The sequence below is a fragment of the Bacteroidales bacterium genome, from assembly GCA_014860585.1.
Lineage (GTDB): Bacteria > Bacteroidota > Bacteroidia > Bacteroidales > 4484-276 > RZYY01.
This window is the reverse complement of record JACZJL010000033.1, coordinates 1-113277: the sequence shown is the minus strand read 5'-3', so window position 1 is coordinate 113277 and position 113277 is coordinate 1. Positions and strand designations below refer to the sequence as shown.

Genomic DNA, 113277 nt, shown 5'->3' with positions numbered 1-113277 from the left:
AAACACCTTCTCTCTTTTCAACCTATTGTTATGAGGTAGTTTTTCAAAAAAAAGTAATTTTGCAACGATAAAAATAAAAGTAATGACTACGATAATTTTGGATACACGTTCTTCAGAGGCAAGAAAAATACTTGAACTTCTCAAAAAAAAGCGATATGCACGAGTGTTAGATAATAAAAGTCCGAATGAAGAAACACTAAAGGCTATTCAAGAAGTAGAAGAAGGCAAGGTGAAATCCTACGCATCCGTTGATGAATTGATGGCCATACTCAAAACATCTTCTGGTGTATAAGATCCTTACCTCGAAAAAATTTGAGAAAGATTTTGCCAGATGCACTAAAAGAAATTACGATCTGCAACTTTTAGGTAATGTTCTTAAGTTACTCGAATTATCCGGGAAACTGCCTGTTAAATTCAAAACTCATCCATTATCAGGCAATCTGAAAGGTTATCATGAATGTCATATCAAACCTGACTGGTTACTGATTTGGAAACAGGACGATACGAATAAAATAATAGTCCTTGTCCGTACAGGTACCCATGCTGATTTGTTTTAAATTCAGATTTTTTGATCGGGAAGTAATTATAAATCAATCCCATATACTATACGCCACATGGTTTGAACGGTTCATTAAAAATAAATAGTCAGTAATTGCAGTGAACTGCTTGCTTTGCTAAGCCTCCACAAATTGTATTTCTTAAATGCTTTTGCATGTTGCAGCAGTTGTTGCTTGAGCCAGACCTCAGGAAAAAAGCTGTTTACTTTGGCACTGCGCACCGGTCAGAGTTATAGGCATCTCTCATCGTATCAGCGTCCTCTTACCCCATGCCCTTTAATCCGAAGCTATAATACTATTCTTCAACCACAACGCCACACACCTTAAAGCCCAATCGAAGCTTGGGTCTGCGAGGGGGGAGCCATGCCTGCGTCACGCATTCAGGGAAGCAGCCCCACAAATCCTACCAGAGCACTGTTCACCTATCATGGCAAAAAAAAACATTATTTTTGTGCCGATTTAATACCTTTTAATTTTATGGAAGCAATTTTCAGATTAAACGTCAATCAGATTGATCGCAGTTTTATTGATTCGTTAAAAAAAATGTTCAGGGAAAAGGAGGTGATTATCAGGATAAGTAGTTCGGAAGATGAAACCGATTACCTAAGTTCAAATATTGCGAACGAAAAACACATACTCGAAAATATGGTTGCCGAACCCTCAATTCAATTTTCTGCTGATGAGTTTAAAAAATATGTCGCTCAAAATTATTAGTTTTAAATGAGAGACATTGTATTCAAGGGCACTGCCTTCGAAGATTTTAATGATTGGTCCAAGACTGACAAACAGACTTTCATAAAGCTGGTAAAGCTAATTGAAGAAACAAGGCGCAGTCCATTTACCGGAACCGGTAAACCAGAATCCCTGAAACATCAATTCAAAAGTTGCTGGTCGAGAAGAATCAACGATCAACACCGGCTTGTTTATAGGGTCACCAATGAATCCATTGAGATTGTTGCATGCAAATTTCATTACAAATAATAAAGTTGTTAAATCCTTCCTCATTGCTATTTGCCTGAAACCTACTTGCAGCCTCAAATACACCCGGGAGCAGGAAGTAAACTACGGCCTCGCCTTCAACTACACCGTGAGCGAACAAGACCAAAAGCGCGCTATCGCCAAAGGGTTGGAACCTATCACCACCCCCGGCTTCAAAGAACAATGGCAGCAGAAAAAGGAGAAGATGCTGAAGGAGAAGATAGATGTCACTGTGTGGCTGGTGGATTTTGTGGAAAAGTTTTACAATTAAGGCCGCCCGCGATAAAAGAGCCCTATAGCCACCCTGATTAACCTATTTAAGCTTCTTCAACGCCAGGCTCCGCGAGGGAGGCGCCATGCCTGCCCTGCCTGCGTGACACAGTCAGACAAGGAAACACAGTCATGCAGGGTGACGCAGTCAGGAACCAAAGTAGCCTAAAGACCAAAATTAAAATTTGCTGCCGATTTGAAAAAAATAGTTGCTTTGCAACATGTATATCAAAGACTTTTTAATCGAAAATGGAGATTATTTCAAACAATTGTGTATTGACCACGATTTGAAATACATGTATGCTTTTGGTTCTGCTACAAAAGATAGGTTCGATAGGCTAAGCAGTGATATTGATCTGGTTGTTGAATTAAATGAGTCCGATCCGGTTGCCAGAGGCGAAAAACTACTTTCATTATGGGATAAACTCGAGTTGATTTTTACAAGAAAAGTTGACCTCTTAACGGAATCATCCATAAAGAATCCGTATTTAAAAAAAATATCGAAAGAAATTAAATTCTGATCTATGACGGAGCAAGGGTTGAAATACTTATCTGATATCAGGCATGCAATCTTTTTGATTGAAAGTTTTACTTCATCTGTTTCAGCATATAAGGACTATGTTCATGATTTATAAACCCAAAGTGCAGTCGAACGGCAGCTTGGAATAATTGGTGAAGCTGTTAATAAATTCGATTCCTTAAATTTGGGCGTAGAACTAAACCAGTCGAGGCAAATTGCAGGTATGCGTAATCGTATAATACATGCATATGATGCTGTTGACACTTCTATTTTCTGGGCTATTTTAAATAATCATCTGCCACTATTGAATGTCGAAGTTGAGGGGCTGTTATCTTAAAATACTTTTTTCCTTTTCCGAAGATCATCTTTTAAACCCGGATAATAATTTCAGTAAAAAGGCGCATATGCTTTAGCAACAAAGCCACAACGTGAAGCGTAGCAGAAAAGAACGACCTCATAAAAACCCTGAACATCGTCTGGCACGATCTTTCTGTCGACATGGTAGAATAGGCCGCTGCTTCTTTTGCATCAACCTTAACCCAGCTCAATCAGCGCCCGACTCTGCAAGGGACGAAGACCCGAAGCAGTTGCGTCGGCGCCATTTGCTATGGATGAAATGGTTCTGCAGTGTAAGTGTCTACGCTGCCTCTACATTTCCTGCGCACCTCCCTGCCTGACCCCGATCCTTCGGGGGCAGGGCAAGCCCTTGCTCCGCAAAGACTTCAATATACTTTCTTCTATTAAACGCCCTCATAAACCATACTCATTAAAACGAAGCTATAATATTACACTTTACCGCAACGCAGGGGTCTGCGAGCGAAGCCCTGCCTGACTGCGTCACGCAGGCAGGGAAGCAGCCTGTCCTAATTTATCAAAGCGCTCTCTCCATCGCCACTCTCTCTGCAGCCCCTCCACAGCCTGGCTTTGCGAGCAAAGCCCTGCCTGACTGCGTCACCCTGCCTGACTGGGTCACGCAGGCAGGGCAGGCAGGGAAGCAGCCTGACGCCACACTATCATATCCCAATCGAAGCTTGAGTCTGCGAGGGAGGAACCCTGCCTGCCCTGCCTGAATGCGTCATGCAGGCAGTCAGGAACGCATTGCCGAAGCAGCCGTTCCAAATCCCTCAAAAGTATGGTGGCTTTGACTCTACCCCATTAATATTATGAAAGCACTCGCTTCTTCTTTAAATTTGCTATTTTTGTAAATAATTTTTGAAAATGGTAATGACAATTAAAAGAGGTACAGAAAGGGAGCAGATTAAGGCCGTACTTGAAAAGCTCCGGAAACAGAGATTAATCAGGAAGCTTGAATTAAGTAAATATTGCGGTGTATTATCTTTGAAAGAAGATCCGCTGGAATTGCAAAAAAGGTGGAGAGATGAATGGTGATCAGCTATTTATTGATTCAAACATCATTCTGTATTACCTGAATGGTGATAAAACCCTTTTGCCTGTATTGGAAGATAAACAATTGTTTGTTTCGTTTATTACTCAGCTCGAATTATTAAGTTTTAAAAGAATCACAGCGCTTGAGATTAAAATGATTGAGGCTTTCTGCAACATTGTACGATTATTGAAATTTCATCAGTGATTAAAGAAAATACAATTCTACTCCGCAGGAAGTATGGATTAAAATTGCCTGATGCTATAATTGCAGGATCAGCATTATATCTGAACACACCGCTTTTCACTGCTGATAAGGGGATGGCCAACATCACAGAAATTGATCTAATTTATTACCAGTTCACTGATATTTAAGAGGGATACAAAATTAAATTGGATAAATCGTAATAGACCTACATCATCATGTCGATGGTGATATGGGAGAGGTGTTAATGTGTTGCGCCAGATGGCTTCGGCACTGCGCACCGGTAGATTACCAGTTCATTATCAGCACGTTTCCCCTACGCTCAGTGCCTCCCTGCCTGACCCCGATCCTTCGGGGGCAGGGCAAGCTCTCGCTCCGCAAAGTCTTCAATATACTTTCTTCGATTAAACGCCCTGTAAACCATACTCTTTAATCCGAAACTATAATATTACTCTTCACCACAACGTCAGGGTCTGCGATCCCGCACATGCGGGAGACGCAGCCTGTTCCAACCTAAAACCGCGCCTATCTCAACGCCATGCCCAAAAAAGGATACACATATATAACCACTAATGCCGAAAAACAATCCCGTACCGAAGGTCGGGAGTAGCTATTTCGAGCATCCCGCACCGAAGGTCGGGACAAAAACCACACGGTCCTCTACACCGGCGCCACCAGCACCCTCAAAGACCGTATTGACCGTCACCGCAACAAAAAGTACCAGCACTCCTTTTCAGCCCGCTACAACACCGACAAGCTTGTCTGGTATCAAAAATTCGACTGGATTGGTGACGCACTGACAAGGGAGAAGCAGATTAAGGCCGGCTCACGTAAAAAGAAACTCGACCTCATCAACGCCATGAATCCCGATTGGCGAGATTTATATGACGATCTGACCGAATAGGCCGCTGCTTTGAACAAACACCCAGATCAATCTTCGGCAGAAAGCACAATTGCGGGGCAACAGGTTGTGTTGACACTTCTTAACAACAGAATATCAGAACATTTGTAGTCTTCCCCGGCGCACCACACCTTCTTGCCTGCCTTCCCCATCCAAAAACAACAAAACACTGAACACCATAAAATTCATTTACTGGTGATTGATTTCCTGAACAATCTGCAAAGCAATGTACGGAAAGGGCACTGCTTCAACATTTGAATCAGACCTCCCTACACCAAATTCGCGAACCCCATGAACGCCAGTGAGAGGATGCCTGCAACGACGAGGGCGATGGGCATACCACGCATTCCTTTAGGTACGTCCATCAGTTCGAGGTGCTCGCGGATGCCGGCAAAAATTAAAAGCGCCAATGCAAAACCGAGGGCATTACCGATGGCGTAAACCGTTGCCTGGATCAGGTTGAATTCCTTCTGGGTTATAAGCAATGCTACGCCAAGGATAGCACAGTTGGTGGTGATCAATGGAAGGAAGACCCCAAGTGCCTGGTAAAGCGGCGGACTGACTTTTTTCAGGATGATCTCCACAACCTGCACCAGGAAGGCTATGATGAGGATAAATGCTACGGTTTGCAGAAATCCGAGGTTGAAAGGTGTAAGTACATATTGCTGAACCATCCAGGTTACGATGGAGGCGATGGTCATAACAAAAAGTACGGCGCCTGCCATGCCTGAAGCGGTGGATAGTTTGCCGGAAACGCCAAGAAAAGGGCAGATGCCGAGGAAGTTGGCCAGTACAATATTGCTTACCAATACCGCACTGATGATCATGATGATGTATTCCATATTCCTTAGTTTTTTGGATTAGACTTTTTTAGTGACTTTGTTGATAAGGGCAATAAGAAATCCCAGGGCGATGAAGGCGCCGGGTGAAAGGATAAAGACCAGTATGCCGTCGGTCTGAATGAATTTATGTCCAAACAGGGAGTAGTTACCCAGCATTTCACGCACCGAACCAAGAACGGTGAGCGCCATGGCAAAGCCAATACCCATGCCCAGCCCGTCGATCATTGATGAAAATACGTTCTGCCGCGAAGCGAAAGCCTCAGCACGCCCAAGTACGATGCAGTTAACCACGATCAGCGGGATAAAGATGCCTAACTGGGCGTGTAATGCAGGAGCATATCCGGCCATAACAAGGTCAACAATAGTTACAAAAGAAGCGATAACGACGATGAAAATGGGAATCCTCACCTTGTTCGGGACAAGATTTTTAATCAGTGAAATCACAATATTGGACATCACCAGTACGAAAGTTGTGGCCAGTCCCATCCCCAGCCCGTTAATGGCAGAATTTGAAACAGCCAATGTCGGACACATGCCAAGCAGCATCACAAATACCGGGTTTTCTTTGAAAAAGCCTTTGGTAAAATTTTTCATTTGATCCATAGCATGTTCCTCCTAATCGTTTTGTTGTTTTTTCACTTCCTCGTAAGCAGCAGAGGCCCGCTGCAATGCATCACACACTGCACGCGAACTGATTGTGGCTGCGGTGATGGCATCAATTTCTCCACCGTCTTTTTTTACTTTGAGGGTAGTTTGCGACGGGTTTGTCCCGTTAAACTGAGTTTTGAAACCTTCAGCGATTTTACTTCCCAGTCCGGGGGTCTCTTTATGGTCGAGCACTTCGTAGTTTACAATAGTGCCATCGGGTTTGAACCCCACCATCAGTTTGATCAGTCCGCTGTAGCCCAGGTTGGTGTAAGTATTCACCGCCACGCCAACGACCTCGCCATCATTGGTTCCTTCAAAGAAAACCAGCGAATCCTGCCCATTGGCCGGCATCACCGAAAATCTCTTCAGGTCGGTAAAGCCGGGCAGCACCTGTTCGATGGCCTTTTGTTGTTTCTGGCGGGCCACTTCGGCAATGGGCCCTTTGGTCATGTTGTAAACGACGCTGGCTGCAAGTGAAGAAAGTGCCGTGACGATGAACAGCGTCAAAAACATATTTAAAAATGTTGATTCTAACTTTGCCATATCAAGCTATTGTTTCGATGTCGTTTAAAATTCAACTCTTTGGCTTACACCCCAAACCGTTGTGGTTTGAAAGCCTTATTAATAATTGGTGCAAATGCATTCATAATCAGGATGGCGAAAGAAACGCCTTCCGGGTAAGCACCCCAGAGCCTTATCATCATGGTAAGCAGGCCGCACCCAATGCCAAACACGATCTGTCCTTTGGGCGCCATGGGCGAACTTACCATGTCGGTGGCCATATAGAAAATACCAAGCATCAATCCCCCCGTGATCAGGTGAAAGAAGGGATCGGCATAATGCGTCGGGTCGATCATCCAGAATATTCCTGCAAAAATGAACGAGGATAAAAGGTAAGAGATTGGAATATGCCAGGTGATCACTTTGCGGAAAAACATGAAAAGCGCACCAATAAGCAGCGCGATCGCAGACATCTCACCGAGCGAGCCGGTCTGAAATCCGATCATGCGCTGGATGTAATCGGGCATATTGGGATCTGACATGATCTGCTCGATGGTTTTGCCCGCCATTTGCCCTTCTTTCAACAAACCGAGGGGTGTGGCGCCGGTGATCGAATCGGTGATGGTTTTTGCAAACAGTGGTTTAGGCAGCGGCCACGAGGTCATCTGTGCAGGGAACGAGATCAGCAGAAACACACGACCAACCAGTGCCGGGTTAAACGGGTTTTTCCCTATTCCGCCAAAAGCCATTTTAGCAATCCCGATGGATACGATTGCACCAACGATGATAATCCATGTGGGCAGGCTGGCAGGAACATTAAATGCAAGCAACACCCCGGTCACGATGGCTGATCCGTCATTTACGGTCAGGTCGCCCTTGATCAGGTACTTTTGAATCAAATATTCAACCACAACGCAGGCAATCACGGATATCGCAATCACTCTCAGGGCATCAAATCCGAAAAAGTAAAGCGAAACGAGCATCGCCGGTACCATGGCAAATACCACGCTGAACATGATTTTTTTGATGGATTCATCGGTATGCACATGCGGTGAACCCGAAATGGTAAGTAAATTATTCATAGCTTATTGTTTTCCTCTGGTTCTGATGATTTTACCTACTCTGGCTTTTCCAAGCCTGATGTAATCGAGCAATGGGCGCCCCGAAGGACAGGTGTAATGACAGGAACCGCACTCTATGCAGTCCATGATGCGGTCACTTTCGGCATTGTCCCACATTTCATGAACAGTTTGCTGGGCAAGGAGGTAAGGCTCCAACCCCATCGGGCAGGCTGAGATGCACCTGGCGCAACGGATACAATTTTTCACTGGAACGCGCTTCGCCTCTTCGGCGGGCATCAGCAAGATACCTGACGAACCTTTTACAATTGGTGCTTCCGGCGAAACCAGCGCTTTTCCCATCATGGGTCCTCCACCAACCAATTTACCGGTATTTTCTGGTAATCCACCGGCGTGGTCAATCAGGTGCTGTATGGGAGTCCCAACCCGCACCAGAAAGTTGGATGGCTGTTTTACAGCTTTCCCGGTCAATGTCACCACCCGCTCGATTAACGGTTTATTCTTTTGCACGGCTTCATAAACAGCAAAGGCAGTTCCTACATTATCCACCACGCAACCGGTCTCGATCGGAAGCTTTCCTGAGGGAACTTCCCGTCCGGTCAGTGCCTTGATCAACTGCTTTTCACCACCTTGCGGGTACTTCACTTTGAGCGCATGAACTGTGATTCCCTGGAATTTTTCGGCCAGCCGGGTCATGTGCTCAATGGCGTCGGGTTTATTGTTTTCGATGCCTACGATGGCTTTCTTCACCCCAAGCGCCTTCATCAGGATGGAAGTGCCGATGAGCATCTCTTCCCCTTTTTCAAGCATCAGCCGGTGGTCGGAAGTAAGGTAAGGCTCGCACTCCACGCCGTTGATGATCAGGTACTCTGCATATTTTCCGTCCGGAACCATCATTTTGATGTGTGTCGGGAAAGTTGCCCCGCCCAGTCCTACCACACCCCTATCATTGATCCGCCCGATAATCTCTTCTTTTGTCAGTAATATTTCCCTGCTGATATCCGGGGAAATGTCGATACCTTCGTCCCATATATCTGCTGCAGTATCGATGATGATGGCCATTCTTTTGTATCCCGACTGATCAATCACTTCATCAATCCTGAACACTTTACCCGTAGCCGGTGAATGGATGTTGGCAGAAATAAAACCGGAGCTTTTGGCTAACAATTGCCCTGTTTTAACTTCATCACCGCGATTTACAACCGCTTTTGCCGGCGCCCCCAGGTGTTGGGTAACGGGTACGAAAACTCTTCCCGGCATAGGCAGCGGCTGGATGGCAGCACCGGATGAGATTTTGTTTTCCGGTGGATGTACGCCTCCAAGTTTAAATGTTTTTACTATCATTTTCGTCTGTGTTGAGATCGTGACAATATTTCAGATTATGATTTAGTTTCAGCCGGAGCAGGTTCTTTTGGAGCTTCTGCTGTCACTTCCGCTTTTGGTTTTCGTGGAGGAAAATTCAACTCGTGAATGGCATTGGTAGGACACTCAGGGGCGCACTTACGGCAGAGTTTACATTTTTCGTCATCAATGTAAGCGAGGTTATTCTCAAGCGTGATGGCATCAAATGCGCATACTTTCACACATTTCCCACAGCCAATACAGGCCACTTCACAGTTTTTCTTTGCCGGCGCCCCTTTTTCCTCATTGATACAGCACACATAGATACGCCGGTCTTTTTTCCCTTTCAGCCGAAGTTCAAAGATTCCTCTCGGGCAGGCTTTTACGCAGGCGCCGCAGGCCACACATTTATCTTCAACCACCACCGGAAGCCCTGTTTTTTCGTCCATGTAAAGTGCATCGAACTTGCATGAAACCACACAATCGCCCAATCCAAGACAGCCAAACGGGCAGCCACTTTCCCCTGAATACAGGTTGTGGGCAAATGCGCAGGTAGCAGGTCCATCGTACTTCATCTTTTGTGGGGCATTTTCGCAGGAGCCGTTGCACCTGAGCACGGCAATCAACGGATCTTTTTCCTCTGCTTCAATACCCAGAACCTTTGCAATTTCAGCCATCGTTGTGTTTCCTCCAACAGGGCAGTTGAGCCCTTCCAGAGTTCCGGCTTTGACAATTCCTTCGGCAAAAGCCCGGCAACCGGCAAAACCACATCCACCACAATTGGCGCCGGGTAAAGCAGCTTCAACGTCATCAATCCGGGGATCTTCGATTACCTTAAACTTCTGAGCCACAAAGTAAAGTACTACCGCTGCAGTCACCCCGATCGCACTCAATGAGATCACTGCATAAACAATTACATTATCCATGAAAGCGCAGTTTATTATTTTGTAAATAGATGATATTCAACATCCTGATTTTTTTATGAAAATTGTAAATTCCTGTGCATTCAACCATGCCATCAAAATTTTCATTTCAAAACAAAGAGCAAAAATATAACATATGTTACAAATTTTGCTTTTTGGCCTCAATTTAAAATGAATTTAAACTAATGTTTTTCAATCAATTAAGTATCAATCAGATCGTTTAATCGCTGATATGGCAAAAATGCAGCAACTGGGATAAAGTTAATGAAAGAAGAGGTATGCAATAAATATGGCAGCTGTAATCCCCGCAAAATCTGCAATCAGCCCGCAGGTAACAGCATAGCGGGTTTTTCGGATGGACACTGAGCCGAAGTAAACGGCAAGGATATAAAAAGTAGTGTCAGTAGAACCCTGGAAGGTTGCTGCCAGCCGTCCTACAAAAGAGTCAGCGCCGAAAGTATTCATGGCATCCACCATCATTCCCCTTGCGCCGGCGCCGCTCAGCGGTTTCATAAGTGCGGTGGGTAAAGCAGGCACAAAATCGCTGTTTATACCTAACCGTGTAACTGTCCATCCAATGCCGTCAATCATAAAATCCATTGCGCCTGAAGCCCTGAAAACACCGATGGCCACAAGGATGGCAATGAGGTAGGGAATAATTTTTATGGCAATTGTAAATCCTTCCCTGGCTCCGTCAATAAAGGATTCATACACATTCACCCTGCGCACCAGCGCCAGGCCGATAAATGAGATGATGATCGAGAACAGAATCACATTGCTGGCCACCGACGATACCACGCTGATCTTTTCATGCGGGATAATGGTGAAATACCAGATAATCAGGGAAACAAGTATAGTAAAGCCACCAAGGTACGCCAGTACAATTTTGTTGAGCAGGTTAATTCGCTGCATAATTGCAACTGAAATGATGCCCGCCATGGTGGAGAAAAATGTAGCTAAAAGAATAGGCAGAAAGATGTCGGACGGGTCGGCGGCTCCCAGTTGCGCACGGTAAACCATGATGCTGATGGGGATGAGGGTTAATCCGGAAGTATTCAGCACCAGGAACATGATCATCGGGTTGCTGGCGGTATCTTTCTGCTTATTTAGTTCCTGCAACTGTGTCATGGCTTTGAGGCCAAGCGGAGTGGCGGCATTATCAAGTCCGAGCATATTGGCAGCCAGGTTCATCATAATAGAACCGGTCACTGTGTGGTCTTTCGGTATTTCAGGAAACAGCTTCCTGAACAGCGGTCCCACCACTTTTGCCATCACCCTGATCACTCCACCGTTTTCTCCGACCTTCATCAACCCAAGCCACAAGGTCATTACACCCGTTAATCCCAGCGAAATCTCAAATCCCAGTTTGGCCATCTCGAAAGTGCTTCCCATAATCTCGGGAAAAACATTCACATCGCCAAACAAAATCAATTTCACCAGCGCCACCACAAAGGCAATCAGGAAAAAGGCTATCCAGATATAGTTGAGGATCATAGGTAGTTTTGTATAGATATTTTTATTGCTCAGGATTAAAGAATGTATCCTCGTGCCATTTTGATGGATTGTTGAGAATATATTTATGTATTGTAAGAAATGCATCGTGATCACGGATAATCCGGTCATGAAAACGAGGTTGCCAAACCGTTTTCCCCGGTGAATTGCGCAATTGATTGATGCGCGATGTGGCCACCGATTTAAACCCCGCCACAAATGATGAAATTGATTTTGGTACACGGTAGGCGACGCCGTATTGCCGTAGAGACGCACGGCCGTGCGTCTCTACGCGGCCGTGTGTCTCTACCGTCCGTTGCGTTTCATCATTTTCAATACGTAAAATGGCATGAATGTGATTCGGCATGATCACGTAAATTTCACAAAACAATTCGTTACGGATTTTGAATGATTTCTCAAATTCTTCATTAACGATTTCACCAATATCGGATAAAAACACCTGCCCGTTATTGACATTTCCTAAAATATTTTCCCGATTCTTTATGCAAATCGTAATGAAATACAAACCAATGGCGGAATAATCCCACCATTGGGCACGTGCGGAAGGAACCCGATATTTATTTTGGAATTTATCAGCCACAGGAAAATATTATGAAAACCATGATCGAATATTTTTTTAGGATTTAATTAGGTGCCTCAAACACCTCCACTCCCCCAACAAAGGTCTTCAACACTTTTGCTGATGGGATCTGATCACCGGGAATTTGCATGATATCTCTGTCCAGAAATATAAAATCGGCAAATTTTCCGGGTTCGAGGCTCCCTTTCTCATTTTCTTCAAATGCAGCTTTTGCAGCCCAGATGGTCATGCCCTTCAGGGCATCCTCCCTTTTTAAGGCATTTTCCATTTGGAAACCGCTCTCCGGCCATCCTTTCAAATCTTTGCGGATAACGGCAGCATAGAAGGTGTGAATGGGGTTGATCCCTTCAATCGGAAAATCGGTGCCCAGCGGCAGCCATCCGTTTTGCCGCAGCAGGTCGTTGTAGGCATAGGCGCCTTTCATCCGCTCTGCTCCTACCCTGTCGCCGGCCCAATACATATCGGATGTGGCGTGTGTGGGCTGAACAGAAGGAACAACACTGAATTTTCCAAACAAATCAAAATCTTCCATCGTAACGATCTGGGAATGCTCGATCCGCCAGCGCAGGTCATTTTCACCTTGAAGTACTTCACCATATACCTGCAACATCAGCCGGTTGGCCGAATCTCCGATGGCGTGTGTACACACCTGGAAACCATTATCATAAGCTTTGCGGCAAAGCTCTAAAAGCGATTCCGGTGAGCGCAACAGCAATCCGGAATTTCCCGGATCGTCGCTGTAATCGGTGATAAGTTTTGCCCCCCGCGAACCCAGGGCGCCATCAGCATACAATTTTATCGCCCTGATATTCAGCAGGTCGTTTTTCGTTTTTCCTTTTGCAAAAAAAGCTTCCAGCGTCTCTTCTACCGGAGTTAGCACCACATACATCCTCATTTTCAGTTCACCGGATTGATGCAGAGAATCTATCACCTCAATTTCACGATTGTTCAGCCCCATGTCATGCACTCCGGTGAGGCCGGCAGCAAAGCAGTTCTGCTGTGCTGCCGTCAGCGCTTCTGCCATCTGGCCTGCATCAGGCGACGGAATTGATTTTGTCACCAGTTCAATGGCATTGTCAATCAATACACCGGTGGGTTTGCCGTTATTCAGGATCACTTCGCCGCCGTCAATTTTTGTATTGCCGTCGATCCCGGACAGTTCTAAGGCTTTTTGGTTAACAATGGCGGCATGGCCATCAACACGGATGAGGATCACCGGATTTTCGGGAAATAATTCATTGAGTTTGTCATTCACAGGAAAAGTCTTCTCCGGCCAGTCGTTCTGATCCCAGCCCCGCCCTTCAATCCAGTAGGCCGATGGAAATTTCTCATGATGTGCCTTCATGATCTCAAGGATTTCATCAAAGGATTGTGTCTCCATCAGGTCAGCACGTTTAAGCAAACCCAATCCATAGCCGTAAAAGTGACAGTGTGCATCAATAAAACCGGGATAAACCGCTTTCCCTCCCAAATCCAATACCTGGTCCGCAACATACTTCTTAAGCATATCATTCTCTGAGCCAACGGCAACTATTTTTCCATGATTTACGGCCATGGCTTCGGCCATGCTGAAGTTTTCATCCACTGTGTAAATGGTTGCGTTGGTGACAATCAGATCAACCTTCTCTTTAGGATTGCAGGCTATAACATTCATAATACTTAGAATTACAATTAGATTCGTTAGTTTTCTCATGTTCAATTATTGATTTTATTTATCTCGGAGATTACCTCTCCGATTGAATTAAACTTTAGTATTTTACCAGAGATATTAAGTGCAAATGAATGACGTTCAACGGTAATTCCTGCAATGCAATCTTCGGTATGAATTTCATTCACCATCTGAAAACCTTTGCGTTTCAATGCTTTAGAGAGCCACTCAAAACCCAATCCTTCTCCCATTAACTCTACTTTTCCTTTAAACCCGGTTTCAAAGATAAAGTTTCCGGTGGCAGGCTCGAATTTTATTTTTTCTTTGTCGAAAAAATCAGCGATTGCTCCGCTCAGTGCCAAATCCTCCGGCACGCCGGTCATGATCGGTTTGTCGCGTCCCATCAGCCACATCCTGTCCGCAAACTGGATAGCCAAATTGATGTCGTGAGTGGAAAGTAAAATAGCCTTATCCTGCTTCCAGGCTGCATTTCGCAGCAGTTGCATGATTTCGACCTTACCCGGAAAATCGAGAAATGCCGTGGGTTCATCCAGCAGAATGATCGGCGTTTCCTGCGCCAGCGATTTGGCAATCAACACCTTTTGCTTCTCTCCGTCGCTCAGCGTTTCGAATTTTCGGTCGCGAAGATGCTCAATACCTGTACTTTGCAGCGCCTTTTCAACAACTTCCCAATCATTTCCATCCAATGCTCCGAAAAACCCGGTGTAAGGCGACCGGCCATAGGCAACCACCGAAAACACACTCGTGTTGCTGATCTCGGGTTGCCCGGTCAAAACAATACTTACCAATCGCGACAGCTCTGCCGGTGGTGTTTTCTCAACATGTTTATCATGAATTGTTACAAAACCTGCCAAAGGTTTTTGCAACCCGCACAGTGTCCTGATCAGCGTGGATTTGCCTGAACCGTTTGGTCCCAGCAAACAAGTGATCTCCCCGGCATACAATTCAATGTTTATCCCTTTGTGTAGGATAATATCCCTGCTTTTACCGGCTTGATAGCCAATAGATAGATTTTCTGCTTTGAGTGGAGACTGCATGATTCCTTCCTCTATCTATGTTATTGATTTAAAATCATTTCGTTTAATAATCAGCCAAATAACCACCGGGGCGCCAATGAGCGATGTGATGGCGTTGATCGGTAAAGCGCTGTCGAAACCCGGCAACCTGGCGATGATGTTGCAGACCAGTGCCAGCAAAGCGCCGGTGAGAATTGTACCCGGCAAGATTATACGGTGGTCGGAGGATTGATAAAGGTTTCGGGTCAGATGTGGAACAGCCAGCCCAAGAAAAGCAATTGGCCCGCAATAGGCTGTCACTGTTGCTGTAAGCAGGCCGGTAAAAACTATGATTCCGGTACGTGAAGAGCGTGTTTTTAAACCAAGATTTTTAGCATAAGATTCGCCCAACAGCAACAGGTTGAGGGGTTTGATCATAGCTGATGAAAGCGCCAAACCTACAAGAATCAATGGAATAAAGTAACTCATTTGTTGTATGGAAACATTTCCAAAACTTCCCAAACCCCAGATTACGAATGCCTGCAAATCTTCTTTCAGACTATAAAATTGCAAAATCCCAACCACAGAGCTGACTGCATAGGCAATCATGATTCCCATGATGAGGATTACTGTATTGCTCCGAAACCTGGCTGCGAGGACGCCGATGAACAGCAAAACGCTAAAAGCGCCGGCAAATGCTGCAATTACTACCGGGAAATTTCCCGTAATCTGGCTCACCGCGACCAGCGATCCCCCGGGAATAGCAATGAACATCATGACGACGGCTACGCCAAGACTGGCGCCGGCACTTACTCCAAGCACTGATGGTCCGGCCAAAGGATTGCGAAACAACGTTTGCATCATCAAACCGCTTACACCCAGAGCAGATCCGGCAAATAAGGCTGTCAGTGCCATCGGAAGGCGGGTTTGAAGTATGATGGCCATCCAGGACGGGCTTTCGGTAATGCTTCCTGTTAAAATACCGATGATTGCTGAAACAGGAATATAGACCGAACCCATCAGCAAATTCAGGATGAAGAATACCAGAACAAGGACAATCAGCATGATCGTGATCATACTGATGCTTTTCGCCGTGTGATATGTTGGTGGTGAAGGAATCACTTTAACAATTCATAGTAAACAGGTTGATGATCAGGTAGAAGTTCAGGATGAAAAATGGAAATATAATCGGCCAGGATAACGTGCGGTTCTAACAACCCCCTTTGAAAATAGGGCTTCTCAAATGTGTTGCAGGTTAGTATTTTCTTCTCCTTAAAAGCTTTCAAACCGGCATAACGGGCATCCTCATCAATCAAACGCTCAATCGAAAAACCATCGCGTGACCAGACCAGAAACCGCCAGAAATCAGCATCCATACCCCGATCGTAAACCACTTCAAAGTCGAGCATCAGGCTGCCTGAGTCATTATTATCGGCCCAAATGTAGGTAGCTCCAGCATCATCAATCATCTGTGCAAAATAGCTTTTCCCTCCGGGAAGATTCCAAAAACCGCCATATTGCTTACCCGAAAGCACAACAGGACGATTTACCACATCCAGAGTCAACATTTTCAACCTGTTGTACTCCCTGCTGATCGAATCGAAAATGAGCATGGCTTCTTTTTCCTTCCCGAACAACACCCCAAGGCATTTAATCCATTCCGCCCTTCCAAGCGGGTGGTTTTCGAGATGCTCGGCCAACGGAACCATTGTCAGGCCGGCATTTTTCAGATTTTCGTAGCCCTGCCCCTGCTGAGCAGTTGCCAAAATAATTTCGGGTGAAAGTTGAATAAGCTGTTCCACTTTAAAATGATCAGCGATCCCGATCTCCCTGATTTTCCCCTCTTTCAGCAACTCGTTAAACTTCGCGGAAACTACATAATCGGCGCTGGCAACACCGGAAATTTTGTCCATTAAACCAAGTGCATCAGCATAAGCAATGTGCGTCGCCGAAAGACAAACCATGCTTTCAACCGGGATTGAAATTACAAGACCATCTTCAGGGAAATCATGGGTAAGCGGTTCATTCCGGTCAACCAGAATGAACTTTTCCAAAACAACGTCAGCACTTGTTATGTCCATTACCCTGAACCCTTCTGCCTCATAAATGCGAAAGCCGGTGGCTGTCTGGGGACTGTAAGCAGATAACCCATACCGGGCTTCCTTCTGATCTGTATTCCTCAGTTGACAGGAAAGGAAAACCAGCAGGAAAATCAATATGGTGGGAAAAAAGCAGCAATTAACAAGGAAATCCTTTCGCATGGTGAAGTAGTTAGTTTGTCGAATTTATGGGATCTGGCGGTTGAATGAAATAAACTTTCCCTAATCATACAAATCCTCGTCGCGCTCAAGGAGCAGAATGGAATGCTGTGGGACAATAAAATATTTTTCTCCATGAAACATGATCTCAACAGCCCCCTTCTGCATAAAAATAGCCAGGTCGCCTTCTCTGGCCTGCAAAGGGATGTAGCGGGTTTTGTCAACCGGAGGTTTCCAGGGCTCATCCGGATCGTCCGAAGCAGAAGGTATGGGATAACCGGGGCCGGATTTAACGATATAACCCGTTTGCACTTCCTCTTTTTCTTTATAGCCAGGTGGCAGGTACAACCCGCTGTTGGTCTTGTTTGTCTGCACTTTTGGTTTAATCAGCACACGGTCTCCCACTACAATTAATTTGCTGATATCGGGTTCTGATGTCATAGCTTTTCCTTTCAATTTTCGAGGGCAAAGATACAATTATAGTACTTTTGCAAACCTAATCAAACATTGCACTATGCAAATCGGATTTTTTAAAACAGGCACCCCAAAACAGTTTAACTACAAGCCGCGCTATTACAATGAAGAGAAAGAGCGTCAGGAGGAACGGCGAAAAAGGATACAGGAAGGCGGAAGCGATGGCGGCGAAAGTATCCGCAGGGAGATTGACCGCCGCTGGCGCCGGGCCGACCGTGCAAACCGGAGCAAATCGAGAGGGATTAATCTGCTTGTTTTCCTTGCCATTGCTGCATTGCTGGCTTATTTTGTGTTTTTTACCTGATCATCAAACCGCCGTAAAGTCTTCTAACCATGTCGGACATTATCCATCTTTTACCCGATTCTGTAGCCAACCAGATTGCTGCCGGCGAGGTGATCCAGCGGCCGGCATCGGCTGTGAAAGAAATCCTCGAAAACGCCATCGACAGCGGCGCCGACAAGATTGAACTGGTGATTAAAGATGCCGGTAAGACGCTTATCCAGATCACCGACAACGGATGTGGCATGTCCGAAACCGATGCCAGGCTTTCGTTCGAGCGTCATGCCACCTCCAAGATCAGCTCGGTCAACGACCTTTTTTCGATCCGTACGATGGGCTTTCGTGGTGAAGCGCTGGCCTCCATCGCCGCCATTGCTCAGGTTGAGATGAGAACGCGAAAGGTGGAACAGGAACTCGGGTCACACGTCATCATCGAAGCATCGGAGGTGAAATCGCAGGAGTTTTGCCAATGTCCTGCAGGTACCACCCTCATGATCAAAAATCTCTTTTTCAATGTTCCGGCACGCAGGAAGTTCCTCAAATCGGATGCGGTGGAAATGAGGAACATCATCGAGGAGTTCCAGCGCGTAGCGCTTGCACACCCGGAATTGAGTTTCAACCTTTACAATGATCGCAAGCCGGTTTTTCAACTCAAATCCTCTACGCTCAAACAGCGGGTTGTGAACATTTTTAGTCCGGGTTACAATCAACGGCTGGTTCCGGTTGAGCAGCAACTGAGTTTTATATCTGTTGCGGGATTTGTCGGGAAACCTGAATTTGCAAGAAAGCAGCGCGGCGAACAGTATTTCTTTGTAAATAAAAGATTTATCCGCCATGCTTACCTGAATCATGCTGTCGAAAGTGCTTTTGATGAACTCCTTCCTGAGAAATCGTATCCTTCATATTTTTTATTTATCGAGATTGACCCATCAAATATCGACATCAACATCCACCCGACTAAGACTGAAATCAAGTTTGAGGATGAGAAGATGGTGTATTCGGTCATCCGCTCAGCAGTGAAGGCCGCTTTGGGGAAATTCAGCATTACCCCCGCCATCGACTTTGACGTTGAATCCTTATTCGATTTTAAAACGCCATCACAGGATGCCCTCGCAAAGCCACCCACGATAAAGATCAACCCGGATTATAACCCCTTTGAGTCAAATAAAACAGCGGTAACCCCACGCCAGCAAAGCAACCAGGATAACTGGCAGAAACTTTACCCGGAAAAAAGTTACAGACCCGCAACCGCACCCGGTAAGGAGGCACAATTCGCCGGAAAGTTGATCGATGATGAATTGCATCAGACGACAGAAACAATTTCCGAAGGGGTTTTCCTGCAGCTACACCGCAGGTTTATCATCACCCAGGTCAAATCAGGGTTGATGGTGATGGACCAGCAAAGAGCCCACGAGCGCATTCTTTTTGAGCGCTACCTTGAACTGCTGTCGAAACGCGTAGCGCTTACCCAGCAGGAACTTTTTGGTATTCGTCTTCCGCTTTCTCCCGCCGATGCCGAGTTGATGAATGAGATAATGGATGACCTCAACCTGCTTGGTTTTAACATCAAACCAGACACAAAAAAACCTTTCCAGTTTATCATCGAGGGTACCCCTGCAGGGGAAAAAATCATTAACGTTGCCGAAACCATCGACAGCATCATCGAACACTATAAAAATAACCTCATCGAGTTGGGTTCGGACAAAAGGGTTAATTTAGCCCGCTCGATGGCCAAAAACCTCTCACTCAAAACCGGTAAAAGTCTGCAGCAGGCTGAGATGAAAATGTTGACCGAGGAGTTGTTTGCCTGCAAAGTTCCTGAAGTATCCATTGATGGTGGTCCCATCGTAAAGATGATCAACATAGGCGAGGTTTTCGACCGCAACAGCACCCGGCAAAATGAACAAAACTGACATTATTAAGTTTGAACAACAAATTAAATATTAATGAGTTACCAGCAATATAGCCCTCAGGGATTTACCTATCTTCCACCCGTAGTCAAGAACCTGTTGATACTTAACGGGTTGTTCTTCCTTGCGACCATTGCTTTTCAGCAGGCCTTCGGAATTGACATTACCGCACAACTGGGATTGCGCTACCCCGGCTCACCGGCTTTCGCTCCTTACCAGTTTATTACGTACATGTTCCTTCATGGCGGGGTCTCACACATCCTTTTCAACATGTTCGCACTATGGATGTTTGGATATATGCTCGAGAACATCTGGGGCTCGAAGCGCTTCCTGATTTATTATCTCATCACGGGAATAGGGGCGGCACTTGTCCATTACGCGATCTTTTACTTTGAATTCAACCCGCTGATTACCTATCTTGACGGATTGATCAACGATCCTTCCACGATCGGACTCATGGAGTTCAGGGCAACAATCCAGGGGCAGATTTCACCCTATGCCGGGGAGATGTACATAAAGTACAACGAATTTATTAAAGTAACCCGGCAACTTGCTTCCAACCCCGAAAGCCAGGCCTTAATTGAAAGTGCGCGTGGTTTTGTGATTGATTACAAACAGTATATGCTCAACCGTCCAAACGTGATTGGCGCATCAGGGGCTGTATTCGGTATTCTGCTCGCTTTCGGGATGCTATTCCCCAATGTCCGGCTCTATATCTACTTCCTTTTTCCCATCAAAGCCAAATATTTCGTGATCTTCTACGGACTGCTCGAATTGTACCTGGGTTTCACCCAATCACAGAGCAACGTTGCCCATTTTGCCCACCTTGGCGGGATGATTTTCGGTTTTTTACTGATCAAATACTGGAAACATAAACGCGTGTACTGATCATGTATCCCTATCAAAACCCACTCGACGACATCAAAGCCTTTTTCGGGCGTAAGTCACTGCTTGCCAGCCTGATAAAAATTAATGTAATTATTTTCGTGCTGGTCAACCTGTTCAGGGTGATTTTTTGGCTTTTCAAGGTCAATAATCCTGAAATAGCCGGCGGCGAAGTCTCATGGATCTCTTACTATCTATCGGTTCCGGCAGGCATTGAACAATTGATCCGGCGCCCATGGACACTTATCACCTACATGTTCCTCCACGAAAGTTTTTTCCATGTTCTTTTTAATATGATGGTACTTTATTTTGGAGGCAGAATTTTCCTGGAGTATCTTGACAAACGTAAATTACTGAGTGTTTATATTCTCGGTGGACTCACCGGTGCTTTCTTCTATATTGCAGCATTCAACCTGTTTCCGGTATTTAGTCAAAGCGTGAATTATTCCATTGCACTGGGCGCCTCAGCCTCGGTGCTGGCTATCCTCATTGCCGTAGCCACCTACGTTCCGGAATATTCCATCATGCTCTTCCTGTTTGGCAGGGTAAAACTGAAATACCTTGCATTGATTATCATCCTTGTCGATGTTCTGAGTATTCCAAAAGGCAATGCAGGCGGGCATATCGCACACCTGGGAGGTGCATTCTGGGGTTTCTTGTATATTTTTATACTGAAAAATGGCAGCGACCTCACAATCAACTTCCCTGTTCTCAATGGTAAATGGCTGAAAAATATGTTTGTTAAGCAAAAAACCTCTGAGCAACCTTTCAGGGGGCGACCGCTTACAGATGACGAGTTCAACGCCCGCAAAAAAGAGCAACAGGAGCGGATAGATAAAATCCTTGAAAAGATATCACGCTCGGGTTACAGCAGCCTGACAAAAGAAGAAAAAGCCCTGCTCTTCCAATCGAGTAACAAAAACAACAACTGATGACCAAATCAGGGTTCTGGATATTCAGGCTGGGTGTAAAAATGCTGATCCTTCTGGTCAACCTCCTCTTCATTTTCCTGCTTTTATTAACCTACCTGGCGCCCAGCATCAGCCCCGACAGGTTTTTTGCGCCGGCAATGCTTGGACTCGTTTACCCCCTGCTTTTTGTAATAAACCTCCTATTCATGACCTTCTGGCTTGTCCGGTTAAAATACTATTTCCTGTTTTCGCTGATTTCGCTGGCGCTGGGTTGGAACGTAATGAAAGTCAATGTTGGACTAAACACTAAGGCTCCTGATGAAAACCAGGCGGGTAACATCAAATTCCTTTCCTATAACGTTCGCCTTTTTGACCAGTTCAAATGGATGCCGGGACAAGATTACTTTACCCGTAATAATATTTTCAATTTCATTACTACCGAAAGTCCTGATATTGTTAACTTCCAGGAATTTTTCCATGGCAGTGAAACCTATTTTCCGACCATAGGCCCTTTTCTGGAATCGCAGAAGACCAGTCATTATCACACAGATTACATAAAAGTTGTGGGGACAAACAAGCATTACGGCCTGGCTACCTTCAGCCGGTTTCCCATAGTGAACCGTGGTTCGATCCGTTTTGGAAACTCTACCTCCAACTCAGGAATGTTTACCGATATCGTCGTAAACCGCGACACGGTCAGGGTCTTTAATTTCCATTTTGAGTCCATCCGTCTTTCCAATGCAGATTATAAGTTCGTCACAGAGTTCATCGACCCCGGGATGCACCCCACCTCTTCCAACTCGCGCATCATACTCGGGAAATTTCATAATGCCTTTGTCAAACGTGCTGAGCAGGCCCGCATTGCAAAAGAGCATATCGCCCAATCCCCATATCCGGTCATTGTTTCAGGCGACTTTAACGACACCCCGGTCTCATACGTTTACCACCAGATATCGTCAGGTTTAAACGATGCCTTTATTGAGTCAGGTACAGGATTTGGCTCCACCTATGCAGGAAATATCCCCTTCATCCGAATCGATTACATCCTGCACAGCGACCAACTCCGTGCACAAGGTTACCAGACCCACAAAGTCAGTTTTTCCGACCATTACCCCATTTCGTGTGATTTTTTGTTGCCCCTGCAATAAATTCATAGTCAACCGGTGAATCAAAATAGCTCTGCGCCAGTCACCCGGTGAATCATAACACCGTGCCACGGAAATTGCAATCCTGGTGGATATCTGAGCGAATTCACCGGGTGACTTCAACTTCTCGGGTTGCTATAAGTATCAGGCCTGCTGACGCTCTGCGAATGCTGATTCTTTTTGAGAGGGATTGTAATCGTGGAGGAATTCCGGTGCAAAGTCTGCTCCATTCTCCCATTCTATTGTAAATGGGTTTAGCCTGAACTTTTTAAAGTAAGCCAAATCCTTTACTGGTTCAAAAATTTCTCCTTCTAACAAAGGTTCAAAATTGATCCGCTTTGATACCCCATCATTAAACCACAATTCAAGAATGAAATGTTCAACGTATTTCGCATGGGTTACCTTTATAGTTAACATGGTAATATTATTTTAATGGTTCTATTTTGAATAACGGTTTATTTTGCTCAAGTAGTTTCCAGTTCAACAGCAATTCTTCATGATGCAAATCAAGCCATTCATAAATTAATCTTAATGCTCTCCTTGGTAACTCTCCTTTTACAATGCCATCATGGATGTTAATCGTGGCCTCATAATCCTGATATTTAACATGAAAATGAGGTGGTTGATGGTCATAATAAAACATGTAAACCATGATTCCGTAGAATCTCGAAATCTCCGGCATTCGTTTTTAATTTTTAATTAATACTGCGAAAATAATAAATTTAGAAAACCCCGGCAAAATCTACTTAAAATCCCATTGCTCCAGTCACCCGGTGAATCAAAGCAAGATGCCGCTGAAGTTGCAAGCTTGGTGGGTGATTCAAACAATTCACCGGGTGACTTTCCGGGTTTCCCAGTCACCCGGTAAATCAAAGCAAGATGCCGCTGAAGTTGCAAGCTTGGTGGGTGATTCAAACAATTCACCGGGTGACTTCTCGGGTTTGCCAGTCACCCGGTGAATCAAACCAACGTGCCACGGAAATTGAAAGGTTGGTGGGTGCTTGAAACAATTCACCGGGTGACTTCTCGGGTTTGCCAGTCACCCGGTGAATCAAAGCAAGATACCGCTGAAGTTGCAAGCTTGGTGAATGATTCAAACAATTCACCGGGTGACTTCTCGGGTTCGCCAGTCACCCGGTGAATCAAACCAAAGTGCCACTAAAATTGCAAGCTTAGTGGATGGTTGAAACAATTCACCGGGTGACTTCTCGGGTTTTCCAGTCACCCGGTGAATCAAACCAACGTGCCACGGAAATTGAAAGGTTGGTGGGTTTTTGAGCGAATTCACCGGGTGACTTTCAGGAATAATCCAGGTAACCCGCGCATATTGTAAATTTACAAGTCTACTTCTACGTATTGCTTAGCCAACGAAATATTTACCAGCTTACCTTTCCTCAGGCCGGCAAAATCTCTTGCTGACGAGAATTCCCAGTCAATAGGTTGCTTTACAAGGCGAGCCCCAACAGGATTTTGATGGATGTAATTGAAACAAACTTGTGGATATTGCAGTTCAGAATTCTTGGTGTTTATCAATGTAACTCCTTGATTTACAAAAAATGTCGGCGCTACTCCATCCGGACAATTAACACATTCGCATTTAGTTCCCTCCCGAAACAACTTACCGGTAAATCCATGCATATTGTTGAAAGCACGGGTATAAGACCTTAGCATAATTGCGAACGAATCATTAAGAGAACGACTTTTCATTAAAGTCTTAGTTTGGATGGTCTCAATCCTTTTTGTTTTGATGTCTCCATCATTGATCTCTATCTCAACTTCATTCACCAGTACCATCAGGTGAAAATGGTTTGGCATGAGACACCAGGCTAAGATGTCGGCAAAAGGTAAAACATAATTGTTGATTTTGGTGAGGAAGAAGAGATAATTTTCCCTGTCAAGAAAGACTTTCCTGTGATTATTTCCTTGATTGTAAATATGATAGATATACCCTTTTTGAAAATACATGGAGTTGGTTTTTAATTTGGATGCAATATTACAAATCTTTTGCTGTCACTCCGGGAATTGGTCCAGTCACCCGGTGAATCATAACAAAGTGTCACTAAAATTGATCGCTCGGTGGAAGTTTGAGCGAATTCACCGGGTGACTTCTCGTGTTTGCCAGTCACCCGGTGAATCATGCCAAAATACCACTGAAATTGAAAGTTTAGTGAGTGCCTGAAACAATTCACCGGGTGACTTTCCGGGTATGCCAGTCACCCGGCGACTTTCCTGGAAAAGGCTTAATGCGCACCACCGACGCCGGTGGCTTTTACTGAACTTTCTTTCGGCTCTTTCACCAGCGACCATGCTATGGCTGAGAAGGCAACGGTAGCAGCACAAATGATAAAAGTGACACTTTTGTCATCAACATGACTGATCAGTTCGCCGATACCAAGACTTGCCACGAGTTGAGGAAGCACTACCGAAAGGTTGAACAATCCCATATACAGCCCCATCCGCGTTTGGGGCACCTTTTGCGACATGATGGCAAAAGGGAGACTGATAGTAGCTGCCCATCCAATACCCACAATGGCCATGATCAGATAAAGCAGCAATGATGAATTGCCGAAAAGCATGATCCCGACATAGCCAAACGCCATAATCCCAAGGCTGGAAGCGTGTACCCTTACCCTGCCGAACCTGGCTGCGAGAGGTTCAAGGAGCGTTACCGGAATGATGGCGCCAACCAGGTTGAGTGAAAAGAAACTCCACGAAACGATCCGCCCCATCTCGATATCTTCAAGTCCCGGGATACGAAAGCCAACGAAGGCATAGAGATAAATGAACATCGTCTGAATGCCTATCCAGGTAAATGAATGGGCTGCAAGGACCTTGCGAAACCCGATCAGGCCGGCTTCCTCCTTCGATTTTCCGGTTTCTGACTTGAGCAGTGATTCAGCAATCAGCCCAACCGTCAGGATCAAACTAAAAATCTCGAACAGGTTATGCGGTACTTTTGGCATCCCGAAGAGCCGCACCGCCATGGCGTAAATGGCATAAACCAGGAAACCCCAAAGCGGCCGGATGGTCTTGAGCATTTCGATCAGTGAGGCTTCATTTGCCTTATTTACCGATGGAATCCCCCTGGAGGGATCAGATGTCAAATCTATTGGTGAATCATCATCTTCGCCGTATCTGCCAAGTCGTTTAGGCTCTTTGATAAAAAATGGCGGGACGACTGAGAAAAGCACTACCAGCACCACCCCAAGATAGATCAATACGTAATTATTGAGCAGGGCGCCAATGAGATAGGCAAGTACGCCGAAAGTGCCGGATACAGTCTGCATCCATGTGTACCCCTTGGTTCGGGCTCTCCCTTCGGGTGTCACATCAGCAATGATCGAACGGGTCGGGTTAAAGCTGATGTTAATGGCCAGGTCAAGCGTCAGCGCCACTACAATGGCAATGCCGAGAATCCCGCCAATCCCAAGTCCTTCATGAATGACACCAATATTGGGTAATGCAAGCAGCATCAATGCAGCCAGCACCCCCCCAATCAGGATAAACGGGCGGCGGCGTCCATTCCAGAACCATACATTATCACTGATCACTCCAATAAGTACCTGCCCAATAATCCCGGCAATCGGGCCTGCAGCCCAAACAAGCCCTACGTCATGAATATCGAGTCCATACTGTGTGCTGAGTATCCAGCTTAATGCAGAAATCTGGACTGAAAGTGCAAATCCCATGGCGGTGGCCGGAAGGCTCAGTACCGCATAAAACGAGTTGGTTAACTTTTTTTGAAATGGTAACATTTGCTGTAATTTTTAGTTTGCGACTCCTATGATTTCACCTGCTCAGAGAACAATGATTTTAACGGTTTCGTTATGATTGGTTTTTAATAAATAAACTCCTTTCGGTATCCGGCTGATATCGATTTTTAATACCTGGTCGGCTTCAAGCACCTTTTCACCGGATACACGGAAGATTGTAAAACTTACTTTCCTTGAAAAAAACAGATCATTATCCGTCACCGGATTGGGATAAACTTTCAACCCGGAGGAGGGATTGAGGCTGTCCACTACCACGCTAAATTCGTTTGTTGCACCGGGCGTAGGTTCAGTAAAGTAAACCCAGTTGGAACTTCCATCCGGACTGCGGCCTAAGGAAATATCGTCCTGCTGTGCCCCGAAGGTATAGGTATCAATCGGAGCCTGACCGGCGGCTGTACTGTTAAATATTCCGATGGATTCCCCTTCAGCCGAAAGCTTGTAAGTGGTATGGAAAGGACCTTGTTCAGCATCGTCATCCGCCCAGATGATCAGGTATTCGCCGGGGAAAATTACATGATCCGGAAATTGCCATTTAGCCGGGTTGTTCAGGTTATCCGAAAGGTATTTGTCGCCAAGCCAGACAGGGTCTGAGCCACCGTTATAAATTTCAATCCAGTCGTCAAAATCACCGTTTGCATCGTAGATGGTTGTCAGGTTTGAAGCCATAAACTCGTTGATAAACAGCCCTGAGGAATATATGGGTGGAAAATAAAGCTCCACAGTTTCGCAGGGGTAAAAAAGCGTATTGTTCGAAGCGTCCTGCACCTGGAGATGATACCTGAGTGTCGTTTCACCGATGACACCGTTTAAGGTAGCCTGGTACCACCCATCCTGACCAGGTTCCATCGGCATTGTTACAAACCCCGAATCATTAAACCTGTAACGCAGAAATACGGATAATCCCGGCTGATCGTCCCAGATGTTTACTTTGAAATTTACAGGGTTACCAACTCCGGTATGATTCACTGACAGGTAATTGATCACGGGATAAATGCTGTTAAGTTCGAGCTGCTGCTGTATGGAGTTCAGCCTTGTGGTGATGTAAGGCTTGATCCCGTATTTCACATGGGCGCCCCAGTCTGATTCAAACGACTGAAGAAACGCACCGGCGTTAAAGCCGTAATCGAGGGGATAATAAGGATCGTCGATAATATAGGGGTAAATTTTATCCCTGATCGATTCAATATAAGCAAAATAGCCCGGCTGTACAATCAGTTCCTGGATGATTTGATTGAGATAGTAAGAATAGAGGTCACGGTACCGCGGCACCTCCATCAGCCGGTTATAAAGCGGCCGGGGTTCATTCTGCTGGTTGGAAGGCGCCCACTGGTAAATGTTCCGGGTTCCCCAGTCCACGCCAAACCAGTCGATTCCAAAGGTATTATCCACATCATATGGGATGTATTCAAATTTGCCCGACACTGGATTTTGGTAAAGGTAAAAGTTGTTTTTATTGAAAATATACCCGTCCCAATCGCCGGTAAACACATCTATCGCCATGATCCTGAGATAGTCCTGCACATTGAAAACGTTTTCAAGTTCGCAGGCAAGACTGGCAATCGGAGTATTATTGAGCACGTGAATGAAATGGGCGATATCACTGTAATCGTCGTAAGCCGTGTTGGTTTTCAAATCATATACCCTGCGGTCGCCCATCTGCAGTTTGTATGCATTCGGATTGCTTCCAAGATATTTCAAATCAGCAGGGTAAAGACATTTATAAAGATTTCCATACTGATTACCGAACCTTGATCCGGCAAATTCTTCGTCGATGTGCTCAACGTTGAGATAAAGGCCGTAATAATTGTTGTTGATATAAACCCTGACATGATTTGAGCGTGGCGCAGGTATTCCGAATTCCCGGCAAAGATCCCAGAACAACTTGGCGCGGGTAACCGAAGGATCGTTGTGCTCTCCGTTGAGGTTTATTTTTTCCAGGCCGTAATACTTTCTCCCTTTTTGGTAGGTATTGAAAGAAACTTTAAAAGACTTTTTAGCCGATTGTCTTGAAGTATTTCCCCTGAGTCTGAATCCAACTTCTTCGATGGTGTCGGTTATTGTGCCGTTATTGAAGATAAAATTTGCCCTCCACTCGATATTGCTGCTCACATTGTTGTAAATCCATTGCAGGGTGTCGGGGTGAATAAAAATATCCACGCGGGGTACCACATCATCTCTATACACTTCTCCATCCTCAGGGAAATTGGGTTGGGCAGTTGCAGTGAAAGAGTAAAAAAACGAAATCAGACCTGCGATCAGCAGGCTATACACCAAAGGATTCCGAGCCGTTGAAAAAGTTAAAAAAAGCAAATTGAGTTTTCTGTGTAAATCGTTCATCAGCAGTTAATTTTGACCGATGGTTTCAATCTCAGTGCAATTCGAGAACCAGCCCGGTCCTGGCAGGTACTCTGAGGTTGTTGAGTAAAAATTCTTTGTTATCCAAAATATTTTTTCCGGCGTTAAATGGTCCGGTCATTTCTTTAAAACGTGCATTATCAAGCAGTTGTTCATGGTCGTTGTTGTTCAATATCACCATGACTGTTTCATTGTCGTTGTATCTGAAATAAACATAAACATTGTTTTCCGGAATGAAATGTATCAGCTTACCATCGTGGATTAACGGTTTGTTTTTGCGCCAGTTGAGCAAGGTACGCAAATGATCAAATGCTTCATTTTCCTGGTCAGTCCGGCCGCTGGCCGTGAACGCGGATCTTTCATCCTCATTCCAGCCACCGGGGAAATCCCCCCGCATTAATCCATGCCCCTGTTCTTCTTTCCCTGTCATAAGGATTTCAGTGCCATAATACACTTGCGGGATACCGCGTGTAGTGAGCAGGAACGTCATAGCCAGCTTGAAACTATTCAGGTTTTCGTTGACTTTGCTGAAAATGCGCGAGCCATCATGATTATCAGCAAAAATGACGATATCCTGCGGGTTCTGGTAAACAAAATCCTGTGAAAACAGGTCGTAAAACCGCATTAAACCGGTGTGCCAACCCGGCGTTTCATTAAATGCAAACCGAAAAGCTTCGTACATCGGGAAGTCGAATACGTGTGTCAGTGCCGATTCATAGCCGGTTTTCAGTTTATCCCCCTGCTGCCACACCGCTACCTGTGCCGGCGTGGTCAGCCATGCTTCGCCTACAATCGAAAAGTTTGGGTATTCATCCATGACTTTTTGCGCCCATTGAGCCATTCCTGCTTTCCCTGACGGATAGGGGTAGGTATCCATCCTGATTCCCTGCAGGCCGGCATATTCGATCCACCAGATGCTGTTCTGGATGAGATAGTTCAACAGATAGGGATTATCAAGGTTGAGGTCGGGCATATTACTGTCGAACCACCCCCGCTGAAACAAATTGCGGTCATACTCCGAAGCATAAGGATCGAAGACCGTCCCCCCCCTGAAATTCGACCTGGTGAACTTGTCGAATTGGTTAATCCAGTCGTGTGATGGAAGGTCGCTCATCCACCAGTGCCCGCTCCCGCAATGATTAAACACCATGTCTTTAATCAACTTCAACCCTCTTTCATGCATCAGGCGGGACAGTTCAAGATATTCCTCATTGGTTCCAAATCGCGGATCAACGCGGTAAAAGTCGCTGATGGCATATCCGTGGTAAGTAAATTTTTCCTGGTTGTTTTCGAGTACCGGGTTTATCCAAACCGATGTATAGCCCAGGTCGATGATGTAATCCAGTTTATCTTTGATTCCCTGAAGGTCGCCACCGTGCCTTCCATTCGGGTTTTTCCGGTCGGCTTTTTCGAGCATAGCGGGGTGGCTGTCATTTTCGGGATTTCCGTTAACAAAACGATCAGGGAAAATGAGGCACATCACATCAGCATGATTGAAACCCTCTCTTTGTGACGAACCAGTTTCTCGCAATTTCAACTCGAAATCGTATTCAGCCACTTTTGTATTCCCGTTTTTGAAAACAATCGGGTAAGATCCGGCTAAGGCATTGTCGGAAATTTTGAGGTCGAGAAACAGGTAATTCAGACTTTCAAGCGTTTTGAACTGACTGATTGTGATCCCGCTTTTCGTGATTTCAGGTTTTGTTTGGGAAATATTTTTACCCCAAACGAGCAATTGCAGATCATTGCTTTTCATCCCGGTCCACCAGAATGGAGGCTCAACCCGCTGAATGACAAAGTCCTGAGCCGAAATGGCGAACCCTGAAAAAAGGGCTAAAACAAGTAAAAGATTAAACCTGCTGATCGTTTTAATTTTTGGTAAAGTAATCATCTTTTTTCAACATTTATATTCAACTTACTGATTATGATCAAATAGCGTTAGTTGACCAAAGTATTTGAAAATGAAAAAACTTTAATCAAATCAACTTCCTTATTTCTTCCACCAGCTCACTTAATGCAACATTTCCAATTGCTGATGGCCTCAGTTGTCCCATAATCCAGTCTGCAGCATCCTGCTTTTCATGAGACAACCTTATTTTCTGAAATTTTTCGGCCAGAAAAGGAATCTTGTTCAAAATATCTGACTTTGTGTGGCGCTTGAACTTAATTGTAGTAAGCACCGACTCAAACTCCATCATCGGGTGTTCATAAATAACCGGTATCATTTTATGGATGATCTCCGGGTCAAGGTTTTCTTCTTTGATAAATTTAAAGATGGCATAAATCACTTTATAGTCAAAAGTTCCGGAAGGGGTATGATGTCCTTCGACGAATTTGAGTTTATGGCCAAAAAAAGTTCCGACAAATCCCGGCTTAAACTGTAATTCATTCACAATACGCTCGATAAGCGGGAAGAGGTTTTTCTTGAAGATGTATGTGTAAGTATCTTCCGGAATTCCCCATTGCTGCATTTTGTGGTACCGGTCAATCACCTCTTCGGGGAGTCTTTTCCTGAGTGTTTCGATGTACTCATCTTCGAGTGGGATGGGTGCAGAGTCGGTGTCGGGATACATACGATCGGCGCCTGGGAGCACGCGTTCAAAGATTGTTGTTCCATCCTTAAAGGATTTACGGGTTTCGTTGGGCACGCCCGTAAAAGCCATCCTGCATCGCTCATCAACGGTTTCAAGTGCCGTTTTCATATCTTCTTCCGGGCCCCAGGTGATGACCAATGCATCTTCCGGACCGGAACCAAGCATGATTTTTACTTTTTCCCAATCCTCTTTTGAAATGACCGGATCGGGTTCCTCTGAATGACACATGTTTGGCTTATCCAGGCAGGCAATCACTTTAAGTCGTTCGCTCAACTCGTCTGCAAACATCTTCCCCGGTTGGGTAAAGTGGGACAGGATACCCTTAAAACCCGGCAGGTTGATGGCCATGATCCTGTGCTGTGTCCTCTTTGCAGCCACCAATGGTGGATAATTAAAATTGAAAGAATGGAAACGGATAAAGTCGTGACTGATTTGCCAGGCGCCGGGATTGATGGCTCTTTTTTTCAATTCTTCCCTGATGGCCAGCAGCGCCCATTGCCTGAAAGATTCGTTGTGGGTGAGTTCGGGAATCCATTTGGTATGCGAAACACCCTTAATTTCCACCCGCGATCCTCCGCGGCAACTGACGTTGACATCCTCCCTGCCTGCTCCTATGCCGGTGCGCACTTTCCCGGTACTGCGGTTCAGAAAGCGGATATAATCACAGGCCTCTTTCACTTCGTCCGGATTCACACAGTCAGGGTAAGTCACCGTTTCGATAAGCGGCATCCCAAGCCGGTCGGTTTTGTAGGTACGCACATGACCAACATCGGAAATCTCGCGGCAGGCATCCTCTTCAATGCTCAGTTGGATAAGCCTTACTTTCTTGTGCTTTAATGGAATTTCTCCTTCGACACCAATGATGGCTGTCCGCTGAAACCCTGTTGGAATGCTCCCATCAAGGTATTGTTTGCGTGTTATGTGCACTTCACCTACGATATTCAGTTTGGATAAAAGGGAAATCTCAATGGCAATTTCCAATGCTTCCCGGTTCAGCGGGAATGGTGGGGTGTCATCCACTTCATAGGTGCAGGTGGTTTCGTTTTTTACCCGGTAGATAATCTCTTTTTTCGTCCTGAACTCCATCAGCGCCGTGCCGTCATATTCACCCAGTTCGCTCAGGGTTGGACGCATGTGACGAATCAGTTCGGCGTCAAAATCATCACTTTCGTGGTAAACACCTGCGGGACAGTTACAAAACAACTTCCTCCTGGTGAGCAGTTGCTGGTGCACTTCAAGGCCTGACATGAAACCAATGCGGTCATAATCTTTCTGGGTGGCTTCCCTGCGCGTTACGTAACCAATCTTCTTTTTAGTGGATTCGTAGTTTTTACGAGGATCAAATTTCTTCGTCATAATGTAAGATTACTCGTTTTTTCGGGCTTCAAATGTAGCTATTATTCACAAAACGATGGAAAAACAGGATTTGCAATCAAATACCCTGCTCTTCGCCATTATTTTGATACTTTTATCGAAATTTTGGTGAAATTAAAATCAATATGTCCATTAAACAAAATAAGCCATTCATCTTCGTTTTAGCGTTCCTGGTTTTTATTTCTGTGCTTGTTTTAGTCTATTTCCAGGTTTTTAGTCCTGCTGCAAGATTTGAAAGATTGGTCGGAAAAGCGGATGCCTGCTTTGCTTCCGGACAGTTTGAAGAGGCTGGTGAGCTTTACCATGAAGCATTAAAACTAAGACCCGGTGCAGATTATCCCGTCAGCCAGGCGCTCAAAACGGACAGCATATCGACGGCCAATCATAAAGCAAGGCTCTATAAACTGACGTTGTCGAAGGCCGACAGCCTTTTTGTTTTTAAAGATTACGTAAATGCACGCGCCAGCTACCTCGAATCACTTCAATTCAATCCTGGCGATGATTATCCCGTTCACCAGTTAAAACTGATTGAGTCAATTCTTGCTGAAGAATCGCCGAAAGATGTGCTGGTAAGTGGGAGCTATCATATCGTAGCAGGGGTGTTCGATAACATCGAAAATGCTGAAAAGATGGTACAGCAATTAAAGGAAAAAGGCCTTAATCCGTTGATTATACACCGCCCTGAATCCGGAATGAAGGCGGTTGCCTTTGGTTTTTTTACAGACATTCACCAGGCATACAACAACCTGGCGCAGGCCAGGAGAGAAATCAATACCGAAGCATGGGTGATTTACCACCGGGAAAAATAATTTTAGAATTGAGGACTGATAAACCGGTTTTTGACGTTATCCATCACTTAGTCGCTGCCTGAAAACAATTGATGTTGAAAATCATTATTTGCCCCAACCTTTAATGGAGCACTGATTTTTAACGGTTTACTCCCGGAATTTATCACGACAAAGGCGGGAGAGTGGGGGCAATAAATCGTTGAAAATAAAATTCTGGATGTTTTCTGGCAGTGACGACTGATCAAAAATATTGACATCAATGGGCTTAAAAAGTAAATTCACAATCCTTGTATTTCTGATTCTTTTTGCGAACATCCCTCAAGCTTTGATGGCACAAAAGAAAACAACCATCAAGTTAGTCGAGGCTGACAAGATGATTGGAAGTCAGTCGGTTGGTGAAGACCTGAATATTTTTACCGGGAATGTTATCTTTGAGCACGACAGCGTCCTTCTTTACTGCGACAGTGCTGTTTTACGCAGCAAATCAAACCAATTGAATGCTTTTAAAAATGTGCACATTCATGTAAATGATACACTCAATCTTTATGGCGATAAACTGGATTACAACGGTAACACACGCGTTGCAAACATTACCGACAATGTAAAATTGGTGGACAACAAAGCCATCCTGACAACAAGTTGGCTGATTTATAACCGTAATACTGAAATTGCCTACTACACCACTCATGGTAAAATAGTCAGCGACACCAATGAACTGACCAGCCGCATGGGCTATTATCACACGCAGACGAAAATGCTCTATTTTAACAAGGATGTTGTGTTGATCAATCCAAGCTACCGGCTGGAATCTGATACATTGGTTTACGACACTTTTTCGGATATTGCCTATATATCGGGACCAACTACTATTGTTGGAGACGAAGAGTTTATCTATGCCGAAGATGGATGGTACGAGACAAAAACAGGCAAATCCAGGCTAATGATCAACCCTTATGTGAAGAGAAAAGAACAATTTCTTTCCGGAGACACGATCTACTATGATAAAGAAAATAGTGCAGGAACAGTTCATGGAAACGCCTTTCTGAAAGATACTGCGCAAAATGTGATCATCCAGGGAAATTATGTGAACTACCGCCGCAACGACGGTTATGCCTGGGCAACCCAAAAACCCTGGGCTACTTTTGTGGATAAAAGCGACAGCTTGTTTTTGCATGCTGATACTCTCTATATGGCCTTCGACAGTACCAACAAGGCCAGCGATCTGTTTGCCTATCATCAATGTAAGTTTTACAGAACTGATCTGCAGGGCATGTGCGACTCGCTCAACTATAAGTTTGCCGATTCCACCATCACCATGTTCTTTAATCCTGTAGTCTGGACACAGGAAAACCAGATCACGGCTGAGTTGATAAAGCTTTTTTCTTCAAACAGGGCCATCGACTCGATGTGGATGCTCAACTCGGCCTTCATCATTTCATCCGACAAATTTAAACCCAATGATTATAACCAGATCAAAGGGAAAAATATGACGGCCTATTTTGATGCTAATGAACTTCATAAAATAATCGTTGTGGGGAATGCGGAAACCATTTATTTTGTCAGGGAGGAGAATGGTGGTTTGATCGGAATCAATAAAGCTTTCGCATCGAATATGGAAATCAGAGTTGCTGACAGACAGGTGACCGACATTTACTATTTTGATCAACCCGATGCCACCCTTTATCCCGAAAATGAGATTCCGCCAAACGAAATCAAACTCCGCGACTTTAAATGGAGGATCAACGATCGGCCACGGCAAAAAGAGGATATTTTTATCTGGTCGGAAGAGTCGCCGGCATTAAGGCAGGATGGGTTTTAGTTCCATTGAATCTGAATTGAAGACTGAAATTATTTCCGCCATTTGTCGTTTTAATATTGACAAATTGCATATTTTTGCGCTAAATCAATTTAACTATGGCAAATTCAACAGGTTTTATGCATGGAGATACTTCATTCCAGCTATTGGAAGACAATGATACTTCAAAACTGATCAACATTGTGCGGCAGGGTGTTGATATGGAATTTTTTGACGCAATTGCCAGCGTTAGTCCCTTTAGCCTTTCAGAATGGTCAGTTCTTCTGCACCTTTCGGAAAGGACGATGCTGCGCATACGAAAGGAAAACCGTTCCTTCGATCCGGTTCAGTCAGAAAAAATTCTTCAAATTGCACTGCTATACAAAAAAGGAATTGACGTATTTGGCAACAAGGTGAAATTTGATAATTGGCTCGAAACAGAAAACCTTGCGCTTGGTCAGGCAAAACCAAAAGATTTACTGGACAATGTCTTTGGGATCAGTTTACTGAATGATGAATTGCTAAGAATAGAACATGGCATACTCGCATGATAGTCTATCGCCTATCTAAATCAAAACACGCCGGCGACCTGTCGGGTAAAGGTGCTGAAATGGCGGGAGGCAGATGGAACAGAAAAGGGACTGCAATGCTTTATACCAGCCAAACCCGCGCTTTATGCACTGCTGAAATGGCAGTTCATACTCCTTTGGGAATCATGCCGGAGGATTATGCCTTGATTATTATCGAAATTCCTGAAGATTCGATGATGATTATTTCCTATCCTGATTTACCAGATGAATGGAAATCATTTCCTCACAGCGGGTTAACCCGGCAAATTGGAGACCACTTTGTAAAAAAGAATGAATTCCTGGTTTTAAAAGTTCCATCTGCGGTGGTGCAGGGCGAGTATAATTTTCTAATCAACACAAAACACCCTGGAATTAGTCGTGTTAAGATACTTCAGGTTGAACCATTTGAATTTGACAGGCGGTTATTCAGGTCATAAATTCGGGTGTGAGGTTCACCGTCATCCCCGTTAAATGAACATCTGCCATTAACTATTCCATGAATGCATGTATTTTTACACCAAAATTGAAAACGTATGATGAACATCCTAGTTACCGGAAGTAACGGACAGTTGGGCAGTGAACTGAATGAACTGGCGCAGGATTATCCTGATTTCGGGTTTTTCTTTACCGATGTGGATGAACTGGACATCACCGATAAAGTTGCGGTTGAAAAGTTTGTCGTAAACCACAACATTCACTGCATAGTGAATACAGCCGGCTACACTGCAGTGGATAAGGCAGAATCTGAGCCTGACAAAGCCATGCTGCTCAATGCTACATCCGTGGGATACCTGGCTCAAATCGCAAAAAAATATGATGCATCATTGGTGCATATTTCAACCGATTATGTGTTTGGTGGTCATTATCACAAGCCTTTGAACGAAGACCAGCAACCTGAACCCAATTCGGTTTATTCCCGGTCAAAATATAACGGTGAGCAGGAGATTCTTAAAAATGGAGGGAAGGCAGTTGTTGTTCGAACGTCTTGGCTTTATTCACAATTCGGAAATAATTTTGTTAAAACAATGATCCGGCTTGGCAAAGAGCGGGATTCGCTAAATGTAGTTTTCGACCAGGTGGGAACCCCAACTTATGCAGGGGACCTGGCAAAAACCATCCTTGAACTCATCCCTCGCTGGGTTAATCTTAAGAAAACTGAAATCTTTCACTATTCCAACGAAGGGGTGGCCAGCTGGTACGATTTTGCATTGGCCGTTCACCGGATTGCAGGTATTCACTGCAAAGTGAACCCAATCGAGACAAAAAACTATCCGTTACCTGCTGCCCGTCCCTATTACAGTGTGATGAACAAGGAGAAGATTAAAAAGCAGTTTGGAATCACCATTCCCCACTGGAGGGACAGTTTAGCTATCTGCATTGCCAAAATTTTACAATGACCAAACAACTGGCTAAGGTGAAAAAAATCCTGCACGACAGACCCGTTGTCATCATCTTTTTACTCCTGTCAATCGCTGGATTGCCTTTCGTTTACGTAACCAGGGCACTTGACCCGGTGCTGGCGCCAGGAACATTGTTAATCTCCATAATCTTGTTTCTGTTCCTGACAGTTCTGATGTTTAAAAGCTGGAAAAGACCTTTCCAATTTGACTTTGCAATACATCCATTTTTCCTTATTTATCTTGGGTATGTAGCATTTTCGGGAGTTTCGCTCCTCGTATCCGTAAATTTGGGTGAAGGCCTCTGGGATTGGCTGCGCACGGCTCAGTATTTCATTTTTTTCATCATCGCTGTTCTGATATTTAAGGAAAGCAGCATTATCCACCTGACGATTCCCAAAATGGTATTGATTTACTCAACAACTATCCTGATAACCGGCATTTATCAACTGGTTGTTTTATTACAAAATTCTCCACTCGATCATCAATCCTCTTACCTTATCACCAGCGTCTTAGCCCATCGAAACCTCTTTGCTGAAATGCTGTTTCTGACCATTCCTTTTTTGCTGATGGGTGTTTACTTTCACCGTACCTGGTGGCGGTATGGTTTTCTGGCACTCACGTTCCTTTCACTCCTGATGATTACCCTTTTACTCGTTCGTTCAGTTTGGCTTGCAACTGTCGCAGCAACTGTCGTTTCGGGTTTGATGTTGATTTTTTTCAGGAAATCACTTGAGATTACCTTCTCAAAGATCACTTCATTAATTATTTACCTTGCTGTTGCACTGATGATTGTGGTGGCTGCGACCGGGCTTTATTCACGCCTGAGCACCTTTGAAACCTTCCGTAAACAGGCTGATGTAATCGGGAGTTACAAATTTGGTTCGGCGCTCGAACGGGTGGTTCTATGGGAAAAATCGCTGGAGATGTTCAGTGAAAGACCATTGACAGGCGTGGGCGCCGGCAGTTGGAAGATACTCCTCCCAAAATATGGAACTGAAGGATTGCGCTCGGCTGAAGGGGTGATCATTTTTCAAAGGCCGCACAATGATTTTGTTTGGGTACTGGCCGAAAACGGAATTTTTGCCTTCCTGTTTTATTTTGCCCTGTTGGTCCTTGCGTTCATGTTTTCGATAAGAATCATCAGAAAATCAACACAGTTAAACGAGAAATATGTTGGTCTTTTCTTGCTGTTCTTTGTAACCGGATATGTCATCATTGCTTCCCTGAGTTTTCCAAAAGAGCGTCCCGATCAGTCAGTTTTTCTACATCTCACTTTTGCTTTTCTTTTCGTTAAAAATGAATTGATTCTCAAGACTTCGAAACAATTTTCCAAATCCATAATTACCTTTTCTTTTCTGATTTTCATTGGATTGCTCCTGTTCACGTTTTATGTCGGACTGATCAGACTCAAAAGTGAAATCCATACTAAAAAAGCCTTTGAACACCGCGCTAACAGCAACTGGCAAATGATGATTGATGAGATTGAAGTGGCCGATACTTACTTTTCAAAACTCGATCCGACGGCAACGCCATTGCGCTGGTACAGCGGGCTTGGCTGGTACAACCTGGGGGAAAAAGATAAAGCGCTGGCTGATTTTCAGGATGCCTACCAGTCAAATCCCTTTCACATGCATGTGCTGAACAATCTTGCCACCTTCTATGGGATAAAAAATGAAAACGAGCTAGCAATACATTTCTACAAAAAGGCTGTTCAGATTTCTCCCACATTTGCGGAGGCAGCAATGAACCTCGCTGTCATCTATTTATTAACTGGCCAGCCAGATTCAGCTTATCTTGTGCTAAGGGTAACTGAAAATGCTCAAACACATCCGAACTACCGTACCCTCGTCACACAAATTACCAATCAACGCATTGAAGCCCTGAAAGAAACCGTTGACGATCGTGTAATGAGCCTCGCCCTTACCCGGATCAGAAATTCTGATGACTGGATGGTTAAAGTATTTGAACAGGCCATCCACGATCATAATGAGCTGGACCGTCAGCTGATCATCGAAGTCGTTTATTTGTTGGAGAAAGTGGATAAAAGCATCAATCAGTATGAGGCTGAACTTTACCGACAAAAATACCTCTGAAAGCAAAACGGCATTTTTTGATCACTGATCATAATTTTTCTACTTTTGTCAGCAATAATCAACGATATTACGTTCAACCTTTACATTGTTTAATTTCAAATGAAAACAAGGATAACGCTATTTTCAGTTTTACTATACATTTTTTTGACCTCAGCTGTTATTTGCCCCTCCAAATTAATCGGACAATCGATTGTCAATATTACCCCTTCCTCCGGAACCCAGGGTCAGGTGCTGACTTTAACCCTTACTGGGCAAAACACAAACTTTATGCAGGGAACAAGCACAGCATTCTGGCTCAACCAGGCGACTTCTACGATAATTTTTCCTGAAAGCATTACAATTACTTCAAACACTGAGATGTCAGGGATATTCCTGCTTTCGAACAGCTACCCATACGGTACTTACGATGCAACTGCAAACACCACGGTGAACGGCATGATGACCCTGCCTGAAGCATTCCAGCTGCAACCCAACCCCAATCCTCCATATCTTGCGGCAATAGACCCTAACCACGCTGAAAAAGGTGAAACCATCGATTTATACATATCAGGCCAAAACACCAACTTTGAAACTGGAACAGGCACATTTGTCTGGTTCAGCCAGGGGTCCAACATTATCACCCCAAATTATTCCAACACCCTTAGCAATACCCTGATCAAAGCCAACTTTTCGTTTAGCTTCTGGCATCAACCGGGATTCTATGATGTACAAACAAATAACCAATTGGATGGAACACTAACCCTTGATCAAGGATTTGAGTTAATGGAAGGACTAACCCCTTCAATCACATCGATAGTCCCTGATAACGGCATTACAGGCACCTTGATTGAGTTAGACATTTATAGTGAAAACACTGAATTCCTTCAAACAGGAGTTGAATCTGCCGCCTTGGAAGGAAATGGCTTTTACCATTTCTTTAACGTTGAAGCCTTAAGCAACACACTATTACATGCTGAATTTGTTATACCTTACACCTTGCCCGCCGGAGTTTACAGTGTTCATGTTTTTGATCAGCAGGAACTGATTTTACCCGAAGCTTTTTTTATGACAACAAACCCTGTTGCTCCGGGAATCTTAACATTAAACCCAAACTCCGCTCAAGTAAATACCACACCTGAAGTTATAATCGAAACGGAATATACATGGTTTGAACACGTCAGCATGATCAATGTGTGGTTAACCAGCAGCAGCACGTTAAATGAAATCTATGCAGTTGAAGTTCAACTAATAAATAACCAGATGATTTCGGCATTATTTGCTATCGCGCCTTTTGAAATCCCGGGATTATATGATTTAAAAATCCTTGATAATATCCATGGTACAATGATCAAGCCTGCCAGTTTCGAACTCATTGACACCCTTGTTGGCATCCACCCTCAACTGCATTTTAAGGAATTCCGGCTAGTTCCGAATCCAACTGATGGTTTATTTCAACTGATTACTGATGAGGATTTCGGCGAGTGTCATGTGGAAGTGCTTGATATCGCCGGCCGTCGGATTCTGGAATCAACTGTAGAACTGATTAACAAAAAGCCAATTGAAATGAATATCAGGGAAAGCAAACCGGGATTTTATATTGTAAAAATCATTACTGGTGAAAAGGAATTCAATTACAAAATTATAAAGCATTGATATCTATGGAAAAAAAGAAGATGGACCCGAAAGTGCTGGAAGCAGCCAATCGCTGGCTTGAAGGCAATTATGATGAAACCACCAAAGAAACAATAAGGGATTTAATGGCAAATAACCCCGACGAACTGGCGGATTCCTTTTACCGGAATCTTGAGTTCGGAACAGGTGGATTACGCGGAATTATTGGCGTTGGCACCAACCGGATGAATAAATACACGGTGGGTATGGCCACCCAGGGTTTAGCCAATTATATCAAAAAAGCCTTCCCCGGCGAAAAAGAATACCGGGCTGCCATTGCTTTTGATAATCGCAACAAAAGCGACTTATTTGCTAAAATTACGGCTGAAGTACTTTCGGCAAATGGGTTCAAGGTTTTCTTGTTTGATGAGTTGAAGCCAACACCCGAGCTTTCTTATGCCATAAGATATTTCAAATGCCATACCGGCGTAATGATCACCGCCTCGCACAATCCCAGGGAATACAATGGCTATAAAGCCTACTGGAACGATGGGGCGCAGTTGATCCCTCCACATGATAAAAATGTGATTGTGGAGGTGGAAAAGATCAAAGTTGAAGAGGTGAAATTTAAAGGAGTAAAGAAAAACATTCAGCTCGTTGGCGAAGAAGTCGACCAGGCATACCTTGCCGAAGTAGATAAGTTATCGCTGTCGGCCGGATCAAACAAAAGGCAGTCGGAACTAAAAATCGTTTACACTCCGCTACATGGTTGTGGGGTGAAGATGGTTCCTGCAGCCCTTGAACGTTATGGGTTTGAAAATGTTTTCAGGGTTTACAGGCAGGATATCAATGATGGAAATTTCCCCACCGTTCATTCTCCAAACCCTGAAGAACCGGAAGCACTTGAAATGGCGCTCGAAAAAGCCCGTAAAGTGGATGCCGATCTGGTGATGGCTACCGATCCCGACTGCGACAGGGTTGGCGTTGCAGTGAAAGACCTGAATGATAATTATATACTGCTCAATGGCAATCAGACAGCCGCTATCCTGACCTATTACCTGCTTCATCTCTGGCAAAAAAGAGGAAGGTTGCTGGGAAAAGAGTTCATTGTAAAAACTATTGTAACGTCTGAATTGATCAAGGATATAGCTGATAAATACGGTGTTGAATGTTATGATGTACTTACCGGCTTTAAATGGATTGCCGAAATCATCCGCGAGAATGAGGGTAAAAAAACATTTATCGGGGGTGGAGAAGAAAGTTATGGCTTTATGATCGGAGACTTTGTTCGCGACAAGGATGCTGTGGCCACCTGCGCCATGATTGCTGAAATCTCTGCATGGGCTGCCAACCTGCGCAAAACTATTTACGAACTGCTGATTGATATTTACGTTGAGTTCGGTTTTTATAAAGAAAGCCTGATTTCGATCACTAAAAAAGGGAAAACCGGCGCTGAGGAAATCCAGAAAATGATGGAAAACTTCAGAACCAAACCACCCAGGAAGATCAATAATTCTGATGTTGTGCTGATTAAAGATTACCTGACCGGCAAAGCCATTGATTTACGCGCAAAAACAGAATCAAAAATTGAACTGCCATCATCCAATGTGCTGCAGTTTATCACTGCCGACGGCACCAAGATCAGCATGAGGCCGTCAGGCACCGAACCAAAAATAAAATTTTATTTCGGTGTGAAAGACCAGTTGCGCGATATAAAGGATTTCGATCAGGTAAACATGCAGCTGGATGAAAAAATAGAGAATGTAATCAAAGATTTAAAGCTCAGAGGTTAGGTCATTTAGGGCATGTTGAAAAACTTCTGATTCTATCGTAAATCAATGGTTTCGGCAAAGTTATTTCAACTATACAGCAAGTTTTACGGGTAGCGTTCTTTAAAGACAATGCATCTTAGATTATTACCTTCGTGTGCCTTACGTAAGGTGTTGTATCTTCGTGCCTTCGTGGCTAAATAAAAAACTTTACCATGATACCAGGGTGCCAGGCTTCCACGAAGTGTTCCAGAAACATTAACAGAAAAAGTGATGGTGAGGGCAAACCGGAAAGCTCTATTTAGCCTGAATATTATTCACCACAATAGTGTCGTTAACCGACTCCGTTGCCCCGGTCCCAAACGCTTTCAGAGTGACTATGTAGCTGCCATTCTGCTGATAGGTTTTGGTAGGATTTGTCTGGGTAGAAAAGGTTCCGTCATCAAAATTCCACTCGTACGAAATTGCATTTGAGCTTTTATTGGTAAAAATTACCTTACCGGGTTCCTGTTGCAGGGTCCAGTCAAAATCGGCTTTCAGGTCTTTGCTGTCTTCATCTTTTTTACAACCTGCCCAAATAACCAGCAGTAGGAATAAACCAAACAGTATCTTGCTTCTCATTGTCGGAATAGTTTTATTTATCAGGCGGCAAAAATAGGATAAAAACCTAATCTGCTACAATAAATCAGCCAGGCAAACGTAAAAGAATCTTCAAATAATGTTTGAAACATCCATTACTTGACGGATGTTTCTTTTTTTTATCAATCAAGCATATTACACAACATGAAAATCGGAAAAAACAAAGTTGTAGGATTTCACTACACACTGACAGACGGCGAAAACAATATCATTGACTCTTCATCCAGTCGCGAGCCACTGACTTATTTGCACGGTCATCACGGGATCATTCCCGGGCTTGAAGCTGAGTTGGAAGGCAAAGCGGTGAACGACGAGTTTAAGGTGAGCATTCAACCCGAGAAAGCATACGGCGCTTACAATAACGACCTGGTTTTCGAAGTCAACCGTTCAAATTTTTCTGACCCTGAAAGTATTGAGGTCGGTATCCAGGTGCAGGGGCAGATGGCTGAAGGCGAACCACCCACTCTACTCACTGTCATTGAAGTTCACGACGATGTGATTGTTCTCGATGGCAATCATCCCATGGCAGGGCAAACGCTCAACTTCGACGTTAAGGTAGTTGAAATCAGAGACGCATCAGCCGAAGAGATCGATCATGGACATGTACATGGCGCTCACGGACATCATCACTAAGAACATTTTTTTGGAAAAATTTTGAGTCCTGCAAAAGAATAATGTTACTTTTGCCGCCTCAAAAATGCCCAGGTGGCGGAACTGGTAGACGCGCTAGTTTCAGGGACTAGTACTCGCAAGGGTGTGCAGGTTCGATTCCTGTTCTGGGCACTGTAAAATATGAAAAGCCTTGTAAACAATTTGTTTGCAAGGTTTTTTTTTGCTTTTAAGATTTCCCGCGCCGTAAAACATTAATCTATCGTTTTTGCCTGAACAAAAACAATCCTCTCCTTTCCTTTGTTTCTTCCACATTAACTTAAAACTGCACTGAATGAAAACAAAGACACAAATCAAACCAGAACGGATTAAAAATGCCCTTTGGGGATTGTTTATCGGCGATGCACTGGCGATGCCGGCACATTGGTTTTACAATACATTGAACATTCCAAAGTACCTTGATGGTCCAGTTGAAGGCTATAAAACACCACCTGAAAAACACATTGAAGCCTCGCTGGTGGGTGCAAAATACAGACCTGATGTTGAAGCTGCGAATAAGACTGGTCGTAACTATGATATTCTTCATCAGCACCTGAAATTTTATGATACAACCTATAATGATTTCAGCACGAGTGGATTTAATATTGACCAAAAGGGTGTTATCAGGGTGGATGACCGATACCATTATCATTACGGACTCAAAGCTGGTGAGAATACGCTCAATGCGCAACTTGTCAGGGTTCTGATGCGGCATGTTGTTGAAAATGGCTGTTACAATCCCGAAAAGTTCCTTGATGCTTTCATCGAATTTATGACCACGCCAAACAATTTCAACGATCCATATACAGAAGGATTTCTCAGACTATGGTTCGAAAATTATTCGAAAGGACTTCCGCCTGCAGCTTGTGCCGATAACCAGTACAGGTATCCTGGAATTAATGCGATGGGGGGTATGATACGACCTTTGGTGTTATCATTATTGCAGAAAGATAGCTTTAACGCCCTGGGTTTTGCATTGGGGCATCAATATCTGACCCATCATAGCGAGAATGTTTCAGCTTCATTGGCTGTGGTGGTTCCATTGCTCAATGCGCTGGTTAATGGTAATAATCCTATGGATTCAATGAAAAGAACGGTTTATCATCTTGGCTTACCCAAATATACCGGAATGGAATTATTTGCCCAATACCAGCATCATGGCGGAATGGGTAACGTGCCTGCAGAAATCATGTGGAAACTGCATTCAGAGTTTAATGACGCCCCATGGGATATCGAGGCTTTTGCAAATAGTCATACCGAAGCAGATGTGCTGAAAAAGATATTTTCCACGGCTTGTTTTGCTGAGCATGGAACCCCTATGTTGTTGTATCTTGCGTGGAAGTATCAGTTTGATTTACGCAGTGCTCTTCTTACCAATGTGAATGCAGGCGGGGATAATGTCCATAGAGGTATGATACTGGGCCTTTTGCTTGGTGCAACATCTCCCTCAATTCCTGATGACATGATAAATGGTTTGATTGCAGCGAAGGAATTGGAGAATGAGATCGATGCATTTGCTGAAATTGCAGCAAGTTGATTCTTTCTTAGTGTTGGCAAAGGTTTGTGGTATATCAATCCCGAACTATCATTCAAGAGGCTAATACCCTGCTGCCTGCCCATCTTTCCTGCTTTCAGAAGCGCCGTGAAAAACATTATTTTCTTTGTCCCAGAGGATAGCCTGGTAACCGCCATATACACCCCGCTGTAATCCAACCTTGTGACCTTTGTCCAGAAGGCCTCTGATCGTTTCATAAGAGATTCCTGATTCAACATTTACCTGGCCAGTTCCTGATGTTGATGTTCCTGTGGGTGTCGATCCACCGGTATGTTCCCACCTTGGTGCATCACCGGCTTCCTGGAGGTTCATGCCGAAATCCACCATGTTCATCACGATTTGAACATGCCCTTGCGGCTGGAAATCACCTCCCATCACGCCAAAACTGATCCATGGTTCGCCATCCTTGGTAATGAAAGCCGGAATGATCGTATGGAACGGGCGCTTGCCGGGTTCGTAAGTATTGGCCTGTCCGCGCACAAGGCTGAATAATTCACCACGATCCTGAAGCATGAAACCAAGTTTTGGCGGAACCATTCCGGAGCCCATGCCACGGTAATTGCTCTGAATGAGCGAAATCATATTGCCATCCTTATCAGCCACAGTCAGATAGATGGTTTCATTCACGCTAATTTCGCCTGCTGTATAAACCCCGGCATGCCTGCCGATCAGCTTCCTTCTTTCATCAGCATAAGTATCGGAAATCAACTCATCAACCGGCACTCCAACAAAATCCATATCGGCAAAATACTTTGCTCTGTCTTCAAAAGCCAGTTTTTTGGCTTCAGTGAAAAGGTGAAGATGCTCAGCACTGCCGAATTCGATGGTTGAAAAATCAAATCCTTCGAGAATTTTAAGCATTTGTAAGGCAGTAACTCCCTGCCCGTTTGGTGGAAGTTCCCAAACATCAAACCCTCTGTAATTCACCGAAACGGGTTCTACCCATACTGAGCGGTGCGCTGCCAAATCTTCAAGTGAAAGAAATCCCCCCTGGTCCTGAACGAAATCAGCCATTGTTTTAGCCATATCGCCTTTGTAAAACACATCCCTGCCACCAATGGCAAGTTTACGGTAGGTCTCAGCGAGGTAAGGGTTTTTGTAAATTTCACCTTCACCGGGTAAGCGCCCCCTATTTTGGGTGATATAAGTTTCTTCAATATTTGGAAAAACCTGCTGTTGATATCTGTTTACTGCTTTCATGTACCAGGCGATCAATTGCGGCATCGGAAAACCATTTTCTGCATAATGGATAGAAGGAGCTAAAATATCACTCATCGACAATTTTCCGAACTTCTGGTGTAATTCAAACCATCCGTCCACACAACCGGGGACGGTTACGGGAAGTGGACCAAGTGCGGGTATCTGCTCCATTTTAAGTTCTTCAAAATATTCCAGTGTCAGGCTTTTTGGCGACCTGCCGCTGGCATTCAATCCATAAAGTTTTTTGGTTTTGGCATCCCACACTATGGCAAAAAGGTCGCCGCCGATGCCGCAGCCGGTGGGTTCCATCAGCCCAAGCGCTGCATTGGCAGCAATGGCTGCATCAATGGCATTCCCTCCGCTTTTCAGGAGGTCTAGTCCGATCTGCGTGGCGAGTGGATGACTTGTAGCCACCATTCCATTTTGCCCCATCACCACCGATCGTGTAGCGAAGGGAGCGCCCGTAACCCTGTCTTGTGCATTCACCACAAGGCAGCTAAAGCAAGCTAAAACAGGGATAATGTAGAATCTTTTTCTCATAAAAAAGCTATTGATTAATGACTTGAATGCCGGGTAAAAGTAGCAAAAACCATTGATTTAGTTGGTGATATCGGGCAATCACCTGCTATCTCACCACGATCTCGCTCACAAACAGCCATGCCGGTTTCCCTTCGCCGGAATGACCCGGAGGGCAAACTCCAAAATTTTTGGCCGTGATGCGCAAATAACGAACATCAGTAGCAGCCTCGCTTGTGCCATAATCCTGGATGTATTTTCCATTGCTCTCCGAATCGTATGGTGTCTGAACTGTTTCGAGCAAGCGGAAATTTTGTCCGTTGGCCGACACCTCAAAGCTGACCCATAGCGGAAGAAAAATCCAGGAAGCAATGGACTGAAGTGCATCGAGTCCGATCGTGTTTATGGTCATTGATTCACCCAAATCAATTACTGCAATCAGGTCGTCACCGGAAAATCCCTTCCATTTGCCATCAGCGAAACTGATCGTCCCACTGATCCCGTCCACAAGTCCATACTGCCCACCCCCGTTATAACGCGGACTGTTTGGATGTTGGATCTGGATTTGAGAAGCAAAAGCCTTATGGATTTCATAATGCGCCGACATGACCTGCCCAGATGCTTTTTCATCTTTAAAAACAGCAGCTTTCAGTCTGGCAGTGCCGGCTATCGAAACCGGCGACCGGTAAAGTGTTGAATGAATGTCCGGCGCGCTGCCATCTGTTGTAAAGCGAATTTCCGGCTGAAAGACTTCGGAGTCCAATTCTACCAGCAATCTCCTGTTTTCAGGATCAAGCCGGGGTGAAGCCTTAACCTGAAAAGCACTCAGGGAGTAGTTCAGGTCGGCATCGGCATATCTTTTATACTGGATTTCCATTCTTTCAGAGAAATCTTCCCAGTCTCTGGTTGCTTTTGGCGACCACAGCACTTCCGATAAAGCTGAAAGCCGCGGGAAGATCATGTACTCTGCGTGTTGAGGGGTTGAAATAAACTCAGACCACACATTGGCCTGAGCACCCAAAACCAGTTCTCCTTCTTCGGTTGTAAGTTCTGCCCGAACAGGCTCGTACAGATAAACCTTTTTGAGTGTGGTATAGCCGCCGTGAGCAACAGGCTCAAGCGACGGATCGCCCTGGTAATGATCGAAATAACAATGGCTTCCCGGAGTCATTACCACCTGGTGACCCATTCCGGCTGCTTCAATCCCTCCTGCCTCGCCCCGCCACGACATCACCGTAGCATTGGGCGCCAGGCCACCTTCAAGTATTTCGTCCCAGCCAATAATCCTGCGTCCGTGAGCATTCAAAAAACGTTCGATGCGATGAATGAAATAGCTCTGCAATTCTTCTTCATTCTCAAGGCCTTCAACTTTCATTCGTTCCTGACATGTTGGACACGATTTCCAGTTGGTTTTATCAGCCTCATCTCCGCCAATATGAATATAAGTTGATGGGAAAAGTTCCATCACCTCAGTGAGCACATTTTCCAAAAATTCAAATGTCTCTTCCTTACCGGCACAGTATATATGGGTGATAGGCCAAACGCCACCGGGCGGAACGCCAAGATTTTCTCCCGTGCATGAAAACTCCGGATAAGCTGCCAGTGCCGACATCACATGGGCGGGCATCTCAATTTCGGGAATGATTGTGATATTTCTGGCTTCTGCGTATGCCACCACCTGCTTCACGTCATCCTGTGTATAAAATCCGCCATAAGTGGCATGCGTGCGATCAGTGGTCAGCGGCCTGTCGTCCCAATGTTTTTCAGGCATTGGAACCCTCCAGGCGCCCACTCCGGTCAGTTTTGGATATTTATTAATTTCCAGCCGCCATCCCTGGTCATCCACCAAATGCCAATGAAAGATATTCATCTTATGCATGACCAGGAAGTCGATTACTTTGTAGATGAATTCGATGGGCATAAAGTGCCTTGACACATCGAGGTGCATCCCGCGATAAGAAAACCTTGGATAATCGATAATCACACCACAGGGTAGTCTTTTTTCTTTATCAGCATCAAGCAATTGCCCAATGGTTTCAAGCCCATAAAGAATGCCTGCCGTTGTATTTGCCGAAAGTTCTGCCCGTTCGGGATTTATTATCAACTGGTAACCTTCGCTGCCAATCCCCTCATTAATGGTTTTGTTAATCACAAGTACCACACTGCTGTTGGGCATTTCTGAAAGTTTTGTTCCAATTTTTAATCTGAATCCCAATTTGGTTTCCCACTGCTTTGCTCTTTCATCAGCCATGGATAATACTTCCTCCTGTTCAGCAACCAGGATTGTTTCTTTGCCAAGCAGAAAATGGCCTTCAGACATCTCTATTTCTGCAGGGTAAGGTATGATTGGCAACTGACCGTAAATAAAACAAAAACAAACGGACAGAAAAAAGGCGAAAAAGAATTTCGTGTGATGTTTCATTTGGAATTTTTGAAAATTAAAAAAATGATGCTCAATGGATGATGGTCAACCAATGAAAACAAAAACAATTCCCTGACAAAAATAGATTGTTTTTGCAATCAATATCATCACGCATCCCATTAAACAGATTATTTTTGCTGCCAAATCACAAAATTCTGTGCAACCGACTGTGAAGGGATATGGATATGCTTTGCTGGCAACGGTGGCGGTGTCAACGGTTTACATTTTCAGTAAAGCAGCGCTGAATGAAGTGAGCCTGGCACAGTTCGGCGTTTACTGGTTTGCGATGGCACTGGTATGGAACGGACTGTTTACTTTACGATCGGAGGAACACCGTCATTTTCGACCCATTTCCCGCAATTCATTTAAGATTCTTTTGTTCCTTGGTTTGCTCGAAATCATTGCCACCGGGGCATTTTATGGCGCCATATCCATCACTCCAAACCCGGCCATTCCATCGTTTTTGCGAAACATGGAGTACATCTTTCTGACACTTTTTGGGGTATTCCTGCTGAAAGAGCGATTTTCAACCGGTGAATTGGTGGGTGTGGTGCTCACTTTCACCGGTGCTTTTGTGATCAGTTTTCAGAAAGGGGCATCCATACAGGATTACCTGTCAGGCACCTCTGGCCTGATGCTGATTTCAACGATATTTTATGGGGTCAGAACTACCATTGCCAAAAAGAATATTTTCACCATAACCCCAACCATGCTGGCGGTGAATCGTGCGGTATTTCTGCTGATTACTTCATTTTTTCTATTGAAAATTCTGGGGCAAAGTATCCGGATTCCCAGCAGTGCCCTCATCAACATTGCCATTGGTTCATTTCTTGGACCTTTTCTGACTTCCTTCAGCCAATACAGCGCGCTGAAGTATATCGAAGCATCACGGGCCTCGATCATACAAAGCACTACAGCACTTTTTGTTTTGATTGGCGCTTATCTCTTTTTCGGGAAATTTCCGGCCGATTATCAACTGGTGGGCGGCTTTCTAACCATCACCGGTGCAATCCTGCTGTTGATCGGAAAAAAAATCAGTCCAAAATTTCGTTGAGCTTTATCCTTTAAATTTCCAGATTTTAGTGGCTCTCGGTTTTTTCAAATAAAAAATGCATAGTATAAAGTTCCTAAATTTTCCTGACAGAAAAAACTTCCTCCCGGAAGGAGCAAGCATTCTGAAAATAATCTGCCAGCCTATGAGCAGGTTACCTGTGAGGGTTTGCGTCTTGATCTGCGTGATTAGCAGGAAAAAATTTTGCCCTCAGATCACACAGATTCACTCAGATTTTTATTTAAAAGCAAAGAATTACGGTCACGATCAGAGAAGATCAGCGAGATCAGCGGGCAAAAAGACAACATGTTAGTTAGTTTTGTCACCTAAGCGCCTATGTGCTCTATGTGCCTATTGTAGTTCAAAGATCTTATCAAATCCCGATAGCGAAGAAGGCAAATATGAACTTTTTAGTTCAGGATTTAATACGCAATAAGCTTGTAATAAAGGGAATAACCGCCTGAATTGATTTGGAGGAAATAGACCCCCTTTCCGAGGTTGGAGGAATGAAATCCGATGGCTTTCTTTCCGGCATTTATCACACCATCAAAAACACTGCTGATTTCATATCCCATGTTATTTTTGAGTTTGATCTCAATCGCCAGGCTTTCATCTGAAGTCAGTTCGATGGTAAAATCGCTTGTAAAAGGATTTGGATACACTTTTACAGAGAGTTTCTCCAGCAGGTTTTCGGGAATGGAATAATCATCGCAGTCTATGTAAGCCATGCCCGGGGAGCCGCCCCGGCAACCGATTTTCCAGTTCAGCGGATTGTTCAGCGCTTCGCCGTAATCAATCAGTTCGATGGTCCGACCGCTGCCGGGGGTGTTCACCGGCCAGGGTTCGGTTGACTGGTAACTGATATAAATAATTTCCTGATCAAAAAAGTCGAACAACCTGAATTCGTCTGCAATTTCCGAGAGTCCTATGCCATACCCGCCAACAAATCCCGGAATGGTATCATGCACCGACAGAAATTTCAGTGAATCCTCAACCACAACAAGATATGCATCCGGAACCAATTGTATGCCATCTGGGAATTGGAAAAAGGGATTCTCATCAGCATTTTGAAACGTCCAGCCATCCAGTTCGACCACAAAATCGTTAGGGTTGAAAAGTTCGAACCACGAGCCGGTAGGTAAGTCCGCAGAAATGCTGTAGTTAATCTCACTGACAACAATGGTGGTTGTGTCGTTACAAGGTTGAACCGGAAAACCACCCGGCGATCCCTTCAGGCATCCGGCTTTCCAATTTGAGGGATCGTTGGAATTTGCAGCAAAATCAATCAGTTCGGCAGTGCGGCCTGTCCCTGAAATCGCTTGTGGCCAGGGCGGTTCATTTGAATAATCGACCAGTACAACAAGATTTTCCCAGGGGTCTGATAGCTGTAGCGCATCTTCATACTCTGAAAGGTCAAATTCGAAATTTCCGGTAATGTTATCCAACTCGGGATTGAACTTACTGAATTCAGTCGTATCGCTACAGATTAATAAAAACTCCCCGACAACGAGTTGAAACCCCTCGGGGAATACAAAAGCATGATCCCCGCTTTCGTTGACAAATTTCCAATAACTCAGGTCAATATTGACGGTGTCGTAGTTAAAAATTTCGACCCAGTCTTTTGTATCAAATTTTGGAAATGATTTGTAATTGAATTCTGTCAAAGCAATTTTATAGTTTTCATCGCAGCTGACAGGGGCAGTTCCGGGCGACCCGCCGCGGCAGCCGATTTTCCAGTTAACAGGATCCGACCCATTTTGATCCGGATCAATCAATTCGATGGTTCTTTTACTGGAAGAAAAATTGAAAGGCCAGGGGCTGCCTGCCTGATAGCTGATATTGACGATCTCCTGGTCAAAGATGTCAAACAAATGAATTTCATCTGCCTGCCAATCCAAATCAAATCCGAAAGACCCGACAAATTCGTAAATCGTATCGTGCGCTGCCATAAATCTCAGAGAATCCTGTACAACCAGGAAATACATCCCGGGTTGCAGGGTAATTTCATCAGGGAAGTGGAACACCTGATCCCCGGCTGAGTTTTTAAGTTTCCAGCCATTAAGGGAAACAGTGACTGAATTATTATTATAAATTTCGAGCCAATCCCCGGTGTCATTTTCATCCAATGAATTGTAACAGATCTCTGTGACAACAATCCTTGCCGTATCGTGGCAGGGAAGCGGGAACATACCCGGCGAACCACCCAGGCAACCGTCATGCCAGTTCAAGCCATTGTTGAGTTCGCCGGTAAAATCAATCACTTCGGCAGTGCGTCCGGTGCCTGAAATATGCTGAGGCCAGGGTTGACCGGAAGAATATTCAACCAACAACACCAGTTCCTCCCAGGGGTCGTATAACCGCAAATGATCATTTTCGGAGGAGAGTCCAAAATCAAAGTTACCCATGATGGATGTAACTCCGGGATTGAATGACCGGAATGCTGCGGTGTCCCCGCACAGCACAAGAAATCCTCCCGGCGCTATATGTGTTCCCGGCGAAAGAGTAAAACGGTTATTCGGGTCATTGTCCTCAAATCTCCATGAACTTAAATCAACAGGCACTGAATCATAGTTATGGATTTCCACCCAATCTTTCGTGTCAAAGCCCGGATAGGAATTGTAATTAAACTCAGTGAATGCCAGTTTGTAATTTCCGGGACACTCAAAGGGCGAACTGGCAGGCGACCCTCCGGGGCAACCGGCTTTCCAATGCTGGGGGCTATTCATTGGCATTTCCGGATCAATCAGTTCAATGGTTCGTCCGGTACCGGGAATATTCGCCGGCCATGGTAATGTGGATTGATAGCCTATGAACGCAATTTCCTGACCGAAAATGTCATATAAATGCACTTCATCCGAAGTGGCAGAAAGCCCGAAATCAAATTCTCCTGTAAAACGTGTAACGGTATCATGCACTAACTTGAACCTGACAGAATCCTCAACCAACACAATAAATTCCTCGGGCATCAGTATGAGGCCGTCAGGAAAACTGTAATTGTGGCCTGGATTGTCATCGCGAAATCTCCAGCCATTGAGCACAACCGGCACCGTATCATGGTTAAAAATCTCGATCCAGTCGCCTGAGTCGAATTCATCAGAAGCAGCGTAATTGATTTCAGTAACCACGATTGCCGCCGTGTCATGGCATGGCAGCGGGAACATTCCCGGCGATCCTCCGAGGCATCCACTCCTCCAGTTGGCTCCGTTGCTGATATCCCCTCCGTAGTCAATCACTTCAGCAGTGCGTCCGGTTCCTGACACATCTGGCGGCCAGGGAGCACCGGATGAATATTCCAACTGTGAAATCATGTTTTCCCATGGATCGTAAAGCCTGAGTTTATCGCTATCAGAGGAAAGCCCGAAATCAAAATTGCCGATGACAGGTTCAACTCCGGGATTAAACAACCTGAATGCTGCCGTGTCTTCACAAAGTACAAGAAAACTGCCCGGATCAAGCTGTAAACCATAGGGAAGCACAAACTCATGAGCGCCGTCATTATCTCTAAAAACCCAAAATCCTAGGTCAACCGGCACGGTGTCGTAATTGTAAATTTCAACCCAATCTTTTGTGTCGAATCCGGAGTAGGATTTATAGTTGAATTCGGTAAAACAGACGTTGAAATCTTCCATGCAATCGTATGGTTCGCTGCCTGGCGACCCTCCGGGGCAACCTGCTTTCCAACTTTGAGGGTCATTGATGTCCAACTCAGGGGAGATCAGCTCGATCGTTCTGCCTGTGCCTGCAATATTTCCCGGCCATGGCGACTGATCGAAATACTGCATCGACACGATCAGGTTCTCATGCCGATCGAACAACCGAACCTGTGACGACCAGGTTTTTAATCCAAAATTAAACGAGCCGGTCACATTGGCAACATCCTTGTTTATCGCTGAAAACCTTGCAGTATCCTGCGCCAAAACAAGGTAAGAACCGGGCTGAATTAACGTATTTTCAGGAAATATAAAACTACTGAAATCGCTGTCACCTTTGAATATCCAGCCTGAGATATCTACTTCGGTTTCATTTGGGTTGAATAACTCCACCCAATCTCCGGCATCCATCTCTTCATGGGATTTGTAATTGATTTCGGTGAAAACAAGTTTCAAGGTATCAGGTACACCAATGAAATGAGCTGTCAGCGTATCATTTGCCGACAGGTGCCACCACATCCGTTGAAGGGAATCAGTCAAAACAGGAAACTGGGAAGATTGCCAGTGGCTGAACTCCATGCCGGGTGCAGGAAGCGCTTCCACCTGCACAGGATTGTCGTAAAAATAAATTCCATTCCAGGGATAATTGTCCGGGATAATGGTGTTGAGTCGAATCCTGGAGCTCATGCCATTAGCAGTATTCAGAGTCAATGTGAATACCGTGTCAAGTCCAAATTCCTCAATGGTATGCAACCTGGCGTATTCAGGCCTGTTCTGGAAGAAGCCCTTCAATTTGGTATTCACATGAAAATTGTTCCAGAACGAAACCGAACCGCCCCACTTTGCTTTGTGTGCAGCCATTTCGCCAATAATGCTGTCCCTGATGTTCTCAATCAGGGCAATAGAGTTTTCGGGCAGGAAAATCGTATTCATCAGGTCAGCATAGCGGTTGATGAAATCCCGCCGGAAGTTGCTATTTTCCAACAGCCGTTGAAAGATGACCGAGTGCTGAACTACAGAATCCTCCATAACACGGGTGTAAGAATTTTTGGTGTAATGTTGCAGGTTGGTGTTAAAATCCATGGCATTGTCAGCATCCAAAAAGATATATTGCCATTTTCCATCACCCTGCTTCCAGTATTTTACGTTGTTCTGGGGCCAGTCGGTGTTGATGATAAACAACTCAACCACAAAATAATCAATCACGTTGGTGATCTCCAGTTGTTCGGTCACCACATTAAAGTTATTCTCATCACCAAGGTCGTTCGAAATGATAAAATCATACAACGCGATGAAATCAGTATTGTCGCCTTCGATGATCAGGTTGTTTTTTTCAAGCAAATCAACCTCGTCGCTGTCCAGGGCAAAATTCTCAAAAAGAAAATCTTCATCAATTTTTTCTCTCAGATTATGGATGCCCCAATATTCCCCATTCAGGTAAACCACCGAAGGCTGATAATCCTGAACAGCCATATTGGTGACTTTTTGAACCATTTTATGGATCAATCCATCGCGCATCATGGCCGACTGAAAATCGTTTCCGCCATTGCGCAGGATCAATTTTTTATAGTCGAGGATGTTCTTATCCTTAAAAAACGGATGGTTGAAGGCAGATGTCCCGAAACTACTGCGGTTAGTGAGCCGGAGACTTTTTTGTGCAAATGCGCGGCTCCATCCGCCATGAATTTTCACCCCGGCCTCCTGCTGAAAAATGCGATCAGTTCCAGTTCCAAAATATTCGATGGAAGCCGGAATTTCAATATCACGCCAGAAGTTTGCACCAAAGTAGGGGAAATTGGGATCAGCATCAGGGCCGGTAACGTAAATACCTGTTTCATAGTCCCACAACAGTTCAGGATTTGTACTTACGGAAAACACGGGCAGATTGGTTGATTTGTTGATGATGTAACTGCTGACCGCTATATCGCCGGGCAGATAACCTTCCTTGAAGAGTCTCGCTTTTACAACGGTTGTGCCTGTTATATAAATTTCATTGGTGTAAAGTGCTGAACCTGAATTGGGCTCGCTTCCGTCCAAAGTATATCGAATTTCCAAATCAGGGGACAAGGCAAAAATATTCATCCGCATCGAATCCCTGGGAGTAATGTCATAGAGGCCGGCAACGGGGAAAAACATTGTTAACCCAGGCACTGTTCCGGAAAAGCACTGCTGGGTTGTATTTGTTGCATTTGGGCTTGGATCGGCAAAATAGCAAAAGTCCGGGTTACCATCCCCTACCCTTCCATAACTCGCGTTGTAAGGCAATTCAGGAATGATCAGCTGGTCACGCAGGTTGCCCTGCGCATCAAACAGCAAAAGAGGCTCGCCCAAAGCTTCAAGTTTAAAGTTTGTATGCAGATACAAAGGATCATGGTAAAACCATGGTGGGGGTTCCCTGAAATAGATGGATTGAGATTGGATCCCGAACGAAAGGAACGGATTGATACTCATCTCCTCATCCAGCCAGTGGTTGTGCAGTTGGATAGCGAGCACGTTTTCGCCTTCTGCCAGCAACCGATGGATGTCGGCGCGGTTAATGGTAAAAAGTTCGGCAGGCTCGCCATTCACCCATTGCGACGGGTGCTGCCGCCATGCCGCCTGGTTGAATTCCGGCAGTTTACCGTCAGGTTTCAGGTTCTTTCTGAAGATCTCAAAACCGTTCAAAAAAGCAATAAATCCATCATCGTAATCCAGGTGAAACTGGGCATTCACAATATCTTCCGGATTTGAAACCGTGAATTTTTTCCGTAAAAAAACAGAGATCAACGTATCGTAAACCTTGGTATGGTAAAACCCTGTTCCATGTCCAAATCCACCCGGTGAGACCTGCCATGTGGTATCAACAAATTCCGGATCACGCCAAAACCGGTCAGGCTCGCTTGTGGGATTTACATACCGGAATGAGTCGGTGTTGTAGACTGCCGTTTCGAAATGGTCAATCAATACTTTCCTGTTCTTGTCCGAAGCAAAGACAATGAGGAAACCCTGCGGCTCAATGATGATCTCAGGAAATTTCCATTTACCCGGAAGGTCGGGATTATCCGTCAACACCCAGCCTTTCAGGTTGACCGGTTGGCTGCCGGTGTTATACAATTCAATCCAGTCTTCAAAATCGCCATCCTCATCGGTAATCCCTGAAAAGTTGGCTGAACTTACTTCGTTGAACACCACCTGGCACTTTACCTGAGTCGCCGGCCAGGACATCATTAGAATGAATAACAGCATCAGCGGCCAGAAAATACAACAGCCCCGATATTTCACTGAATCCAATTTAAAAACTTTGATGAACATGAAAAGACGCTTTCGAACAGACTGCAAATGTAAATGAAACTTGAAACTTAGGCGCAGAGGAATGAAAATGTATTTACAGGAAAAATCAAATCATCCTTCTCTCGCACAATAGTTTTAATTCGGGTAAAGGAAGTCATAATGACTGACTTTTTTACACCTTAAATTCCAAAAAACTCCCTGAACTTCTCAAAAAACGCTGTGTTTTTGTAAACTCCAGTATAATTGCCGGCTCCGGGACCAAAAGCAAACACAGGAACCATCGTAGCTGTATGATCATCAATGACAAATCCTGTCTGCACTTCACCGGACGACTCATTGCCGCCTGTAAGCGCAAAGCCGCCTGTTTCGTGGTCGCCGGTAATGATGACCAGCGTATTGCCATCTTTTGCTGCATAATCGAGGACTTCACCAACCACCTTATCAAAATCCAGCATTTCATCCATCAGCCATTCTTGGTCGTTGAAGTGACAGGCCCAGTCAATCTGGCCACCCTCCACCATCAGGAAAAATCCATTTTCATTGTCATCAAGCAGCCGGAGTGCAAGGAGCGTGGCATCGCTTAACATATCACCGCGCCCTTCCGAAATCTTTGGTGGTCTGAACGTATCGGTAAAGCACGCCACTTTCCCCTTTTCAACGACTGTGGCAGCCTGCAGGTTATCAAAAACAAGGAAATCCGCGGACTGCAGCGAATCGAGCAGGTTCAGACCGTCCGACCGCTGGTTGAAATGATCCCTGCCACCACCGATCACCACATCCAGTCCTGAGGTTAGCAGGTCAAGTGCAATGCCTTCGCGGTCGTAGCGGTCGGGATTGTGACCATAAAATCCGGCCGGTGTATTGTCTGAAACAAATGAGGTGGTTACTATCCCCGTTGCAAACCCTTTGTTCGAAAGCATCTCGGCAATATTCACCGCTTTTTTACCGTCAGCATCCAGCCCCACATAATCATATTTTGTTTTGACCCCACTGGCAATGGCAGTGATCGAAGAAGCGGAGGAAGGAACCAGTTGGTCGGAAGCAAATACTTTTTGCAACCCAATGTATTTGCATTGCTCCAGATTGAGTGGACGCCCAAGGTGCACCGAAGCGGCTGTGATCTGGCTCAGCCCCATCCCGTCGCCGATCATCAGGATGATTTTCTTTTTTGCTGAAGGATCAATGTGTGGCGGTTTTTCGATTATTCCTTCATTCTTGCCGCAAAAGGGCAGGGTAACCAATGCCAGCAGAATACCAATCAGAATTTTATATGATTTCATAAGTTTATGATTAAGCATGACCAACTGAAAGAACAATCGGGCAGTGAAAAAGGTTTTACGTTTCAGAATGAGGCAAAATTATGAAAGCTGATGAATTAGTGCCGGCTTCTTTTCACATCAATTGTTGTGCTATGTGATTTGAGTCGCCTTTGTTTGTAAGAACGCAAAATATTTAAGCAGCACAATATCAATGACAAAAACCAGCACATTCCAAACCACGAGTGAGATAAGACCTGCATTGGTGAAGAGCCAGTTCATGTTGACGGAGGTAATCAGCGCTCCGGCTATGCTGAGCAAACCGTTCAGCAGGAACAACCGCTTTAATTGGGGTTCCCATTTTTCCTTTTCAAAAATACAGGCCATAAACATAAAAGACAATCCAACCCCGCCCCATCCATACATTTCGAGCGCCCAGGCAAACGAACCGGGGTTAGCCATGCTGAAAGCGGGCAGAAGAAATGAAGTTTCAGGAGGGTTGTTCGTGGCAAGGTAAGGGACATAAGTCGTCTGGATGATATAATTCAGGATCACGATTGCAGTGAAAACTACATTAATGGCGAGGCCGGAAAGCGCCCAGATCCTTTTCCCCTGCTCAGTTAATAAGGCCAGTGTGACAAATGTCAACAATGAACCCATCACCAGGAAGTACCCTAAGAAAAAGGTAGCTGTCTGCAGTGTGTGAAAAGAGCGGATAAATAATTCAGCATCTTTCCAGGGCGGTTGAGGACTGATGATCATTGACAAAACCGGGAAAACAAGCCCGGAAAAGATGATCCCGAACATGTTGAGGTAAACCGCCATCTTACCAAAACGGACAATTTCTGCTTTAGAATTAATTTCCATGTTATATGTATTAAAGAACCCGATCACGCTCCTTCGCGAAATCTGATATTCAAAATTTCTTCTTTCACCAAAACAAAAGTAGAGCGTTTTTATCTCATGCTGATGGTGAATAAAAAAAATTCACCAGGTGGATTTCGAGTAATTGGAATTGTACTCTGAAAATGAACAGGTAAACGAACCATCAAAAGGACAAGGCTTGTTCCATTTCTTTAAAACAATGATTTGCCATGGCGACCATTCTTCTCTTAAATTCTGCGATTCAAAACGAAATCAGGCTTTCAGGCGTTAGGGATTTACTAACTTTGTGCCCGTTTCACTAAATGTTTTATGAAGAAATACTACAAACGAATTCTCGGGATTCTCCTCACACTGCTTGTCATTTTATTTCTAATTGCCAATCGTACCGGATACTTCAGTACCCCGGCATCACGTCCGGAACTGGTCTCCGGCCGCTCGTCAGCCATCCTTCCGGTGGTAGCCGTTATCATTAAGCCAACGCTGATGTCTGATAAAATTGTTTCGGCCGGAACCGTATTGCCAGACGAGCAGGTTGAAATCTCAGCTGAGACCTCTGGTCGTGTGACCGCCATCCATTTTGCCGAGGGGGCAAAAGTGACCAAAGGCGATTTGTTAATCACTGTAAACAATGCCGACCTGCTGGCACAGATTGAGCGCAACAAACACCAGGTTCGCCTTGCCGAAGAGAGCGAACAACGCCAGCGCAGCCTGCTCGAAAAGCAGGGAATCAGCCAGCAGACTTACGACCAGGTTTATACCGAACTCAGCACATTAAAGGCGGAGGAGGCGCTGCTTCAGGCACAACTGGAGAAGACCATTATCAGAGCGCCGTTTAGTGGAATTCTGGGATTGAGGCACATCAGCGAAGGGGCTTACATTTCTCCCGGAATGCAAATCGTGAGGCTGGCCAAAACGGAACCGGTAAAAATCGATTTCAGTATTCCTGAGCGTTTTGCCGGATATCTGAAGAAAGGGGGAAAGGTGATGTTTTCGGTGGATAACCAGCCTGGAACTTTCGAAGCAACCATTTCGGCCATCGAGCCGGTTGTTGACCAACGAACACGTTCTATTCTGGTAAGGGCCTTATATGCCAACACAAACGGACACATCATCCCCGGATCGTATGCCCGCGTGGAGGTAGTGCTTCAAAGTCTTGACAATGCATTGCAAATCCCAACCCAGGCGCTGGTGCCCGAGATGGGGTCAAGCAAAGTGTTTTTGTATAAAAATGGAGTTGTTCAACCTGTAATCGTTACCACCGGGCTGCGCACCGAGTCACACGTGCAGATTATCAGCGGACTGAATACAGGCGATACGGTGATCACCACCGGTATATTACAGATGCGCTCAGGGCTTCCGGTTAGTATTAAAGAAATTTTGCCAATATGAGCCTGTCTTCAATAAGTATTACCAGGCCGGTTTTGGCAACCGTAATGTCAATCATGATCGTCCTTTTCGGAGTTATCGGGATGACTTCACTTGGCGTGCGCGAGTACCCCAGTGTTGATCCGCCCATCATCACCGTAAGTGCAAATTATCCGGGCGCCAACGCCGATGTGATTGAGTCGCAGATCACCGAACCACTCGAAGAGTCCATCAATGGTATCGAAGGAATCAGGACACTGACCTCCGTGAGTCGCGACGGAAGAAGCACCATCACCGTCGAGTTTGACCTGAGCATTGACATGGAGGCAGCAGCCAATGATGTGCGCGACCGTGTTTCACGAAGCATGCGCCTGTTGCCTCCCGATGCCGACCCGCCGATTGTTTCAAAAGCTGATGCTGACGCATCACCGATTATTTTCCTGAACATCCGCAGCGAGCAGCGCAACCTGCTTGAGCTGACCGAAATTGCCGAGCGTACATTTAAGGAAAGTCTGCAGACCATTCCGGGGGTGAGTTCAATTGCGGTTTGGGGTGCAAAACGCTACTCCATGCGTTTACGAATGGACCCGGGACGGCTCGCCGCTTTCAGACTGAGCCCGCTGGATGTGCGCAATGCACTCCTCCGCGAAAACCTTGAGCTGCCTGCAGGCTCCATCGAAGGAAACACCATTGAACTGACCCTGAGAACGCTGAGCCGGCTGGAAACCCCGGAAGATTTCAACAACCTCATTGTTGCTGAAGGGGCAACCGGTGTCGTCCGCTTCAAGGACGTAGGCTTTGCCGAACTGGCGCCATTGAACGAACGTACTTTACTGCGCCGCGACGGTGTCCCAATGGTAGGAAATGCCATCACCCCGTTGCCTGGGTCAAACCATATCGAAATTGCCGATGAATTTTACCGCCGCCTCGAGAAAATCCAAAAAGACCTGCCCGACGATATCGAACTGGGCATCGGTTTCGACCAAACGGACTATATCCGCGATTCGATAACTGAGGTGGAACAAACCATTTATCTTGCCTTTGTGCTGGTCGTGCTGGTGATTTTTTTCTTTCTCCGCGACTGGAGAACAACTATTATTCCCGTGGTGGTCATCCCAATTTCGCTCCTCGGTTCCTTTTTCATTATGTATGCTGCCGGTTTTTCTATCAACGTGCTTACGCTGCTTGGACTGGTGCTGGCAATCGGGTTGGTGGTGGATGATGCCATTGTGGTGATCGAAAATATTTACTCAAAGATCGAAAAAGGAATGACTCCTTTGCAAGCCGGGATGCAGGGTTCAGCCGAAATCTTCTTTGCTGTTATAGCCACTACGGTGGCCCTGGCCACGGTATTTTTGCCGGTCATTTTCCTGGAGGGAATTACAGGAAGGTTGTTTCGCGAATTCGGGATTGTGCTGGCCGGCGCTGTTATTATTTCCTCTTTTGTCGCACTTACCCTCACCCCCATGCTTTCGACCCGGATATTGAAAAAAAGGGAAAAACATAACTGGCTTTACACCAGTACGGAGCCATTTTTCTTAAAGTTGAATCAGCTATATTCAGATAGTCTTGCTTCGTTTCTAGGAAAAAAATGGCTGGCCTTTGTAATAACCGGCGTTTCGGTGTTACTTATATTAGGCGTTGGACGTGAACTGCCTTCTGAACTGGCGCCATTGGAGGACCGTTCAGGTATGAATGTTTTTGGAACGGCGCCCGAGGGCAGTACTTATGAATTTATGGAAGCCTATATAAGGCAATACATTGACCTGGTGCAGGCGGAAGTTCCGGAAATATACTCCCTTATTACTGTCACTTCACCAGGGTATGGCGGGTCGAGCGCTACCAACTCCGTCAATTCACGTATCCGGTTGATTGATCCTGACCAGCGTGAACGTAGCCAGCAGGAGATCGCCGATCACCTTTCGGCGAAGCTAAAAAGTCTTTCGGAAGTGCGTACTTTCGTAACACAGGAGCAGTCCATTGGCACGCAGCGAGGCGGAATGCCCGTTCAATATGTCATCCAGACCGCTAACCTGGATAAACTCAAGGAAGTGCTTCCGGGTTTTATGACTGAAGTGGCGCAAAGTGAGGTTTTCCAATTTGCCGATCTCAACCTGAAGTTCAACAAGCCGGAACTGCAGATCACCATCAACCGGGAGAAGGCACGAATGCTGGGAATTTCTGCTATGGATATTGCGCAGACCATTCAATTTGCCATGAGCGGAACACGTTTTGGCTACTTTGTGATGGACGGTAAGCAATACGAAGTGATCGGGCAGCTTGAACGCGGATTTCGCGATGCACCGGTTGACCTGGAAAATCTGTATGTTAAAAACAACCGCGGGGAAATGGTTATGCTTAGTAACCTGATCACACTCAAGGAAACCGTAAACCCGCCACAGTTATACCGTTACAACCGTTTTGTATCGGCCACGATTTCGGCAAACCCTGCCCCCGGCAAAACAATTGGCGATGGCATTGATGAGATGAACCGTATTGCCTCCAACCTTCTTGACGAGACTTTCTCGACTTCGCTGGCCGGCGCCTCCAAAGATTTTGAAGAGAGCGCCAGCAGTCTCGTGTTTGCCTTTGTGCTTGCACTCATCCTGATATACCTGGTACTTTCTGCCCAGTTTGAAAGCTTCCGCGATCCGCTGGTCATCATGTTTACTGTACCGCTGGCTTTGGCCGGAGCCGTCCTCACACTGTGGTATTTTGAAAAAACCCTGAACATCTTCAGTCAGATCGGTATCATCATGCTTATCGGGCTGGTAACCAAGAACGGGATTCTGATTGTTGAGTTTGCCAACCAGCGAAAAGCTGCCGGGCTTCAAAAAATGGAGGCCATTCACAATGCATCCGTTGCACGCTTCCGGCCTATCCTGATGACAAGCCTTTCAACGATCCTTGGAGCTGTACCCATTGCTCTCGCATTAGGCGCCGGATCGGCAAGTCGTGTTTCGATGGGTACTGCGATTATCGGGGGACTCACCTTTGCCACCCTGCTCACTTTATATGTCGTTCCGGCCATGTACGCTTATATTTCGGAAAAATCGAAAGATGTCTCCAATGCTTCGGATTTAATGACCGTTCAGGAGCTACAACCTGAAAAGGAGGATTTTAACGTATGAAAAATATAAAAATCATAAACCTTTTGCTGCTGATCGCGCTGCTGACCCAGGGACTGGGAGCACAGGAGTTGCTTACAGCCGAAGATGCCATTCGCAAAGGGCTCGAAAACAACTTCTCCATCAGGCTGGTAAAGCAGGATGCCCTGATTGCCGGAAACAATGTCAAAATGGGAATAGCCAATTTCTTACCGGTGCTCGACATAGATGCAGTGCAGAATTTCAGTGTGTTAAATACAAGACAGGAGTATCTCAGCGGCCAGGTGAACGATTTGACCGGTGCAAAATCAGATGCCTTTAATGCCGGCGCCCAATTGAACTGGACCTTGTTTGACGGTATGCAGATGTTTGTAAATTATGACCGCGTAAAACAATTCGAGCAGAAAAGTGAACTCCTGGTACTGCTTACGGTCGAGGCAACCATCAACAATATTTTGGTGAACTTTTTCGAATTGATCCACATGAAGCAACAACTTCAGGTGATCGAAAAAACCATTTCCGTTGATCTCGAAAGGGTGAAGCTGGCTAACGATATGCTTGCCATTGGCGCAGGTTCCAGGCTGGAGGTTTTGCAGGCAGAAGTTGACCTGAATGCCGACAGTGCGCTCCTGATGGGGATTGCAGACCGGATTGACCGCGCCAGGGTTAACCTCAACCAGTTGCTGGCCCGCCCGGCCGATGTGGCCTTTGAAGTACCCGATTCGTTTGAAGTGAATAAAGTGCTGGTTAAACAAACGCTGGAAGAGAAAATGCTCAGGCAAAATACTTCCCTTCAGTTAAGCCTTCAGGACGAACTGCTGGCACAACTTACTCTCCGTGAAATTCGTGGCAGACAGTCGCCCACGCTGGGGTTCAACATGGGGTATAATTACATCAACCAGTCCTCCGAATCGGGTTTTTTACAATCCAACCGCTCAACCGGTCTCACTTATGGCCTAAACGCTAACCTGAAAATCCTCGATGGCCTCAACACCCGCCGCGAACGCAACAATGCCACCATCCTCCTCGATGCAAGCCGCATCCGCACCGAGTCGCTCGTCAGCGAGTTGCAGGCCGAACTGACGCTTAACTACAACAGCTACCTGAACAAACTTCGCCTGCTGGCCATGGAGTTGCAAAATGTGGAAGCTGCCAGCGAAAACCTTGATATTGCGACAGAACGCTACCGGCTGGGCGACCTCTCCGGTATCGAATTTCGCGAAGCCCAGCGCAACTTCATGACCACCGAAGCGCGACTGCTCAACGTCCGCCTCGACATAAAAACCCTCGAAATCAACCTCCTTCAACTCGCCGGCGACCTTCCGCCGGAGATGTAACTGAATCTGGAGATGAAAGACTCGAAGAGTTTGCAAGACAACTCCTGTGTCATAGTCGGTTAGGCCTTCCCTTTAGTGAGGGTGTCTTCCCGAGAGTTGACAAGTAATTAACATCACTTGATAATGTTGAATAGGTTAAATTAAAAGGGCTAATTTTGCATTATGAAAAACATTGAGGAGATAAAAACAACACTCACCAGACACAAACATGATTTGTTTGAGCGCTACCCCATTGCGTCGCTGGCTATCTTTGGTTCTTATGCGCGGAATGATCAATCAGAAACAAGCGATCTGGATGTTATGGTAGAATTTAACGACAGGATCGGGATCAGGTTTGTTGATCTGGCAGAAGAGTTGGAAAACATTCTGAAAATGAAGATTGATCTTGTATCCAAAAAAGGAATCAAAGAAAAGTACCTGAAATCAATTGATACCGATTTGATCTATGTCTAAGCGGGATACAAGGTTGTTGCTGGATGATATGCTCCAGGCGGCATTAAGAATCAGGAATTATACTGAAGGCTACGACTTTGAAGCGTTTTTTAATGATGAAAAGACCATTGATGCCGTAGTGAGGAACTTTGAAATCATTGGCGAGGCCGCGAATCGCATTGATCCCCTGTTCAGAAATCAGCATCCGAATGTTGAATGGAAGCGTATCCGAGGTTTCCGAAACAGAATTGTGCACGACTATTTTGGCGTTGATTATGAAATTGTGTGGGATATTATACAATTCTATCTTGATGAACTGATTGATAATCTGAACAAAATAAAGGCGGCAAATACACCATAATTTTCACCTGGCTCATCAACGTCAAACCGGAGCAAATCGCCCGCGCCTAAGAAATCGGAGAGACATCAGTTGATGAAATCTTGGCACATTTAGATAAATGAATTGAACCGCTTGAGCCGATTAGGAGTTTTTAAAATGTCAGCCGGTAAATGCCCTTTATTGAAAAATTAGATCGAATCATCTTCTCACAAATAAAAAATTATTTCTCAATTTGCGAATTGCGAAATATCATCAGCTTTTTGTAACAGAATATAACTTTTTCTAAATGACAAAATCCAGGAAATTCTCCCTGGTGATGCATTGATAGTTACTACCGTAATTGTCAATCCACGCCTTTGGCGCTTTGGGCTTTGGGTTGGTGAATTTGATTTCATAGGCCGACAATTCGTCGTTCCTCTTCTCGATGTAATCCAGTTCAACTCCATTGTAGGTACGCCAGAAATGGGTGTCGACCTGAATTCGTTCCGAAAGCAGTTTCTTTCGCCGTTCCGAAATCACAAAGTTTTCCCACAGCATACCCACATCATTTCTGAGATTCAGCGCGTTGAAGTTATTGGCAAAAACATTCCTTATGCCATTATCGTAAAAGTAAAACTTCAGCGATTTGCTGATCTCTTTGCGGGGGTTTGTGCTGAAGGCCTCGAGCCTGAAAATGATGAACGACTGTTCGAGCAGATGAATATAGCGCTCGATGGTTTCCCTGTTTAATCCTAACTGACTGCCCAGTTCGTTGATACTCACCTGCGATCCGGCCTGGAAGGCAAGTAAGCGAAGTATATCCCTGATTTTCAAAGGATATTTAATATTTTCAAGTTCGAGGATGTCCTTGTAGATATAGGATTCGGATATTTCGCGTAGGTATTCCTCCCTGGCTTCATTTCCTGTGGTTGTGATCACTTCGGGGTACTGCCCGTAAATCAGTCTTTCATTCAGCCGGTCAGCCAGTTCGAAACGGTTGTTTTGCGATGCAAGTTCTGCGGTGGAGATCGGCAACAAGGTATAAACGATCTTTCTTCCGGTCAGCGGCTCGGCTATGCGTTCAGATAGGAGAAATGAAGATGAGCCTGTGACCAGGATTTTCAACTCCGGAAGTTCATCGTGCAAAATCTTTAAATTGATACCGATGTCCGGAACCCGCTGTCCCTCATCAATGAATAGCAGATCGTATCCGTCAACCAGTGCAGAAAGATTGTTCAGGTCGCGGCTCGATAACACGTCAACATATTTCAACTGGTCTGCGTTGATGCTGAGTGTTTTCAACCCGGTGTCTTCGATCACCATTTTGGATAATGTACTTTTGCCGGCCTGCCGCGGACCATACACAATCAGCACCTTTCCTGAGGTAATCAGTTGTTCGGTGAGTTGCGCTTTAATTTTTCTTTCGATCAACATATTGGAAAAGATTTTCGACAAAAATATGAAATAATACGGTTGACCAGCAAAATTAGTCCAAATATTTACGGTTGACCGGCAAATTTTGATATTTTTCCTTAAGTCACATAAAGAACTTACAAGTAAAAAGCTGCACTATTTCCTGGAACAAAATTTCACCACCGACTTTACCTTGATACAGAGCTATCATCTCACTGGGATACAAGCCCCCGAGGAACGAGGAGATTGTACCGTAGGAATGCTATGGCTCAGCCCTGAAGCAACCAACCAGATCATATTTACAGACCAATAATTCTGAATTTTGTATTATTGCCGAAAACAACTGTGATGGAAACCGTTTCATTTGAATTACAACCCAATATCGCAGCCAGGCTCGACAAGTACTTAAAGCTTTTCGGCAGCAAAGAGATCATGTTCAACAAGTTTATTGAATTTCACATCAATCGGATCAAACGCGAAATTGGTCAGATGCAGATTGACCTCAGCACATACGAGCAAAAGTATAACATGCCCTCTGAAGTGTTTTACCAGAAATTCAGCACCGGCCAAACCGACGACTCAACTGATTACCTCCTCTGGGCGGGAATCTATGAAATGCAAATGAGTTGCAAACAAAAACTTCAGGAGTTAGTATGATTGCGAAGTTTTTCGGCAGCTCTAATCAGAAGTTCCTTAGTGAAGAGCCAAATATCGCCGATGTTTTAAGTGAGATCGAAAGAATAGTCTTGAGTTTTGACAAGTGATGTTAATGGTGAATTATGGTTTGCCGCCACATCACCAGGGGCGGCAATCAGTTTGTCGAAGTTGCAAAGGCTACGCTTGTGGAAGTTTAACCTATTGATTTTTATAACCTTATACAAAGGGGATCCCTCTGGGATTATATTAAGTCTGGAACTGTATTAAACCTAATTCTTTGAAAATAAGGTAATAAGGTCAGGTCGCTCGTTGGTGACCGATACCTACTAAGGTTTGAAGATGGAAATAAGGTTTTCATTTTTTAAAGATACTTTTTCGACAAAGCAAAACCTTATCCTAAAGCAAAACCTTAGTAGAAAACGTATCCCGTTGATTTTCATAACCTTATTACCTTATTGAGTTCCAAATAAGATGGTATGAAATAGAAGCCAGCCCTTTCCGAAGAAATGCCTTTGGCAGAGACACGAAGGCTTGCCCGACTGTGACAGCGGAAAAGGTGTGCAGGCCTTCCCTGCGGTAAGCAATTTCAGTCAGTTTTAATTTTTTTACCACGGAAAACTAACTTGTTTTACTTTCGTGCATTATTTTTTCTTGGAAGCATTATTATGGCAAATCAACGAAATCTGATCAGAACACTTGGCCTGGGTTATGTTATCCTTTTTGTGATCGCAAACATCATCGGGTCGGGGGTGTATAAAAAAATAGCTCCAATGGCTGCCGAACTCCACTCTTCGGTGTGGATACTCGTGGCCTGGATTGTCGCTGGGATTATCACCATTTTTGGTGCTTTGAGCAATGCCGAAGTGGCCGGTTTGCTTGCCGATACCGGAGGAGAGTTTGTTTACTTTAAAAGAATTTACAATCGCTTTTTTGCCTTCTTGTATGGCTGGTCGCTCTTTACCGTCATTCAAACGGCCACGATCTCCTCTTTGGCCTATGTTTTTGCCCAATCGTTGAACAGCATCATCCCTGTTCCCGGGTTGTTTTCATCGCTGCAAACATTCTCGATAGGTGGAGTTTTCCTGCCTTTTCAGGATTTTGGGGTAAAGCTGGTGGCCATTTTTCTGATTTTGGTTTTGACATTTTTAAACATCACCGGACTTAAAAGTGGCGCCGGGGCGAGTAAAATCATTTTGTGGCTGGTGTTCACAGGGCTGTTCGTGATTGTCGTTTTTGGACTAAAAAACGTTGAAACACTACCTGCCAATTTCATGAATTTTAATGAGTTGACGAGTGGAACCGTGACGCTTTCCTCTTTGTTCACCGCTATGCTTGCTGCTTTTTGGGCTTACCAGGGGTGGGTTTCTGTTGGGTTTATCGGTGGCGAAATCAAAGACCCCAACAAAAACATCCCGAAAGGCATTATAATCGGTGTCTTTTTGGTCATTTTCATCTATCTGCTGGTCAACGTGACCTATCTCGCGCTGTTGTCTATTCCTGAACTGGAGCAGGTTTACGCCTCGGGCAACCAGATTGCTGCTGTGGAAGCGGTGCGTAGTTTTTGGGGCAGTGGAGGTGTATTGTTCATTTCACTGTTGATTCTGCTCACTACACTGGGCTGCACCAATGCCAGCATTCTCACGGGCGCCCGGCCGTATTATGCCATGTCGCGCGACCGGCTCTTCTTCTCAGGTATCGGGAAGCTGAACAAGGCCAGCGTTCCCGGTAATTCGCTGCTATGGCAGGGAATATGGGCTTCGGTGCTGGTGCTCTCAGGAACGTTCGATCAGCTCACCGACATGATTATTTTTGCCGTTTTCATCTTTTACGGCGCCAATTCACTGGGGGTGTTTATTTTGCGCCGCAAAATGCCCGATGCCCATCGTCCTTACAAAGTCTGGGGGTATCCCGTGGTACCGGCAATTTTTATTCTTTTTTGCCTGTTTTTGCTTTACAATACAATTGCCACCCGACCCCGCGAAGCAACCATCGGGATGGTCCTGATTTTATCCGGCATTCCGGTATTTCTTTTTCTGCAAAAAAAATATTCCAGAGAAAACAATCAGGAAAATGGTCAGGTGAACAGTCATTAAAATTAACTCCCATGCGAAAGTGATTGTCGGTTTTGCTTTGTTGTTCAGGTTGATATTTCTATCTTGGAATTTGGTTGCTTTTATTGAATATGACCACTCAAAAAGTGATGCCTGTGGCAAAAGACACTAAGACAAAACGAATGAAACATAGAGGCTCAGTGTCTTAGAGGCAAAATAAAATCTGACCACAAAGTCAAAAGTTTTTTCTCAGTATCGGGTGAATTTAGGTACTCTGCGGTTCTTTGCGACTTCTTTGCAGTAAAAAAAGATTGAACCGCAGAGGACCAGTTTCTGCGCAGAGAGCCGCAAAGAAAGGCATCTCTCTTACAAAGTGAAAGTTAGAGCCTTCAGGGCAAAATTAAATCCCGGCACAAAGACCAAAACTTAGTGCCTTCGTGGCAAAAAAAAATCTGATCACTCACAACATGATTGTAGGCTTTGTTTTGCTTTGAAGCTAGGGGAATCAGTAAAAATAAAAACACAATCTCTAAACAATCCCTTACCTTTGTAACCTTATATCCGATTCATGTAATGAAGAATTTTTATAAAAAATTCACCTGCCTTTTGTTGTTGGTTTTTGCCGGGACTTTCCTGACGGCTCAGCCATTGCCTTTTGAAACCCTGTTGCTGGAGTTGCAATCGCTTCAAAAACAGCTTGTACCCGATAAACGGGTGGCCATTCTCGAAATTGAAATAAAAGACACGCTTCAACCCGTTGTAGTCGTTTCGGGAGAAACCAATCTGCCGGATGCGAAATTGCAGATCATCCGTTTTCTGAATGATAACAAGATTTCGTTCGTTGATTCGCTGAAGCTTCTGCCCGATGCCGCGCTGGGTGAAGAGACCTGGGCATTGGCCACCTTGTCGGTATCGAACCTTCGCTCCATACCCGATCATGTTTCCGAACTGGTTTCACAGGTGATGATGGGAACCCCTTTAAAAGTGCTGGATTGCAACGAAAAGTGGTGCCGGGTTCAAACACCGGAATACTATATTGGCTGGATGGACATAAGCGGCTTTCAGCGCATTACACAAAAAGAACTGGATCGCTGGAAAGCATCAAACCGTTACCTGTTCAACAGCATATCGGGCATTGTTTACGATGCCTCCGGCAAGAGGGGTGAAGTTGTATCCGATCTAGTTCAGGGCGACCTTTTTGAAGTGGAAGAAGTTTCCGGGAGATTTTTGAAGATCAAAATTCCTGATGGCCGTACCGGATATGTTCGCAAGGCCGATTGCATCCCTTTCGATCAATGGATTAATCTGGAACCCGGTGCTCTGGCAACCTCATCCCTTGCCCGGCAAATGATGGGTTTTCCTTATCTGTGGGGAGGCACTTCGGTGAAAGCTGTTGATTGTTCGGGATTCGTCAAGCAGGTGTATTATATGCAGGGCGTTATCCTCGCCCGCGATGCATCACAACAGGCCAGGTGCGGCGAAGCGGTTGATTTCAGCAACAGGAACAACCTGCAAAGCGGCGACCTGCTTTTCTTCGGACGAGACGCACAGCATATCACTCATGTGGGTATTTATCTTGGAAACGGGAATTTCATCCATGCCTCGGGCAGGGTGCATATCAGCAGCCTTGACCCAAGCGATCCGAAATATGTCCCCTCCAGGAAAAATGTAGCAGCGCGCCGGGTGTTCAATTCGCTGAACGCTGAAGGGATTGTAAGGGTTAAGGATCATCCGTGGTATTGCACTCAACCCTGAACCGAACCAAGGGGAAATAACAAAAAACAAATCTCAAATATTAGCTTATTCTTCATTTGCCAAAAATCAAAATGAAAGCATTTCCGACACACATCAAAAGTTTGGATTTTAATCTTTTTGAATTTGGAATTTATTTGTCATTTGATTTTTGTTATTTGGAATTTGAACGAAAGCTTTAGTATCATGAATAACAGTCGTCGCAAATTCATTCGAAACGCCGGGCTATTGGCTTTAGGCGGGATGGCCGGTGTAGAGCCTTTGTTCGCATTTGCGGATAAGAACTTTCACCGCAAACCGGCAAAAGGGCTGTCGCTTAGCTTTTTGCCTTACGAACTGCAACTTCACCACGTATTTACCCTGGCCAACAGTTCGCGGAAAATTACCCCCGATGTGCTGACCCGCCTCGAGTTTGATGGGGAGGTTGGTTACGGCGAAGCTTCGATGCCGCCCTACCTGGGAGAGAGCGTGGAAACAGCAGTCCGCTTCCTCTCATCACTCGACCTGAATCAGTTCAACGATCCGTTTCAGATGGACGACATTTTGCAGTACGTTGATTCGGTGATGCCCGGGAATACTGCTGCAAAAGCTGCCGTGGATATTGCCCTGCACGATCTGGTTGGAAAACTGATGAAGCAGCCGTGGTATAAGATCTGGGGATTTGATCCTGCCGATACGCCCAACACGTCATTTACCATCGGCCTCGACATTCCGGAAGTCGTCAGGCAGAAGATGGCCGAGGCTGCTCCGTATAAAATACTGAAGGTGAAACTGGGTCAGGCATCCGACCGTGAGATGATCGAAACCATCCGTTCGGTGACCGATCGCCCGTTGTGTGTGGATGTAAACCAGGGCTGGACGGACAGGGTAAAAGCACTTGAAACGATTCACTGGCTCAAGGAAAATGGAGTTGTGTTTGTTGAGCAACCGATGCCCAAAACCGCAATTGACGACATGGCATGGCTCACGCAAAACAGTCCGCTGCCTACCATTGCCGACGAATCGCTGCAACGGTTGCCCGATGTGATGAAGGCAAATGGCGTTTACAGCGGCATCAACATCAAACTGATGAAATGTACCGGGATGCGCGAAGCCCACCAAATGCTGACACTTGCCCGCTCGCTGGACATGAAAGTCATGATTGGCTGCATGGTCGAAACTTCCTGCGCGGTGTCTGCCGCTTCCCAACTTGCCCCTAAAGCCGACTGGGCCGACCTCGACGGAAACCTGCTCATTGATAATGATCCCTTCTCAGGTATGCAAATCGTTGATGGCAAAATAACATTACCGGACAGGCCGGGAATTGGGATAAAAGTTGTTAAGAAGGTGTTTTAAAAAGATAATTTGTTTCAGCAAGAAAACACCCTGAATTTGATTTTCAACGATTTTTTTACCCCACCCTTCCCAAGGGGATCCCTACGGGAAAAGGGTGTAAATCGTTGAAAATCATTGCTCCCTTAAGGGTTGGGGGCAACAATGATTTTCAACAAATGGAGTTTTCTTGCTGACAATAATTTAGACATAATGATCCTTTTCAAAATTGATAAACGATTACTATTTTTAGGCCTGATTGCATCTTTTCTGCTGACCCTGCTTCTGTCATGTGGCGGTGAGCAGAGGAACCACCAGGGAACGACATTACTCGAAAAAATTGAATCGGTGATAGAGGGTGAAAAGCCGGATGAATACAATCCGGCGAATGCACTGTTGTTGATACCCGCTCATCCTGTGCCCGGCGATAGTTTCCGTATCCTGGCCACCGGAGGAAGAAACATCCGCAAAGCAAAGATCATTGTCAGCGGCCCAGAAGGAAATCTCAAATCTCAACACACAAAAACCGGTGAGGAACTGCCTTGCTGGCGAATAGATGATTTCGCAGGAACTACCGAAGGCAGCTACAGGGCAACTTTGATCCTGGAAGGCAAAGAGGTCAGTAACCTGGAGTTTGTAGTTTCTCCGCGTGAGGCAACCGCTCCGAAGGGTGTAGTTTGGAAAACCACCCGCGGCTGGGACAGCAATACCGAAACCATTTATTCTGCCTGGGTAAACGCGCTGTTTCAGGGCAGCGATGAGCAGACTTCCTGGCCATCTCTTCATGAGGTGACTCAAAATAAGGATCGAAATTTTCTTTACAACTTTCTCTCCCTGGGAGAAGATGATCCTGAAAGTAAAATCAAGGTCATCATGGAACCCGACTGTGCCGATAATCCTTTTTTCCTGAGGGCATATTTTGCCTGGAAATTGGGGCTTCCGTTTGGTTATCACATCTGCGACAGAGGTTACCTCGGGAAAAATCCTGGCACAGGTCAATGGATTACCAACGAAAGTTCAACATCAAAAACCAATCAGGTGCAGGCATTCAATTCCTTTTTGAGAAGGCTGATGGATGGCGTCCATTCGGGCACCGCACGGACTTCGTTAGAAAACGAAAACGCTGACTATTACCCGGTTTCACTCGACAGGGAATCACTTCGCCCCGGAACTGTTTTTGCCGATCCTTACGGGCATACCTTTATCCTGGTAAGCTGGGCGCCACAAACCAAAGATAAGCCCGGAGTGCTGCTTGCAGTGGATGCCCAGCCTGATAAAACCATAGCCATCAAGCGGTTCTGGAAAGGGAATTTTCTGTTCAACACCTTCGAAGTCATCGGGGAATCGGGTTTTAAAGCTTTTCGTCCGATTACAGTTGATGCTGGCAGGTTAAAATTAATGTCAAACGAAGCCCTGACCCCATCCTCCGGTTTCATTCCCTTTTCGCTCCAGCAGCGAAAGATGGAAAGCGGGGTTTTCTACCGCCAGATGGAAAAGTTAATCAATCCGACACCATTAAAGCCTGAAGCTGCATTGCAGAACCTGATACAGGCGCTTCACGAGCAACTGTTGGTTCGTGTAAAATCGGTGGCGAACGGCGAGGCCTGGCTCAAAGCACACCCGGGAACGGTAATCCCGATGCCTTCAAATGCCAATGGCATTTTCCAGACCGGCGGCCTGTGGGAGGATTTTTCGACACCCAACCGCGATTTAAGGCTTCTGATCGCCATGGATGCAGTGCTCGATTTCCCGGACAGGGTGGCCGGTTCGCCTTCCGACTTCAACATCCCAACATCCACCTCCGCGGAAGATATTAAGAAAATGCTTCAATCCTTCCTTGACAAGAAGGTTTCAGGTTTAACAATAAGCTATACCCGCTCCGATGGCTTATTACAGGAACTCACGTTAGCAGAAATTCTGAGCCGGAGAGATGCCTTTGAAATGGCCTACAACCCTAACGACTGCATAGAAATACGCTGGGGCGCTCCCGAAAACAGCATCGAAAGATCAACCTGCAAACGCCAGGCGCCGCCTTACCAGCAAAAGACCATGCAGGCGGTGCGAAAATGGTTCAACCAGCGGCAGCACCCGCCGACATAAAATGTTAAACCGCAGGAAAGTGGCCGGAATGTCGGAAGCATATTTTCCCCTGGTCCGTCTAAAAAGGGAGGATGAGCCGGACTATAGTTTATCTTCTATTTCCCGATGCAAAAGTTCCTGAAGATATTATCAAGGATATCCTCATTTGAAATCTCGCCGGTGATGGTTCCCAGGTGATACAGCGCCTGGCGGATATCGCTGGCGATGAGGTCGGTGGGGATGTTTTGTTTTAGGGCGTCTTCTACCAGTGTTATGGTGTTGAGGGAGTTGGACAATGCTTCGTAGTGACGGGCGTTGGAGACAATGGTGTTGTCGGTGAGCATGTCTTTATTCACCGATTTGAGGAGGCTGTCGGAGATCAGGTTGATGTTTTCCTTGCGTTTGGCCGACACAAATACTGTTTCCATCTCCACCAGGTCTTTGAAGCCTTTCGGGATTTCGACAAGCTGGTCAATTTTATTACCGATCAGGATCACCCGTTTTGTCGGGTCGTCGATCAGGTGCTGGTGTTCGTCAATCACTTCGCGGATTTGTTCGAGCGAGCAGCTGGCAATATCAAAAACGAAAAGGATGATTCTGGCCTGGCGGATTTTTTCGTGTGTACGCTCAATACCGATGGTTTCTACTTCATCATCGGTATTACGCAATCCGGCAGTATCGATGAACCGAAAGGCTACACCGTCGATTATGATCGTGTCTTCGATTGAATCACGCGTAGTGCCGGGGATTTCGGACACGATGGCTCTTTCTTCCTGCAGGATGGTGTTGAGCAATGTGGATTTCCCCACGTTGGGCTTGCCAATGATGGCCACAGGAATTCCATTTTTCAGGACATTTCCCACTGAAAACGATTGGATCAGACTGGTGATTTCAGTTTTCAGCTTATGAATTAAAGCAAATAACTTTTTCCTGTCTACAAATTCGACATCTTCTTCCGAGAAGTCAAGTTCAAGTTCAATGAGCGAGGCGAAGCCAATGAGTTCTTTACGCAGGTCGCGTATTTTTTTTGAAAAACCGCCCCTCATCTGGTCAATGGCAAGGTCGTGCGAGGTTTTTGAGTTGGATGCAATAAGGTCAGCAACAGCCTCGGCTTGTGAAAGGTCGAACTTCCCGTTGAGGAATGCCCTGAGGGTGAACTCGCCCGGCCTGGCCATCCTTGCGCCACTGTTGATTAGCGTTTCGATAATTTTTTGCTGAATGTAAGGAGAACCATGACACGAAATCTCCACTGCTTCCTCTCCGGTGTAGGAGTGAGGGCTCCTGAAAACACTCACCAGTACTTCATCTATGACCTCCTCCGCTGTTTCAATGGTGCCGAAGTGGATGGTGTGTGATTCGGCTTCCGTGATTTTAAAATGCTTTTTGGCCGGTCTAAATATCTTTTCCGCTATGGTAAGGGATTCACTGCCTGATGTACGAATCACGGCAATAGCAGCCGTTCCAGGCGAAGTAGCAAGTGCGCAAATGGTATCTTTTGTTTCCATGGCTAATGTATTTTCATGTGGATAGATCAGAGCAAAAGTAATGATTTACAATTACAAATCATTTTTCCTACACAAAATTTACGGTCAAACTCCGAAAAATGAATGTTTAAAAAACCTTAATTCCAAACTGACAGATTTTAAATGATGCTACTTTTGCAGAAAATAATAATTAATCAAATTGTTAAAATTCAGGTATTATGAGCGTTTTAGTAGATAAACATTCAAAAGTTATTGTTCAGGGCTTCACCGGGAATGAGGGTACTTTTCATGCAAGCCAGATGATTGCGTACGGAACCAATGTGGTGGGCGGCGTAACACCCGGAAAAGGAGGTCAGACCCATCTCAGCAAACCGGTGTTCAATACGGTGGAAGATGCCGTGAAAGAGGCAGGAGCTGATGTGTCGGTCATCTTCGTACCTCCCGCATTTGCTGCTGACGCCATTATGGAAGCGGCTGATGCAGGAATCAAGGTGATCGTTTGCATTACCGAAGGTATCCCCACCAAAGATATGATCACCGTCAAAGAATACCTGAAGTGTAAAGAGACACGACTCATCGGCCCCAACTGCCCGGGCGTGATTACACCCGGCGAAGCAAAAGTGGGAATTATGCCCGGCTTTATCCACTCGCCCGGAAAAGTAGGGATTGTCTCCCGTTCGGGAACATTAACCTATGAAGCTGTTGACCAACTGACCAAAGTAGGGCTTGGGCAAACTACCGCCATCGGTATAGGCGGCGACCCTATCATCGGCACCACGACCAAAGATGCCATAACCTTACTGATGAACGATCCGAAAACAGAAGGTATCGTGATGATTGGCGAGATTGGCGGAACCATGGAGGCTGAGGCTGCTGAGTATGTCAGAGCACATGGAACCAAGCCCGTGGTTGGTTTTATTGCCGGCGCCACTGCTCCGAAAGGCCGCACCATGGGGCATGCAGGTGCAATTATTGGTGGTAAAGACGATACAGCAGAAGCCAAAAAGAAAATCATGCGTGAGTGTGGAATTCATGTCGTGGATTCACCTGCGGATATTGGAAGAAAGATGGCAGAGCTGCTTGGTAAGAAGAAATCTTAGCTGTAAGGCGAATAAAGCAAGTAAAATAAAATAACCACGGGGTGACTCAAACCGATGTAAAATCGTAAAAGTCACCCCGTGGTTTTTTTTCCTCAATCCGGAATTAATTCTTTCGACAATCCCTTTGATGGAGGGATAAAATTGTGATTTACTTTTTATAGTACTTCATCGCTTCAGGCATCATTTTTTGAATCTGTGCAATCCGGTTTTGGTCGGATGGGTGAGTACTAAGGTATTCCGGCGGTTTGGCGCCACCCATCGACGACATCCTTTCCCAGAATTCGACGGCAGCATTAGGATTATAACCAGCCATGGCCATAAACATCAATCCCAGGTAATCAGCTTCATACTCATGCGTACGTGAAAAAGGGAGACTAATTCCCACTTGCGAACCGATGCCAAAAGCGGCCATAAAAAGTTGCTGGGTTTCAGCCGGTTTTTCGGCAAGCGCCACAGAAAGTGCAAGACCTCCGGTTTGGATCAGCAAGCCCTGGCTCATGCGCTCGTTCCCATGTCGTGCCACGACGTGTGCAATCTCATGTCCAATAACCACAGCAAGACCTTCGGGGGTTTTTGTATAAGGCAAAATGCCGGTATAGACCACCATTTTTCCTCCTGGCATAGCCCATGCATTCGGGGTATCATCATTAATCAGGTTGATTTCCCACCGAAAATCGGCAATCCGGCTCTCCAGCCCATTTTGAATTAAATACTGCTCGGCTGCACCGGTGATTTTACCTGTGATATCCTTGACCATCCTGGTTTGTGCATTGTCAGCAGAAACTTTATTCTGACTCATAAAATCCGTGTAGGCAGTCATACCCATTGCGGTTAACTCCGACTCGGGCAACATACTGAGTTGCCTGCGCCCGGTCAATGGCACTGTGGAGCAAGCATACATCAATACAGCCATCAACAGTGCAAGAGAAAAAGATTTTAAATTGACTTTCATATTCTTTATGCCTAATTTTTTACAAAAATAGAGAAATAAACTCAATAAGAACATTTAAGTTTCAGATGTTTTAGCTAAATTTGCCGGTTGTACTAAAATCGAATTCAATCATTAAAACTGACTAGCTATGAAAAAAAATTTACTCATTGCAACAATCCCGGTGATTGCCATATTGATGGGATTTTCGCGGCTGTCTGCCCAGCATGAAAATCATTCAAAAGACTGGAGCATTGTGGCCACCTACAACCTAACCGGCAAGGTATCAGGTTTGGCTTGGGATGGGCAGTACATTTATTACGGCATTTACGGAGTCAATGGCGACAAGGTTTATCGTTTTGACCCTGCAACCGGCCAGGCTAACTTACTATTTTCCAATCCCCTCATCGGAGATTCCTATGGTATGACTTATGATGGCGAGTTCTTATGGATCATAGATCAGCCTTCGGGAAGCAGCAACCCGGCCCTGGCGAAAAAACTGGGATGGGATGGAACCATACTAACAACCATCACCTTGCCCGATCATTATATGTCAGGAATTGCTTATGATGATGGAGATTTCTGGGTGTGCACTTATTATCCCGACCCGGGTAAAGTGTATAAGGTGACCGACCAGGGAACGGTACTGTCTCAGTTTGTCCCTCCGAGCAACCAGCCATGGGACGCCTGTTTACAGGATGAATTCCTGTGGATTGCAGATTATAATGCTTACACTTTATGCAAGGTCGACACTACCAGCGGCCAGGTCATCGAATGTCATGATGCTGAGAATCAGCGACCGGCAGGGATTGTTTATGACGGGCAATACCTTTGGTATGCTGACGGCCCTACCGGAGGTCCGAGCGTATTATACAAAGTTGATCTTGGAGGTTCAGGAACCCCCCAGATCAATGTCCCGATTACAAGCTGGGATTATGGAAATGTGGCCGTTGGCGATTCTTCGGTGTGGGATATGAATGTTGGAAACACCGGAACAGCGCCGCTTGTGATCGAAAGTCTCCAGATTCCGAATGCAGTGCCAATTTTCAGTTGGGAAACGTTCCCCATTACACTCGAGCCTGGTGAATCAACCGGTATTGAGATGATATTCAGACCTACAGAACCTGGCTCGCTGAATACAAGTTTTCAGGTTTTATCCACTGATCCCATAACTCCACAGGTAAATATCACACTAACCGGAGAAGCAGTACTTGTTGGGCCGGCAATTGAAATACCCATAACGAGCCATAATTACGGTGCAGTAAGGAAAAATGCACAAAAACGATGGTTCCTCGAAGTAAAAAATATCGGAAACGCCATGTTGAATATTGAATCGATGATAAGCAGCGAGCCCGCCTTTTTTGTTGATCCAAACCTTACTTTCCCGGTGATGATTTCCCCTCTGGAAACCGTTCAACTCGGCATTTGGTTCAGTCCTCCGGGGGCGACCAATTATGCCGGTACATTGACGATTGCTAATAATGACCCACAAAATCCCTCAGCAATCATTAATCTCTCAGGCAGCGGACTTGACCAATCTTATCCACTTGGAGAGCCGTTATGGAATTTTACCATTACAGGGAATTATGACAACAGTCCGAAAGCCATTAAATCCATCCGCGACATTTCGGGTGACGGCGTGGATGATGTGATTGTTTGTTCGGAGGATAATATGGTCAGATGTTTCAACGGAAATTCTCATGGAACTGCCGACATTTTCTGGGAATTTGAAATTTATTCCGGCAATATTTACCAACAACAGGGGCTCGTCATTCATGACGATATTAATGGAGACGGATACCAGGATGTGGTGGTTGGGACGACCGGGGGCGACCGTTCAATCACGGCCATTTGCGGAAAAACCGGCCAGCAGATTTGGAAATTTGCTACCGGAAGCATGTGGGGTACCGGGGGTTGGGTTTACCAGGTAGATGCAGCGATGGACTATAATGCTGACGGGATTGCTGACGTTCTCGGAGCCGCCGGTAACGACGGCACCGGAACCGGTCCCCGCCGCGCATTTTGTGTTAACGGCGCTACAGGCGCTTATATGTGGGATAATTTCTTCGAAGGGCCGGGCTTTGCAGTGATGAGCATTCCTGACGTGAATGGCGACGGTATCCCCGATGCCATTGGCGGGGCCTCCAATGCCAGCGAAACACAGGGGAAAGTAGTGGGCATCAACGGCGCCAATGGCGCAACACTCTGGTCCCAGTCTACTGCAGGATCATCGGTTTGGGGTCTTGCACTGATCGATGATATCAATAACGACGGCATTCAGGATGCAGCAGCCGGAAGTTTTAACGGAAATTATTACGGGTACAACCCGGTGAACGGCGGAATTCTATTTTCCGGAAGTATTGGTGGCTCACCCATCATTACGCGTCTTTTCAGGATTGAAGATGTGGATGCCGACGGTTATGCTGACCTTTTGTTTGGCAGCAGCAGCAGCAACTGCGTTATTGTGAGCGGATTTGACGGATTGAATATCTGGCTCAAACCGCTCGTTGACAAATCGTGGAATGTGGCAGTAATCGAGGACATCAGCGGAGACGGCATCAACGATGTGGTTGCAGGGACGTTGTTCAGCAATAATTATGTTTACTTCCTCGACGGGATTACTGGTAACGAAATGAAATCATTCAACTATGGTGAAGCCATTGATGCCATAACTACAATTCCGGACATCAATGATGACCACTCGATGGAAGCAGTCGTTGGAGGACGGAACGGTAAGTTGTTTTGTTATTCCGGTGGCGTGGATGCCTTCACTTCTGTCCAAAACCCTTCTGCAAACTCCAATTTTGCCATCTTTTCAGCCAATCCAAACCCATTCAGTGATTTTGTAACCATCAGTATCGATCTCCCTGAAAAAGTGAATTTCGATGTCAGCATCATGAGTGCCGGAGGGCTTCTTATCAGGGATATGGGAAGCTATCAGACCGATGGTCACAACACAGAAATACATTGGGATGGGGAAAACTCCATTGGCAGCATGGTAAATCCTGGTCTTTATTTCGCAGTAATCTCTATTGGAAAATACCACAAGGCCATCAAACTCATCAAACAATAACATTGTTATCTTTGCCGCAGTTTTTAAGCAATGCTCATTGTATGAATATCGTCGTAACAGGCGCAAGCCGGGGGATTGGTTTTGCTGTGGTTAAAAGATTAGCCCAATCTGGCAATCACAAAATAGTTGGACTGGCCCGGGATGGCAAAAAACTTGATCAACTCAAACTGGAATGCTTGTCGTTGAATCCCGATGCAGAGATTTTCCCTGTTACATTCGATCTCAGCACAACCGATTTTGAAAAGGGACTTTCACAAATTTTACAAAGCTTTAGCAGTGTAGATATTCTGATCAACAACGCGGGATGGCTGGTGAACAAACCTTTTATTGAAATGACCGATGAGGATTTTGACAACACTTTTAATGTGAATGTCAAATCGGTTTTTAAAATTTCGCAGCTGCTCCTCCCCTATTTCAATAAGCCGGCTCATATTGTAAACATCAGCAGCATGGGTGGAGTACAGGGAAGTTCTAAATTTCCCGGTTTGTCGCTTTACAGCGCAGCCAAAGGAGCTGTTGCCGTGCTCACCGAAGCGATGGCTGAGGAATTGAAAAAAAGCGAAATCCGGGTCAATTGTTTAGCTTTTGGCGCCGTGCAAACGGAGATGCTCCAGGCTGCTTTTCCCGGCTATACAGCTCCTCTGCAGCCTGATGAGATGGCAAGGTTTGTAGCCGATTTTGCACTGACCGGACACCAGTTTTTCAACGGAAAAATATTACCTGTTTCCTTGTCAACACCCTGATAATTATAATTTCACATGACTAAAACAAAAAGCAATCAGGACAAAAACAAATGAATTCATAACCATCAATGTTCAAAACAACCGAGACATCAGAAAGCATAGATTCCAATATTGATGAATTACAGACTGAAAACATCAACCTCATTACACATAGCGGATTCATTACCGAAATTGACCATGATGTGATCAGGGTGGCTATCATTGCCGAATCTGCCTGTTCATCCTGTCATGCCAAAGGTTTTTGCTCTGTAGCCGATCAAAAGGAAAAAGTAATTGAAGCACGCAACCGCAAACCAACCAACCTTAAGGTTGGAGACCAGGTGCAGGTTACAATGAAAAAATCATTGGGTTTGCGGGCTGTTTTGTACGGGTATTTTTTACCATTTATCATGATGATTATCACTTTACTCACATCTTATGAACTTACAGGTAAACAAGGGATTGCGGGTATTTTTGCCTTGATGGTCCTCGTGCCTTACTACTTTGTTTTATATCTGTTAAAAGATAAACTCAAATCCCAGTTTGAATTTGAAGTAAAGTCTTAAACAAATTAATTTTTAGCTTGTTATTTAAGCTCAACTTATTTTTAAAAAATATTCAACTATTAATCTTTAATTAATTCACAATCAACTGCCCATGAGAAATTTACTTCTGCTGATCGCACTCGCAATCACTCTTTCCCTTCCACTTACTGCCCAGGAAGTACACTCACCCAAAATCGTCCGTAAAGCAGCCTATGCTGATAAAACACCACCCCTCAGAGACATGAAAATCATCGTCCCCGGTGAGCGAAAACGCGCCTGGAAAGACGGTGTTATCGGGAATAAATCGGTTAAAATGATCCCTGAACCGCCCGAAAATGCGGCAACCGCTATGTATAACGATCTGCAGGAATCAATGGGACCAATGAGTTCACGTGGACCCATCGTGAGCATACCCGGCATTGGAAACGTTAATGGTGTTTACCCTCCCGATACTGATGGCGCCGTTGGTCCAAATCATTATTTCCAGATGATCAACCTTTCATTCGCCATCTGGGATAAACAGGGGACAAAGCTATACGGACCGGTTGACAACAGTACCTTGTGGGAAGGGTTTATCGGGCCCTGGACAGGCTCGAATGATGGCGACCCCATCGTACTTTATGATGTAAATGCCGACAGGTTTGTCGCATCACAGTTTGCCGTCGAGCGTCCTAATGGAAAATCTTACCAAGTCGTCGCTGTTTCAGCCACTGGCGACCCGCTTGGCGAGTATTACCGCTACGCCTTTGAATTCGATGATTTTAACGATTACCCAAAAATGAGCACCTGGCACGATGGGTACTATTGCTCGTTTAACTTTTTCGGAGATGGGTTTATCGGTGGCGGAGTAGCTGCATTTGAACGTGATAAAATGCTGGTTGGTGATCCCGACGCCCGGATGATTTTCTTTGGTTATTTTGAAGATAAATACAGCCTGCTGCCAAGCGATGTGGACGGCCAGATGCCTCCTTCAGATGCGCCGAACTACATTGCTACCATGAATGCATTCAGCAGCAGACAATTTGAGATTTATGAATTTAAAGCCGACTGGGATAATCCTGAAAATTCCACCTATCAATTGGGTGTTTCAATTAATCCCGGCTTTTTTAATCCAAGTATTGACGGAATACCTCAACCTGGAACAAGCGGCACTTTGGACGCACTGAGTCAGATGTTGATGTACAGATTACCATATCGGAACTTTGGAACCTACGAGTCAATGGTGGCCAACCATACGGTGAATGTAAGCGGTCGTGCCGGTATCAGGTGGTATGAGTTTCGCAAGCAGCCGGGTGGAGCGTGGAGTATTTATCAGCAGGGTGTATATGCCCCTAATGATGGCCTGCACCGCTGGATGGGCAGTATCGCAATGAATGCCGCCGGAACCATTGCGCTTGGTTACTCAGTTTCGGGAAGCAGCGATGTTTATCCCTCAATCCGATACACCGGAAGACCAGCTGATGCTCCACTTGGACAGATGACCTATGATGAAGTGGAGGCTACCACGGGGTTTGGCACACAAACCCAATTTAGCAGATGGGGAGATTATTCCTGTATGAATGTTGATCCGGTGTACGACTCAGTTTTTTGGTTTACCCAGGAATACATGAATTTTAGCTGGAAGACGAGAATTGTTGCGTTTGATTTCGGACCTGTGCAACTTCCCGAAGTTTACGCCGGACCTGATGGTTACGTGTGTCAGGATACATTTTATTACGTAAATGGATCGGCGCAATATGCCCAATCATGGCAATGGACTACCTCAGGTGATGGTTTCTTTATCACCCCCAACAATTTGTATTCTCCTTATCTGAGGGGCAGCCAGGATCTGGCCAACGGACATGTTTATCTGAAACTCACTGCGCAGGGTTATGGTCAGGGGCTTTTTGTCTCCGACAGTCTTTTACTCAACATAACCTACCGTCCTACAGTTCACGCCGGAAATGACACCACTATCCATACAAGCGCCGTTTATCTTACAAATCCGCAGGTTGTTAACTATTCTGCTGTTTACTGGACCACCAGTGGCGATGGCGTTTTTGGTAATCCCACTGATCTCCAGACAATTTATACTCCTGGTACAGGAGACATTACTGCAGGAATGGTAAAGCTGACACTTGATGCTGCTCCGTTGTCGCCATGCTCATTTGGCAAAACCGATGATATGATGCTTTTTCTGGATGCTTCGGTTAGTATAGGTGAACCTGTGGTAAAACCTATGATGATGATTACCCCCAACCCGACCGAAGGGGCCTTCGACATCCTGCTGAATGGGTTTAAAAAGGACGGAGAGATTCAGGTTTACAACATGGATGGAGCCGTGATTTTTACTGAAAAAATTGATTTGGGACGAATGAGCACGAATCCAACCCGTAGTTTTGATTTCAGGTACATGCCCAAAGGTATTTATTTGGTGAAAATCAATTCTGGAAGCCAAACCCAAAGTGAAAAAGTGATCATACAGTAAATACAGGAGCGAAAATCCCATCAGGAGGTTGTCTCAAAAGTCTGGATTGGACAAGAAACGTTGAAAATCCATTTGTAAGACTTTCGAGACAGCCTCTTGTTCATTTAACATTATCCTTGCAAAAAATTTGTCGGAATGATTTACAATGTTTCAAAAATTGCTGCATTGGATTTCGATCGCTTGATGACGCCAATAGAAGAATTGCACCATTGCCGGATTTGTCCACGAAACTGTGGTGCTGACAGGTTTAGCCAGAAGTTGGGATATTGCAGAAGCGATGCATCATTCTATATTTCATCCATTTGCGTTCACCGTGGGGAGGAACCTCCGATCAGCGGTGTAAATGGGATTTGTAATATTTTTTTTGGCCATTGTAACCTTCAATGCATGTATTGCCAGAATCATCAGATCAGCATGAACCACCAACCCGAAAATGCTCAAAAAATGACGTTGGAGGAGGTTTTGCAGGAAATTCTGAAGTGTTTGAACGCGGGATGCAAGGGGGTGGGGTTTGTTTCCCCCGGCCATTTCGTCCCACAGGTGAAAATTATCATCAACGCATTGAGGATGATGAATATAAATCCTATTTTCGTTTACAACACCAATGGCTACGACAAGGTGGAGACGCTCCGTAGTCTTGAATCCTGTATTGATGTCTATCTGCCTGATTACAAATATTTTGATCCGGAGTTGTCCCGAAAGTATTCAGATGCAGCCAATTATCCGGAAATCGTTAAAGCTGCATTGAAAGAAATGTACCGCCAGAAAGGTTCAACCCTTCTCCTCGACGACGACGGCCTTGCCGTGCGTGGAATATTGATCCGTCATCTGGTGCTGCCAGGTCATGTGGACAACAGCATCGGTGTACTCCGAAACATTGCCGAAGAAATATCAACTTCTCTTAGCATCTCCCTGATGTCGCAGTACCACCCGACAAAACATGTCAGAAATATCACTCCCATCAACCGAACGCTTTACAATGATGAATACAGGAAGGTGGTGGACGAATTTTACAATCTCGGACTGCATAGGGGATGGATTCAGGGTCTCGAGAGCAATGAAAACTACCGTCCAGATTTTGATCAGGAGCACCCGTTTGAATCGTAAAGGCGGATGTTTTTAAGGAAAACATTTCTATTTATCGACATGGGTTAACAAAAACCGCAGATTACCCGGCAAAAATAAGCGTGGTGGATAAATTTTGACTGCTCACAGTTGCATTGTATTCAAATCATCTTACCTTTGCCCATGTTAAACCAAAAAAATGTTGACATGAGAAAAATTTTACTCGTATTGCTTTTACTGCCAGTGCTTCTTTCGGCACAATCACCAACCAGGTCAATCGCTGTTGCAGGAAGTCTGTTGACCGTGGAAGAACCAATTTCCAGACCGGGGCAAGCCGGCTATGAGTTTCAGGAAATGATCCATCATGGTCATTATGATATGGAACGGGTTCTGGACTTTGATTCGCTGAATATGGCTTTCCTGGGAAATTGGCCGATGGGATTAAGTTATTCACTTCATTACTCCGGGATGGAAAATATCTTTCTTGTGGGTTCGGGAGGTGGGGTAATCGTGGTAGATCTTTCAGACCCATATAATCCTGAGCAAATTTCGGTCGTTAAAAGCAGATCACTGGTAGATGCAATTGATTATGATCCGGAAACGAAAAGGCTTTATCTTGGTGCTTATTTTTCCGGAGCTGAAATCTGGGATATGACCGAAATCACTGCCCCTGTCAGGTTAGCCCGCATCCCTACCGAAAGCTACCCGCGAGGAGGAATTTTTGCTGATGGTAATTTACTATACGTGATGTCGGTGGCCGACGGGATTTACATTTACGATATCTCAGACCTGAATAATATTCCAAAGATTGGCCATTACCCGATTCCATCGTCTACATTGATCTGGAACTCAGCCAAAGACGGCGACCTGATGTTTTGCGCTGCCAACAACAGTTGCCGGATCGTGGATGTGTCAGATCCCTACAACCCTCAAATGGTGGGTGCTGTAGCAGGGCTTACATCCGGAGTTGCTGCTGCCGGCGGCAAATTGTACCAGGTCTCCTATAACTTTGGGCTAAAAATCTGGAATGTCAGCAATCCGTCTTCACCGCAGCTTCTTGGGCAGTTACCCTTGACCGGGTCTCCGGTAAGGGTGGATATAAAAGGAAATCACGCTTTCATTTCAAGTAACACCACAAATCCGGGAGGTGGCGTGCGAATTATTGATGTTTCTGACCCGACAAACCCACAGGAAATTTCAACCTATACCGATTACGCCGAATATATTGCTGTTGGCGATAATGTGGTTGCTTACACCGGTGGAAGCGTTTGTTCCTATTTGGATATCAGCAACCTTAGCGATCCTCAAATGACAGCCATCATGAAACTACCTACATGGACCAACAATGTGTGCGTGAATGGTAATCTGGCTTTTACAGGCAGCAATGGTTTCAGGGTGTTCGACATTACCGACAAATCAAACCCGGTTCAGACCGGTTACCATGAAACCGCCGGAGATCTTGTCGCAGTCTCGGGCGATCTGGCTGTTTATATTCCCAAAAGTATGACTGCTGCAAATCCTGTGAATATTATGGATATTTCCGACCCCGCAAATCCATTTAAAAGAGGACATTATACTGCTCCGGTAATGACCTATGACATTGTACTGAAAGACCACTATGCTTTTATCGCATGCTGGTGGGATGGTTTCAGGGTTGTTGATTTTTCAAATCCCGACGCCCCGACACTTGCAGCCCACACCTTTGGATGGGTCAACGGCGCTGAGCCCGGCGTTGAATATTGCTTTGTTCAGGCGCTCGACATTGAGGGTGATTATTTGTACCTGATCGATTATCAGCCATTCGAAGATCAGGACACCAAAGGGCTTTACATTTTCGACATTTCCAATCCTGAAAATCCGGTTTTTGTCCATCGTTTCGCCACACTTAACGCCAAGGGAAAGGATTTAAGCATTCAGGGAAATTTTGCTTACATTGCAGATGATCTTGGCGGGATGGAAGTCATTGACATCACTGATAAAAATAATCCCTCCATTGCAGGATATGTTTACACACCGGATGCCGCCACAGCAATCGACGTGGATGGTAATTATGCTTATGTGGCAAATTATATCCTCGGAGGGGTTCAATTGGTTGACATCTCATTTCCGGCCAACCCTTTTGTTGCAGGATATTACAAGCCATCCGGGGTATTTGCACTCGGGGTGACCATCCACGGCTCAAACGCCTACATTGCCGATGGTATCGCCGGTTTTCAGATTTATGATAACCTGATCATTACAGACATTAACGAAGCCGAAAAAATACCAGCACCATTGATCAGGGTTTTTCCAAATCCGGCATCAACTAAGGCAGAAATCGTTTTTAACGTCGATAAAACCACTTTTTGTGAAGCCTCCATTTTAGACATTCATGGAAAAACTGTCTGCACACTTTACAAAGGATCGGTTACAGCAGGGAATAAAAAATTTGAATGGGATGGGCAAAGTTCTTCCGGATCTTATTTACCAAACGGTCTTTACCTGGTCAATATCCAATTGGATGATGTCATCCATAATTCAAGGCTCATTTTAATCCGGTAAAAGCCGAACCTTTTTAAATGTTGTTTCGTATTGAATTTTTTGAAACATAGAACCGAAAACTGAAATGTATTTACCTTTAGCTTGTTTTTCGACAGGGATAACAAGATAACTTCTAATTTTGAGCATTATGAGAAACCATTTAAAAGCTATTGCAATGAAAAAATTATTCGCCATCTTTCTTGCCCTGATTTTAGCAACACCCCTTCTTGCTGACATCCCCAGGTTTGTTCAGGCCCAACTCTTTTATTCCAAGTTTTACTCTCCGGAAGTTGGCCCATACATCGAAACTTATCTTTCGGTGGTAGGAAGCAGCATTGAATGGGTAAAGGATAATGATGGAAAATTCCAGGGAAAAATTGAGGTAACGATGATTTTTAAGGATCAGGACAAAATCGTTACGTTTGACAAATATGAGCTGTTAAGCCCAAAGATCGCTGACACAGCAGATCGCTATTTCAATTTTTTAGACCAGCAGCGATTTGCTTTGCCAAATGGAGTTTATGATTTTGAGATCAAAATTCAGGATATGAATACCAGTTCACCGCCTTTCAGCGCCATTCAGTCCATTGATCTTAATTTTACAGCAGACGAAATTTCGATTTCCGGCATTCAACTCATCGAATCATTTAATAAAACAAGTGAGCCAAACATTCTGTCCAAAAGCGGTTATGACCTGGTGCCATATGTTTACAACTTCATTCCACAGGATGTTAACATACTCAGTTTTTACTCAGAAGTTTACAATAGTGATAAAATAATTGGTCAAGACGAGAAATTCCTGCTAAGTTATTTTATCGAGTCATATGAGACAAAGCGCCGGATGGAAAAGTTTGTGAGCTTTAAGCGCGAAAATACCAATCCGGTCATCGTGCTTTTTGCCAACTACAACATTGCTGAGTTGCCATCCGGCAATTATAATCTGGTGGTTGAGGTGCGTAACAAAGACAATGCGCTACTTACGAGCAATAAACTTTTTTTCCAGCGGAGTAATCCGAACCTGAAAGTGGATTATACTCATTTCGCGGGGCTTACTGTCGAAAACTCATTTGTCGCCCAAATTACAAGCCGGGATACGCTGATGGAGTATATCAATTACCTCTACCCGATTTCGACAGATATGGAAAGCAAGTTTGTAAAACACCAGATTAAGGAATCTAATGCCGACCTTGCCATGATGCAACGCTTTTTCCTCAATTTCTGGCTAGAGCGTGACGAGTTGAACCCTGAAAATGCATGGACGCATTACCTTGGTGCAGTGCAACTGGTGAACGAGCAATTTGGCGCACCGGGTACCAAAGGAAAAAAAGGTTATCAGACTGATATGGGCTACGTTTTCCTGAAATATGGACCACCAAATACAATCACCGACCGACCTTTTGATGCAAGTACATCAGGTATGACCATCAATTCAGGCGGTTCAGAGGGAAATGATGCAGGCAGTGTTCCTTACCAAATCTGGCATTATTATGCCTTGAACAACCTTCGTGATCGTAAATTTGTGTTTGCCAATACGAATCTGGCACTTTTCGACTATAAGCTGATCCACTCCAACATGCCCGGTGAAATTCAAAACGAAAACTGGCAGGCTGAACTTCACTACCGCTTTAAATTTGACAGTACAATGCCCGAAACCGACAAATACAAAGGGAAATCTGGGGACTATTACAACAATCCGAGGTAATAGAATTAATTACGGTTTTTTTTTAAATGTTGGTTTGAGATGGAACAATGAAGTATTCAGGGATGTTTATTGCTACGGCTGTGAATCGCTAATACACGTTAACTAAATGATACTTTTGGGTCGGGCTTATTGTTGCAGCAAATGATTTGAAACAAAATGCTGAAATCTCCGGCCAACCCGACAATGTAGCATGTCCGGCATGGCAGCACATGGGCAACAACCCGATAACCTCCCATCCTTCTACAAAACCAATTTTCCTTCTTCCATATCTACAAAGTGGATTTTATCTACTTTTACCACCCGAATGAAAATTGCCATTGTCATACTGAACTGGAACGGAAAAAAATTCCTCGAAATGTTTTTACCAAAAGTGGTTGAAACAAGCAGGAATATTGCCGGGGTTTATGTTGCCGACAATGGCTCCACAGATGACTCGCTGGCTTTTTTGGAAAATAACTTCCCGTCTGTAAAAATTATCAGGCATGCGATGAACCTTGGATTTGCCGCAGGTTACAACCGTGCACTCAATCAAATTGACGCTGATTATTATGTGTTGTTGAATTCTGACATCGAGGTCACACAACATTGGATTGAACCTGTCATCGAGTTAATGGAAAGCGATGCGCAGATTGCCGCCTGCCAGCCTAAGATTCGTTCGTATAACAATCGACATCTGTTTGAATATGCCGGTGCTGCCGGCGGATTTATCGATCGGTTTGGATATCCGTTTTGCAGGGGAAGAATTTTTCAATCCATCGAAGAAGATCATGGCCAGTACGATGAAGTTTCCGAAATATTTTGGGCCAGCGGAGCTTGTCTTTTTATCAGAGCAACCTGCTTTAATCAAGCCGGTTGCCTGGATGATGATTTTTTTGCCCACATGGAAGAAATTGACCTCTGTTGGAGACTTAAACACCTGGGCTACAAAATCATGTATTGTGGAAATTCAACAGTTTATCACATCGGAGGCGGCTCACTCGATAAGTCATCACCCCGGAAAACCTATTTGAATATTCGCAATAACAGCACGCTGCTTTATAAAAATCTCCCGAAGGAGCAGCTCATTCCTGTATTTCTTGCCAGGTTTTTTCTCGACATGATGGCCTCCGTTAAATTTTTAGTTGATGGAGGATTCCGGCATTTTATCGCAGTTTCAAGGGCACACTTCGGTTTTTATTTTTCCTATAAAAAAAACAGGATAAAACGTAACAAAATAAGGCACAAGCATGTATCACAAATTTACAATGGGAATATTGCCCTGGATCACTTCCTTAAGGGAAAGAGGAAGTTCAGCCAGCTTGATAAAAACAGGTTTTTAACCGGTGAAAGTCATTAATCGGTTTTTTACGGGTTTTGTTGGTAAAAGTGCTTTTATTGCTATTAATTGTCGTTTTTTTTGTTATTTGGAATAATTATTTAATTTTGCAACCGTATTCACTACCTGAATTTCAAAGAAGTACGATCAAACTTATTCAATCCTTAAACTAAATCATTGATGCTTATTGGAATAGCGTTGATTTTTGAATCACAGTTTCCATGTGTTCCATAGTTAAGATCTGAATGAAATCATCACAAAGTTCTGAATCCTGATGCACCATCCCGGCTATTGAATGCCTTGATGAATGCTGCATTTTAATTAGTAAAACAATCATAAACAAGAAATTTTAAATTATTCATAGATGTACGATATTATTGAACTCAACGGAAAGGTTCTCACGGAATTAAGAGATATTGCCAAAGAACTTAACATTTCCAAAATCAACAACCTCAAAAAGCAGGATCTGGTGTACAAAATACTTGATCAGCAAGCCCTTAACCCACCAAAACCGAAATTCGAAGAAAAGAGCAACACTGACTTCAACAAGAACAAGCGCAAAAGGATTGAAACCAAATCATCCAAAGATAGAATTGCATCAAGCACTGATAAAGAAGCCGTTACCAATGTTGCATCTCTACCTGTTGCAGATGTAAAAGAAAATGTTCCAACGGTTAAGGAGGAAGAAAGCAAAAACCAGAAACCTGAAGTCTTGGAGAAATTCAAAAAGCATCCCTTAGAAAGAAAATTTCAAAAACCTGAAAGCGACAATAAAAACCAAACGCCAGTTACGGAAGAAAAGACTCAGAGACAGCCAGTTGCTGAAATTGTTGAAAAACCGGCGGTTGAAAACCGGTTTCCCAGGAAAAATATCGGATTTCAAAAAGAGACCGAGCAACCAAAAAAAATTGATCAAACTGAAACCATCAATTTCAACCAGGAAAAACCGGAAGAAGAGAACAGACCCGACCGTTTTCAAAATCAGGAAGGTAGAACTGCAGAACAACCACAACGCCCTAAATTTCACGAAAAGAACCGTGATAAGTACTCATTCGAAGTGGACGGTGTAGTTTCTACCGAAGGTGTACTCGAAATCATGCAGGATGGCTACGGCTTTTTACGCTCATCAGACTACAACTACCTGAACTCACCCGATGATGTTTATGTTTCACAGTCGCAGATAAAACTCTTTGGTTTAAAAACAGGTGACACCGTTCGCGGCAGTATCCGTCCGCCAAAGGATGGTGAAAAATTTTTCCCGCTTATCAAGGTTGAAGAGATCAACGGACGTGACCCCGAAGAAGCACGTGACAGGGTGCCTTTCGACTTCCTGACTCCCCTTTTCCCCGAAAAGAAGTTTAAACTTTCAGGACACCCCAACGAATCCATCTCCACTCGGATCATCGACATGTTCACCCCAATTGGCAAAGGTCAGCGAGGATTAATTGTAGCTCAGCCCAAAACAGGTAAAACAGTATTGCTCAAAGAAATTGCCAACGCTATTGCCGCCAACCACCCTGAGGTCTATATGATGATCCTCCTGATCGATGAACGTCCGGAGGAGGTTACTGACATGCAACGCAGTGTAAGAGCCGAGGTGATTGCTTCCACATTTGATGAGCCTGCCGAAAGACATGTAAAGATTGCCAACATTGTACTTGAAAAAGCCAAACGACTTACCGAATGTGGTCATGACGTGGTAATTCTGCTCGACTCCATTACACGTCTTGCAAGGGCTTACAACACTACAGCACCCGCCTCAGGTAAGGTGCTATCAGGCGGTGTTGATTCCAACGCCCTGCAAAAACCCAAGCGGTTTTTCGGCGCTGCCCGCCAGATCGAAAACGGCGGCTCGTTGACCATCATCTCAACAGCCCTTATTGACACCGGATCAAGGATGGATGAGGTTATTTTCGAAGAATTTAAAGGCACCGGTAACATGGAACTCCAACTCGACCGAAAAATATCCAATAAACGAATTTACCCGGCAATCGACATTGTTGCCTCAAGCACACGTCGCGATGACCTGCTGCTTGATAAGGAGATGCTACAGCGGATTTGGATTTTGCGTAATATCCTTGCTGAAAGGACACCAATCGAGGCGATGGAATTTTTGAAAGATAAAATGCGGTTTACCCAAACCAATGAGGAGTTTATTATCTCGATGAATAGTTAAAAGGAAAAAAAGTTATTAAACAAATCGGGGAATTCAAATAAAGTATTAATTTTGCGCCCCTAAAAACTGAATAAATTTCGACATGGCAAAAAAATCAAAAGACGCAAGGGTTCAGGTAATTCTGGAGTGTACAGAGCATAAAACCAGCGGGCTACCCGGAACATCAAGGTACATTTCTACTAAAAACAAGAAGAACACACCTGAAAGAATGGAGTTGAAAAAATACAACCCCATCATGAAAAAAATCACCATTCACAGAGAAATTAAATAAAGGAAATAGATTATGGCAAAGAAAGTTGTTGCTACACTGCAAGCCGCCGGAAAAGATTACGCAAAAGTAATCTCGGTTGTTCGTTCAAAAAAAACCGGCGCTTATACGTTCAAGGAAGAGATTATGCTGAACGATAAAGCTCAGGAACTGGTTAAGAAAGGATAAATTCGTTCTGCCAGCCTAAAATCAAACACAAGCCTTTTCCGTCAGAGGGGAAGGCTTTTTGTATTTAAACACATTAAAATAAAGTAATCATGGGGATTTTCGACTTTTTTTCAAAAAAGAAAAAAGAACAGCTCGATGAAGGGTTGGAAAAGACCAAACAGAGTGTTTTTTCAAAAATAACCAAAGCCATTGCAGGTAAGACAAAAGTGGATGATGAAGTGTTGGACAACCTGGAGGAGGTACTGGTTAGTTCTGATGTGGGAGTAACCACCACACTGAAGATTATCGGTCGGATTGAAGCCCGTGTGGCGCGTGACAAATATCTGAATGCAGGTGAATTACACACCATGCTTAAGGAAGAGATTGCAGCTATGCTCGCCGAAAACGACAACGGCGAATTGCTGGGGTTCGATTTCCCAAAACGCGATCTTCCTTATGTGATAATGGTTGTGGGTGTTAATGGTGTTGGAAAGACAACGACCATTGGCAAACTGGCTCATCAGTTCAAGACGGCCGGCAAATCCGTTTTGCTGGGTGCTGCCGATACTTTCAGGGCTGCCGCTGTTGATCAGCTGACGATCTGGTCGCAACGGGTTGACGTGCCTCTTGTTTCGCAGGGGATGGGAGCTGATCCTGCATCGGTAGCTTACGATACATTGAAATCGGCTGTGGCCAATAAAGTTGATGTGGTCATTATTGATACTGCAGGCCGCCTGCACAATAAAATCAACCTGATGAATGAGCTGACAAAGATTAAAAGTGTGATGAAAAAAATCATCCCTGATGCTCCGCACGAAATACTTCTCATCCTCGATGCTTCTACCGGTCAGAACGCCATTGAACAGGCAAAACAGTTTACAGCAGCCACCGAAGTGAATGCACTGGCGCTTACCAAGCTTGATGGTACGGCCAAAGGTGGAGTGGTCATAGGAATTTCCGATCAGTTTCAGGTTCCGGTGAAATACATTGGGATAGGGGAGAAAAAAGAAGACCTGCAACTCTTTAACAAGTTTGAGTTTGTGGATTCCCTTTTTAATGAATAAATATCCGCGAACGCATTGAAAACTAAATCCATTCAAAATTCAATCAGTATCATCACACTGGGCTGCTCCAAAAACCTGGTGGACTCCGAGGTGCTGATGCGTCAACTGCAATCGGGTGGAATGCAGGTTGCGCACAACCCCGAGGAAGTGAACGCTGATAAGGTAATCATCAATACGTGCGGTTTTATTAACGATGCAAAAGAGGAATCAATAGAAACCATTTTGAGTTTTGCAAGGGCAAAAAAGGAAGGGAGCATTAAGGAATTGTATGTAATGGGATGTCTTTCGGAGCGCTACCGCAAGGACCTTGAGAATGAAATCCCGGAAGTTGATGGCTTTTTTGGCGTGGCCGAATTTCCGGCAATCCTCCGAAGCATTGGCGTGGATTACAGGAAAGAGTTGCTTGGAGAGCGAATCATAACAACACCTTCACATTATACTTACCTTAAGATTTCGGAAGGATGCGACCGTAAATGTGCCTTTTGCGCCATCCCGCTGATCAGGGGAAAACACCGATCAAAAACCATTGAAGAATTAACTGAAGAAGTCAGGTTTCTGGCCTCCAACGGGGTTAAAGAACTTATGATCATCGCACAGGATTCCACCTATTATGGTTTAGATATTTACGGTAAACGAAAACTGCCGGAATTGCTCGAAAAACTTTCTGAGGTTTCAGGTATCGAATGGATCAGGTTACATTATGCCTACCCTGCGGGTTTCCCGATGGAAGTGCTGGATGTGATGCGTTCATCATCAAAGATTTGTAATTACATCGACATTCCTGTGCAACATATCAGCGAGCCGATCCTAAAAGCAATGAAACGGGGGCATACAGGCAGGCAAACCCTGCAGCTGATCCAAAAATTCAGAAAAGCCATTCCCGATATCGCTATCAGAACAAGCATCATTGTTGGATTTCCTGGTGAGACGAAAGATCATTTCAGCGAATTGAAGGCGTTCGTAGCTGAGGCTCAGTTCGAACGGCTTGGCGTATTCACTTATTCCCATGAGGAAAATACTCCTGCTTTCAAGCAAAAAGACAATGTTCATGCGGCAATAAAAAAACAGAGGGCAGCACAACTCATGGAACTTCAGGAACAAATCTCCTTCCAGCTGAACCAGGACAAAGTGGGTAAAATCATGAAGGTGATCATCGACCGGAACGAAGGTGGATACTGGGTTGGCCGCAGCCAATATGATTCGCCTGAGGTGGACAATGAAATTCTCATACCTGAGCAATTTCACCTCAGGCAAGGCAATTTTTATCCAATAAAAATTTCATCTGCAGAAGCATTTGATCTTTACGGTGAGCCTGCCATCGATTAAACTCCGCACCATTTATCAAAGCTTTTTGTTACCAGTATCCACCGATGTTAGTAAATTTGCAAAAAACTATTTAATCATGAAAGTTCTAATCTTATTCTTCAGCACACTTTTCATTGCAGCATCCTGTCATTTTACTATTGATAGCAGCGATGGAGGAAGCCAAACCAATCAAACGGACGGTAAAGGCCGGAAGCAGGGTTATTGGATCGACACGATCGAAAATATAAAAAGTGTAGGGTTTTATCTCGATGATAAGAAAGACGGGAGTTGGATAACATATCACAAAAACGACCTGGTTCAATTTGTCGAAAACTATAATGAAGGCAAAAAAAATGGCGCATTCATCGAAATTGACAGCAGGGGTTATTTGGTTTCAGAGCAATTTTATGTGAATGATCAAAAGCATGGCGCTTACAGGGTTTACGAACGAGGTTCCAGGTTAATTCTTGAAGAGAATTATATTAGCGGCAAATTGGAAGGATTGAAGCGTGCTTTCTATGCGAGTGGAACATTGCAGGAGGAGTCAGAGCACAAAAACGGAATTAAGAATGGATTATCAAAATGGTACACGCAAAATGGAAATTTAATTGCTGAATATCTTTATGTCGACGGGAAATTTGAAGGTACCCAAAAGACATTCTATGAAAATGGTGCGCTTTTAACCGAAGAGACTTACGTGAATAATAACCGCGAAGGTGAACACCGTGAATATCACCTCAACGGAAAAGTAAAGGAGGAAGGCCTGTTTAAGGATAATCTTAAGCATGGAATATGGAAGGTCTATGATGAAGACGGAAATTTAGTTAGTGAAAAAACTTTCGACCAGGGCATAGAAAAATAAACCGATTCATGTTCAGAAAAATAAGAAATCCCTTTGCAGGGATGAGCGGCTACGACTGCTTTGGCTGCTCGCCTGACAATCCCATCGGGCTGCGGTTGAACTTTGTGGACGAAGGGGAATACCTCACAGCCACCTGGATACCGGAAGATCATTTCCAGGGCTACCACGACCTGCTGCATGGCGGTATTCAATCCACGCTGATGGACGAAATTGCAAGCTGGTTTGTTTATGTAAAAATAAAAACCGCCGGCGTCACTTCCAGGCTCGAAGTTAAATACAAAAAGCCCGTTCTCATTAACAAAGGAGCTATTAAACTCAGGGCGAAGCTCATCTCCCAAAGGCGAAACCTGGTGGATATCGAAGTTGAATTATTTGACAATGAAGGGCAACTTTGCGCCCATGGAATCGTCCAGTACTTCACATTTTCCGAAAAACTTTCAAAAGAAAAATACTTCTATCCTGACTCAGGAGATTTTTACTTCGAAAAAGGTGAGGAAGAAATGAAGTGATGACTGCCCGTCTCTTTGCACACGAAAGGGAGATGAGCAATCAAAAGGAGGCAACCTACCCCATTTACAGTTGTTCGCAGAGTCGCTCAAAAAACTCCGGCCAGACCATACCACCATCTTTTTTACCCATCCTGACGATGATGATATTTTTTTTTGGGAAAACATAAATGTATTGGCCAAGTACTCCTTTTGCGAAAATTGCGCCGTCTTCTTTTACCCGCCATTGATAAGTATAAGGATAACCCTGTGAATCTCTTGAATCGTTCACTATGCGCATCGTTGAATCGACCCATGCCTCCGGAATAATTTGCTTATCGTTCCAGTTACCTTTATTCAGGTAAAGCCTTCCAAATTTTGCCAAATCAACCGCCCGTGCATTGATGCAGCAAAATGCCTTGGTCTGGCGGTTTCGTTTACTGTCCACACTCCATGAAGCATCATATTCCATCCCGAGCGGTTTCCAGATTTTTTCCTCAAGCAATTCCGGCAGATGCTTTCCTGTGGCGCGTTCGAGAGCCATTCCAAGCAGTTGATTGTTCACACTGATGTAATCATATACTTCATCAGGTGGCCGCTCAATCTTCAGTTTCCTGATATACCGGTTCAGGTTTGTACCATAATAATATTTGGCCATGTCGGAAAAGGGATTTGAGTAGCCCTCATTAAACCGGATCCCGGAGCGCATATTCAGTAAATGTTCGAGGGTGATGTCTCCAAAACGCAAATCTGCTGTGAGGAGTTCAGGAAGGAAATCAGTAACAGGTTCGTGAACAGACTGGATATATCCTTCGGCTATAAGAATACCGGTAAGCGCTGAAATAAAAGATTTACTCAATGAAAAAGAGGCGATAATGGCATCCTCAGTATATTTATCAAAATACTCCTCCATTAAAATTGTATCATTTCTGATCACAAGAAACGCAACTGTCTCACGCTGATCGAGAAATGAGCGCAAATCTACCGACTTGTCATCGGTGGCAAATGGACCGGGGAGTGCCGGTGTCATCTTCTCTGCCGGCTGTTCGAAGTAATAGATCTTCTCCCCTGATGATACTGGTTCAGATGGGAATTTTTTATAATCAGTGATTCCGGCATAATTCCAGTAAAAATACCTTCCTACATGACATGATGGGAAAATCATGATCAATGACAGGAACAGGCAGAGTTTCGTTTTAATCGTTTTCAACATCAATCTTTTGTTTTTCCCTGAATTTCAACATCCATCTTATCAGCTTTGCAACTACGGTTTTACTATTCTAAAATCCAGGTAATCAAACATCCTGCTTACTTTTGCTATGATAAATATCTAAGGCCAAAATCATAGCCAGAAATCCCCAAATAGGAACTGATGCTTTATCAGTGTCAAGGAAATTATTAAGAAAGCCATGTACGAAGTAGGTTATCAGTGCAATAGCGGCAGTTAAACTCATCATTCGTACTTCACGGTCAGTTGTTAATCGCATCACCTTGAAGGCTGTGTAAATCGCGATGATCACTACCATTACCATTGTCAACATTCCAAGTATTCCCTGCTCTGCCAGAGGGCCGATGTACTCGCTGTGAGCATTACCCATGTCGCCCAGATTGGTACTGATAATGGTTTTTTCTTTGCTCCGCTGGAATGGGGCGTACAAAAACTGGTACGTACCGGGTCCCCAACCAACTACCGGGCGTTCCTCGAACATGCGGATTCCCGCCTGCCACCGGTTAATTCTTTCAAGATTGGATGCATCGGAGCTGATATTGTAGATAGATTGAACATGTTCGATTAAATCGGCTGAAGAGTCCTGCCTGTTTCGCTCCAGCGTTTCGAGAATTTGCTGCTGAAAACTAAAAAGGCTGATTAAAAGGACAATAAAAATACCAAGAAGGTATTTGAATTTGATCTTCGTCAAGATGATCAGGTAAACCGCAAAGCCAACAGCCACACTGATCCATGCTGCACGGCTGTATGACAATAGAATTCCTGTCAGTAAAAGCACCAGGACAAACAATGAAGACATCCTGACCGAAAATTTGTAACTTTTGTCAAAAATGAAAGCCACTACAAATGGAATAAACATAGCGATAATGGCCCCATACGCTGTGTGATCGTTGTAAAACGGTTTTACTGCCCAACTACCTGCCCGCTCCGTAAATCCCAACCCGGCGTGACGTATCGTTGTGTAGATAACCACAATAAGAAGCCCAAAAAGGTAAAGCCAAATAAACCGCTTTGTGTTGCTGAATTTTTTAAATAACACCACCCCGACAAAAAAGAATGGTACAACAAACCATAACCTTGCAACCAGAAACTTCGCCGACACTGCCGGAAGTTCACTGGTTAATGTTGTGACAAAAATCCACGCAAGATTAGCCATTACAGCAAGAGAAAGCGGGTGCCGGAGTATTTTCCGGTCAAAACCATAGCCGGCAATAATTTTTAAAACAAAAATAATAAGTACTCCGAACATAAGTGGCTCGGCTGGCAATGACACGCCGAGATTAAATTCAGAATGCACAAGATAAATAGAGAGCGGCGTGAAGAAGGTAATCAGCAACAGCACCTTATCCATCGAAAAGATGTATAGCAATACGATTACCAGCAACAAGGGAACCAGCAGGAACCAATAAAAGTCTTTGAGGATTAGCATGATATTCAGAAAAATGAATAACACACTAATGCCGTAAACCCAATATAGTTTTATTCTTTCAGTCAAAACCCTGTCAATTATTTATAGTAGTTTGTTCGTAACTGTCAACAACAATCATTATGATTGCAGAGATAAAGAGAGCACTGGCTGCAGTAATAAATACAATGATCCAACGCACCGGGTAACACTTTTTATCAGCTGGTACAGGATTGGTTACCACACTGGCGAAAGTCAATTCTTTACTCACATTTCGAAGGGCATCCTCATAAGAAACCAGGTAATTGTTATAGGCATGGGTAACGCTTGTCAACAAATTTGTTAATAATAAAAGTGAATCTCCTTTGCTTTCAATGTCGCTCTTCAGCTTCTTTATTTCGTTTCGGTTGATCTGTGCAGTAGCTGATCCGTCAAAAGTTCCAAGATAGCCCCTGGTGACTTCGCCGGTTTGAATTCCATAGTCGATTAAACCATATTTCATCCGCATATCAACAATACAAACCATAAGGGAATCGAGTTGCTTTTTTTTATCAAGCAATCGCTTTTCTTCCAGCACAAGCACTTCCCTGTATCTCACCCGATGGGCTTCATTCACTTTCTGGTTGTAAAGATCGATCATCGCAAGTACCATTTGACATGCGATATCGGGGTCCTTATCCCAAATTTCGATTTTCACTGACTCAAACTTTGTGGTTGTTATAAAAACATGTTTTTGCAATTTCCTGTAAGTATTCGAAACAATCTGAGGATCAGATGAATCCATTTTATAGTGAGTGGTCAGATCAAACCTGGCAATCAGACTATCCGATATGTCCCTTGACTCAAGCCATTGAAGCATTTGTTCAGATTCATTTTCAGTAGAATAAATTGTTTCTATCTCCGGATAAAGGATCGCAATTGATTTATATTTCGGGGTAATAAAAAAAGGACTTGAAAAAATGACAGACAACACAATACTAATCAGCACTAATATTGCGAGATGTATTTTTCTCCTCCACAAAATATTTAGAATCCCCTGGTTATTGAACAGATTTTCCATTTAAGTTTTTTATTGACCAACGGTTGGTAAAAAAACCGGAGGTGTCAGTAGTGAAAGAAATTGAGTAAAATATCTGGTGACATCAGTTTGTAGCATAATGAGCTTAAAAAGTAAGGATAAATGGATCAAAAATTCCGTTTGATTGATTCGTAATTTTCAATGATCAAAATTGCGATCAGCGATAAAAACAATGCCCCGATAGCCGTAACAACCACAATCACCCACCGAACAGGGTATGCTTTTTTGTCCGCAGGATAGGGTGCTGAAACCACATTGGCATAAGTAATTTCGCGGTTGTAATTCATCAAAGCAGCATCAAGATCTACTTTGATTTTTGAATATTCATTCACAAGATTATAAAGCCGGTCATTATTGAATATCCAATCACCACCCAATTCCTCAAGGTTCTTTTTTAGTAGTAAAACTTCCCTGGTATTGATGTTTTGCGCTGCATTGTTTCCGTCAACGGTGCGAAGAAACCCTCTGGCGACTTCGCGCGACTGGTTGGGATAGTCAATGATTCCATAATTCATTCGCAGGTTGGCGTGAATTTTTTCTATAGAATCAATTTCAACTTTTTTCGCATCCAGTCTCTTTTGGATAAAAGCAACAACTTCTCCGTATTTTTCCTTATGTGTTTTAAGAATTTTCTGGTTGTAAAAGTTGATGATATCTTCCACCATCTGGGATGCAATCAGGGGGTCGGTATCAAAAACCTCTATCCTTACCGATTCATAAGGAGTTTTTGAAATGTTGACATTCTGATCAAATTCATAGTTAATAGTAGATTGGAAATACTGGTATGATGAATCAATTTTGTAACGACTGGCAAGATCGTATTTGGAAATCAGTTGATCACGTATGTCGCGTGACTGAAGAAACTGCAACATTTGTTCCGACTCACTTTCGTCAGAATAGGGTGTTACATTACTTGGGTAAATGATCGCGTAGGACTTGAATTTTGGTTCGATAAAGAGTGGCGAGGAAACGATCGCAGCCAGCACGATACTGATAATAAGGATGATGGCCAAATGAAATTTCCATTTGAACAGCATCTTCAGCAGATTTGTATTTGCAAAATATTTCTCCATTTGATTATCCTTTTGATCTGTTTGTCTTGAATTTCTATAGTGTAAATGCTTATTATGGTTCCTTTTTTTTATTGCCCTTGGTTTGTTATCTTCATTATGCCTATCGCTCATCCTGGTTTCAACGTTTTGTGCGTCGTATCCTCGATCGTTTTTTTTTTCAGCCTCAGGCTTGTTCGATTGATCAGCAGCGTTAAAGTTGGTATTCCTTTTCTTTTGATCAGGTGAATTGCCCCTGTTTTCCTGTAACCGGTCATCCTCAGAATTTCCTGTAAAATCCCTTTTTCCAGAGGCTTTGATGGCAAAGGGAAGGTATTCCCTGATATTTTCAAGGATGAGAATCATAATCATTGAGAAAAGAAAAGCCGAAATGGTTGTTACCAGTACGATTAACCATCGGATAGGATAGGCTTTTCGCTCAGATGGGAAGGCGCTGTTTACCACAAACTTGGTAGGTAAAACCTCTTCGGCATCTGTTCTGGCTTCTTCGTATTTGGATTTGAGCAAACTAAGTTTCTCACGATCGTATTCCAACTGGTCCCTCAACGCCACATAGGGTCCACCATATCTGGCAAGAATATCCATTTTATTTTGAAGCCTCCTGATTCCTTCCATATTGTTAGCAGCCATCTCTTTGGCCATTTGCTGGTTGATCATTTCTGATTGCGATTCGTAATCATTGATACCCAACTCCCTCAGTTTGGTCAGCGAGTCTTCCATCTGCTGCATTTCGGACAACAGGTTAAAGTATTGTGCTTTTACAATTTCAAATCCCTTTTTTGCCCGTTCCTGCTGAATCTGGCTTTTGGTAGAGTCAAGCAAATCGGCAATCCTGTTGGCAATATCAGCAGCAAAGTAAGGATCAGTGTCAAGCACTGAAATTTTTACTGCCATGAATTCGGTTCGTTTAAAGGAGATATTGCTTTCGTAACGACGATGAAGCTTGCTTAGCCTGTATTTGGCATCGGGACTGATGTCATAGTGTTTTTCAAGGCCGAATTCTTCAATGATACGGTCACGTATCCGGTTTGAATTGAGAATTTGAAGCATCTGTTCCGTCTCTTCATCTACCCCAAAATCGAGAATTCCTTTCTGCATCGAACCACGGTTCTCTGTGAGCAGTGCCTGAGAGATGGCATTAGTGGCTGCCGGATACATGATCACGGTTGACCGGTATTTATCGGTGATAGTTAACGAAACTATCGTAGAGCCGACAATTGCTAAAACCACCACCCAAATCAACGGCTTGCGCCATTTGTATAGAAACAACAGAATGTTTGTTGAATCAAAACTGTCATTTGCCGGTTTTCGTTGAACCATAGGTGTTTTTGTCATTTAAGAGCGCAAAAATAGAACTTTTTATCATGTGAACTGATAAAATTAATTGCATGATCAACCTTCTTCAAAATTTGCGTCCAATTCCTCTTTACTTCTTAAAATATCGATAAATCCCTTGATATTTAGCAGTTTAAGCAAGGTTGCCAAAGCAACAGAAGCGCCGACCATCAGCATAAAGTTATATATCCAGTTCCCGAAAATTTGTTTCGAAAAAACGTTGATCAAAACAATTCCAACTGCAAAGGTCGCCAATGTGGAAAGGAACCTGTAATTTGGTTTAAACCCGAACAACCTGCAGGCGATCAGCAACTGGATGAAGGCTGTTGCATATTGAGCGATCAGGCTCGCATAGGCTGACCCGACAGCGTAAAGCCGGGGAACAAGAATCATGTTTATGGCGAAATTGAGAAACATTCCACTGGCAGCAACAATATTGAGTGTTTTCAAACTTCCGTTGGCTGTAAGCAGCGTGCCAAAGACATAAGTAGTTGAGATGGCAATGTATCCAAACATCAGCAGCCGAAAAACCTCAGCCGATTCTTCCACGTGGTCGTGGTACATCAGATTCATCAGTTCAAAACTATAAAAATGAGAACCGATGGCAACTGTGGATGAAATAATAAACAGCAGTGTGGCTGCCAGTTTTACAACCTGCACGACATTTTCCCTATTTTTAATCATACGTGAAAACAACGGTAGCAGTAAAACCGAGAATAAATAGGCTATCATATTGGAGGCATCGAGTAGCCGGTATGCCGAAGCATAAATACCCACTTCGTATTCGCCGATATCCGCAGGAAGCAATCGCTCAATCATCACTGAATCGATGCGGTTGTAAAAAGTCATCAATAGCACCAGTATTGCAAAAGGAAAGCTTTTCCTGATAATCATTACAAAAAATGGCCAGTTCCAGTTTAGCCTGCGGAATTCAGCTTTTTTAATCACTACAATTGAAGCCACTATAGCTGTGAGCAGATAGGCAGTCGTTTGTGCATACACAAACCACTCGATACGAAATAAACTGGTTGTAACATGTCCCCAAATCAGAACACCACAGATCAGGATCATCAGTACCCTGTCAAGTACCGAAAGAAAACTGTCGGTGCGAAACATCAACAGGCCTGAAACATTAGATCGCAGATACAGGATAAATGAAAGCAAAAACTGGTTAAAACACATAAAGCCGAGCAATCCGAGTTGATTGGCACTGAACCCGATAATGAGGCCAACGCTGAAGGTGATGATCGTATAAAGTACAGCAAGCAGTAATTTGATGATAACGATCCCTGAGAAATGCTTGTTTAGCAACTGGCTATGCTGAGCGATATTCCGGTTGTTGTAGTTGGTAATTCCAAAATCGAGAAGAATATTGAAAAGGAAGGAAAAGTTGAACAGTACATAATAAAACCCGTAATCCTCAGCGCCGACGATATTTTGCACCGATCGGTCAATGCCAAGAATCCAGAATGGTTTCACCAGCAGGTTTAAAAACAGTAAAAGAATTAAATTGGATAAAAATTTCTTTTTCATTCAGGGACTATAAATCTTTACTATGCTTAAAACACCTCTAAAAGACGGTTTTATCCTTTTGGTGGTTGCGTTGTTAAACCCATCAAAATATCCCGCGTTTCGGGCTGTAAAAGTAAAAGAAAACAAGAAAGCCGATATTCATCTGAACTCCATTCATTGAAGTGCTAAAATTTTTCGATGACCAGGGAAAATTAAGCCTGCAACTTTCATAAAACATCGGAAAATCAAACTCGCCAAACACAATAATGAAAACTTCGTCATTATAATGTATCATTGAGCAATCACCAAAACAACCATTTCCACCCCCCACCCTTTCCCCTGAAGTTTTTCCATTGGTTTTCAAAAAACAATTACTTTTACCACGTCAAACGATTTGCAAAATGATTGCCAGTAATTACCATCTCAATCTTTATCACAATTTCGGCAAAGGCCTTTACGAATGCTGGCTTTTTTGAAATTAAACCAGTTCTGCTCCCCGATTTTCTTTTCCCCAATTTATTTTAAATCTTGATGAAAGGTATTGTATTCGATATCAGGCGTTTTTGCGTGCACGACGGTCCGGGAATCCGCACTACGGTATTTCTGAAAGGCTGTCCATTGCGCTGTCGCTGGTGTCACAATCCCGAAAGCCAGGAGAAACAAATTGAGCATACTAAAAAAGAAATTATTCTGGAAGGCAGAAAACTTCTAAAGGATGTTCAAATCGGAAAAGAAATGACGATTAACGAGGTATTGACTGAGATCCGAAAAGACATAGTTTTTTTCAACGAAAGTGGTGGCGGAGTGACTTTCAGCGGGGGAGAGCCGCTAAGCCAGCCGGAGTTTCTTCAACAACTTTTAAAATCATGCCAACAAGAGGGCTTACATACAGCGGTTGACACATGCGGATATGCCAATCCGGAAATCATTGAGAAAATTAGACAGTCGACCGATCTTTTCCTGTGGGACCTGAAGCATACCGACCCAATCACTCACAAGCAGTTCACAGGGGTTGACAACCGGTTGATCCTGAAAAACCTTGAAATGATATCAAAGCACAACAAGAAAACGAACATCCGCATTCCTGTAGTCCCGGGATTTAATAATACAGTTGAAGAAATGACCATTATCGTCAATTATTTAAAAAGTCTGAATGGTTCGATAACCGGGGTTAATTTGCTACCATACCACTCGATGGCAAAAGCCAAATACTCGAGGTTAAGTAAAGATTTTGCCCTGGCTGATTTTGACAAAGTTCAGGACAATGATTTATTTTTGTTCAGAGAAATTTTTGAAAAAGAAGGATTTAAAACAAAAATTGGAGGATAAATCCATGACTGATAGAATAAAAGTATTAAGAGAAAACAGCCTGAATGCCGTCAACAGGATTTCGGCTGAACGGGCACTGCTCATCACCGAATTCTACAAAAGCGATGTTGCACAGCAGGTTTCGCTGCCCGTTCGAAGGGCAATGGCGTTTGACTACATTTTAACCCATAAAAACATTTGTATTAACGAGGGTGAGCTTATTGTCGGCGAACGTGGTCCGGCGCCCAAAGCCACTCCCACCTACCCCGAAGTTTGCCTGCACACACTTGAAGACCTTGAAATGTTAGACTCCAGGCCAAAGGTTTCCTACAAAGTGAATACTGAAACGAAAAAAACATTTCGTGAGGACATCATCCCATTCTGGCAGGGAAAAACCAACCGCGATAAAGTGATGGCCAATATGGATCAGCAATGGCTGGATGCCTATGCTGCAGGGATATTTACCGAGTTTCAGGAGCAGCGTGCTCCAGGTCATACAGCTGGAGGAGAGAAGATTTTTAAAAAGGGGTTGGCAGCTATTCAGCAAGATATTCAAGCCTCTTTGGAGACCATCGACTTTTTCAACGATCCTGATGCAGTAATTAAGCGCGAAGAGCTAAAAGCCATGCACATTGCGGCCGGAGCAATGATTAAATATGCCCACCGCCATACAAACGAATTGGAAAAATTGGCAAAAGGTGAAATCGACAATGAACGCAGGTCAGAATTAAGACAAATGGCCGCTGTTTGCCGTCGCGTGCCTGAAAATAAGCCAGAGACATTCCATGAAGCCTTGCAGCATTATTGGTTCATTCATCTCGGAGTGATCACCGAACTGAACCCCTGGGACAGTTTTAATCCCGGCAGGCTTGACCAGCATTTGTTTCCATTTTATAAGAAAGAAATGGCCGAAGGAACACTGAGCAAAGAAAAAGCCATCGAATTGCTGCAGGCCTTCTGGATTAAATTTAATAATCACCCTGCACCTCCCAAAGTTGGAGTTACCGCGCTCGAAAGCAGCACCTACACTGACTTTGCCCTGATCAACCTTGGCGGTGTGAAAGCTGATGGCTCTGATGCAGTGAACGAGTTAAGCTACATTATTTTGGATATTATCGAAGAGATGCGTTTACTGCAGCCCAGTTCGATGGTGCAAATCAGCAAGAAAAACCCGGATTATTTTGTGCAAAGAGCGGTTAAAATCACCAAAACAGGCTTTGGTCAACCTTCGATGTTTAATACCGATGCCATTGTTCAACAACTGGTAAGACAGGGTAAAAGTGTTGAAGATGCCAGGAACGGAGGCGCCAGCGGTTGTGTCGAAAGCGGGGCCTTCGGAACGGAGGCTTACTTCCTGACTGGTTATTTTAACCTGCCAAAAGTACTCGAAATCACCCTCAATAATGGAGCCGACCCACAAACCGGTAAACCTATCGGGCTAAACACCGGTGACTCTTATAAATTCAGGTCTTATGACGATCTTTTTGAAGCATTTGCCTTACAGTTGGGACATTTTATCAATATCAAGATCAAGGGAAATAACATCATCGAACAGATTATCGGCAACAACCTCCCTGCGCCATTTCTCTCCCTCGTGATCGATGATTGCGTTGCCAACGGGCGCGATTACAACGCCGGAGGGGCAAGGTACAATACCAGTTACATACAGGGTGTGGGGCTGGGTAGCATTACCGATAGCCTGACCGCTATCCGCTATCATGTGTTCGATGAAAAGACCATCACTTTTGATGATTTGCTGATGGCAATGAAAAAGAACTTCGCCGGTAGTGAGGATTTGCACTACAAACTCATTTATGAAACCCCGAAGTACGGAAACGATGACGATTACGCTGATCAAGCTGCAAAGGAAGTGTTTGAAGCTTTCTATAAGTCGGTGAATGGCAGGCCTAATTCACGTGGTGGCGCTTTCAGGATCAACATGTTGCCCACCACCTGCCATGTCTATTTCGGGAGTAAGATCAATGCTTTGCCTGACGGCAGAAAGGCCAGGGAGCCGCTTTCTGAAGGCATTTCACCAGTTCAGGGCGCTGATCGCAATGGCCCGACAGGGGTACTTAAATCTGCTGCAAAAATTGACCACATCCGGACTGGAGGAACCTTGCTCAATCAAAAGTTCACACCGGCTTTTTTTAAGGATGATGACAGTATTGCAAAACTCACCCACCTGATCCGAAGCTATTTCCGGCTGGATGGACATCATATCCAATTCAATGTGGTATCAGCCGATACGCTTAAAGATGCGCAAAAACACCCTGAAAAATACCGCAGTCTGATTGTGCGGGTAGCCGGTTACAGCGATTACTTTAATGACCTGGGTGAAGACCTGCAAAACGAGATTATCAGGAGGACCGAACACGAAGGAACTACGTTGTAAACTTAGTGATTGGTGTGTTGGAATGGTGGGGAGTGACCTGAGGGCATGGGGCATGGAGCATGGGGCATGGAGCATGGGGTAAAATTTACTGAGATAAATATGATCAATACAAAGAATCGGCTAATTTTGCCAAAAAAGTCAAACATGAAATTAACCTCAAACCTTTAATATTCAATAAAAGATGGAAAATTATGGTTTTTGTCACCTCTCATCAATCCCGGTAAGAGCAGGCGATTCACATAAATCAGAAATGGTGAGCCAGTTGCTATTTGGCGAGACCTTTGAAATTATTGGTGAAAGTGGCGATTTTCAACTGATCAGAGGAACGTTGGATAAATATGAGGGCTACATCAGTAAAAAGCAACATCTGACCCTTTCAAAGGCCGAGTTTGAAAACTTATTTAGCAAGCCACCACAATTTCCTTTGAATGCCATTTCAACAATGGAAGAATTGAACTCGGGGAATAAGTTCTTTGTCATGACAGGAAGCAGTCTCAGAGGATTTAAGAATGGGAGGCTCAATGTTGGAGGAATGGAATTTCGATTTAGTGAACCAATACATGAACCTCATTTTCCTGTAAACCGCAATGACCTGGCCGAAACTGCAAAACTATTTCTTCACGCACCCTACCTGTGGGCAGGGCGGTCATTGTTTGGTATTGACTGTTCAGGACTAATGCAGGTTGTTTTCAACATTCACGGTATGATACTGCAGCGTGATGCCGCTTACCAGTCGCAAACCGGTGAGACATTAAACCTGTTATCGGAAGCTGCCACTGGCGATCTTGCATTTTTTGATGATGAAGAAGGGAAAATCACTCATGTTGGTATGCTGCTTCACGACAATAAAATTATCCATTCATCAGGGTATGTAAGAGTTGATAACATCGATCATCACGGTATTTACAATCAATCCCTGAAAAAATACACACACAAGCTGAGGTTGGTAAAGCGGGTAATTTGAAAAATAAAATCCAATTTGCCCCCATCGGGAATAATGTTGTTGCTTTGCGAAATTAGGCTTTAATCAAAGTGAATTTAGATTACATGGTTTTTGCAAACGGTATTCAGCAGCACCATTAAAAATGCCCCGAAAGTCTAAATGCTCACGGGGCAAATTTCCAAAACAGCGCAGTTGGCGTTAATCGGCAGCGGCTGTTCCCATCGCTGTGTTCCGGCTACGCTCGATAGACTGCAGGGCAAGGTATTTGTCACCAAATTTCTTAAGGTTCTCCATTTCATCGTCATATTGATTAAAATGACGTTCCTCATCTTCCACCAGCGACTCAAACAATTTCTTGGAAACAGAGTCTGCGTTTTGTGCACACTCGTTAGCCCACTTGTTATAATCATTGGCACTGCTCTCTTCCATTTTACAGGCAAGGGTGAGCATTTCGTTTACATCGTGTATGTATCTGGTTGGTTCGCTTACCTCCATTTTCACATCACCTTTGAGAAAGAGGATGCGCTCTGCCAGGCGCTCCACATGGAGCATCTCTTCGATGGCTGTGCGTTTAAAAAGGTTGGCCAGCAGGTCGTATCCCTGGTCGTCACAGTGAAAATGGAAGTACATGTACTGGTGCACTGCTGTCAGTTCGTCGGCTACTGCTTTGTTGAGCAATTCGATACTTTTTTCTTTCATGATTTCTATTTTTTGATATAAAATGTATGATTTACAGTTATGCTTCTTATCGACATCCATCCATTAACCAGATGAAGGTTACATCTCCAAAGGTTGGAAAGCAACAAAATTACAAGAAAAAACCTTGTCACCGTTCGGAAATGTGATTTTTTGGGAAATCAAATAGTTGATTTCTGTACTTTTGCCGCAAAACGACAAACCGGATGGGAAAAATTTCAAAGCTAACAAAAGCTCTTGGGTTGATCGCCCGCAAACCTTACCTGCTTAATCTTGTGCTAAACAATGATGAAGTATGGAAAACATATGTGATGCAGCATTACGGAATTGGAAACGGTTTACCGGTTGTTGACCTTGACGTAATGTTTCCCGGTTTTTCGGCAACGGTGCCCGTTTTTGCTTTCCTCGATGGCGGTTCGCTACCTACTGATATTGCGCTTTTAATAAAATTAGCCGAAGGGTTTACCGACTGTTCCTATTTTGAAATCGGTACATGGCGCGGTGAAAGCGTAGTGAACGTAGCTGGAGTAGCCAAAGATTGTTTTACCCTGAATTTGATGGATGAAGAAATGCGTCGGATAGGTCAGTCTGAGGATTACATTGGACTAACAGGCTTTTTTTCAAAAGGAAAGAAGAACATCGCCCACTTGAAAGGCAACTCAAAGAATTATGATTTTGCAGGGTTGAACAGAAAATTTGACCTGATTTTTATTGACGGTGATCATCATTATGAATCAGTGAAAAACGACACTGAAAAAGTTTTTACTCATCTGATACACAAAAATTCTGTGGTGGTGTGGCACGATTATGCCCGTAATCCCGAAACAGTCCGCCATGAAGTATTAGCAGGCATTCTTGACGGGATGCCGAAAGAATTCCATGAAAACCTTTTACACGCTGCGAATACCCTTTCGGCCGTTTACACCAACAACAAGTACCCGTCACATCCTTTGAAAAACCCCACCAAGCCTAAGTATTACTTTTCGATAAACATCAGTAAACGTTCAATTGGCGCCTCCACCAGCAATGATTAGTTTGGGTTACAGGAAAAATGAAAAGCGATAGCATCTGGTGTCATGATGCTATCGCTTCTACAATCTATTTCTTCACTACCCGTTTAACTACACTTCCGCTTTCACCCATAAATTTAATTTGGTAAACACCTGGTTGAAAGTCGTAAAGATCAATGCTTAATGAGTTTTGGCCATCGTTTGTGATGGTTTTCATTGTTGTTCCCAATGAGCCAATCACCTCAATCTCTGCAAAACCGGAAATTCCGGTGATCCAGATGGTTCCG

The 113277-nt window shown here is 44.5% G+C and carries 87 protein-coding genes, 1 tRNA gene and 4 pseudogenes; 56 read left to right on the top strand and 36 right to left on the bottom strand.

The window, feature by feature from the left end; all coding sequences use genetic code 11:
- Window positions 1-82 precede the first annotated feature (82 nt).
- From IH598_04290 to IH598_04250, 9 genes and pseudogenes are all read left to right on the top strand, one after another.
- A complete protein-coding gene (locus tag IH598_04290) occupies window positions 83-292 on the top strand; it encodes a hypothetical protein (protein ID MBE0637716.1) in 210 nt (69 codons plus the stop codon).
- Window positions 282-557 (top strand): type II toxin-antitoxin system YafQ family toxin, encoded by a 276-nt coding sequence (locus IH598_04285; GenBank protein ID MBE0637715.1) that lies wholly within the window; start codon window positions 282-284, stop codon window positions 555-557. Before IH598_04290 ends, IH598_04285 begins: the two co-directional genes overlap by 11 nt.
- Before the next feature lie 477 nt (window positions 558-1034).
- Entirely contained in the window at window positions 1035-1271 is a 237-nt protein-coding gene (locus IH598_04280) for a hypothetical protein (protein MBE0637714.1), read from the top strand.
- Window positions 1272-1277: 6 nt separating this feature from the next.
- Window positions 1278-1538, top strand: coding sequence for a Txe/YoeB family addiction module toxin (locus tag IH598_04275; GenBank protein MBE0637713.1), 261 nt, complete (start codon window positions 1278-1280; stop codon window positions 1536-1538).
- On the top strand, window positions 1495-1806 hold the full coding sequence (locus IH598_04270) for a hypothetical protein (GenBank protein MBE0637712.1): 312 nt from the start codon (window positions 1495-1497) through the stop codon (window positions 1804-1806). The genes IH598_04275 and IH598_04270 overlap by 44 nt, the downstream gene beginning before the upstream one ends.
- A gap of 220 nt (window positions 1807-2026) precedes the next feature.
- Window positions 2027-2319, top strand: a pseudogene (locus IH598_04265) (nucleotidyltransferase domain-containing protein).
- Window positions 2320-2329: 10 nt separating this feature from the next.
- Window positions 2330-2662, top strand: a pseudogene (locus tag IH598_04260) (DUF86 domain-containing protein).
- Window positions 2663-3703: 1041 nt separating this feature from the next.
- Window positions 3704-4083, top strand: a pseudogene (locus IH598_04255) (type II toxin-antitoxin system VapC family toxin).
- A gap of 473 nt (window positions 4084-4556) precedes the next feature.
- A pseudogene (locus tag IH598_04250) lies at window positions 4557-4817 on the top strand (GIY-YIG nuclease family protein).
- Between the two features lie 266 nt (window positions 4818-5083).
- Here the strand turns inward: IH598_04250 and rsxA are convergent.
- From rsxA to IH598_04185, 13 genes are all read right to left on the bottom strand, one after another.
- Complete coding sequence (gene rsxA, locus IH598_04245; GenBank protein MBE0637711.1) at window positions 5084-5656, bottom strand: electron transport complex subunit RsxA; 573 nt, start codon at window positions 5654-5656, stop codon at window positions 5084-5086.
- Between the two features lie 18 nt (window positions 5657-5674).
- The gene (locus IH598_04240; protein ID MBE0637710.1) at window positions 5675-6259 is read right to left on the bottom strand and encodes an electron transport complex subunit E; all 585 of its coding nucleotides are present in this window, start codon (window positions 6257-6259) and stop codon (window positions 5675-5677) included.
- 12 nt (window positions 6260-6271) lie between these two features.
- Window positions 6272-6847 (bottom strand): RnfABCDGE type electron transport complex subunit G, encoded by a 576-nt coding sequence (locus IH598_04235; protein MBE0637709.1) that lies wholly within the window; start codon window positions 6845-6847, stop codon window positions 6272-6274.
- Window positions 6848-6891: 44 nt separating this feature from the next.
- A complete protein-coding gene (locus tag IH598_04230) occupies window positions 6892-7887 on the bottom strand; it encodes an RnfABCDGE type electron transport complex subunit D (protein MBE0637708.1) in 996 nt (331 codons plus the stop codon).
- A 3-nt stretch (window positions 7888-7890) separates the two neighbouring features.
- The gene (gene rsxC / locus IH598_04225; protein ID MBE0637707.1) at window positions 7891-9225 is read right to left on the bottom strand and encodes an electron transport complex subunit RsxC; all 1335 of its coding nucleotides are present in this window, start codon (window positions 9223-9225) and stop codon (window positions 7891-7893) included.
- Window positions 9226-9263: 38 nt separating this feature from the next.
- Window positions 9264-10151, bottom strand: a complete 888-nt coding sequence (locus IH598_04220; GenBank protein ID MBE0637706.1) for a Fe-S cluster domain-containing protein — start codon at window positions 10149-10151, stop codon at window positions 9264-9266.
- A gap of 258 nt (window positions 10152-10409) precedes the next feature.
- Window positions 10410-11642, bottom strand: a complete 1233-nt coding sequence (locus IH598_04215; GenBank protein MBE0637705.1) for a spore maturation protein — start codon at window positions 11640-11642, stop codon at window positions 10410-10412.
- A 22-nt stretch (window positions 11643-11664) separates the two neighbouring features.
- Window positions 11665-12240, bottom strand: coding sequence for a transposase (locus IH598_04210; GenBank protein MBE0637704.1), 576 nt, complete (start codon window positions 12238-12240; stop codon window positions 11665-11667).
- 43 nt (window positions 12241-12283) lie between these two features.
- Window positions 12284-13933 carry an amidohydrolase gene (locus tag IH598_04205; GenBank protein ID MBE0637703.1) on the bottom strand — a complete coding sequence of 550 codons (1650 nt, stop codon included), beginning with the start codon at window positions 13931-13933 and terminating at the stop codon, window positions 12284-12286.
- A 2-nt stretch (window positions 13934-13935) separates the two neighbouring features.
- A complete protein-coding gene (locus tag IH598_04200; GenBank protein MBE0637702.1) occupies window positions 13936-14946 on the bottom strand; it encodes an ABC transporter ATP-binding protein in 1011 nt (336 codons plus the stop codon).
- Window positions 14947-14961: 15 nt separating this feature from the next.
- The gene (locus IH598_04195) at window positions 14962-15981 is read right to left on the bottom strand and encodes an iron ABC transporter permease (GenBank protein MBE0637701.1); all 1020 of its coding nucleotides are present in this window, start codon (window positions 15979-15981) and stop codon (window positions 14962-14964) included.
- 41 nt (window positions 15982-16022) lie between these two features.
- Window positions 16023-17165, bottom strand: a complete 1143-nt coding sequence (locus IH598_04190; GenBank protein MBE0637700.1) for an ABC transporter substrate-binding protein — start codon at window positions 17163-17165, stop codon at window positions 16023-16025.
- Window positions 17166-17225: 60 nt separating this feature from the next.
- Window positions 17226-17603 carry a co-chaperone GroES gene (locus IH598_04185; GenBank protein ID MBE0637699.1) on the bottom strand — a complete coding sequence of 126 codons (378 nt, stop codon included), beginning with the start codon at window positions 17601-17603 and terminating at the stop codon, window positions 17226-17228.
- Between the two features lie 73 nt (window positions 17604-17676).
- On the opposite strand from IH598_04185, the gene IH598_04180 reads away from it, so the two are divergent.
- Genes IH598_04180 through IH598_04160 form a run of 5 tightly spaced genes read left to right on the top strand, consistent with a single transcriptional unit; the run spans window position 17677 to window position 22770 of the window.
- Complete coding sequence (locus IH598_04180; GenBank protein ID MBE0637698.1) at window positions 17677-17940, top strand: hypothetical protein; 264 nt, start codon at window positions 17677-17679, stop codon at window positions 17938-17940.
- Window positions 17941-17969: 29 nt separating this feature from the next.
- A complete protein-coding gene (gene mutL, locus IH598_04175; GenBank protein MBE0637697.1) occupies window positions 17970-19829 on the top strand; it encodes a DNA mismatch repair endonuclease MutL in 1860 nt (619 codons plus the stop codon).
- A 33-nt stretch (window positions 19830-19862) separates the two neighbouring features.
- Complete coding sequence (locus IH598_04170) at window positions 19863-20714, top strand: rhomboid family intramembrane serine protease (protein MBE0637696.1); 852 nt, start codon at window positions 19863-19865, stop codon at window positions 20712-20714.
- A gap of 2 nt (window positions 20715-20716) precedes the next feature.
- A complete protein-coding gene (locus IH598_04165; GenBank protein ID MBE0637695.1) occupies window positions 20717-21643 on the top strand; it encodes a rhomboid family intramembrane serine protease in 927 nt (308 codons plus the stop codon).
- Window positions 21643-22770, top strand: coding sequence for an endonuclease/exonuclease/phosphatase family protein (locus IH598_04160; protein ID MBE0637694.1), 1128 nt, complete (start codon window positions 21643-21645; stop codon window positions 22768-22770). The genes IH598_04165 and IH598_04160 overlap by 1 nt, the downstream gene beginning before the upstream one ends.
- Before the next feature lie 141 nt (window positions 22771-22911).
- Here IH598_04160 and IH598_04155 read toward each other — a convergent pair whose 3' ends face one another.
- From IH598_04155 to gatE, 7 genes are all read right to left on the bottom strand, one after another.
- The gene (locus IH598_04155) at window positions 22912-23184 is read right to left on the bottom strand and encodes a DUF2442 domain-containing protein (GenBank protein ID MBE0637693.1); all 273 of its coding nucleotides are present in this window, start codon (window positions 23182-23184) and stop codon (window positions 22912-22914) included.
- Between the two features lie 7 nt (window positions 23185-23191).
- The gene (locus IH598_04150; protein MBE0637692.1) at window positions 23192-23449 is read right to left on the bottom strand and encodes a DUF4160 domain-containing protein; all 258 of its coding nucleotides are present in this window, start codon (window positions 23447-23449) and stop codon (window positions 23192-23194) included.
- A 653-nt stretch (window positions 23450-24102) separates the two neighbouring features.
- Entirely contained in the window at window positions 24103-24732 is a 630-nt protein-coding gene (locus IH598_04145; GenBank protein ID MBE0637691.1) for a hypothetical protein, read from the bottom strand.
- A 275-nt stretch (window positions 24733-25007) separates the two neighbouring features.
- A complete protein-coding gene (locus IH598_04140) occupies window positions 25008-26522 on the bottom strand; it encodes an MFS transporter (protein MBE0637690.1) in 1515 nt (504 codons plus the stop codon).
- A 42-nt stretch (window positions 26523-26564) separates the two neighbouring features.
- On the bottom strand, window positions 26565-28877 hold the full coding sequence (locus tag IH598_04135) for a CotH kinase family protein (GenBank protein MBE0637689.1): 2313 nt from the start codon (window positions 28875-28877) through the stop codon (window positions 26565-26567).
- Between the two features lie 31 nt (window positions 28878-28908).
- Window positions 28909-30786 (bottom strand): glycoside hydrolase family 13 protein, encoded by a 1878-nt coding sequence (locus IH598_04130; protein ID MBE0637688.1) that lies wholly within the window; start codon window positions 30784-30786, stop codon window positions 28909-28911.
- 85 nt (window positions 30787-30871) lie between these two features.
- Window positions 30872-32845: a Glu-tRNA(Gln) amidotransferase subunit GatE gene (gatE, locus tag IH598_04125; protein MBE0637687.1), complete on the bottom strand. Its 1974-nt coding sequence runs from the start codon at window positions 32843-32845 to the stop codon at window positions 30872-30874.
- A 143-nt stretch (window positions 32846-32988) separates the two neighbouring features.
- On the opposite strand from gatE, the gene IH598_04120 reads away from it, so the two are divergent.
- The 8 genes from IH598_04120 to IH598_04085 all read left to right on the top strand — a co-directional run bounded on the left by IH598_04120 (window position 32989) and on the right by IH598_04085 (window position 42891).
- Window positions 32989-33672: an SPOR domain-containing protein gene (locus tag IH598_04120; protein MBE0637686.1), complete on the top strand. Its 684-nt coding sequence runs from the start codon at window positions 32989-32991 to the stop codon at window positions 33670-33672.
- A gap of 307 nt (window positions 33673-33979) precedes the next feature.
- Window positions 33980-35470, top strand: coding sequence for an organic solvent tolerance protein OstA (locus tag IH598_04115; protein ID MBE0637685.1), 1491 nt, complete (start codon window positions 33980-33982; stop codon window positions 35468-35470).
- Window positions 35471-35586: 116 nt separating this feature from the next.
- Complete coding sequence (locus IH598_04110; GenBank protein ID MBE0637684.1) at window positions 35587-35997, top strand: DUF2384 domain-containing protein; 411 nt, start codon at window positions 35587-35589, stop codon at window positions 35995-35997.
- Window positions 35994-36452 (top strand): RES family NAD+ phosphorylase, encoded by a 459-nt coding sequence (locus tag IH598_04105; protein ID MBE0637683.1) that lies wholly within the window; start codon window positions 35994-35996, stop codon window positions 36450-36452. Before IH598_04110 ends, IH598_04105 begins: the two co-directional genes overlap by 4 nt.
- Window positions 36453-36548: 96 nt before the next feature.
- Window positions 36549-37412, top strand: a complete 864-nt coding sequence (gene rfbD, locus IH598_04100) for a dTDP-4-dehydrorhamnose reductase (protein MBE0637682.1) — start codon at window positions 36549-36551, stop codon at window positions 37410-37412.
- Window positions 37409-39508, top strand: a complete 2100-nt coding sequence (locus IH598_04095) for an O-antigen ligase family protein (GenBank protein MBE0637681.1) — start codon at window positions 37409-37411, stop codon at window positions 39506-39508. The genes rfbD and IH598_04095 overlap by 4 nt, the downstream gene beginning before the upstream one ends.
- A gap of 99 nt (window positions 39509-39607) precedes the next feature.
- Window positions 39608-41140 carry a T9SS type A sorting domain-containing protein gene (locus IH598_04090; protein ID MBE0637680.1) on the top strand — a complete coding sequence of 511 codons (1533 nt, stop codon included), beginning with the start codon at window positions 39608-39610 and terminating at the stop codon, window positions 41138-41140.
- A 20-nt stretch (window positions 41141-41160) separates the two neighbouring features.
- On the top strand, window positions 41161-42891 hold the full coding sequence (locus IH598_04085; GenBank protein ID MBE0637679.1) for a phospho-sugar mutase: 1731 nt from the start codon (window positions 41161-41163) through the stop codon (window positions 42889-42891).
- A gap of 273 nt (window positions 42892-43164) precedes the next feature.
- Here IH598_04085 and IH598_04080 read toward each other — a convergent pair whose 3' ends face one another.
- On the bottom strand, window positions 43165-43488 hold the full coding sequence (locus IH598_04080) for a PKD domain-containing protein (GenBank protein ID MBE0637678.1): 324 nt from the start codon (window positions 43486-43488) through the stop codon (window positions 43165-43167).
- Window positions 43489-43650: 162 nt separating this feature from the next.
- Here IH598_04080 and IH598_04075 point away from each other — a divergent pair, with 162 nt between their 5' ends.
- From IH598_04075 to IH598_04065, 3 genes are all read left to right on the top strand, one after another.
- On the top strand, window positions 43651-44139 hold the full coding sequence (locus IH598_04075) for a peptidylprolyl isomerase (protein ID MBE0637677.1): 489 nt from the start codon (window positions 43651-43653) through the stop codon (window positions 44137-44139).
- A 66-nt stretch (window positions 44140-44205) separates the two neighbouring features.
- Window positions 44206-44289, top strand: a tRNA-Leu gene (locus tag IH598_04070).
- 193 nt (window positions 44290-44482) lie between these two features.
- Window positions 44483-45691: an ADP-ribosylglycohydrolase family protein gene (locus IH598_04065; protein ID MBE0637676.1), complete on the top strand. Its 1209-nt coding sequence runs from the start codon at window positions 44483-44485 to the stop codon at window positions 45689-45691.
- 60 nt (window positions 45692-45751) lie between these two features.
- Here IH598_04065 and ggt read toward each other — a convergent pair whose 3' ends face one another.
- Window positions 45752-47449, bottom strand: coding sequence for a gamma-glutamyltransferase (ggt, locus tag IH598_04060; GenBank protein ID MBE0637675.1), 1698 nt, complete (start codon window positions 47447-47449; stop codon window positions 45752-45754).
- A gap of 85 nt (window positions 47450-47534) precedes the next feature.
- Window positions 47535-49847, bottom strand: a complete 2313-nt coding sequence (locus IH598_04055; GenBank protein ID MBE0637674.1) for a family 20 glycosylhydrolase — start codon at window positions 49845-49847, stop codon at window positions 47535-47537.
- A gap of 157 nt (window positions 49848-50004) precedes the next feature.
- On the opposite strand from IH598_04055, the gene IH598_04050 reads away from it, so the two are divergent.
- Complete coding sequence (locus IH598_04050; GenBank protein MBE0637673.1) at window positions 50005-50901, top strand: DMT family transporter; 897 nt, start codon at window positions 50005-50007, stop codon at window positions 50899-50901.
- Window positions 50902-51320: 419 nt separating this feature from the next.
- Here the strand turns inward: IH598_04050 and IH598_04045 are convergent, their stop codons facing one another.
- From IH598_04045 to IH598_04035, 3 genes are all read right to left on the bottom strand, one after another.
- On the bottom strand, window positions 51321-57839 hold the full coding sequence (locus IH598_04045) for a lamin tail domain-containing protein (GenBank protein ID MBE0637672.1): 6519 nt from the start codon (window positions 57837-57839) through the stop codon (window positions 51321-51323).
- A 158-nt stretch (window positions 57840-57997) separates the two neighbouring features.
- Entirely contained in the window at window positions 57998-59098 is a 1101-nt protein-coding gene (locus IH598_04040; GenBank protein ID MBE0637671.1) for an alkaline phosphatase, read from the bottom strand.
- Window positions 59099-59227: 129 nt separating this feature from the next.
- Window positions 59228-59941, bottom strand: a complete 714-nt coding sequence (locus IH598_04035; GenBank protein ID MBE0637670.1) for a hypothetical protein — start codon at window positions 59939-59941, stop codon at window positions 59228-59230.
- Between the two features lie 327 nt (window positions 59942-60268).
- Here IH598_04035 and IH598_04030 point away from each other — a divergent pair, with 327 nt between their 5' ends.
- From IH598_04030 to IH598_04010, 5 genes are all read left to right on the top strand, one after another.
- Window positions 60269-61348 carry an efflux RND transporter periplasmic adaptor subunit gene (locus tag IH598_04030; GenBank protein ID MBE0637669.1) on the top strand — a complete coding sequence of 360 codons (1080 nt, stop codon included), beginning with the start codon at window positions 60269-60271 and terminating at the stop codon, window positions 61346-61348.
- Complete coding sequence (locus IH598_04025) at window positions 61345-64455, top strand: efflux RND transporter permease subunit (GenBank protein MBE0637668.1); 3111 nt, start codon at window positions 61345-61347, stop codon at window positions 64453-64455. The genes IH598_04030 and IH598_04025 overlap by 4 nt, the downstream gene beginning before the upstream one ends.
- Window positions 64452-65768 (top strand): TolC family protein, encoded by a 1317-nt coding sequence (locus tag IH598_04020; protein MBE0637667.1) that lies wholly within the window; start codon window positions 64452-64454, stop codon window positions 65766-65768. The genes IH598_04025 and IH598_04020 overlap by 4 nt, the downstream gene beginning before the upstream one ends.
- 162 nt (window positions 65769-65930) lie before the next feature.
- Window positions 65931-66221 carry a nucleotidyltransferase family protein gene (locus IH598_04015; GenBank protein MBE0637666.1) on the top strand — a complete coding sequence of 97 codons (291 nt, stop codon included), beginning with the start codon at window positions 65931-65933 and terminating at the stop codon, window positions 66219-66221.
- A complete protein-coding gene (locus IH598_04010; GenBank protein ID MBE0637665.1) occupies window positions 66214-66561 on the top strand; it encodes a DUF86 domain-containing protein in 348 nt (115 codons plus the stop codon). The genes IH598_04015 and IH598_04010 overlap by 8 nt, the downstream gene beginning before the upstream one ends.
- Window positions 66562-66822: 261 nt before the next feature.
- Here IH598_04010 and IH598_04005 read toward each other — a convergent pair whose 3' ends face one another.
- A complete protein-coding gene (locus IH598_04005) occupies window positions 66823-67950 on the bottom strand; it encodes an ATP-binding protein (protein ID MBE0637664.1) in 1128 nt (375 codons plus the stop codon).
- A gap of 330 nt (window positions 67951-68280) precedes the next feature.
- On the opposite strand from IH598_04005, the gene IH598_04000 reads away from it, so the two are divergent.
- The 5 genes from IH598_04000 to IH598_03980 all read left to right on the top strand — a co-directional run bounded on the left by IH598_04000 (window position 68281) and on the right by IH598_03980 (window position 75803).
- Entirely contained in the window at window positions 68281-68589 is a 309-nt protein-coding gene (locus IH598_04000; protein MBE0637663.1) for a hypothetical protein, read from the top strand.
- A 665-nt stretch (window positions 68590-69254) separates the two neighbouring features.
- Window positions 69255-70682, top strand: coding sequence for an amino acid permease (locus tag IH598_03995; GenBank protein MBE0637662.1), 1428 nt, complete (start codon window positions 69255-69257; stop codon window positions 70680-70682).
- A gap of 531 nt (window positions 70683-71213) precedes the next feature.
- Window positions 71214-72395 carry a C40 family peptidase gene (locus IH598_03990; GenBank protein MBE0637661.1) on the top strand — a complete coding sequence of 394 codons (1182 nt, stop codon included), beginning with the start codon at window positions 71214-71216 and terminating at the stop codon, window positions 72393-72395.
- Window positions 72396-72578: 183 nt separating this feature from the next.
- Window positions 72579-73727, top strand: coding sequence for a dipeptide epimerase (locus tag IH598_03985; protein ID MBE0637660.1), 1149 nt, complete (start codon window positions 72579-72581; stop codon window positions 73725-73727).
- Between the two features lie 141 nt (window positions 73728-73868).
- Window positions 73869-75803 carry a hypothetical protein gene (locus IH598_03980; GenBank protein MBE0637659.1) on the top strand — a complete coding sequence of 645 codons (1935 nt, stop codon included), beginning with the start codon at window positions 73869-73871 and terminating at the stop codon, window positions 75801-75803.
- Between the two features lie 95 nt (window positions 75804-75898).
- Here IH598_03980 and mnmE read toward each other — a convergent pair whose 3' ends face one another.
- Window positions 75899-77287 (bottom strand): tRNA uridine-5-carboxymethylaminomethyl(34) synthesis GTPase MnmE, encoded by a 1389-nt coding sequence (gene mnmE, locus IH598_03975; protein MBE0637658.1) that lies wholly within the window; start codon window positions 77285-77287, stop codon window positions 75899-75901.
- Window positions 77288-77484: 197 nt separating this feature from the next.
- Here mnmE and sucD point away from each other — a divergent pair, with 197 nt between their 5' ends.
- Window positions 77485-78366, top strand: coding sequence for a succinate--CoA ligase subunit alpha (gene sucD, locus IH598_03970; protein MBE0637657.1), 882 nt, complete (start codon window positions 77485-77487; stop codon window positions 78364-78366).
- Window positions 78367-78514: 148 nt separating this feature from the next.
- Here sucD and IH598_03965 read toward each other — a convergent pair whose 3' ends face one another.
- The gene (locus IH598_03965; protein ID MBE0637656.1) at window positions 78515-79318 is read right to left on the bottom strand and encodes a M48 family metallopeptidase; all 804 of its coding nucleotides are present in this window, start codon (window positions 79316-79318) and stop codon (window positions 78515-78517) included.
- Window positions 79319-79445: 127 nt separating this feature from the next.
- Here IH598_03965 and IH598_03960 point away from each other — a divergent pair, with 127 nt between their 5' ends.
- The 15 genes from IH598_03960 (at window position 79446) to IH598_03890 (ending at window position 99034) form a co-directional block, all read left to right on the top strand.
- The gene (locus IH598_03960) at window positions 79446-82367 is read left to right on the top strand and encodes a choice-of-anchor D domain-containing protein (GenBank protein ID MBE0637655.1); all 2922 of its coding nucleotides are present in this window, start codon (window positions 79446-79448) and stop codon (window positions 82365-82367) included.
- 41 nt (window positions 82368-82408) lie between these two features.
- Entirely contained in the window at window positions 82409-83110 is a 702-nt protein-coding gene (locus IH598_03955) for an SDR family oxidoreductase (GenBank protein ID MBE0637654.1), read from the top strand.
- A gap of 68 nt (window positions 83111-83178) precedes the next feature.
- Window positions 83179-83655, top strand: a complete 477-nt coding sequence (locus tag IH598_03950; GenBank protein ID MBE0637653.1) for a SoxR reducing system RseC family protein — start codon at window positions 83179-83181, stop codon at window positions 83653-83655.
- Between the two features lie 91 nt (window positions 83656-83746).
- The gene (locus tag IH598_03945; GenBank protein ID MBE0637652.1) at window positions 83747-86101 is read left to right on the top strand and encodes a T9SS type A sorting domain-containing protein; all 2355 of its coding nucleotides are present in this window, start codon (window positions 83747-83749) and stop codon (window positions 86099-86101) included.
- 183 nt (window positions 86102-86284) lie between these two features.
- Window positions 86285-87208: a radical SAM protein gene (locus IH598_03940; GenBank protein MBE0637651.1), complete on the top strand. Its 924-nt coding sequence runs from the start codon at window positions 86285-86287 to the stop codon at window positions 87206-87208.
- Between the two features lie 165 nt (window positions 87209-87373).
- Window positions 87374-89707 (top strand): T9SS type A sorting domain-containing protein, encoded by a 2334-nt coding sequence (locus IH598_03935; protein ID MBE0637650.1) that lies wholly within the window; start codon window positions 87374-87376, stop codon window positions 89705-89707.
- 154 nt (window positions 89708-89861) lie between these two features.
- Entirely contained in the window at window positions 89862-91388 is a 1527-nt protein-coding gene (locus IH598_03930) for a GWxTD domain-containing protein (GenBank protein MBE0637649.1), read from the top strand.
- Window positions 91389-91692: 304 nt separating this feature from the next.
- On the top strand, window positions 91693-92724 hold the full coding sequence (locus IH598_03925) for a glycosyltransferase family 2 protein (GenBank protein ID MBE0637648.1): 1032 nt from the start codon (window positions 91693-91695) through the stop codon (window positions 92722-92724).
- A 343-nt stretch (window positions 92725-93067) separates the two neighbouring features.
- On the top strand, window positions 93068-94879 hold the full coding sequence (rho, locus tag IH598_03920; GenBank protein MBE0637647.1) for a transcription termination factor Rho: 1812 nt from the start codon (window positions 93068-93070) through the stop codon (window positions 94877-94879).
- An 82-nt stretch (window positions 94880-94961) separates the two neighbouring features.
- The gene (gene rpmG / locus IH598_03915) at window positions 94962-95150 is read left to right on the top strand and encodes a 50S ribosomal protein L33 (GenBank protein MBE0637646.1); all 189 of its coding nucleotides are present in this window, start codon (window positions 94962-94964) and stop codon (window positions 95148-95150) included.
- Between the two features lie 12 nt (window positions 95151-95162).
- Window positions 95163-95315 carry a DUF4295 domain-containing protein gene (locus IH598_03910; GenBank protein ID MBE0637645.1) on the top strand — a complete coding sequence of 51 codons (153 nt, stop codon included), beginning with the start codon at window positions 95163-95165 and terminating at the stop codon, window positions 95313-95315.
- 89 nt (window positions 95316-95404) lie between these two features.
- Window positions 95405-96358 carry a signal recognition particle-docking protein FtsY gene (ftsY, locus tag IH598_03905; protein MBE0637644.1) on the top strand — a complete coding sequence of 318 codons (954 nt, stop codon included), beginning with the start codon at window positions 95405-95407 and terminating at the stop codon, window positions 96356-96358.
- Between the two features lie 15 nt (window positions 96359-96373).
- Window positions 96374-97684, top strand: coding sequence for a 30S ribosomal protein S12 methylthiotransferase RimO (gene rimO / locus IH598_03900; GenBank protein MBE0637643.1), 1311 nt, complete (start codon window positions 96374-96376; stop codon window positions 97682-97684).
- Between the two features lie 76 nt (window positions 97685-97760).
- A complete protein-coding gene (locus IH598_03895) occupies window positions 97761-98525 on the top strand; it encodes a toxin-antitoxin system YwqK family antitoxin (protein MBE0637642.1) in 765 nt (254 codons plus the stop codon).
- An 8-nt stretch (window positions 98526-98533) separates the two neighbouring features.
- Window positions 98534-99034: a PaaI family thioesterase gene (locus IH598_03890; protein MBE0637641.1), complete on the top strand. Its 501-nt coding sequence runs from the start codon at window positions 98534-98536 to the stop codon at window positions 99032-99034.
- Window positions 99035-99098: 64 nt separating this feature from the next.
- Here the strand turns inward: IH598_03890 and IH598_03885 are convergent, their stop codons facing one another.
- The 5 genes from IH598_03885 to IH598_03865 form a co-directional block, all read right to left on the bottom strand.
- Window positions 99099-100223, bottom strand: a complete 1125-nt coding sequence (locus IH598_03885) for a serine hydrolase (protein ID MBE0637640.1) — start codon at window positions 100221-100223, stop codon at window positions 99099-99101.
- An 82-nt stretch (window positions 100224-100305) separates the two neighbouring features.
- Complete coding sequence (locus IH598_03880) at window positions 100306-101733, bottom strand: O-antigen ligase family protein (GenBank protein MBE0637639.1); 1428 nt, start codon at window positions 101731-101733, stop codon at window positions 100306-100308.
- A 7-nt stretch (window positions 101734-101740) separates the two neighbouring features.
- Window positions 101741-102703 carry a hypothetical protein gene (locus IH598_03875; protein ID MBE0637638.1) on the bottom strand — a complete coding sequence of 321 codons (963 nt, stop codon included), beginning with the start codon at window positions 102701-102703 and terminating at the stop codon, window positions 101741-101743.
- A gap of 125 nt (window positions 102704-102828) precedes the next feature.
- The gene (locus IH598_03870) at window positions 102829-105111 is read right to left on the bottom strand and encodes a hypothetical protein (GenBank protein ID MBE0637637.1); all 2283 of its coding nucleotides are present in this window, start codon (window positions 105109-105111) and stop codon (window positions 102829-102831) included.
- 72 nt (window positions 105112-105183) lie between these two features.
- Window positions 105184-106659: an oligosaccharide flippase family protein gene (locus IH598_03865; protein ID MBE0637636.1), complete on the bottom strand. Its 1476-nt coding sequence runs from the start codon at window positions 106657-106659 to the stop codon at window positions 105184-105186.
- Between the two features lie 510 nt (window positions 106660-107169).
- Between IH598_03865 and IH598_03860 the strand changes: the two genes are divergently transcribed.
- From IH598_03860 to IH598_03850, 3 genes are all read left to right on the top strand, one after another.
- Window positions 107170-107967, top strand: coding sequence for a glycyl-radical enzyme activating protein (locus IH598_03860; GenBank protein ID MBE0637635.1), 798 nt, complete (start codon window positions 107170-107172; stop codon window positions 107965-107967).
- 4 nt (window positions 107968-107971) lie between these two features.
- On the top strand, window positions 107972-110341 hold the full coding sequence (locus tag IH598_03855; protein ID MBE0637634.1) for a glycyl radical protein: 2370 nt from the start codon (window positions 107972-107974) through the stop codon (window positions 110339-110341).
- Window positions 110342-110522: 181 nt separating this feature from the next.
- Window positions 110523-111305, top strand: coding sequence for a C40 family peptidase (locus IH598_03850; GenBank protein ID MBE0637633.1), 783 nt, complete (start codon window positions 110523-110525; stop codon window positions 111303-111305).
- 177 nt (window positions 111306-111482) lie between these two features.
- On the opposite strand, the gene IH598_03845 is transcribed toward IH598_03850, so the two are convergent.
- The gene (locus IH598_03845) at window positions 111483-111983 is read right to left on the bottom strand and encodes a bacterioferritin (GenBank protein ID MBE0637632.1); all 501 of its coding nucleotides are present in this window, start codon (window positions 111981-111983) and stop codon (window positions 111483-111485) included.
- 203 nt (window positions 111984-112186) lie between these two features.
- On the opposite strand from IH598_03845, the gene IH598_03840 reads away from it, so the two are divergent.
- Window positions 112187-113014 carry a class I SAM-dependent methyltransferase gene (locus IH598_03840; GenBank protein ID MBE0637631.1) on the top strand — a complete coding sequence of 276 codons (828 nt, stop codon included), beginning with the start codon at window positions 112187-112189 and terminating at the stop codon, window positions 113012-113014.
- Window positions 113015-113078: 64 nt separating this feature from the next.
- Here the strand turns inward: IH598_03840 and IH598_03835 are convergent.
- On the bottom strand, window positions 113079-113277 hold a 199-nt coding region (locus IH598_03835), incomplete at its 5' end, for a T9SS type A sorting domain-containing protein (GenBank protein MBE0637630.1).

Coding starts and splice junctions, on each gene's coding strand:
- sucD (MBE0637657.1), top strand. CDS start 77,485: ATGAGCGTTTTAGTAGATAAACATTCAAAAGTTATTGTTCAGGGCTTC.
- IH598_03995 (MBE0637662.1), top strand. CDS start 69,255: ATGGCAAATCAACGAAATCTGATCAGAACACTTGGCCTGGGTTATGTT.
- IH598_04025 (MBE0637668.1), top strand. CDS start 61,345: ATGAGCCTGTCTTCAATAAGTATTACCAGGCCGGTTTTGGCAACCGTA.
- IH598_03910 (MBE0637645.1), top strand. CDS start 95,163: ATGGCAAAGAAAGTTGTTGCTACACTGCAAGCCGCCGGAAAAGATTAC.
- IH598_04195 (MBE0637701.1), bottom strand. CDS start 15,981: ATGATCACGATCATGCTGATTGTCCTTGTTCTGGTATTCTTCATCCTG.
- IH598_03980 (MBE0637659.1), top strand. CDS start 73,869: ATGATTTTCAACAAATGGAGTTTTCTTGCTGACAATAATTTAGACATA.
- IH598_03940 (MBE0637651.1), top strand. CDS start 86,285: ATGACGCCAATAGAAGAATTGCACCATTGCCGGATTTGTCCACGAAAC.
- IH598_04110 (MBE0637684.1), top strand. CDS start 35,587: ATGCATGGAGATACTTCATTCCAGCTATTGGAAGACAATGATACTTCA.
- mutL (MBE0637697.1), top strand. CDS start 17,970: ATGTCGGACATTATCCATCTTTTACCCGATTCTGTAGCCAACCAGATT.
- IH598_04290 (MBE0637716.1), top strand. CDS start 83: ATGACTACGATAATTTTGGATACACGTTCTTCAGAGGCAAGAAAAATA.
- IH598_04055 (MBE0637674.1), bottom strand. CDS start 49,847: ATGAAACATCACACGAAATTCTTTTTCGCCTTTTTTCTGTCCGTTTGT.
- IH598_04095 (MBE0637681.1), top strand. CDS start 37,409: ATGACCAAACAACTGGCTAAGGTGAAAAAAATCCTGCACGACAGACCC.
- IH598_04130 (MBE0637688.1), bottom strand. CDS start 30,786: ATGATTACTTTACCAAAAATTAAAACGATCAGCAGGTTTAATCTTTTA.
- ftsY (MBE0637644.1), top strand. CDS start 95,405: ATGGGGATTTTCGACTTTTTTTCAAAAAAGAAAAAAGAACAGCTCGAT.
- IH598_04020 (MBE0637667.1), top strand. CDS start 64,452: ATGAAAAATATAAAAATCATAAACCTTTTGCTGCTGATCGCGCTGCTG.
- IH598_04080 (MBE0637678.1), bottom strand. CDS start 43,488: ATGAGAAGCAAGATACTGTTTGGTTTATTCCTACTGCTGGTTATTTGG.
- IH598_04115 (MBE0637685.1), top strand. CDS start 33,980: ATGGCACAAAAGAAAACAACCATCAAGTTAGTCGAGGCTGACAAGATG.
- mnmE (MBE0637658.1), bottom strand. CDS start 77,287: ATGGAAACAAAAGATACCATTTGCGCACTTGCTACTTCGCCTGGAACG.
- IH598_04215 (MBE0637705.1), bottom strand. CDS start 11,642: ATGATCCTCAACTATATCTGGATAGCCTTTTTCCTGATTGCCTTTGTG.
- IH598_04035 (MBE0637670.1), bottom strand. CDS start 59,941: ATGGAAATTAATTCTAAAGCAGAAATTGTCCGTTTTGGTAAGATGGCG.
- IH598_04085 (MBE0637679.1), top strand. CDS start 41,161: ATGGACCCGAAAGTGCTGGAAGCAGCCAATCGCTGGCTTGAAGGCAAT.
- IH598_04270 (MBE0637712.1), top strand. CDS start 1,495: ATGAATCCATTGAGATTGTTGCATGCAAATTTCATTACAAATAATAAA.
- IH598_04220 (MBE0637706.1), bottom strand. CDS start 10,151: ATGGATAATGTAATTGTTTATGCAGTGATCTCATTGAGTGCGATCGGG.
- IH598_04140 (MBE0637690.1), bottom strand. CDS start 26,522: ATGTTACCATTTCAAAAAAAGTTAACCAACTCGTTTTATGCGGTACTG.
- IH598_03885 (MBE0637640.1), bottom strand. CDS start 100,223: ATGTTGAAAACGATTAAAACGAAACTCTGCCTGTTCCTGTCATTGATC.
- IH598_03965 (MBE0637656.1), bottom strand. CDS start 79,318: ATGAAAGTCAATTTAAAATCTTTTTCTCTTGCACTGTTGATGGCTGTA.
- IH598_03925 (MBE0637648.1), top strand. CDS start 91,693: ATGAAAATTGCCATTGTCATACTGAACTGGAACGGAAAAAAATTCCTC.
- IH598_03950 (MBE0637653.1), top strand. CDS start 83,179: ATGTTCAAAACAACCGAGACATCAGAAAGCATAGATTCCAATATTGAT.
- IH598_03990 (MBE0637661.1), top strand. CDS start 71,214: ATGAAGAATTTTTATAAAAAATTCACCTGCCTTTTGTTGTTGGTTTTT.
- IH598_04185 (MBE0637699.1), bottom strand. CDS start 17,603: ATGACATCAGAACCCGATATCAGCAAATTAATTGTAGTGGGAGACCGT.
- IH598_04180 (MBE0637698.1), top strand. CDS start 17,677: ATGCAAATCGGATTTTTTAAAACAGGCACCCCAAAACAGTTTAACTAC.
- IH598_04275 (MBE0637713.1), top strand. CDS start 1,278: ATGAGAGACATTGTATTCAAGGGCACTGCCTTCGAAGATTTTAATGAT.
- IH598_04170 (MBE0637696.1), top strand. CDS start 19,863: ATGAGTTACCAGCAATATAGCCCTCAGGGATTTACCTATCTTCCACCC.
- IH598_03945 (MBE0637652.1), top strand. CDS start 83,747: ATGAGAAATTTACTTCTGCTGATCGCACTCGCAATCACTCTTTCCCTT.
- IH598_04015 (MBE0637666.1), top strand. CDS start 65,931: ATGAAAAACATTGAGGAGATAAAAACAACACTCACCAGACACAAACAT.
- IH598_04230 (MBE0637708.1), bottom strand. CDS start 7,887: ATGAATAATTTACTTACCATTTCGGGTTCACCGCATGTGCATACCGAT.
- IH598_04145 (MBE0637691.1), bottom strand. CDS start 24,732: ATGTATTTTCAAAAAGGGTATATCTATCATATTTACAATCAAGGAAAT.
- IH598_04135 (MBE0637689.1), bottom strand. CDS start 28,877: ATGAACGATTTACACAGAAAACTCAATTTGCTTTTTTTAACTTTTTCA.
- IH598_03855 (MBE0637634.1), top strand. CDS start 107,972: ATGACTGATAGAATAAAAGTATTAAGAGAAAACAGCCTGAATGCCGTC.
- IH598_04205 (MBE0637703.1), bottom strand. CDS start 13,933: ATGAGAAAACTAACGAATCTAATTGTAATTCTAAGTATTATGAATGTT.
- IH598_04000 (MBE0637663.1), top strand. CDS start 68,281: ATGGAAACCGTTTCATTTGAATTACAACCCAATATCGCAGCCAGGCTC.
- IH598_03985 (MBE0637660.1), top strand. CDS start 72,579: ATGAATAACAGTCGTCGCAAATTCATTCGAAACGCCGGGCTATTGGCT.
- IH598_03930 (MBE0637649.1), top strand. CDS start 89,862: ATGAAAAAATTATTCGCCATCTTTCTTGCCCTGATTTTAGCAACACCC.
- IH598_03935 (MBE0637650.1), top strand. CDS start 87,374: ATGAGAAAAATTTTACTCGTATTGCTTTTACTGCCAGTGCTTCTTTCG.
- IH598_04155 (MBE0637693.1), bottom strand. CDS start 23,184: ATGTTAACTATAAAGGTAACCCATGCGAAATACGTTGAACATTTCATT.
- rfbD (MBE0637682.1), top strand. CDS start 36,549: ATGATGAACATCCTAGTTACCGGAAGTAACGGACAGTTGGGCAGTGAA.
- IH598_04120 (MBE0637686.1), top strand. CDS start 32,989: ATGTCCATTAAACAAAATAAGCCATTCATCTTCGTTTTAGCGTTCCTG.
- IH598_03960 (MBE0637655.1), top strand. CDS start 79,446: ATGAAAAAAAATTTACTCATTGCAACAATCCCGGTGATTGCCATATTG.
- IH598_04150 (MBE0637692.1), bottom strand. CDS start 23,449: ATGCCGGAGATTTCGAGATTCTACGGAATCATGGTTTACATGTTTTAT.
- IH598_04105 (MBE0637683.1), top strand. CDS start 35,994: ATGATAGTCTATCGCCTATCTAAATCAAAACACGCCGGCGACCTGTCG.
- IH598_04200 (MBE0637702.1), bottom strand. CDS start 14,946: ATGCAGTCTCCACTCAAAGCAGAAAATCTATCTATTGGCTATCAAGCC.
- IH598_04010 (MBE0637665.1), top strand. CDS start 66,214: ATGTCTAAGCGGGATACAAGGTTGTTGCTGGATGATATGCTCCAGGCG.
- IH598_04160 (MBE0637694.1), top strand. CDS start 21,643: ATGACCAAATCAGGGTTCTGGATATTCAGGCTGGGTGTAAAAATGCTG.
- ggt (MBE0637675.1), bottom strand. CDS start 47,449: ATGAGAAAAAGATTCTACATTATCCCTGTTTTAGCTTGCTTTAGCTGC.
- rpmG (MBE0637646.1), top strand. CDS start 94,962: ATGGCAAAAAAATCAAAAGACGCAAGGGTTCAGGTAATTCTGGAGTGT.
- IH598_03955 (MBE0637654.1), top strand. CDS start 82,409: ATGAATATCGTCGTAACAGGCGCAAGCCGGGGGATTGGTTTTGCTGTG.
- IH598_04045 (MBE0637672.1), bottom strand. CDS start 57,839: ATGTTCATCAAAGTTTTTAAATTGGATTCAGTGAAATATCGGGGCTGT.
- gatE (MBE0637687.1), bottom strand. CDS start 32,845: ATGACGAAGAAATTTGATCCTCGTAAAAACTACGAATCCACTAAAAAG.
- IH598_04030 (MBE0637669.1), top strand. CDS start 60,269: ATGAAGAAATACTACAAACGAATTCTCGGGATTCTCCTCACACTGCTT.
- IH598_03895 (MBE0637642.1), top strand. CDS start 97,761: ATGAAAGTTCTAATCTTATTCTTCAGCACACTTTTCATTGCAGCATCC.
- IH598_03840 (MBE0637631.1), top strand. CDS start 112,187: ATGGGAAAAATTTCAAAGCTAACAAAAGCTCTTGGGTTGATCGCCCGC.
- IH598_04090 (MBE0637680.1), top strand. CDS start 39,608: ATGAAAACAAGGATAACGCTATTTTCAGTTTTACTATACATTTTTTTG.
- IH598_04190 (MBE0637700.1), bottom strand. CDS start 17,165: ATGCGAAAGGATTTCCTTGTTAATTGCTGCTTTTTTCCCACCATATTG.
- IH598_03860 (MBE0637635.1), top strand. CDS start 107,170: ATGAAAGGTATTGTATTCGATATCAGGCGTTTTTGCGTGCACGACGGT.
- IH598_04235 (MBE0637709.1), bottom strand. CDS start 6,847: ATGGCAAAGTTAGAATCAACATTTTTAAATATGTTTTTGACGCTGTTC.
- IH598_03875 (MBE0637638.1), bottom strand. CDS start 102,703: ATGGAAAATCTGTTCAATAACCAGGGGATTCTAAATATTTTGTGGAGG.
- IH598_03845 (MBE0637632.1), bottom strand. CDS start 111,983: ATGAAAGAAAAAAGTATCGAATTGCTCAACAAAGCAGTAGCCGACGAA.
- IH598_04040 (MBE0637671.1), bottom strand. CDS start 59,098: ATGAAATCATATAAAATTCTGATTGGTATTCTGCTGGCATTGGTTACC.
- IH598_04165 (MBE0637695.1), top strand. CDS start 20,717: ATGTATCCCTATCAAAACCCACTCGACGACATCAAAGCCTTTTTCGGG.
- IH598_03850 (MBE0637633.1), top strand. CDS start 110,523: ATGGAAAATTATGGTTTTTGTCACCTCTCATCAATCCCGGTAAGAGCA.
- rho (MBE0637647.1), top strand. CDS start 93,068: ATGTACGATATTATTGAACTCAACGGAAAGGTTCTCACGGAATTAAGA.
- IH598_04075 (MBE0637677.1), top strand. CDS start 43,651: ATGAAAATCGGAAAAAACAAAGTTGTAGGATTTCACTACACACTGACA.
- IH598_03865 (MBE0637636.1), bottom strand. CDS start 106,659: ATGAAAAAGAAATTTTTATCCAATTTAATTCTTTTACTGTTTTTAAAC.
- rsxA (MBE0637711.1), bottom strand. CDS start 5,656: ATGGAATACATCATCATGATCATCAGTGCGGTATTGGTAAGCAATATT.
- IH598_04280 (MBE0637714.1), top strand. CDS start 1,035: ATGGAAGCAATTTTCAGATTAAACGTCAATCAGATTGATCGCAGTTTT.
- IH598_04240 (MBE0637710.1), bottom strand. CDS start 6,259: ATGGATCAAATGAAAAATTTTACCAAAGGCTTTTTCAAAGAAAACCCG.
- IH598_03890 (MBE0637641.1), top strand. CDS start 98,534: ATGTTCAGAAAAATAAGAAATCCCTTTGCAGGGATGAGCGGCTACGAC.
- IH598_03870 (MBE0637637.1), bottom strand. CDS start 105,111: ATGGTTCAACGAAAACCGGCAAATGACAGTTTTGATTCAACAAACATT.